This is a genomic window from Peptoniphilus sp. Marseille-Q6390 (genome assembly GCF_965119475.1).
Window position 1 is genome coordinate 575,148 of the sequence record NZ_CBCPLS010000001.1, and the last position, 115,343, is coordinate 690,490.

Here is a 115,343-nt window from a genome sequence, read left to right on the forward strand (position 1 = left end):
CCTACAGCTGAAGCGAAAACTAAAGAAGACATGTGGAGACGTTGGGTAAATGTAGACCTATCTAACTTCAAAGAAGATTCACAAGTTATTGTAGTTAAGTACAAGAACAATGCAGGAACTCAAATCTTACGTCTACAAAATAAAGCAGAACTTCAAGCTACTATTGAAATGCTTAACAGAAATGGCTTTAGTAACGCTGACATTTCACTAGAAGATAGATTTGGAAACGCAACAGCCCTTGATCCTCAATACATTCCAAGCAAGATTATCGACATCATGGTTCGTAGAGAACGTATTGGTAAAGACTTCGTTCAAGTAAAAGCCTATGAAGAAGGCGTAACTGTTACAGTAAGAATTTACAATCCAGAAGATTTTGAAGCTGTAAGAACAAAAGCTGATGGCTATCTATCAAAGGCTAAGGTTACGACTCAAGCAACTGTTGGTAAGAAATATCAAAAGATTATGCTAACAGACCCTCAAGGTAATCCTTACAAACTACAAGCGGGTGAAATTATTGAAATTATTGGTGTTAATGAATCAGGTGCATACACCAACCCATATGCAAAAGTATTAGGCCAATAAAATCCAATGATAGGATAAAATTTACTATATAATAGAAGAAAGTTGCACAGGGGGAGAAAATTCTCCCCCCAATAAAAAAGGAGGAATAATGAATAGTACAAAGCAAAGATTAATGACCTTGCTTTTAGCTTTCCTTATGATAATCACCTCTCTACCCTTGAACGTCTTAGCGGCTTCAGGAGTAAGTAGAGATAAAAAGGAAATCACTGACATTAAAACTGTCGGAGACAAGCAAGTTATTAATCTAGGTAATGTAAGAGGAGAAAAACAAGAACTAAAATTTTTCTCAAGAAGCGCTAGACTATTTGGAGCTACAAACCAACAAGCTCGCTCTTCCAGCGAAACCGTAGCTCAAAATGTTGAAATTAGTCTAGATACTCTAGGCCTAAACCTTGGAAATGATCAATTTGATCCTTCAGCACTAACTGAAGTAGGTTCATTTGATGTAAAGATTACCTTCCAAGAAGTAGGTGGTAGAACAGAAACAAGAACGATGACCTTCCAAGCGGGAGAAACTAAGAAGACTGAAACTTTTTATCTTCCAAAGGACTTTGGCCAAGGTGTTGTTAAAGCAGAAATCCCTAAACTTAAGGACACTATAAGCCTAAGAGTTTATGTAGGAGCTAACAGAACAACAAACTTCAACTTGGGTCAAGACATGACTTATAAATTTGAGCTAACTCAAATCATACACCCGGTAATTGACTTAAAAGTTGTAGACCCTTATGGTAAAGAACTTCAAGAAAACATTAATCAAGACTTAGGATTAAAACTAGCTTTAGAAGACGAGCATGAATTTAATCTACTAGCGAATACAAAGACATTTAATATTAGAACCCTTGCTGACTTTGCAGGTGATGATATTGCAGACTTAAATGAAGTTGGATCTAATCCTACCTTAAGTCTTACAACAGAACTTGACGCAAACAAAAAACTAAAAGTCGGGGACAAGACTTATAAGTTAAACAAAATAACTTATAACGCCATAGGCCAAGAAGTTGAAATCAATGGTCAAAAGAAAAAAGTTGGTGGCTACATTGAATTTGCTACACAACCAAAGATTATCGTTCCAACACCAGACGATGAAGGCAACCTACCAAAGACACCAGACGGCTACAAACGCTTAAGCTTCCACGCAGAAACTAAAGCAAATGCCAATGATGGTAAATTTGAGAATGGTGAAAAACTTAAAGTAATCGACGTTCTAGAAGGTACAAAATTTAATGACAAAGAACTACTAGCAAGTATTGCAAAAGTTAAAAATCCTACGCCATTATTAAATGGTAGTCCTGATGATAACAAGAAATTCCTAAAATGGAATCCAGCAATTCCTACTGCTGAAACAGAAGGACAAGTTGCCGACACAGACTTTTGGCCTGTTTACCTTAAAGACGGTGGAGAAATTACACCGGGCGAAAAACTTCCCGATGGAGTATTCGAAGTTAAGGTAATCAAGGACGACACCATTGCAGCAGATCCACTATATGGCAAGTCTTACGGTGTATTCCAAGGATCAAAACTTGCAAGAGACAAGTTCCCAGATCTAGAAGCTGCAAAAGGTCACCAAAATCCAAAGTGGACTACAGAAGCTGATGCACCAGCAACAGGAATGGTTGACATTGTAAAACCTTGGACAAAGGTAATCACAAAAGCAACAACATTTAAAGCAACAGCTGGAGCAGACGCTGCAACACAAATCGGTAAAGATGGACTTAAAGCAGTAGACACAACAGCTCTACAAGGCCAAGACCTACCAGAGAAGTTCTGGAATGATGGTGTTGCACTTGCAGATAATACACCTGCAGATAAGAAAGCTGCATTCGAAGCACTTCTTAAAGATGCAACAGTTACAGATAAATCATCTAGAAATACTGATACAGCTGGTACATTTGAAGGTACCCTACTAGTAACATTCAAAGACGGTTCAACATTAGAAGTTCCAAAACAAAAACTTATTGTAAAACCAAACACAGTAGAAGTAAGCTTTGACAACGAGGTTGGTGACGATGCTAATGCACCAAGACACAAGGAAACTATAGTCAAAGGTAATGTAACATCTACTTCAGGCTATCCTGTAAAAGGCGCAAAAGTAGAAATCAAGGACGAAGCTGGTAATGTAATTGGTATTACCCTAGCAGATGAGAATGGTAAATTCACAGCAGGTACAAGAGAACTAAAAGCTGGAGAAAAACTTACAGCATCAGTAACTCTACCAGATTCAAAACTTGCAGCTGAATCTGCACCAAAAACTGTTAAGCTAAACCCTGACAGATTAAATGAACTTCTACCAATTGCTAAGGCACAAAAAGAAAACTTTAGTAAAAAGCAAAATGCTTTTATTAAGCAAAAATTAACTGACTTAGAAACTGCAATTACAGCAGCTGAAAAACTTGTTGATACTAATGGTAAGGCAGTTGAAGCAGATACAGATGCTAATCAAAAAGCAATTGATACAGCAGTTACAAACCTAGAAGATGCTCTAAAAGCACTAACAGCTAACATCCCACCTACTATTTCAGGTCCAAAGACTCACGAAATATTTGTAGGTCAAGACCTAGATCTTAAAAAGCTAGTTGACGTAACAGACGCAGACGGATCAGACGACTTAGTTGTTGAAAACGGATCAAAGGTTAAGGTAGAAGTTAAAAAAGTAGAAGGACAAACTGAAACACCAGTTACAGATCTTTCTACTATTAATAAGACTGTAGGAACTTACAAAGTAACTTACACTGCAAAAGACAAAGCAGGAGCAGAAGTTACTCACGAAATGACTCTTACAGTTAAGGAAAGAACTACTTCAGCAATTGAAATTACAACTGACCCAACTAAAATGTCCTACCTAATCACTGAAAAAGATGGCACAGCTAAACTTAACCTTGAAGGTATGACATTAAACCTAGTTGATAATCTTGGTAAAAAGACAGAAGTTAAATTAAATGATCCAAAACTAAAATTAAAAGTTAATGGTCGTGAAGTAGCAAATAATGCAGAACTTACACTTGCAGATGATGTTAAGTTTATCGAAGTTGAGTACACACCAGAAGGAAGCCAAACTCCACTTACAGCCCAAACAAAAGGCGTTCTTCGTGTAGGTCCAGATTATGATGGAGATAAGGTAGACGATAGAACACAAAACTTTGATCCTGATAAGATTGAAAAACTTGAAGTAATCAAACAACCACAACTTGACTATATTGCTAAAGACAAGTCAGAAGACAGTAAGTTCAATCTAAACCTTGAAGGCATGATCGTAAGAATGACTGACAAGGCTGGCAAGGAAAAACTTGCAATAGTTAAGGAAGGTAAGTTCTACGATTACGACGAACAAACAAAAGAAATCACACAATTAACTGCAACACCAGCCCATGGTGCAACATTAACACCAGAAACATCTGCAACTGAAAGAGGTGACAATGGTAAAACTGTTGAAATCAAAAGCTCAAATGGTAAAACTGCTAATACAGAACCATTAAAAGTATTCTACGATGCTAACAAGGATGGCAAGCCTGACCACGGTCAAGACCAAAAAACTCCAGCACCATCAGCAATGGCTAGAAACGTTGGAGAAAATCCTACAGGCACAAAAGTAGAAGGTATGGCAACGCCAGGCGCAGTTATTAAAATTACTGATGCTCAAGGAAAAGTTTTAATAACTGATCCAACAGAAGTTAAGGCAGACGATAGCGGTCATTACACTGCAACTATTAAACCAATCCTTGCTGACGGTACAGACATCAAAGTAACAGCAAAACTTGGCGAAATGGGCGAATCAGACCCAACACCAACAAAGGTATTTGACGACAAAAACGACAACAAACAACCAGATAAGGACGAAGGATTCAATATTGAAAAAGCAACAGATATTAAATTTGTTGACCAACCAGACCTAACTTACCTTGTTCCAACAAAAGATACAGAAGTAACATTTGATGGTAAGGATGGAAAAGACAAAGCAATTTACCTTGAATTATCTTACAAGAATGGTGACAAGACAGAATCCAAGATCATGACTCTAGAAGAATTGATCAAGGATACTACTCACATCTCTGTAACACCGGCAAATGGTACAAAAGATAAGATCGGCAACGACCCAGCAAACCTTGTTGGCAAAGCAATTGATGTAAAACTTGTAAAAGCTGATAAAACAGCAACATCAACAAGCAAATTTGCTATAAAAGTTGACGCAAACAATAACGGCATAGCTGATGAAGAAGAAACAACAGCAACACCAACAGTAACTGCTAGAAACATTGGAGAAAATCCAACAAAGACAACAGTAGAGGGAAAGGCACCAAAGGGATCAACAGTTACAATTAAGTACACTCCAGAAGGTGGACAAGAAACAACTAAGACTGTTACAGCTACAGATGGAACTTACAAATTAGAAATTGAACCTAAGCTTCCAGTTAATACAGAAGTAAAAGTTACAGCAAAAGATGGAGAAAAGAAAGTTTCTCCAGAAGTCAAAACTCAAGTCTTTGAAGACAAAGATAACGATGGAAAAGACGATAAGTCACAAAACTTCGATATCACAAAAGCAGATAAGATTGAGATGGTTTACGACCCAGCTAAGATGAACTACCTTGTAACATCACAAGATGGAACAGTTAAACTTGAAACAAAAGGTATGGTAGTAAAAGTTACAGACAAGGCTGGCGTAGAAAAGAAATTCACTGCAGAAGAAATAGCTGCTGACACAACACACTTCACAGTAGAACCAAAAGAAGGAACTGACCTTACAATTGCAGCCAATAATGGCAAACCAATTAAGGTAACTCTAAATGTTGAAGGTGCAACTACTAAAGAAGCAAAGACATCTAACCTATCAGTTAAACTTGATGCTAATAACAATGGTATTGCTGACGAAAAAGAAAAGTTTGACATAGCTAAAACAACTAAGGTAACTATCATCCAAGATCCATCAAAGATGAACTACCTAGTTAACGAAGCTAATGGAACAACTCCATTCGAAACAGCAGGTGTAGTTATCAAGCTAGAAGATGCTAGTGGAAAAACTGTAACTTACAACGCTGAAGAACTTAAGAATCTTACAGATAAGATTACACTTTCACCAGCAGAAGGAGAACAACTTGGTCTAGACAACGGTAAGACTAAGACAACTCCATTCACAGTTACTATAACTGGAGCAGAATCTACTGACAAACCAACAGCAACTGGTGGAAATGTAAAAGTTCAACTTGACGCTGATAAAAACAGAATTGCTGATGAAGACGAAAAGTCTGAACAAGCAAAAGATGTTAAAGCACTTAACCAAAATAAGGTTGATCCAGAAACTAAAAAAGTTACAGACCAACCAAAAGACACTACAACTGTAACTGGTAAGGCTAAACCAGGATCAACTGTTATCATTAAAAATGAGTCAGGAGACCAAATTGGTAAAGTAGAAAAAGTTGGCGAAGACGGAACATTTACTGCTGAAGTTACAAAACAAGAAGAAGGTAAAAAAGTCAAAGTTGTTGTAACTGAACCAGGTAAACAAGATTCAGACCCAACAGAAGCTACGGTAGTAAGAGACTCTGACAACGATGGTGAAGACGATACTCAAGCAGGTCAAACAGAAAGGCCAGCTGCTATCGCATCTAATATTGGCAAGAAACCAGAATTCACAACAATTGCTGGTGAAGCTGAAAAAGGTGCAACTGTTACAGCTAAGGTAGGTAAAGAAGTAGTTGGAACTGCAACAGCAGACTTAACAAGTGGTAAGTACACAATACAAGCTAAACAAAACAACGCTCCTATAAAACAAGGAGTTAAGATTGACGTAACAGCAATATTAGCACCAAAGACTGAATCATTAAAACAAACTGTAGTAGTATTTAATGATACTGATGGAACTGGACAACCAGACTCAGCTAAGAACTTCGATCCTAAGAAGGCAACAGGAATGCAAGTAGTAGCATCTCCAGACAAGATGGTTTACTCTGACGGAGATAAATTAAATCTTGATGGACTAAAAGTTCTTCTTACAGATGTAAATGGAAATCAAAAGATTTTCACATACAATTCTAAAGATAATAAAGAATTTACAGATGCAGGTCTATCAGTTGACTACAAACAAAATCAAAAATTAACAAATGATGATAACGGTAAGAAGCTTACAGTAACTTTAGATACTAAAGGTAATACACAAGTAACTGAAGCAGTAACAGGCGAAACACCAACAGCACTTACTGTAAACAAAAACCAATCAGCTCAACCTACAGATGTAGTTGCAGCTAACCAAGCTGACGAAAAAGTTACTAAGGTAAAAGGTAAAGCTGTTAAGGATGCTGTAATCAAGATTACAGATGCTAATGGCAATAGCCTACTTCCAGATAACACAACTCTTAAAGCTAATGATCAAGGTGAATTTGAAACTGATCTAAACAAATTATTAGATCCAGAAACAAAAGTATTTGTTACAGCAACTGAATCAGGAAAATCTGAATCTCCAAAGGCAGAAACACCTGTTATAAGAGATAAGGATGGAAACTGGAAACCAGATACAGGAGCAAAACTTTCAACGCCAGTAATCGATCCAATAAGAGAAAAAGATGAAAAAGTTGTAGTAGCAGCTCCAAAGGCTAATGACAAGATTCAAACAATCGAAGTTTCAGACCAAAATGGAAAAACTGTAACACTTACAAAAGACTCTACTGGAAACACTTGGACTGTTGTAGGTTCAGATCCAGTAGTTAAAGTTACTGAAAAAGATGGCAAGCTAGAAATTCCTGTAAAGGATAAGCTTCCACTAAACGACAGAGACCAAATCAAAGTAACATTTAAAGATGGCGAAAACCCAGCTAATGAAGCTTTCGATAAGGCACCTGTTCAAAAAGCAAGTCAAACACCAAAAGTTGACCCTGTTTACACAGGCGATAAGAGTGTTAAGATTGCCGACCCAACAGTAGCAGACCCAACAGCTAAGACTATTAAAGTTAAAGTTGGAGAAAATGATACAATGGTAATTGAGAAACAAGCTGATAATAGTTGGAAAGTTAAAAACAATCCAAATGCTAAAGTTGAAGTAAAAGATGGTAAAGTTGTAGTACCGCTTGAAGATAAAGCTAAGAAAGGTGATGTTATCAAGGTATCTACAATCAACGATTCAAAAGTTGAATCACCAAAAGCAGAAGTTACAGTTATAGATAAAGAAAAATCTACAACACCAACAGTTAACCCTGTAGCTACAAATGATACAAAGATTACAGGTACAGCAGGACCTAATGCTGATGTTGTTATAACTATTACACCTAAAGACGGTGGAACTCCAAAAGAAATTGTTACAAAGGCTGACAAAGATGGAAACTTCTCAGTACCATCAGAAGGACTTAAAGATGGAGACACAATAGTGGCAAAGGCAACAGAAAAGGATAAAGCGCCTGCAGAATCTGCTCCAGTAACAGTTGGTGTTGACAAAACCAAATTGATAAATGCAATTGATGATGGTAACAATGCCTTAGACCCAGATAAGGGTGGAAGAAATGACGGTACACCAGCAGATAAAGCTTTAGAAAAAGCAATCGAAGAAGGCAAAAAAGTTAAGGACAATCCTGATGCAACTCAAAAAGATGTAAATGAAAAAACTAAAGCAATTGAAGATGCTATCAAGGAAAAAGAAGAAACTGATAAAGCCTTAGACGAACTTAAGAAAGCTAAAGAAGAACTTGATAAGACTATTGAAGATGCTGAAGCTGATGAAAAGCCTAACGAAGCAATAGACAATGGTCGAGATGCAAGTGATGATGCTGATACTGTTATTAATAATAAAGGCGAAGGAAAAACTGCAGCTGAAATCAAAGAATTGGTTGAAAAGACTAAGGAAGAGAATAGAATTCTTAGACTTCCAGCAATTCAAGTAACAATAAACACTGCTGTAAACAACGGTAATGATATAGTATTTACTACTAATCCTGGACGATGCAAGGTTACTATAACTATAACACGTAAGGATAGAAGTAAAGAAACATTTAATACTGAGACAGGTCCAGGAGGTACTGGATCAATCAGCTTGGATAAACCATTGCAAAGTGGGGAAACTGTAAAGATTAATGCTACAAGAATTACGGATAGTAGACCAGATCCAGATTTTCTTGATAATTATACAAGTACTAGAGTGTAATTTAGTGCTATAAAATTTTATGGAGGTAAGTATGAAGAGAATTACAAGTTTTCTTCTTGCCATTCTTATGCTTGTCAGCCTAATACCGGCTGACATAGCATATGCAATGGAAGATGAAAAATTGGATGTTGTCTTATTAAATGATGGGCAATATTTGATTAGACTACCAGGAGTAGATTATACTAAAGCTAGATTAAATGAAGATTTGCCAGACATCAATCCTGAAGACAATCCTAAAGAATTCAACAAAAGAACTATTAAGGTTGATATAGCAGAATTGGTTGTGGAAGCAACTAATGTTCAAAGTGTGACTGTAACAGTTACTTGTGATGAAGCAAATTATTCTAGGGAATACGTTATGCAAAAAAAAGATTTTGGCGAAGATAAAGGGATTAAAGTCCCTGTCCCTAAAGACAAGTACACACCTATTATTTTAGTTAAATTTGATGATGGTAGAGATACTAGATATTTAGTTGAAGCTAAAAATAATGTAACAAACGTTGTAAAAATCAATATAGATTTTCTAGGACATACTGGAGTTGCAACTAGATGGTTTGGAAAATCAAATAAGCCTGATGTTGAAGCAAATTATCTTGGACTAAATAAATCTGCACACAAGTTTAGTTTGCCGAAAGTTGATCAAAACATGGTTTTGAGAAGTCCATCTAATACTTTTGAATGGAGAGGACACGATAATTTAGTTCTAAATCCTATTGTTCCAGAGGCAGATATAAGAGCAAATGGAATTGAGACAGCTAGAAAGTTTCATCTTGAAATACAAGATGCATTACAAGGACAATTAGCGGATTCAAAATACTATTTCCAAATCACTGGGGAATCTTATACACACAAAGGTTTCACTGCTACTATGCGTGAAAAACACACAGTAGATTTTGATGCAGGTGATGGAACTTGGAAGACTGCAAAACCAGCTCAACAATTTGCAGCTAATGGACTTAAACTTAATGAAACATTCATGGAAGCACCTGATACAATTGGACCAGTAACAATTCCAAGTAAGGATACTTTAACACCACCAGAAGCAGAAGCAGGCAAACCAGCGAAAAAATTCGCAGGTTGGTCAACTACTAAAAATGGCCCTGCTGTTGATATGTCAACATATAAAGTAACAGGCGATGTAACTTTCTATGCATTATACGAAGAAGAAGAACAAGGTAAAGTTAAAGTAGAATACAAAGATAGCAAGACAAATGCTGCTATTGATTCAAAATACCAATTAAAAGGTCAAGAGTACCCTGCTGAAAAAACTGGTGACATGGACAAGGCTATTAAGGATGAAGTTTTTGATACAGAAAAGGCTCCTAAATTTTTAGGATACAAGATCAAGAGTATTACAACTGATCCAGTACCAAATCCACCAGCAACAGCAAACTACACTAAAAATGGAGATTACACTGTAATCTACACTTACGATAAGCTTGATGACATTATTCCAGAAAAGAAGAATGGTCAAGACAATCCAGATGTAACTCCAGGTGTTAAAGAACATTATGCTAAGGTAACTTACCAAGTTGCTGCAGCAGATGCTGAAAAAGCTAAGTTACAACTTGACAATGCTGATGCAACTTCTCCTCTCGTTTACTATGTAAACCCATTAGAAGGAAAGAAAATTTCAGAAGTTGCAAATGTAAAAGCTGTTTCAAAGGATACAAATCTTTACAAAGTTGATGCTAATGATATGTGGACATTTGATCCAGATTCAATTACAAGTACAAATCAAGAGATTTTACAAGTAAGAGACACTCAAGATAATGTTGTTAAAACGGAAATTACTTTAACAGCTAAGGTAGCAGACACTGACGCTAAAAAGTACGGCGATAAACTTGAAGCTCAAGACATTGTTAAATGGGTTGGAGATCAAGTTGACTGGACAAAGGGAGTAAAACCAATTGAAGGTGTAACTTTCAAGAATGTTGAAGACTTATCTTCAAGAAACACATCCACAGCAGGTGTATTCCCTGGTAAACTTAAAGTTACTTTCAATGATAAATCTACAAAAGAACTTGGCAATCAAAAACTTATTGTAAGAGCTAAGAAAGCTGACAAGGTAACTCCTAACGAAAATGACCCAGGAACTTATCCAACAGATAAAGTAGAAGTTAAATTTGTTGCTGGTGATGGAATCAAATCACTCACTCCTGCGAATAAGGTAATGGTTCTTCAATAAAGAAGAAAAATTAGCAGATAATGATTATCCTATAGTTACTGTAAAAGATAATTACAAGACTAAGACTAAAAATATAGATTACTATGATGTACAACCAAACACAACTTTAACAGCTCCATTAACTACAGTTACAGCTACTGCTGTTGAAAAAGGTACAGGAAGTGCAAAAGTTGAATATCATGCAGGAGCAAATGATATTACAGCTAAGATAGCAAATCTTAAGGTTGATGGTCAAACTTATCCAGCAGATAACAAACTTACAGGTACAGAAGAAACTGCAATAGATGTTGCAAAGATTACTCAACCAGACCTTATAGGTTATAAGAAAGTTAATATTACAACTGAACCGGCTACAGATGCTAAGTACACTGAAGCAGGAACAGCAAAAGTAATCTTCAATTACGAAAAGATTGACGATATAATCGGACCTGTTAATCCTGGTGATAAAATACCTACTGGTTATGTAACTGTTGCATTTAAAGCAGCTACAGGTGCCGAACTGGATCCAGGTGAAACTTCTTACTTTGTAAATCCAAAGGCTGAAATAAAAGCTAAGATTTCTAAAGTAGGAGATAATTACCAAATCTCTGGTAAAAAAGCAGACGGTACTGATCTTACTGGAAATGTACCAGCTGTGACTAGTACGGATGAAAACAAATATGAAATCCAATATGCGGATGGAGAAGCTAAGAAGTGGGCATATAATAACTTTGATAAAGTTGGTAAAGATATAACAACTGATACAACTTTCACAGCTCAAGTTATAGAATTTGGCAAACCAACTGTAACTTTCCCTGATGTAGAAATCGAAAAAGGTGGATCTAAGGTAGTTACTCCTGAAGTTAAGGATAAATACAATAAGAAGATAGAAAACCCTGGAAAGCCAGAAGTCAATGAAAAACCAAATGGTGTAACTGTTACTCCAAATGACGATGGTACTGTTAAGATTGAAGTTCCAAAAGACTATACAGGAAGTGGAACTTTTACAATCAAAGTAACATACAAGATTGATGGAAAAGATGTTCCAGGCGTAATCACAGTTAAAATTAAAGAAGATAAGAAACCAGAACCAAAGCCTGAACCAGTTCCAGAAGTAGAAATACCTGGAATTAAATATAAGGATCACTACACTCCAACATACCCAGTTTATGTAAGTGTACCTGATAAAGTTATTCCTGAATTCTTCACTCACGAACAATATATCTTTGGTTATCCAGATGATACAATTAGACCAGATGGAGATATGACAAGAGCAGAAGCAATAGCAGTAGTTGCTAGACTTCAAAAGCTAGACCTAAGCGACAAGACTTCTAATATCTATAAAGACACTAAGGCAGGCATGTGGTATAACGCCGCAATCAACGCTGCATTTAGAGAAGGATATTTATTAGAAAAAGAAGGCGAAAACATTAGACCAAATGACAAGATCACAAGAGCTGAACTTGCATTACTAATTAGCCACATCGACAAGAAGAACGACAAAGTTGCTCCATTTGAAGATGTGAAAGGTCACAAGTTTGAAGCAGCAATTAACCAAGCATATGGTAACGAAAGAATTAAGGGTTATCCAGATGGAACATTTAAACCAGACAATTCTATAACAAGAGCTGAAGTAGCTACTATGTTAAACAAATTGTATGACAGATACCCTGACAAAAACTTTATAGATGCAAACCAAAATCTAGTTCACAATTACAAAGACATGTCATATAAAGGACACTGGGGTTATTATGAACTTGTAGAAGCATACCATACTCATAAATTTGCAAGACTTGCAAACAATATGGAAGAATGGAAAGCTATAATCAAATAATTTTGATTTGCTAGAGAAAAAGGACTCAATTATGAGTCCTTTTTTAGTGAAAATTTTGAAAGTTATTTGTAATATTAGTTGGTAAATTATTTTATGGAGGAATATTTTTAATGAAAGAAAAAGAGTGTCATATGTTTAGAATATTTGAAGAAACCAGGAAAGGGTTAGATTTATTAAAAAAAAATATTGAGGAGATTTTTACTAAAGAAAGAGATAAAAAAATTTATAACACAATAAGCTTATTGTTAAGTGCAATTGTGTTAATATTGGGTATTCTAGTATACAAAAGCATTGTGGAGCTTAACATAATAATGGAAAGTAAAAAACAAGGGTTCCCTGCTGAAAAAATAATAATAACAATAATACTGGCCTATTTATTGATATTACTCATAAGTATTATATTCGTTATCATATTTAGAGAATATAATAATTGCTACAAATTATTGTTACTAACAGCTTACCCAATGATTTTCATAGGTATTTTTGTTAATATGTATTATATCCCTAGAAATAATAATACTTTATTCATATTCGGAGTGTTTATGATTTTCATTAACTTAATAACCATGACTTTTTTGTGGGGTTTATTTTTAAGAATTTTTCCAATTGATAAACAGCTAACGTTGAATTGGATTATAATTTTATTTCTTGTTCCTAAATTTATTATTGATTATATTAACTATTGGATAATTAAAAGAAATAGAATTCAAAAGATTATTAAAGAAGGATATTTGGATATAAAAGAAGATATTAATACTTTAGATTATAGTTTAAGGTATCTAAAACATTTGATTTATAGAACTCAGCTACTATTACTAATAATTATATATTATTTGGTTATTGTAAATCCTGAGGCATATAATAGTATTGGTACAAACTTTATTAACGCTGTCTCAGTTGTTACTATAGGGATGTTATATCTTGATAAGAGAAAACAATGGTACTTATAAGAATATGATTTTTTATAGTCATTTAATAGGATACAATAAATCTTTGATTAATAGAGCAAAAATTTTCATTTTACTGTTTATAGTATAAAAACATCGGATTTTCATCTTTAATCAATTGTTATGATATTTTAGAAATAAACGAAATGTAATGATAACCTAAGACACCGGATTATGATGTCTTTGAGTTTTACTTATAAAACAGCATTAATTTATAGGGATAATATTGTTTCGTTATAGGTATTTAAAATTAAACATTAACAACTTTAATATGGATTCGAAAAATCTAATGGATACTAGAAGATTTATAAATTATAACATTAAATTAAGGACGCAAAATCAAAAGCAAGATACAAATTACGTTTTATTTGAGACGCAAAAGCAAACGTAAATCTTTACGTTTGTTTTGCTTTTTTTTAGTTAATAGGTTTTAAAATTAATTGCTACACAAATAAAAATTTTAAAAGATTATTTATTAGAGAATTTTATAAAAAGACTACTGAGAAAAGTACTGAAGCATATTTTTGGTTAGAAAGTGAGATGGAGAAAAGAATAAGAGAATTAAAGAAATAAAGCAAGAAGAAAAACAAGAAGAAAAACAAAAAGCATTGACAAAGTGTTGACAAAACATGTTATTTTGATAGAATTAAAAAAAGGAGTTTAATTATGTCAAAGTCAGCGAATTTAAATATAAGAATGAAACCAGAAGTAAAAGATGGTGCAGAATATATATTAAAAAAACTTGGTATTCCACCATCTAATGCCATAGATATGTTTTACAGACAAATAATCATGAATAAAGGATTACCATTCGAGGTAAAACTTCCCAATGAAAGTTTAATAGATATTTCAGAAATTTCTACTGAAGAGCTTAATAATCTATTGGATGAGGGTTTTGAAAGCATTGAGAAAGGACAGTATCAGACCGTCGATGATGCCTTTAAAAGTATTTATGATGAAATAGAAAACTCATAGGTCTATATTATGAAGAAGTATGAAGTAATAGTTTCAGATTTAGCTAAAAAGGATATTAGAGATATATATACTTATATCTCTAATAATCTTTTCTCTCCAAAAGACGCTCTTAAGATTATAAAATTAATAGAAAAAAATATAAAAAATTTAGATGTAATGCCTGATTTAAAAAAATATGAGAAATATAAAGATAAAAATATTAGAATTTGTAGGGTAAAGAAATATCTTATTTTTTATGATGTAAATGATGACAAAGATCGTGTAGAAGTCACTAGAGTTCTTTATTCAGCGAGAAATTATGATGAAATTTTTAAGTAAATTTTTGAAAAGATTATAGATTTATGTAGACCTGTAGTTTTATTATAGGTCTATTTTTTATGATTTATAATCATAGTGTAATTATAATTTAAACTTTCTTTCAAAGTCAAAAACAAAGGCAGGATACAACTTACGTTTGATTTTACTGGTTTGTTGTGCGCCCATATACTTGGACCAAATACCAGAGATAATTTTTATTTTCTCTGGTATTTTTTGTGTTTTATAATATTTGACGAAGACATGCTAATGAATATGTATCAAAGATCAATTTTCAATGGGGTTATACATAGATAGCTCTAACTTGCAAAATAGTAATATTATAAGTATAGATAATAGTTTTTAATTTTTTATATAATTCTTTTAAAACACAATAATAAGGAGTTATTAAATGAGCTTAGAAGCATTAATTACTATTTATTTAGAAAACTGTAAAATTAACTTATCTAAAAAAACATTGAAAGCGTATAAGATTGATTTATTACAATTTAATAAAATAATTTGTGGAAAATCATATTTAGAAAAAGAAAATATTGAATATTATATAGGCTATCTTAAAAACAAATCGTATAAAACAAAAACCATTAATAGAAAGATAGCTTCAATTAAAGCATTTTTTAATTTTCTTCTATATGAAGATTTTATAGAAATAAATCCTTTTCATAAAATTAAAATTAGGTTAAAAGATTCTTTTACACTTCCTAAAATTATACCTCTAAAGGATCTAAATAAATTATTTGCAACAATTGATGATAGAATTAATGAGGTTGACAAGTCAAAATATGTGTATAAAGAACTGATCAGAGATAGAGCTATATTAGAATTACTACTTGCTACTGGAATGAGAATTAGTGAGCTATGCTCACTAAAAAAAATCAATGTTATATATTCAAATAATATTCTTAAAATATTTGGGAAAGGAGCAAAAGAAAGAGTTTTGCCTATTTTTCATTCAAAACTAATTAATGATTTAATCACATATGAAAATTTATTTAATGATGATTTAAAAAATTTTGAATATTTATTTATAAACAAAAGAAAAAATAAAATTTCAAGTCAATCGGTTGCGCATATGATAAAAAAATATTGTAGAATGGCAGATATAAATTTGAATATTACTCCTCATATGTTTAGACATACTTTTGCTACTATGCTTTTAGACCAAGATGTTGATTCTAGACAAATTCAAATAATTTTAGGGCATTCGAGCATAACTACTACTCAAATTTACACTAATATAACTTCAAAGAAGAGAAATGATATTATGAAAAACAAGAATCCTCTATCTATAATTTGTTAATTAGGGATAATTAATTATTATCAAAGATAAAGTGGAGGTGTAATATGCCAGATAAATTTTACAATGAATATAAAATGGAGATAGGATCTATTGTTGAAAAATTAAGGAATAATCAGATAGCTTTTTTCTGTGGAGCTGGTGCTGTGAGTGATTTCACAAAAATTACATGGAAGGATCTTTTTGATGGTAGTCTTGATTTAGACAATACTGATATTTTTGATTATTATAAATTAGCCTCTTATTATGAGCTTGTTAAAGACAGAGCTACTCTTTTACAGACTGTGACTGATAAATTTAATAAAAAACCCAATAATCAAAATTTTTCAAAGCATATAAAAAATCTTTTAAAATTACCTATAACAGAGTTTTGGACAACTAACTATGATGATATTATAGAAACAATGATTGAAAATAAAATAGGTATAAAACCATCTGTTATATACAATAGCAAAAACTTGAGTAGGTATAAAGAAAATAAAAAATATAAAGTCTATAAGCTTAATGGATCAATAGAGGATCTTGATTCGTTGGTTGTTACAGAGGAAGATTATAATAACTATTACTATAAGCAAAAGTTATTGTTTGAACATTTGAAAAAAGAGTTAGTTCTTAAATCTTTTGTTTTTTTAGGTTATAGTTTTGCTGATAAATTAGTATTAGATTGTTTAACTGAAATTAATCAAGTTTTTGACAAATCAAGTAACGTTCATTATAGAATTGCGGTAAAAGATAACAATAAGAAAAATTTCCAGAAATTAGAAAATGATTATTTTTTTAAATATTATAATATTAAAACTATTTATGTTAATAGTTTTGATGAGATTGATGATTTGCTAGAGCACATTTACGCTTTATACAAAATGAAAAATATATTTATTTCCGGTTCATTTAGAAACCTCACACCAGAACAAGAAGATAGAGCAAACAATTTATGCAAAGAATTGGTTAGTAACCTTATTAAAAATGGATATAATATTTACACTGGAGATGGAAGAAGATTGGGCTCATATATAATTTCAAATGCAACAAAAGAGCTTGCAGAAAAAAGTGTTATGTATATGCAGGAAAGGTTGAAAATAATGCCATATATTGACCATACCTTTACGAATAAAAGTGCTGATCATCCTGATAGAATAGATCACATTAAACGTATGATAGAAGACTGTTCCGCAAGCATTTTTTTATATGGTCAGTCTAAAGATGATAAGCCTAGTCAGGGAGTCATTGAAGAATATAATCAATCTAAAAAAAATAAATTGAAAATAATACCAGTTGCCTCTACTGGCTTTGCTGCTGAAAAAATATTAGATGATATGGAATTTCACTTAGAGGTGCCTCATTATTTAGAAGTTTATAAAGAAAAATTAAAAGATGAGAAACTTTGTGTTGAAAAAATAGCACAACTAATAATAGAGATTCTAAATAATAATAACCCTGCCTAATCAATATTGAGCAGGTTTATTATCATATATTCTAGTATTTGGAGTTCTCTCAAATCAGTGGATATATTAAGTTTATTAAACGAATAAAGCTTTTCAAAGCCAAAATAAAAATAATTTGGGATATTAGAAAAATCTAATTTGCCCTTTAAATATTTATATATTAAGTATAATATAGTCATTTTAGCGTTGTAATTATTTCTATCAACGCTATCATATGTTGATAAACATTCTTTTATATAATTATCATCAGTAGTTTCTGCTATTTTCTTTAGATTGTTATATTTTAGTTTTATAGTTTTATCATATAAAATCTTTGAAACTACGTGATAGACAGTATATATAGATTCATCTTTATAAGTTATGAATTTGCTAACATTTGTCAATAAAAATTTATAACATTCAGGAACACACTCTTCAATTATATCGTAAAAAATTGGGAAAATATGAATTTCATCTTTTTCTGCTCTTCTTCGTAGTATTTCAAGCTCTTTATTACAATAATCTCCAGATGAAAACTCTGGGCTTATAATTACAATTGCATATTTAATATCTTTATTATTAGCTCCATTTTCTATGTTCGTTTCATATCTAGCATCCCCTAGAAATATATCTTTTCTATCATACCAAATATCAAAAAAAAATTAATTATATGATTTAAAATATTCTCGGCAATTTGTGTCCTATTTTTTAAATTAAAACATAAAAAAATCATTGTGGCACGCTCCTCTTATAATAGATAATAATTAATTATCCCTAATTAACATTCTCACTTCATAATACTTTATTTTAATTCAAAATTCAATAATTGAAAATAAACAATGAAGTTATATAAAAGCTAAAATTCAGTATATTTCAAACAATTTTTTAAGAGAATTAACAAATTAATATCGCAAAAGCAAACGCAAATTTTTACGTTTGCTTTTGCGTTTGTTTTTATATATAATTAATATAGCAATTAAATTAGGAGGGATTATGAGAGAGAAGGCTAATTTAGAATTTAAGGAAAAAATTTCTGATTCATTTTTAAAAACTGTTGTTGCTTTTGCCAATTATAATGGCGGTGAAGTTTTATTTGGTATTGATGATAAGGGTGAAGTCCTTGGCTTAAAAAATTTGAAAGAAGATGCTATTGCTATTGAAAACAAGATCAACGATTCAATTAAACCTCAAATTAATTATGAAATAGATATGAATTGCAAGGAAAAAATTATTAGGCTTAAAGTTTTTCCTGGTGATGAGAAGCCTTATTTTTATAAGTCTAAGACTTACAAGAGAAATGATTCCTCAACTGTTGAGGTTGATAGTTTGGAACTTAAGAAGTTAATAGTAGAAGGTCAAAATAAGTCTTATGATTCTCTATCAACTAATATTGATACTTATAGCTTTGATTACTTAGAAAAAAAACTTAGAGAAATTGTTGGGATTGAAAAAATAAATATGGATATTTTAAAGACTTTGGAACTAGTTGATAGGAATAAAAAGTTAACTAATGCGGGTAATTTATTTGCTGATAAGAATAATTGCCATTTAATTGATATGGTAAGATTTGGAGACAATCAGAATACTATTTTAAGTCGAAATCAGTTTAAAGATATATCCATTCTTGCAGCTTTTGATAAGTGTGTTGAAAAGTATAAGGAGTATTACCAACTTGAGAACATCAAAGGACTTTATCGCGAGAAGGTTGAGCTGGTTCCAGAAGAAGCTTTTAGGGAAGCTATTGCCAATGCTTTGGTCCATAGGGATTGGATGCACAACTCCTTTATTCAAATTTCTATGGAGAAGGATTCTATAAGTATTACATCTCCTGGGGCCTTGCCAAGGTTTTTAAGTAAGGAAGAATATCTTAATGGACAGATTTCTATTATGAGGAATCCTATTATTGGCAACATATTTTTCAGGTTGAGTATTATTGAAAGTTTTGGTACTGGGATCAGAAGGATAAAAAATGCTTACAGGGATTCAAGGAAAAATCCTTCTTTTAAAATTTTTGATAATTCTATTGAAGTAAAGTTGCCTGTAATTTCAAGTGCAGATGATTTAAGTGATGATGAGATGATAGTTTTTAAGACTTTAGAAAACAGATCCCTTTCCAGCTCTTTTATTGCAGATGAAACTGGCTTTGGGAAAAACAAGGTTTTAAATTTGTTAAAGGATCTAATTGAGAGGAATTATGTGATTAAAATTGGAAGAGGAAGGGGTACAAAGTATTCCTTGAAGTAAGAATGAATAATAGAATCGAGCATTCTTATTGATTAATAAAAGATATATTATTAAATGACGCAAAGGCAAACGCAAATTTTTACGTTTGTTTTTGCGTTATTTTTGTTTTAATCTTCAGTGGTGGAGAAGTCTTATCTGCCTATGAGATATATCAGGTGTTAAAGAATATTATCTTATAAGAGCTTCGAGTTTATTAAATCTTATTAAGTTATAGAAAGTGAGGACTTTATAATTACTTACGAACTTGTAGAATCTAATGAGCTATTATAAATTTGATAATTTATAAAAATTTGTTAAGTTATGACAAGTTCGTATTTTACAATTATTTACTAATTTGTAAAATACGAACTTGTGAGTCAATAAAAGTTTATGACTCTGTAAAAATTGGCTGAGTCAATAGGATTCTATATGTTTATAAAAAATTACGAGGTCGTAAGAGGTTAGGACTTTATGAAAATCTATAAAGTTGTAATAATTTATAATTCAAATTAAAATAGTTCTAATCAATACATTAAGTCAAATTTTATTCCCATCTTACAACAAAATATTAGTGTGATTATAGCAACTGTGTTATACTAAAATAAGCAATACAAAGGAGGATTTTTATGGAGCAAAATATCTATTTAGATAAGGAGCGCCTGGAAAATTCCAAGCTTACTACTAAGTCTCTTGGCGAATCTCTTGAGATTGATTCTCTTAAGGAAAAAGTTGTTGAGCTAAACAAAAAACAAATGGAACCAGGTTTTTGGGACGACAATGATAGCGCTCAAAAAGTTATACGTGAAACTAATTCATACCAAAGAAAGATAGATCAATACGACAAGTTAATTGACTTGATTACTGATGCAGAGGATCTTATTGCCCTAATGGAAATCGAGGAAGATTACTCTTCTTATTCTGATTTCCTAGAGCTTGTTGATGAGATTGAAAAGGACACTGCGGAATTTAAATTAAATACTTTATTAAATGGAGAGTATGATTCCCACGATGCAATTCTTTCCATCCACGCTGGTGCTGGTGGAACTGAGGCCCAAGACTGGGCTAGCATGCTCCTAAGGATGTACACTAGATACGCTGAAAACAAGGGCTTCAAGGTTGAAACTCTTGACCTCTTAAAGGAAGATGAGGCTGGTATTAAGTCTGTTACTCTAAAAATTTCTGGCGACAATGCCTATGGTTATCTCAAGGGAGAAAAGGGAGTTCACAGACTTGTTAGGATTTCGCCTTTTGACTCCAACAAGAGAAGGCACACTTCCTTCTCATCTGTGGATGTCTTCCCAGAAATTGATGACGACACAGAAGTTGAAATCAAGGATGAAGAATTAAAGATTGACACTTACAGGTCATCTGGTGCTGGTGGACAACACGTTAATACTACTGACTCAGCTGTTAGAATCACTCACATTCCTACAGGCATTGTAGTTCAATGTCAAAATGAACGTAGCCAGATCCAAAACAGGGAAAAGGCAATGAACATGTTAAAGGCAAAACTTGTTGCCCTTGCTGAAGAAGAAAAGAAGGAAAAAATCGAGGACCTTCAAGGCAACTATTCACAAATTGCTTGGGGTTCACAAATTAGGTCTTATGTCTTCCAACCTTACACTATGGTCAAGGACCACAGGACTAATGTAGATGTTGGTGACGTGGAAAAGGTAATGGACGGAGATTTAGATATCTTTATTAACGCCTACTTGCAAGATAAGGCGACTGGAGAAAGCTGAGGTTAATATGGCAAAGGATGTAATTATTGCACTAGATTTCCCAAGTGGAGAAAGGGCTCTTGATTTTTTAAAGGACTTTAAGGATGAAGAGGTCTATGTAAAGGTTGGGATGGAACTTTTCTACAAGGAAGGTCCAAGTATTATTAGGGAAATAAAGAAGCTTGGTCACAAGATTTTCTTGGATTTAAAAATCCATGACATTCCAAACACTTGTAAGGGAGCGACAAATTCCCTTATTGCTCTTGATGTTGACATGATTAATTACCACATTGCTGGTGGCAAGAAGATGTTAAGCGATGCCAGCGAAATTGTTAAAAATGAAAAGAGTGACCTTATTACTCTTGGTGTTACTATGCTTACTTCTACTGATGAAGATGTCATGCACAGGGAACTACAAATTGACAAGGACAAGTCCCTTGATGAGGTTGTTCTTGCCTATGCAAATATTGCCAAGGAAGCTAACCTAAGTGGCATTGTTTGTTCTGCCCTTGAAGTGCCAAAGATTAAGGAAAACTTGGGCAAGGACTTTATAACAGTTACTCCAGGTATTAGGAAGGTAAAAGGCACTGACGACCAAAAGAGGGTTGTAACTCCTAGCGAGGCAAGAGAGCTTGGGTCTGACTACATTGTTGTGGGAAGACCAATCACTAAGGCAGAGGACCCGCTTAAGGAATATAGAGAAATCAAAAAAGACTTTTTAGGAGGAAAATAATGCGAGAAATTGCAAAAATTTTATTAAAATTAAAGGCTGTTACTCTTTCGCCAGAAGATCCTTACACTTGGGCATCTGGCATAAAATCTCCAATCTACTGTGACAACAGGCTAACTCTTTCTTTTCCAGAAGATAGAAGCACAGTAGAAAAGGGTCTAGTTGATTTAATTAAGGATCAGTATCCAGAAGTTCAATATATTATGGGAACTGCAACAGCAGGCATTCCTCACGCAGCTATTATTGCCGACAAGATGGGTCTACCTATGGGCTTTGTAAGATCTTCTAACAAGGACCACGGCAAGCAAAATAAAATTGAAGGTGCAAGGATTGAAGGGGCAAAAGTTGTTGTTATAGAGGACTTATTCTCAACTGGTGGCTCTTCAATTGAAGCTGCAAAGGCCCTTGAAGAAGTGGGTTATGAAATCCTTGGAATTGTTAGTATCTTCACTTATAATATGAAAAATGCTGAAGAAAACTTTAAGGAAGCTGGCTTTAAACACCATTCACTTACAAACTTTGATGAGTTGATAGAAGTTGCTCATGAAATGGACTATATAAAAGAAAGTGAAATTGAAAAGTTAAAATTATTTAGGGACAATCCAAAGGATTCTTCCTGGATGAATGCATAATTCTCTTTTTGGGTAAAGAAATTGTGTAAGGGAAATGCAAATTTTAACTTAGGGGGAGAAATTGAATTATTATAGAACTTTGAGAAAGTTGATGCCCTATGCCCGTTAGGTTTTTAAAAACAAGGACAGGCTTAACAGGGTGGTCCAAGAGTCCATGACTACAACAAATAAAAAGGATTTGTTTAAAAAGATTTCACGTGAGCTTATGCTTGCCCTAGGTCTTATCATGGATTATTCCAAAGGTAATTACAGGGAAGTAAAAAAGAGGGACATTCTTTTAATTGTGGCAGGATTTTTATATCTTTTAAACCCTGCAGATATAATTCCAGATTTTATTTTGTTCTTTGGATTCTTTGACGACTTAAGTGTGCTAACTTATATAGTTAAAAAATTAGACAAGGAATTGGAAAAGTATGATGTCTGGAAAAATTCTAGAGAGTGATTTCTTTAAGAGAGACACAGTTGAAGTTGCAAAATCGTTAATAGGCAAGAAAATTATCAGAAATATTTCTGGTAATTTTTTCTGTGCAAAAATAGTTGAGACTGAAGCCTATCTTGGGCTTAGCGACAGGGCATGTCACTCTTATGGGGGAAAGATAACTGATAGGAATAAGACTCTTTATCTTCCTGGTGGCCACATCTACGTTTACTTGATATACGGAATGTACGACCTCTTAAATATTGTGACAAGGGACCAGGACCATCCAGAGGCTGTATTAATTCGTGGAGTGGAGCCTCTTGATAACTTTGATGGAATTGCAAAAAATCGCTTTGGCAAGTCCTATGAAGATCTCTCAAACTATCAAAGAAAAAATTTGACTAATGGACCAGGCAAGTTATCCAAAGGGCTTGCTATTGATAGGTCCCTTAATGGAAAGATTTTGTCAGAGGACTATCTCTACATAGGAGAGGGAGAAGATGTTCCTGAAAGGGACCTTGTAATCACAAAGAGAATTGGAATTGATTATGCAGGAGAAGATGCAAAGCTTCCCTTGAGATTTTGCCTTAGAGACAACCCCTATGTATCTCAATAAATGATATAGATTTTTGTTAAGTTATCCTTTATAATAGGTTAACATAAAGGTGATAATATGATTAGTATAAAAAATTTGTCTTTTAAGTACGACTACGAAGATGAAAATGCAATTCAGATTTTAAAAGATATAAATTTAGAAATAAAAGAGGGCGAATTTGTTGCCTTGTTAGGTCACAATGGATCTGGCAAGTCTACCCTTGCCAAGTTAATAAATGGTCTCCTCTTGCCAGGTCAGGGTGATGTCCTTGTTGATGGAATGAATACCAAGAAGGAGGAAGAAATCTGGGACATAAGAAGGACTGCAGGCATGGTTTTTCAAAATCCCGACAACCAATTAGTTGCGACAATTGTCGAAGATGAAGTTGCCTTTGGACCAGAAAACATGGGCGTAGAACCAAGTGAAATAAGAAGAAGAGTTGATAGAGCCTTAGAAGATGTTGGGATGGCAGACTACAAAAAAAATGCTCCCCACCTTCTTTCAGGTGGACAAAAACAAAGGGTAGCCATAGCTGGCATCCTTGCCATGTCACCTAAGTATATAATTCTTGATGAGCCAACTGCCATGCTTGACCCAAGCGGCAGGAGGGAAGTAATGGATACCCTTATTAAGCTCAATAAGGAGGAAGGCAAGACAATTATTTTAATAACCCACTACATGGAAGAGGCTGCCATAAGTGACAGGGTTGTTGTAATGGAAGATGGCAAGATGGTCCTAAGTGGGACTCCAAGAGAAGTCTTTTCTCAAGTTGATAAGATTAAGGGACTGGGTCTAGATGTTCCTCAAGTAACAGAGCTTGCCTATGAACTTAAGAAAGATGGACTAGAAATTTCTACGGAAGTTTTAAATATAGAAGAAATGGTGAAGGAAATATGTCACTAATAGAAATTAACAACTTAATGCATATCTATAGTCCTGGCCTTCCCTTTGAGAAAAAGGCTGTGGATGACATAAGCCTAAAGATAGAAGAAAATGAATTTATTGGCCTCATTGGTCACACTGGATCAGGCAAATCAACCTTCATACAACACCTTAATGGACTTCTTAAGCCATCATCAGGTGAAATAATTATTGATGGAACTAGGGTGGATAAGTCGGGTTCAAACTTAACTGACTTGAGAAAAAAAGTCGGCCTAGTCTTTCAATATCCAGAGTACCAACTCTTTGAAGAAACTATTGAAAGAGACATTGCCTTTGGACCAAGAAACTTAGACATAAGTGAAGAAGAAGTCCAAGAAAGAGTCAAGGCTTCTATGGAGTCCGTTGGTCTCGATTACGAAACTTATAAGGACAAGTCACCCTTTGAACTTTCTGGAGGACTCAAGAGAAGGGTAGCCATAGCAGGTGTCCTTGCCATGGAACCCAAGGTTTTAATATTAGATGAGCCAACAGCAGGTCTTGACCCAAGAGGTCGTGACGAAATCCTAAGTGAAATAAAAAGTATTCACGAAAATAGGAAGATCACAGTAATTTTAGTTTCCCACTCCATGGAGGACGTGGCAAAAATTGCTGAGAGAATTATTGTCTTCGACAAGGGCAAGGTCTTTTTAGATGGAGAGCCAAGGGAAATCTTTAGAACCGAAGACAAGCTTCTTGGAGTTGGACTTGGCATCCCACAAATCACATCTCTAATGAGGACTTTAAAGAAGAGGGGTCTGGACATCAACGAGGATGCTATCACTGTGGAAGAGGCCAAGGAGTCTCTAAAAAAATATTTGAGAGGTGCTTCTAATGTTTAAAGATATAACAATTGGCCAATATTTTCCTGGCGAAAGTGCCGTCCACAAGTATGATCCAAAATTAAAAATGATAACAATGATTTTATTTATATGTTCACTATTTTTTATAAAATCAGTTTTCATGTATGTGCCAGTAGTCTTATATTTGCTTCTTATAATATTAAATGCCAAGCTACCCCTTGGCATGGTCCTAAGGGGTCTAAAGCCACTTAAGTGGATTATACTTGTTACTTTTATAATTAATTTGTTTTTCACACCAGGAGATCCAATTTACACTTTTAAATTTTTAAAAATTTCTCAAGAGGGACTGGACCTTGCAGTCTTCATGGGTATTAGACTTGTCCTCTTAGTTCTTGGAACAAGTTTACTAACTTATACAACTTCTCCAATTGAATTAACTGATGGGATTGAATCACTTTTGAGACCTTTTAGAAAGATTGGAGTGCCAAGTCACGAGATCGCCATGATGATGACAATTGCCCTTAGGTTTATCCCAACTCTTATAGAAGAGACTGACAAGATTATGAAGGCTCAAATGGCAAGAGGGGCAGATTTTGAATCGGGAAATATTATAAAACGTGCAAAGAATTTAGTCCCACTCCTTGTGCCACTTTTTATTAACTCCTTTAGGAGGGCAGAAGAGCTTGCCACTGCCATGGAAGCAAGATGCTACAGGGGCGGAGATGGCAGGACCAAGATGAATGCCTCAAAAATAGTGGGAAAGGATGTCCTAATTTTTCTCGGCAACCTAATCTTTTTTGGAATAATAGTTGTGGTTTCTAAGCTATGAAAAATATTTTAATAAAAATAAATTACGACGGGACCAACTTTCACGGCTTTCAACTGCAACCAGATGAGAGGACTGTGGAGGGAGAACTAAATCTTGGAATAGAAAAAACTGTCAAACACCCAGTAAAAATTTTTTATGCAGGGAGAACTGACAGGGGAGTTCACGCTGAGGGACAATATGCAAATTTTTATTCCGACACCACAATTGACATTGGAAATCTTCCCAAGGTTTTAAATTTTAACCTGCCAGAAGATGTCTCAGTTGTTGATGCCAAATATGTTCCAGATGATTTCCACGCAAGATTCGATGCAAAGTTAAAAAAGTATCGCTATGTGGTTCACAGGTCAAGGTACAGGCATGCCCTCTTGCGCAACCGTACCTACGAATATCCCTATGATGTTGATCCAGCTAGGATGAGGGAGGCCCTTGCCTCTTTAATAGGAGAGCACGACTTCAATTCCTTTATGGGAAGAGGAGCCATAGTCAAGGACTCCATAAGAAGTATTGAGCGAATTGATGTAATTGAAGATGGAGACTTTTTGTATTTTGATTTTGTGGCAAAGAGTTTTTTAAAAAACATGATAAGAATTGTAGTTGGAACTGTTCTTGAGATAGGACGGGGCCAAAAAGAAATTGAATATATGAAGGAAGCCTTGGAGAAAAAATCTCGAAAGGCTGCTGGGCCAACAGCACCTGCCTGCGGACTATACTTGTTAGACGTCAAGTATTAAGTCCTCGGGCTTTTTTTATTTTTGTGATCTTTTAGAAACTAATTACTTTATAAAAACTTATAAGTCTATTAAGTTTTACGACTTGATATTTTATTACAACTTCATAAGCTTTTACGACTTTATACATTTTTACAAAGTCATAAAGATTTATGGCTTAATCCTTTCTCAAAGAGCTAGGATTTTCTATTAAGTCACAATAAATTAATTTTTTATTCACAGACAATTATACTTTTAAATATCTTATTAAAAAAGTCATGCAAAGTGCAATAAATTGATAATATGAGAAGTATTTGGTATAATTATTTTAGTTAATTTGGAGGTGTAATAGTGGATAATAAATATCTTGTTAATGGTAATGAGGCAGAAGGTAAAGTTAAGATTTCTGAAGATGTTATCGCTACAGTTGCATCAGTTGCAGCTGAAAGTGTTGACGGCGTTGTTAAGGTTGGATCTAACTTCAAGTCTCAAGTTACTGACATTTTAAATACAAAAAATTTCAATAGGGGCGTCAGAGTTAATATTGGCGAGAGAGAAACTATTGTAGATGTATATATTACTATTGAATATGGAATAAAAATTGTTGAAGTATCTGAAAAGGTGCAAGAAGAAGTTAAAGAAGCTATTGAAAATATGACAGACTTTGATGTTGTAGAAGTGAATGTTCACATCTCCGGCATTGCTGTAAAAAATTCTGAAAAGACTGTTGTCAAATGAGTAGGAAGAGAGCAAGAATAGGGGCCATGCAGGCCCTCTTCTCCATGGATGTAAATGATGATTTTTCCACTGACAAGCTAGATCTTTTTATGGAAAATCATGAATTCCAAGGGGACGAAGTTGACTATATCAAGAGGACTGTGCCAGACATTTTGGACAAGCTTGATCTAGTTGATGAGACAATAGAGAAGAATTTAAAGGGATGGACTATGGCAAGACTTGCCAAGGTTGACAGGCAAATCCTCAGGATTGCTGTCTATGAATTTCTTTACAAGGATGATATTCCTGAAGAGGTTTCTATTAATGAAGCTGTTGAGATTGCAAGACTTTATAGTTCTGACGAAGCACCTAAATTTATAAACGGAATTTTGGGAACAATTTACAGGAGTTTTTAATTTGGCAAGGTCTGCTTTTAATGTAAGTGAACTGAATAATTACATCAAAAAGCTAATTTCTATGGACTATATCTTAAGGGATATTAACATCACTGGAGAGATTACAAATTTAAATTTTCACAAGAATGGAAATATTTATTTTTCTCTTAAGGATAAGTTTGCCCGCATTGATGCCATGGCTAGCCAAGAGGATATAAAAATTAATTTATTCGATGGCGCCAAGGTTATGGCAAAGGGAACTGTCACTTACTATGAAAGGAGTGGCAGAGTTTTTTTATATATTAGCCAAATGGACCTTGATGGCAAGGGTAACCTCTATCAGGAGTACCTGGACTTAAAGGAAAAGCTCACTAAAGAAGGACTTTTTGACCCAAGACACAAGAAGATTCTGAAGAAGTATCCATCAAGGATTGGACTTATTACATCAACTAGTGGTGCAGCCATAAAGGATGTTATAAATATTTTTAGGAAGAGGAATAGGACTTGTGACATTTTAGTTTATCCAAGTCTTGTTCAGGGAGCCTATGCTGCAGAGTCTTTGATTGCTGGTGTGAAGTATTTTAACGAGGAAGAGCCAGTTGACACCATAATAATTGCTAGAGGTGGGGGAAGCTTTGAGGACCTCTTCGTCTTTAATGACGAGAGTCTCACAAGGGAAGTTTTTGCCTCAAAAATCCCAGTGATTTCTGCTGTGGGACATGAGGTGGACTATACAATTTGCGACTTTGTAGCAGATATGAGGGCGGCAACACCAACCAATGCGGCAGAGCTTTTGACCCTTAGTGAAGATGAAATTCTCTCTGAACTTGAAAAGAAGAAGTCTCAGCTTAATAATCTCATGGAGAGAAGACTTGATTACAATCGCCTAAGACTCCTAAACTTATACAAAAATATATCTATAAAAAATCAAATCTATAAGATTAATGAAAGAACTAGGGACCTACTCAGGGCTCATGCCCTTTTAAATTCTTCCATGAAAAAAATTATTGAGGGTCATGAGTATGATCTTCAAGAGAAAAGATTTTATTTGGGGAATTTTAAGCTCAAGGAGTCCAAGGAAATCGAAAATTATTCTTATAGGCTAAAAAATATTTCTGTAAATATAAATTCTAGGCTTAATAAGGACATTGAGAGCCTAAATTTTGATAGAAAACTATTAAATTATTATTTTAAATCCTATGTTAATGACAATCATAGAAAATTTAAGCCTTTTGAAAAGTTTTTTGCCACTTACGACCTAAGTCTTAGGTTAAATAATGAGAGAAACAGATTAAATCTCTTGAAGTTGGGACTTGATTCAGCCTTTGAAAAGATAAATAAGGTTGAAATCTTAGGAGCAGATGGTAAGAGTCTTAAGTCCGCAAGAGATGCAAGTCTTGGAGATATTATTTCTCTTAAGTTTAAGGATGGCAAGCTAGAATCCAAGGTTCAAAAGGTGGAAGTGAGGGATTAAATGGAAAGAGATTATGAAAGTTCCTTTAGGGAGCTTGAAAATATAATAAGGGAACTTGAGTCTAAGGACATTAGTCTTGAAGATTCCATAAAAAAATACGAAAAGGGAATTGAACTTTACAAGTACTTGAACAATACCCTAAAGGCCTATGAGGGCAAGATTAAAACTATTGCAGAAGAAAATTCTGAATTTATTGAGGACAAAAAAGATGAGAGATTTAGATAATTTACTAGAAAAATTTAATAATTATTTGAGCTCCCTACTTGAGTATGACAACAGTCCACAACACAAGGTTATTGACTCTATGAAGTACTCCCTATTTTCTGGTGGCAAGAGGATAAGACCTCTTCTTTCTCTTATAACTTTTTGTGAATTTTCTGAAGATTCTTTAGACAAGATTCTTCCCTTTGCAGCTGCAATTGAAATGATACACACTTATTCGCTTATTCACGACGACCTTCCAGCCATGGATGACGATGACTTTAGAAGAGAAAAGCCGACAAACCACAAGGTTTACTCTGAGGGGATTGCAATCTTAGCAGGAGATGGACTCTTAAACATGTCTATGGAAATCCTTTTAAGACACATCGAAAACCTTGAAGATCCTGAGGACCTAAAGCGTGCCATGAGGGCAATGAAATACATCTACAATGCCACAGGTGTAAATGGAATGATTGGTGGTCAAACAATTGATATAAGAAGGGACGTTTCTGATTACACAGAAGATGATTGTGAAAACATGTACAAGCTAAAGACTGGTGCCCTTATTAAGGCTTCTGTTGTAGTTGGTGGTATCATAGCAGGTCTTGACCCAGATAATATCACTAAGCTTGCAAGGTTTGGCGAGTCCATAGGTATTGCCTACCAATTTGAAGATGACCTCTTAGATGAAGAAAAGGATCCTGATAGCGGCGAGATTAATATGCTTCTCTTTAAGGACAAGGAAGACCTTCAAAATGAAATTATAGACTTAACCAATGGGGCCTATGAAGCTCTTGCTGGTCTTGAACTTAAGGAAGATGCACTGAAGAATTTTGCAGCAAAACTTGTAAATAGGAGTAGGTAATGGCAAAAAAACGAGCAGATGTCTTATTAGTTGAAAAGGGCCTAATTGATTCAAGGGAAAAGGCCAAGAGGCTAATAATGGAAGGCAAAGTTTTTATAGGAACAGACAGGGTAGACAAGCCTGGGACCCAACTAAAGGAAGATGAAAAAATCTACATCAAGGGCCTAGAAGACTCCTTTGTATCTCGTGGTGGTCACAAGCTTGAGAAGATGATTGATGACTATGAAATTGATCTCACTGATTCAGTTTGCGTTGACATTGGAGCTTCAACGGGAGGCTTTACCCACTGCATGTTAAAGCATGGGGCAAAAAAAGTTTATGCCATAGATGTTGGTTACAACCAACTTGACTACAAGCTAAGGATGGACGATAGAGTTGTCTCTCTTGAGAGGACCAACATAAGATATTTTGACAAGGACATAATAGAAGAAGATGTCTCCTTTATCTCTATTGATGTTTCCTTTATTTCACTTGAACTTGTTCTTCCAGTTGCTAAGGACATCTTGGGACCTCAAGGAGAAATTGTCGCTCTTGTAAAGCCACAATTTGAAGCTGGCAAGGGAAAAGTTGGCAAGGGTGGAATTGTAAGAGACAAAAAAGTACATATTGAAGTTATAGAAAAAATAATTGACCTTGCAGGAGAGCTAGGATTTAATATCAAGGCTTTAACAAATTCTCCAATTAAGGGGACAAGTGGAAACATAGAATTTTTAATTTACTTGTCAAATTATGGAGAAGCTTCTGAAACTTTTGATGCCAAGGAAATTGTAAACAAGGCTTATGAAAATTTAAATGATTAGGTGAAATATGCTTTTAGAGTTAAATATCGAAAATTTTGCAATAATTGAAAATATGAAAATTGAATTTGAACCTGGTCTTAATGTCTTAACTGGAGAGACAGGTTCTGGTAAGTCAATAATCATAGATTCTCTTGGACTTGTTCTTGGTCAAAGGGCCAACAAGGACATTATAAAAAAGGGGAAGGACAGGGCCTTTATTGAGGCTGTTTTTTCATCTTATGATGAGGAAACCAAGGACCTTCTTCTTGAATATGGCATTGAGTCAGGGGACCTAGTAGTTGTTTCAAAGGAAATTCGTGAAAAGGGACCAACTATTACTAGGGTCAATAACAGGACAGTGACATCACAAATCCTGTCAAAGATTTCAAGTCATCTCATCGATATTTTTGCTCAGCATGAATCCATCTCCCTTATGGATAACAAAAACCAGTTAAAGTTAATTGATGACTTTTCCGGTAAGGACCAAGAAGAACTTCTTGGTAACTTAAAGGATCTTGTTCATGAGATTAATTCTCTTAAAAATGAATATCATGAAAAGTCTACTATGGAACAAAATAAGGACAGGGAGATAGATCTGCTTGAATATCAAATAAAAGAAATTGAAGACGCAGGTCTAAGTGACTACGACGACGAAGAGCTTTATGATGACTTTAACGTCCTTAACAATATGACAGACAGCTTAATAAAATTATCAGAAGCCAAGTCCCTAATCAATGAAGGCTACGAGACGTCTTCTCTTGAAGACATCTTAGACAAGGTAATTGCCAATGTAGTTGAGGTAACAAGATACAACAAGGACTTAAAGGAAGTCGAAGAAAACCTAGAAGACATAAGATTTAGGATTTCCGACATTGCCAAGGACCTCGACAGGTATGTAAGCTCTAGTGAAGTTGACGAAGAAAGACTTCAATTTTTAAGAGAAAGAATAGACCTTGTAAACAATTTAAAATTAAAGTATGGAAATAATGTAAAGGCCATAAATTCTTTTTACGAAGAGATTAGCGAGAGACTTAGGTTTTTACAAAATTTTGAAGATAATTTAAATAAACTCTTAAGGAAAATTGAAGAGAAACAAGCTGAAGCCACAGTTCTTGCAGAGAAGATTAGTCAAAAGAGAAAGAAGACTTCAGAAATTCTTGAGAAAAAAGTTGAAGAAGAGATCAACAAGTTAAATATAAAGGACGCAAAATTTAAAATTGAAATAAAAGAAAAAGAACTTTCTTTTGATGGGATTGACAAGATTGAATTCTTAATTGCACCAAACCTTGGTCAAGACCTTATGCCAATGGCAAAGGTTGCATCTGGTGGTGAAATGTCAAGAATTATGCTTGGCTTCAAGTCCATAATTGCAGAAAAGGACAACATTCCAACTCTTGTCTTTGATGAAATAGATACGGGTATAAGTGGAAAGACAGCTCAGATAGTTGGGAATAAGATAAAGGAAGTTTCAAAGGATAGACAAGTTATAGTAATTTCTCACTTGCCACAAATTGTTGCCCTTGCGGACACGCACTTTGCAATAAAAAAAGATGTGGTAAACAATAGCACAATTTCTACAATTGACAAATTAAGCTACGACGAGAGAGTTAATGAAGTTGCTAGATTAATTGGCGGAATGAATGTAAGTGAAATTGCAATTGAAACTGCAAAGGAAATGATTGGTGATTAAATGACAAATTCAAATTATGAAGAAAGAACTATGAAATCTACAAAGATTTTTGACGGTAAAGTCCTGCAACTTAGGGTGGATACTGTTGAGATGGAAGGCCAAAAGTACACTAAGAGAGAGATAGTGGAAAGACATCCTTCTGTAGGCATAGTTGCCATAACTGAAGATGATGAAATTATTCTTATTAAACAATATAGGAAGGCCATTGACAAAGAGATTTATGAAATCCCAGCAGGAATGGTTGACTTTGGAGAGGAACCTCAAAAGGCTGCCTTGAGAGAACTAAAGGAAGAAACTGGTTACGAGGCCAAGAAGTCTGACTATCTTGCAGAAATTTATTCTTCACCAGGCTTTACTAATGAAAAATTATTTATTTTTTATGCAGAGGACTTAAGTCTTGGCGACCAAGACCTTGATGAGTTTGAGCACCTTACTGTTGAAAAGATAAAATTTGATGAAGCTCTTAAACTTGTTAACTTGGGCGAGATAAACGACTCAAAGAGTGTGGCAGGTATTCTTTACTACAATAATTTTAGGAGGAATAATGAATAAATCCATTGACTATATAAAAGAAAAAATTAAAAACCAACCTGAGATTGGTATTGTACTTGGATCAGGCCTAGGTGACTTTGCCGATGCCATTGAAGATAAAGTTGAAATTCCCTACACAGAAATTCCTGGTTTTCCAGTTTCTACAGTTAAGGGACACGATGGAAAACTAATTTTTGGTCAAATAAATTCTAAGGAAGTTTGCGTAATGAAGGGAAGAATCCACTATTACGAAGGCTACGACATCAAGGAAGTTGTCTATCCAATAGAAGTTCTTGCAGGCCTTGGAATTAAAACTATAATTCTAACAAATGCAGCAGGTGGAGTTAACACTGACTTTGAGCCAGCAGACCTTATGATTATCACAGACCACATCAACCTAATGGGCAAAAATCCACTTATTGGACCTAACGATGAGGACCTTGGACCAAGATTCCCCGATATGACAGACCTTTATAATAAAGAACTTGTTGAGATTGCAGAAAATTCTGCAAAAAAACTTGGCATCGACATTAAAGAGGGAGTTTATATGTACTTCACTGGACCTTCTTATGAAACTGCAGCTGAAGTAAGGATGGCAAGAATTCTTGGAGCAGATGCTGTTGGTATGAGTACAGTTCCAGAAGCAATTATTGCAAGACATAGGGGCTTAAAGATTTTAGGTATTTCAACAATAACTAACATGTCTACAGGTATTCTTGACACTCCACTTGATCACACAGAAGTTGTGGAAGTTGGAAAAGAAGTTGCAGGCAAGTTTAAAGAACTATTAAAAGAAATAATTGAGGAAATTTAATGAACTTTTTAGATATTATTCAAAAGAAAAAAGAAAATAAAGTTTTAAATCAAAGTGAAATAGAATTTTTTATAGAAAATTATGTAAAGGGAGAAATTCCTGACTACCAAGTTTCTGCCTTTTTAATGGCAATATATTTTAACAAGTTAAACCTAGATGAAACTTATTATCTTACAAAGGCCATGATTGACTCAGGAGAAACTGTAGACTTATCAGAAGTCCCTGGCTCAAAAGTTGACAAGCACTCAACAGGTGGAGTTGGAGACACAGTTACCCTTGTCCTTGGACCCCTACTTGCATCAGTGGGACTTGTCTTTGCCAAGATGAGTGGAAGGGGACTTGGCCACACAGGTGGAACTCTTGACAAGTTAGAAGCAATCCCTGGATTTGACATAAATATTGGCGGAAGAGATTTTATTGAAATCTTAAAAAAATCCAATATTGCAGTAATTGGTCAAACAGAAAATATTGTTCCAGCAGATAAACTTTTATATGCGCTAAGAGATGCAACGGCGACTGTAGATAATGTTAGCTTAATAGCATCTTCTATCCTTTCAAAGAAAATTGCACTGGGAACAGATGCCCTAGTTCTTGATGTTAAGGTTGGAAATGGTGCCTTTATGAAGGACCTTCCGTCAGCAGTAGAACTATCAAAGCTAATGGTTGAACTTGGCAAGAAATTTGGAAGAAATACTAAGGCAATTATCACTAGCATGGAAGAGCCTCTTGGCGATGCCATAGGTAATAGCCTAGAAGTTATTGAGGCAATAAACATCCTAAAGGGAAAGAAGGAAGGTCACTTAAAGGACATTGCTCTAAGAATTGGTGCCAAGCTAATGCTAATGGAAGGCATTTCATCTTCTGAAGAAGAGGCAATAAAAGTTCTTGAAGGAAAGATAAGTGATGGATCTGCTGCCCTAAAATTCAAAGAAATGGTTGAGCTTCAAGGTGGAGACAAGACTTATATTGACGACACAGATAAATTTAAAAAATCTTCAATAATAAAAGAAATTTATGCTGAAGACTCTGGCTACGTAAAATCCATTGAGGCAATTGAAATTGGAATTGCATCAAGAGACTTGGGAGCTGGAAGACATAAGAAGGGAGATGTCCTTGACTTATCTGCAGGAATTTATCTTCACAAAAAAATTGGCGACCTTGTAGAAAAGGGCGACAAGCTTGCTACAATTTACACAGAAAAAGAAAATGAAGTTGAGGGAGCAATCCAAAGAATCAAGGCTGCCTATGCTTTTTCTGATAAGAAGGAAGATTATAAATTAGTTTTAGAAGAGATTGATTGAGATGAATAACTTAGATATTGTATCAATATTAATAAACATTATTGCCCTAATGGTGGCAATAATTCCTCACGAGATAGCTCACGGTTATGTGGCCTATCTCTGTGGAGATACAACTGCAAAGGATGACGGAAGACTTAGCTTAAACCCACTGCATCACATTGACCCTGTGGGGTTAATTTCTATGGTTATTTTTAGGTTTGGTTGGGCAAAGGCTGTGCCTATTAATCCCTATAGGTTTAAGGGTAATAGAAAAGTCGCATCACTTTTAGTTTCTCTTGCAGGAGTCTTTACTAATTTTGTCCTAGGACTTATATCTGGGATAATTTTAGTTTACTTAAATTACAAGTCTTCTGCCTTGGTTCCACTTTTCACATCAATCTTTTGGTACAATATTATGCTTGGTGTATTTAATCTTGTGCCCCTTCCACCACTTGATGGGTCAAAGGTACTGGCGACATTTTTGCCAGAAAATTTGGAATACAAGTTTTATAGGTACGAAAAATATTTTTATTTTGTATTAGTAATAATGATTTTTTCTGGACTTGTTGACAAATTTATTGGGCCAATTGTCTATGGAATAATCAACGGAATTATTTCTTTGGGAATTAATTTATGGAATACAATATTGTTTTAAAAACTTATGAAGGTCCAATGGATCTTCTTTTAGATTTAATAAAAGAAAATGAAATAGATATTTACGACATACCAATTTTTAAAATTACTGAAGAATTTTTAAAATACATTGAGAACATGAAGAAGTTAAACCTAACTCTCACTTCAGATTTTATTTTAATGGCTTCAACTCTTTTAGAGATAAAGTCCAAGATGCTTCTGCCTAAGAAGGAAGACCTAGATGAAGAGTTTGAAGAGGAAGAAGACCCAAGGCAGGACTTGGTGGAAAGTCTCTTGGAGTATAAGAGGTACAAGGAAGCTTCAGAAATTTTAAAAGTTCAAGAAGAGTATGAGTCTAAGTCTTTTTACAAGCTTAGGACAGAAATTTTTTCCATGAATGAGATGGACTTCTTAAAGGATTCTAACGTGGATAAGCTTTCCCTTGCCTTTTTTAACATCTTAAAAAGATACAAGGACAAGGAAGTTGTTGGGATTGAAAGGGAGTACTTCAAGGTTGAGGATGCTGCCAGAAAGATTAAACTTGCTCTTCACAAGAATAAGGAAATAAAATTTAGCGACCTTTTAGTAGATATAGTTTACAAGGTGGATGTCATAACTTATTTTTTGGGCATGTTGGAACTAATTAAGAACGAGTACATCTTTGCAGAACAAAGCGATAATTTTGCAGATATTTTAATTAAAGAGAGAGAATACAATGGACAGGAACAGGCTGAAATCAATAATTGAATCAATTCTTTTCATCTGGGGAGATCCCATAAGCTTAGAGGACCTTGCATCAAGCTTAGAACTTAGGAAGGACTATGCAAGAGAAATCCTCTTAGAGATGAAGGAAAATTATAAAAATGAAACATCAGGACTAAGACTTAGGGAAGTTGATGGTAAGTTTCAACTGGGAACTAAGCAAGAAAATGAACCCTATTTAAAAAATCTAATCCAAGAAAAAAATGAAAAAAATCTTTCAAAACCTGCCCTTGAAACTCTTTCTATTATTGCCTACAAGCAGCCAGTGACAAAGTTGGAGGTAGAAGAACTAAGGGGAGTTAATTGTGACTCAACTATTAAGGGACTTTTGGATTTTGATTTAATAGAAGTTTCTGGCAAGTTAGACAGGATTGGTCATCCTAATCTTTATTCCACAACAGAAAAATTTTTACAAAAATTTGGCATGGAAAACTTGGAAGAGCTGCCTGACTTAAAGGAATTAGAGGAGGAATCTAATTGAGATTACAAAAATACATGGCTCACTGTGGAGCTGCATCCAGAAGAAAGTGCGAAGAGTTTATAAAGAAAGGACTTGTTAAGGTCAACGACAAGGTTGTAACAGAACTTGGGACAAAAATTGATCCCAACGTCGACAGGGTCTACCTTGATGGAAAAAGACTTACACTTGAAGGCAAAAAAGTTTATATGATTTTAAACAAGCCCATTGGAGTTGTAACATCTGCATCTGATGAAAAGGACAGACCAACTGTTACAGACCTTGTGCCAGACGACTACAGGGTCTATCCAGTGGGAAGGCTTGACATAGACACAACAGGTCTAGTCTTTCTTACAAATGATGGTCAACTTGCTAATATTATGATGCACCCAAGATATAAAATCGGCAAAAAATATATAGTAACTGTTGATGGAACTCCCAATGCTCGTGAACTTTCTCTCTTAAGAGAGGGACTTGACATTAGGGACCTAAAAACTTCTCCAGCAAATGTAAAGATTTTAAAATCCTTTAAGCAAGATTCTATTCTTGAAATTGAAATTTTTGAGGGACAAAATCATCAAGTTAAGAGGATGTTTGATTACATTGGTCACAAGGTTAAGAAGTTAAAGAGGATTTCCATAGGAGAAATTCAACTCTTAGATCTTGAAACAGGGAACTACAGATATCTTAGTGAAAAAGAAGTTAAGTATCTAAAGGGATTAAAATGATAGTAAAGGAAAAGTATTTTGAGATAGTGGATGAAGCCCTATCTCATAATTTTTTAGGAAAAATTGCAGTTGATGCAACTGTGGGCAAGGGCAATGATACATTAAAGCTATTAAAAGCTGTTGGAAAAGATGGATTTGTCTATGGCTTTGATGTCCAAGAAGAGGCCTTAAGTAAGGCAAGGGTCTTGTTAGAAGACTATGACAATTATGAATTATTTTTAGATTCTCATGCAAATATTGATAGGCTTGAAAGTTTTGATCTCGTGATTTATAATCTTGGATTTTTGCCAGGTTCTGACAAAAAAATTACAACTTTAAGAGAGTCTACTCTGGAGTCTTTAAGGAAGGCCACAGAAAAAATAAATGAAGCTGGACTTATAATTCTGGTTTCATACCTGGGTCACGAAAACTCTCTTGAAGAGAGAGAGGGAGTGGATGAATTTTTAAAGTCTCTTGATCAAAAAATCTTCAAAGTCGAGAAGAGAGAATTTTATAATCAGAAGCACAATCCTCCCATTGTTTACTTAATTGAGAAGAAGGTGATGAGATGAGAATAGGAATTATAGGAGGAGGACCTGCTGGCATGATGTGTGCCATCAAGGCAGGAGAAAATCATGAAGTTGTCCTCTTTGAAAAAAACGAAAAGCTTGGAAAAAAATTATTTATAACAGGCAAGGGAAGGTGCAACTTAACAAATTACGTAGACGAGAAAGAATTTATGAAAAACCTTGTGAGAAATCCTTCCTTTATGTTCTCATCAATTTATTCTTTTTCTCCTTTCGCAACTTACTATTACTTTGAAGACCTGGGCCTACCCCTAAAGGTTGAGAGAGGGGACAGGGTCTTCCCAGCAAGTGACAAGTCATCAGATGTTATAAGGACCTACGAAAAAAAATTAAGACAAGTGGGCGTTGAAGTGAGACTTAATACAGAAGTGAGGTCTATAAAAAAAGATGGAGAAGTCTTCATCTTAAATGACAAGGAAAAATTTGACAAACTTGTTATCGCAACGGGAGGGGTTTCTTATAAACTCACAGGTTCCACTGGGGACGGCTATAGGTTTGGAAAAGAATTTGGTCACAAGCTTGTGGAACCAAAGCCAGGGCTAATTGGCATAAATCTTTCTAATAATTTTGACTTAGCTGGTCTTAGCCTAAAAAATGTTGAGTTAAGAGTTGAAAAAGATAAGAAACTTATCTCAAGAGAGTTTGGAGAGATGCTCTTCACTCATAGGGGAATATCTGGTCCCATTGTCCTCACAACTTCAAGTAAAATTAATAGGACGGAGGACTTTGATCTTTACTTGGACTTAAAGCCTGCGCTTACAAGTGACAAGTTAGATAAGAGAATCTTGAGAGACTTTGACGAGAACCAAAATAAAAATTTAGAAAATGTTATGAAAAATCTCCTTCCAAGAGATTTGATCCCTTATGTTCTTGATGAAGCAAAAATTCACGGGGACAAGAAGGTAAATCAAGTTACGAAAGAAGAGAGAGAAGGGCTTGTTAAAACAATTAAAAATTTTAAATTAAGATTTGATAGCTTAGACGACATCAACAGGGCAATAGTAACTAGTGGTGGAATTGACGTCAAGGACCTTGACCCAAAGACTATGGAGTCAAAGCTTGTCAAGGGTCTATACTTCATTGGCGAAGTCATAGATGTTGATGGACTAACTGGTGGATATAATATTCAAGTTGCAAACTCAACAGGATACTCCTGCGGCATCAATCTCTAAGCCTTTACTTATTTTCAAAAATAAAATATAATAATTAATGATAAGAGTCACTACAGAAAGTAGTGATTTTTTTTGGAGGTAAAAATGAAAATTGCAATAGATGGACCAGCAGGTTCTGGCAAAAGTTCTCTTGCAAAGGAAATTGCAAAGAGACTTGGCGTCCTATACGTGGATACAGGAGCAATGTATAGGGCAATCACACTTAAACTTTTAAAGGAAGATGAGTCTTCTTACGAAGAAATTCTTAAAAATACAAAAATATCTTTTGATGGAGATAAAATATTTCTTGATGGAAGAGATGTCTCAAAGGAGATAAGAGAAAATGAAATTTCCAACAAGACTTCAGAGATGTCCAAGAAGAAGATCATTAGGGACTATCTTGTGAAGATGCAAAGAGAAATTGCATCTGACAAGGACGTTGTTATGGAGGGAAGAGACATTGGTTCAGTTGTCCTAAAGGATGCTGAGTACAAATTTTTCTTAACTGCTGATGTAGAAACTCGTGCCATGAGAAGGTACAAGCAAATTGATGACGACAAGGTTAGCTTTGAGGAAATATTAGAGGACTTAAAGGTTAGAGACTACAATGACTCTCACAGGGCCAACTCTCCACTAATTCAAACAGAAGATGCAATATTAATTGACAGTACAGACTTAAATGCTGAAGAGACAATTGAAAAAATAATTTCTTATATAAAAAGGTGATTTATGTTTTATTTTGCTGTTAGAAATTTTGTGGGATTTTTCATAAGACACATTTATAGAATTGAGGTCTTAGGAAGTGAAAACATTCCACAAGATAGTGAAAGATTAATAGTTTGTGGCAACCACAAGTGCAACCTAGACCCTGTAGCCATATCGGCAGTTTTTGATAGACAAATTTTTTGGATGGCAAAGAAGGAACTCTTTAAAAATAAATTAATAGGTGGTTTCCTATCTAAGCTTGGAGCCTTTCCCATTGATAGGGAGGGTAATGACCTGGCAGCCATAAAGAAGGCACTAAAAATTTTGAAAAATGAAAAGGTCCTAGGAATTTTTCCTGAAGGAACTAGGATGAAGGAAGTTGACTACACGAGAATAAAATCAGGCATTGCCCTAATTGCACAAAAGACAAACTCAAGAGTCCTTCCAGTTTATATTGAGGGAGACTACAAACCCTTTAGGAAGACTAGGATTCACTTTAGGAAGCCTGTAATGATTAATAAGGAAATAAAATATTCTCCAGAAGAACTTGAAAATATTTCCCAAGACATAATGAGAATAGTGTATGGTGATGAAGTCAAATGGAAATTATTGTAGCTGACAAGCATGGATTTTGTGGCGGAGTAAAAAGAGCTGTTAAGATGGCCTTTGATAATGCAGATGAGGGAGTCTACTCCTATGGTGATCTTGTTCACAACGAAAGAGTTGTAAAGGAACTTGCTGACTTGGGAGTTGTGACAATTGACAAGACAAATGTAGAAGACTCAAAGGTTATAATAAGAAGTCACGGAGTCCATAAAAAGATTTTAGACCAGTTAGAAGAAAAAAATAATGAAATAATAAATTGTGTCTGCCCTAAGGTAGAAAAAGTTTATAATATAGTAGATAATTTCTACAAAAAAGGTTATAATGTAGTAATTATTGGGAATGAAGAACACCCCGAGGTGGTGGGAATTAATTCTCGATGCAATGACTCTGCAACAATTATTTCCAATTTGGAAGACATTAAAATTCCAGAGGGAAAGATAGTTATAGTCTCACAAACTACAAACAAGGTAGATTTTTTCGAAAAAGCAACAAATCTTATAAAAGATATTTCAAAAGATGAAGTTTTAGTTTATAATACTATATGTAATGCAACTTTCGAGAGACAAGAGAGTGTTAGAGATTTATCGAAAAAAGTTGACGCCCTAATTGTTTTAGGCGGCAAAAAATCTTCAAACACAAAAAAACTTGCAGAAATTGCAAAATTAAATTGTAAAAATGTATTTTTAATTCAGTCCATTAGAGATATTGATTTAAATATATTTAAAAAATTTAATAAAATAGGTATTACCGCCGGAGCATCCACACCGGAATCGGTAATCAAGGAGGCTGTTAGTAGGATGGAAAATTTTGACAAAGGTGAGATGATGGAAGCCATCGAAAATTCTTTTAAAAGAATTAGACGTGGTGAAGTAGTAACTGGAGAAGTTTTATATATAACTGATTCAGAAGTAATGGTAAATCTTGGATACAGATCAGATGGTATCATTTCAAGAGATGAACTTGCAGGAGGACCTGATGTAAATCCTCAAGATCTTTATGAACAAGGTCAAGAAATTGACGTTTACGTTCTAAAGATGGACGACGGAGACGGCAATGTTGTTCTTTCAACAAAAAGAGTTGCTGACATGAAGGTTTGGGATGAAGTTGAAGAACTTTATAACAACAAAGAAAACATAACAGTAACTGTTAAGAACCAAGTTAAAGGTGGACTAACTGCAGATTTCAGAGGACTTAATGCATTTATACCTGCATCTCATGTTTCTGTTAGATTCCAAAAAGATTTAAGCAAATTCATTGGAGAAGAATTCGAAACTGAAATTATCGACTTTGATAAGAGAAAGAGAAGAATTGTTCTTTCAAGAAAGAATGTACTTCAAGAAGAACTAGACAAGGTTCGTGACGAAGTATATGACAAGCTTAAAGAAGGAGACATTATCGAAGGAACTGTACAAAGATTAACTAACTTTGGTGCATTCGTAGATGTTGGAGGAGTAGATGGACTTATCCATATCTCTGAACTTTCTTGGAACAGAGTTAAACACCCTTCAGATGTAGTAGCACCTGGAGATGTAGTTAAGGTACAAGTTCTTAATGTAGATAAAGAAAAGAATAGAATCGCACTTGGACTAAAACAAACTATGGAAAAACCATGGGATGTATTTACTAATGAAGTTAAAGTTGGCGACGTTGTTAAGGGTAAGGTTGTAAACCTTCTTGACTTCGGTGCTTTCGTAAGACTTGAACAAGGCGTTGATGGTCTACTTCACGTTTCTCAAATCTCAAGAGAACACGTTGAAAAACCACAAGATAAACTTTCTATTGGTGAAGAAGTTACAGTTAAGGTAACTGACATTGATGAAGAAAATCAAAAGATTTCTCTTTCAATCAAGGCTCTAATTGAACCTGAAGAAAAAGAAGAAGGCGAAGAAGCTAAACCAAAGGAAAGAAAACCTAGAAGAGAAAGAAAAGCTCCAAAGAGAGAAAAGAAAATTGAAGAACCTAAACAAGATGACTTCAACATGACTATTGGAGAAATGCTAGGACTTAACTTCTCAGATGCAAATCTTGATGCTGATCTAGTTGATGAAGATGTAGCTGAAGAAGAAAATACAGATCAAGAATAATAATTCTTATTTGAATTTTAAATATAAGGAGACTCGCAAGCCGGGTCTCTTTTTTCTTGCAAAAAACTGAAAAGGCAATTAAATAGTTTTATAAATATTTATAATTGCTATCTCACTTTAAAACCTTTGCTTCTATGATATAATCAAATAAAGTATATAAGGAGGTAATTATGAATAAGAAAAGATTAACTTTGATTGTGCTTTTACTTATTGGTCTTCTAATGCCATCAAGTTTATTGGCAAAAAGTTTTTCTGATTTAATTTACCATATGGCTTAGGAGACTGAGCCATATTTTTTTATGCCTCGTAAGTGAAAAAATTTTTTCATCTTTAATTTAAAATTTTCAGAAGCTATCTCCTTGAAGAATTAAAAAATTTTATGGCCTTCCATTATAAAAATTTATAAAATAACACGTTATACAAATAAATTGTTAAATTAAATGTTATAATGATCTTATGAGATACATAATTTTTTTACTTATTTTTTTGACAGGCTGCAGGAGTAAGGAAGCTAAAATTTTAGACAACTCAATTCATGATAATCTTTCAGCAGAAATTATTTCTCTTGATGGGGAATATGGAAGCGAATTAAAAATTAAAAATAGGGACAGAGAATTTTCTATTGATGTAAGTGACATAAGGCCTTGGAAGCTTGATTTTTGTAATGTCGATGGAGGTGAGATGGAGCTTGCGATTGGTGTTTATAAAAAGACGCCCTTTGATCAAAAATTTGACAGGAGGTGCTTCTTATATAACATTGACCTTAAAAACAAAAAGCTAAGACCAAAACTTAGAATTTCAAGATTATATAACCCCATTACAGATTTTAACTTGTGCGACCTTGATGGAGATGGTTATGATGAGATTATTTCAATAGAAAAAAACCTTGATGGCAATTATTTATTTGGTGTATATGACTGGACTAATTTTGCTGTCGAAAGAAATCATGGGAGTGAAGTCTTAAAGGACCAGCCAAAGTTTTTAGACAAGGAGAAAAAAGTTGAGATAGATGGAAGCGAGAGAGAATTATATTTAGAAGGAGATGAAATAAAATGGAAGTAAAGAAGAAAATAATTTTAACGTCACTTGTAGCACTTTTGCTTTTGACTGGCTGTAAAAATGATAAGGGAGTATTGCCAGAAAAGGAAGCTGCAAAGATTGAACTTCAAGATACAAAATTTTTAGATGAAATGGAAAATAAAACCACTTATATTGATTACAAGCTTTCCGAATTCACACCAAGCCTTAAAGATTATAAGATTGCTGATGACTTTTCTAATGTTGTTAATTTTTCTGAATTTGGAGATTTTACTCAAAAACAAAAAGAAATGCTATTAAAAAATGGATTCGTAATTACTAAACCAAAAAACTTGGAAAACAATGAATACAGTGAAGATCCATGGAATTATGAATTCGACCAAATTCACCAAATTTATGAAGACAACGAGTATAAAATCTTAGCAAGTTTTGTCACAACTGATTCAGTAACTCACATCTTCCACATTTTTTACGATGGATTTTTGAGAAATTTGGAAAAGGATGAGTTCTATCCAAAGTCTCTTGAACTAAATAAAAACTTGCTTGCAGAAAATATAAATCTTCTAAGTGAAATAAAAAATGAAAAATTAAAGGATATTCAATTTAAAAATATTGCCTTTATAGCTACAGGACTTAAGCTTTTGGGAAGCGAACCTGAAAATTTACCTGAAGAAGCCAAGAAGATTTACGAAGAAGAGATAAAAAATGCAAGCTCAGAAGAAATTGCTTCCTCAGCTATAAGTGGAAGAGATGTAGATTTTTCACAACTTAAACCTAGGGGACACTACACTAGAAGTGAAGAATTAAAAAAATATTTCTCAGGCACAATGTACTTTGGGCAAGTAGGCATATTTATTGAAAATGATGGAGATCTTAATGAAGATGGCATCTTGCAAGGACTACTTCTTACTCATTCAATTTATAAAAATCCTGAAATTTTAAAAACTTGGGAAGATTTAGTTGAGCCAATTGACTTTTTAGTGGAGTCTGCTGATGACCTTTCCATAAGAGAATATGCAAGAACTCTTTACGGGGTTTATGGAAAAGATTTTGACATCAATAAATTAGATGATAATAAAAATTTAAGCAAGGTTTACACAGTCTTGAAGTCCTATCCAGATCCACAAGTTGCAGGTTTTATGGGCAAGTCCTTTAGGTATATGCCACAAAGAGCTGTAATGGATAGCGTATTGATGCAAAATGTTGTTGATATTGCAGGCCCAAATCACCCATCTGATAGACCAATTTATTCTGGCCTAGACCTTATGGCTGCCTTTGGAAATGAAAAGGCGAGAGAAATTTTAGATAAGGATCCTTACAATTCTCACTGGGATAAGTACAAGGAAAAAACTGATGAAAATATTTCTACTGTAGAGAAGATGGAAGATTTAGACTGGCAAAAAAATATGTATCGTGGTTGGCTTTGGATGCTAAAGTCCTATGATCAAAAATTTGGAGAGGGATACCCAATGTTTATGAGAAATGATGCTTGGGAAAGGAAGGACCTAGTATCTGCCCTTGGATCTTTTGCAGAATTAAAACACGACACAGTTTTATATGGAAAGGCAGTCATGGCTGAAATGGGTGGCGGAGGAGATTTTGAAATTCCAAAATCCTACGTTGAACCAAATGTTGAGCTTTATGAAAAATTAAATTGGCTACTTGAATTTACAAAGGTCAATTTAAAAGATCGCCAAATGTTAAGTCAAAAGTATGAAGAAAAATTAAATAACTTCCAAGCCATGGTTGTTAAGTTTAGAGATATTTCTATTAAGGAACTTCAAAATGAGCCTCTTACTGAAGAAGAAATTATTGATTTACTAAACATTGGTGGAGAAATGGAAAGAATAATGGTTGACTTCGTTGAATCCTCTGATGAAAATAATATTTCTTATTGGTATGAAATCCAAAATGCAACTGATAGGAGGATGCCAGTTGTAGTTGACCTAATGAGAGTTGTGGAAAACAGCGTGGGTCTTCCTAAAGACGAAATCTCTCACATAGGAACAGGTAAGCCGATGGAAATTTTTGTAATCTATCCTCACCAAGATAAACTTTATATGGGTAGGGGAGGAACTTTCTCTTATTACGAATTTTTAAATAAGGAAAGACTTACTGACGAAGATTGGCAAAAGATGGTTTATGATGATGCAAGAGATTTTCCAAAATGGTATAAAGACCTTGTGACAGAAGAAAAGAAAGCAATAGAATTTCATAGTTATGGACCAGATTATGAAGAAAGCATGTATAAAGAGTAGTTAAAGAGGGCTAGCCCCTCTTTTTTTCTTGCAAATTTTTAAATTTGAAATTACTATGTGTTATAATACTTTGAGGTGATGATATGCTTTTAGATTTAGTTGAAAAGAGAAGAAGTATAAGAAAATTTACTGATGAAAAAGTTTCTGAAGAAGACTTGAGAGAAATCTTAACAATTGCACTGCATGCCCCAACGGCAAAAAACAGAAACCCAGTTAGATATATAATTATTAGAGATAAAAAAAGATTGGAAGAGCTTTCTAATTATAAGGTAAACAGCGCCAAGTTCTTGGCGGGAGCTGATGTAGCTATTGCCATAGTAACAGATAGTGAGATTGCACCGAACACCAACCACCAAGATGCATCTATTGCTGCAACATATATTTTACTTGCTGCTGCTGACTTGGACCTTGGAGCAACTTGGGCAAATGTTGTTGATGCCAAGTACGAAAGTGGAATTTCTGCTCAAGACTTCTTGCACAAGTTCTTTGACCTTGAAGACAAATTTGATGTTGAGTGCATAATTGGCATAGGTCATCCAGCAGAAGAAAAATCAGAGAAAGTTCCCTTTGAATATTCTGAAAATGTATTTGAGGATTTACATGATAAGCTTAAATAATTTAAATGAAACAGAAAAATTTGGAATCTTTCTAGGAGAAAATTTAAATCCAGGAGATGTTGTCTGCCTCAATGGTGACTTGGGAGCAGGTAAGACAACCCTAACTAAATCTATTGCCAAGGGACTTGGGATCGATGACTATGTAACAAGTCCAACCTTTACCATAGTTAATGAATATTATGGTAAGACTGACCTCTACCACATTGACACCTATAGACTAGACGACAAAATTGATGTGGACTATCTTGGCTTTGATGAATATTTTTATTCTGATGGAGTTACCATAGTTGAGTGGGCAGAAAAAATTAGGGATGCCCTGCCAGAGGAATACATGGAGATAAATATTAAGTCCCATGATGATAAGAGGGACCTAGAGATAAATTATCTTGGAAATAGATTTGATAAATTGAAGGAGAAATTAGATGAAAGTTTTGGGAATTGATACTTCCACAAGGACAACTGCTATTGGACTAATTGAAGATGATGAGGTCTTAGCTGAATATAACTTAAGAGGTCGCGTTTCTCATTCAGAATCAGTGACAGATATGATTGAAGAGATTTTCAAAAAATTTGAATTTTCTTTAGATGACATTGACTTAATTGCCGTTGGCATAGGACCAGGATCCTTTACAGGACTTAGAATTGGAATTACTATTGCCAAGGTCTTGGCATTTTCACTTAATAAGGACTTAGTTGGAGTTTCATCTCTTATTGCAAATGGGATGTCAGACTACGGCAAGGTAGCAACTATTGTTGATGCAAGACGTGGAAATGTCTACGGATCTATAATTGATAATAAAGAAGAGCCAGAAGTTCTATTCGAAGACTCTCTCTTGCCCTTTGAAAAATTTAAGGAAGAATTAAACAAGTATGATGAGGTCACTCTTGTGGGACTTGATGCAGAAAAGTTTTTGGGAGAAATCCCCCAAGGGAAATTATCAAAGAACAAGGGAATGAGAGGGACAAATATTGCAAGGCTAGGTCTAATAGAATATAAAAAGAAGGGACCTGTAGATGTTTTTAATCTTGTACCAAATTATTTAAAATTATCACAGGCAGAGGCCCAGTATGAAAAGAATCACGAGACTGGCAAATAAGTCTGACATAGATAGGATTCACGAGCTTGAGGTTGAAAACTTCGAGAACCCCTGGTCAAAAAAATCCATTGAGAACGCCATAGTTTTTGATGAATTATCAGATATTTTAGTTGTAGAAGCTGATGGCGACCTAGGGGGTTTCATTTCCTTTATGACGATTTATGACGAGATTCACATTGGAAATGTTGCAGTTGCAAAAAAATATCGTGGGCAAAAATTTGCAAATGACCTCTTTGAAGGTCTAATAGATCTTGCAGACAAGGGATCCTACAAGATAACCCTAGAAGTTGAAAACTCTAATAGGGTTGCCTTTAATTTGTATAAAAAGTTTGGATTTATTATCCAAGGAATGAGAAAAAATTATTATGGCATCGACAGGGATGCCTATATAATGTGGAGGGAGTGATGAGATGAAAGTTTTAGCAGTGGAATCCTCTTGCGACGAAACTTCAGTTGCTGTAGTTGAAGACGGACGAAAAGTTTATTCCAATGTAATTGCATCACAAATTGATACACACAAAAAATTTGGTGGAGTAGTGCCTGAGATTGCATCGAGACAACACGTTGAGGCAATTAACACAGTATTAAAAGAAGGACTTGATGAGGCAGGAGTGGACCTTAAGGATATAGATATTATTGCAGCGACAAAGGGACCGGGACTTATTGGGGCTCTTCTAGTTGGTTTAAGTGCAGGAAAGACTCTTGCCCTTGCAACTAATAAACCCTTTGTTGGAGTTAACCACATAGTGGGACATGTTTGTGCAAACTATATTTCCTTTAAAGAATTGGAGCCACCCTTTATAGGTTTAATAATTTCTGGTGGTCACACTTATTTAATCGAAGTCAAAGACTATGTTGACTTTACACTTCATGGAAGAACTGTTGACGATGCAGTGGGAGAAGCCTTTGACAAGGTGGCAAGGGCCATGGGCATTGGTTATCCCGGTGGACCTATAGTGGATAAGCTTGCAAAAGAAGGCAAGGAGACCATAGACTTCCCAAGAGTTATGATCAAGGAAGACAATTACAACTTTTCTTTTTCAGGTCTTAAGACTGCAGTCCTAAATTATTTAAATTCAACTAAGCTTCGTGGAGAAGAAATTGTTAAAGAAGATGTTTGTAAGTCTTTTCAAGAAGCAGTTGTTGATGTCCTACTTGAAAAGTCCTTTAGACTTGCAAAAGAAAAGGGCATGGATAAGATTGTCCTTTGTGGTGGAGTTTCAGCAAACTCTAGGATAAGAGAAGCCTTTGAAGAAATGGGCAAGGAAGAAGAGATTAAAATCTTCTATCCTGAACTCAAGCTTTGCACAGATAACGCAGCTATGATTGCTTCAGCAGCCTACTATGAATACATGGCTGGCAAGCTTGATGAAGAAAATTTTGCAAACCCAAATTTAGGTTTGGAATAAGTTAGATATTAAAAAATCTAAGTCTATGAATTAATAATACTTCATGACTTAGATTTTTTTATTTTGTAGTAAAAGTTTACAAGCTTATACTTTTGTAAAAAGAAGTAAATTTCTGTGAAATTATAGACTTTTATAAAGTTATAAGATTTTATGAAGTTATTACTTCTTATAAAGTTAAAAGATTTTATGAGGTCAGACTTTTTTACAAGTTAGTGAAAACTTGTGGAGTCAAAAACAACAATAAAAAAAGTGCATTTCTGCACTTAATTTTATAAAGAATTAATAAATTTTAAAATTTCTATCTTAGAAAGACTATTTTCAAAAACTTCTAGGTGGTCAATGCCCATGAGTTCGTGGGCACTTTTCAAGCCCTTCTTTACCAACTTTTCAACAGAATAAAGTTCGCCAAAGTCAGAAGCCTTTGATGAAAGGAAAATTAAATTTGAAATTTGATTTAGGTTTTTATTGTAAACTTCTCCAGGAAGCTTTTTATAATTTTCCATCATAGAGATAGAAACAGATTTTAAATTAAACCTAAGCTCGCCAAAGTCATCTTCAAGTCCAAAGAGCTTAATAAGTTCGAAGAAAAAGTCTTCACCATTGAGGGCCTTAAAGACATCGCCAATAAAAATTGAATTTTTGTTGGGATTTAAGACCTTTAGGATAATTTTATTGCCAAGGATTTTTGCAGAAATCCCAGACTTAGTCTTGAAAATAAAGAAGTCACTGTCCCTTAAATTATTTTTAATTTTATCTGTAAAGATTGGGTCAGAGAATTCAAAGTTCACATATAAGATGCCTGAGTCAGAAGTCTTGCCTTGGATCTCCTTGTAAATGTTATTGCTAGAAATTTTTTTGCCAAAATAATAGGTGTTTAAAATATTTTCTGGCACGCTTTCTGTGTTGCCAAGATAAAGATTGTCCAAGTAAGTTGGGGATTCAATGGAAATAATATCCTTTAAATCTGTATAGACTTCTTCGACATGTTCATCTTTTTCAAAGACGAGCTTATCCACGTGAGTTTCGGTAGAAGAAAATTCAAGGAACTTGTAACCATCTAAAAACTTAACGCCCAGGTCTTCCAAGTAGCCTCGTAACCTTTCATAAATCATATTGGAGTCCAAGCTGAAGTAAGAGCCTGAGCCAATATAATCAAGAAGGGCTTCCTTTAATTCACTAACTGGAGAAGTGGCTTTCAAGTTGTAGATACTTGCTAAGTAGTAGTAAAAATTTGAATTCAAAAAGTCTGAAAACAAAAAGTACTTCTCAATACTTGATTCACTTTCAAAATCAAGGGGAGAAAGCATCAGCTTGTAGATTTTCTTCTTGCTAACTTCATCAAGCTCATCAACATCATAGGATGAATTCATAGACAAGTCCATTATTCTTGGACTTTCTTTTTTTGTCATCTTTTCATTTATTTCAAGAATTTCTTCTTCAGTCATTATATTTTTTAAAATTTCAAAAGTGTTTTTAAAGTTGTATTCAGAAAACCTGTTGTCAAAGTTTATATAAGTATTTTCTCCGTGAGAGATATTTGCAAACTCATTAAAGCCCTTTGTATAAATATTTATATTTTTTGGGTCTAAGTTTGCGTGATTAATAAGTCCATAGGCAAGAGCAAGGTTCCCAAAACCATCGCCTAATAAATAGGCAAGAGAACCTTCGTCACGATTGGGCATTAGGACCTTTACTTCATCATCAGAAACTTTTTTTGCAGCAAGGATGGCTGCAGAAATTGTTGCAGCTGCAAGAGCTAATTTTTTGATGTCATCTTTTCTTGACATAATTTCACCTCAAGTAGACTTTACCCAATATATAGCCACTTAATTCTAGTTTGTTAAATTGTTTTTGAACAAGTATAATGGAGCTTGGAGGGATTAACTTGAATAAATATAAATTAATCGAAGAGAAATATATAGACGAGGTTGCATCTAAGTGCAAGGTCTATACTCATATAAAGACAGGAGCAAGAGTCTTAACTCTTGAAAACAATGACGACAACAAGGCCTTTGGTATTGGATTTAGGACGCCACCTGTAAGGGGCAATGGTGTTTGTCACATAGTTGAGCACTGCGTACTTTCTGGTTCAAGAAAGTTCAGGACTAAGGAGCCTTTCATGGACTTGATAAAGTCATCGCTACAAACTTTTTTAAATGCCATGACTTTTCCAGATAAGACAATTTATCCAGTTTCATCAAGAAATGAAAAGGACTTCTACAACTTGATGGACGTCTACCTTGATGCAGTTTTCCATCCAGCAATTTATGAAGAAGAAAAAATCTTTCTTCAAGAGGGCTGGCACTATGAATTAAAGGACAAGGATGACGACTTAAAATACAACGGAGTTGTCTACAACGAAATGAAGGGTGTTTATTCTTCATCAGAAAATATTGTGTCAGATGCCATGGTCTTTGCCCTTCATGAGGACTCATCCTATGGAGTTGACTCTGGTGGAGATCCTAAACTTATTCCTAGCCTAAGCTACCAAGAGTTTAAAGACTATCACAAAAAGTACTACCACCCATCAAACTCCTACATCTATCTTTATGGAAATCAAAATATGGAAGAAGCCTTAGACTTCATTGACAAAAATTATTTGCAAGACTTTGACAAGGCTGAAATCAATTCAGAAATTATTTTAAATGATGAAATAAAAGAAACTAAGGATGTGGAAATTACATTTTCTGCATCAAAGGAAGAAATGAAGGACAAGATCGACTACCTATCTAAGGGTTGGACAATTGGTTATGCCGACTCCAAGATGGATGTCTTTATGCGTGACTTCTTGGCAGAACTTTTAATTGAAGCTCAAGGAGGACCACTAAGAAAGGCAATACTAGATGCAGGTCTTGCTGAAGATGTATATTCAGAAACTTCATCTTCACTTCCTCTAGACCTATCTATAGTTTTAAAAAATACTGACGCAGATAAGAAAGATGAATTTTTAAAAGTTTTAAAGGACACTTTAGAAAAACTTGTTGAAGAGGGAATTGACAAGGATCTACTTGAAGCAACTTTAAATAAGTTTGAATTTATCTTTAGAGAGGGTGGAGGAACTCAAAAGGCAATAATCTATTATATTAGGGCTCTAAACTCATGGCTTTACGACCAATCACCACTTGATGCCCTCTACTACAACGATGTTTTGGAAGTAGTTAAGGAAAAACTTGATGATGGCTTTGTAGAAAATTACATCAAGGAAAAACTTATAGACAACGAGTATTCTGTAAATCTTCTTGCAAGACCAGAGCTAAATAAAAATGACAAGGAAGAAGAGGCCTTAAGAAAAGAACTAGAAGACTTAAAGTCAAAAATGTCAGAGGAAGAAATTGATGAAATTGTAAAAAAATCAAGAGACCTTGAAGATTATCAAAATGCTGAAGACTCAAAGGAAAACAAGGACACAATTCCTTCCCTAGACTTATCTGACATAGACGAAAAAGTAACTCGTTACTCAGTGGAAGAAGACAAAATTGGAGATGTGATTTATCTAAAATCAAATCAAGAGACAAATGGAATTGTCTACACAAGTCTATCTCATGACATTTCTTTTATAGAAAAAGAAGAGATGGAGACAATGTCCCTTCTACTTTCATTAATTGGACTAATTGATACAGAAAATTACACTTATGAAGAATTAAATAACGAAATTTACAAGGCGACTGGTGGAATTTCCTTTAACCCAGCTGTATATGTTGATGCAAAGGACAAGGAAAAATATGTCCTAAGGATGAACATAAAGATGAAGTCAACTGCAGATAAGTTTGGGCGAGGTCTTGAAATTATAGATGAAATAATGAAGAGGTCAATCCTCGATTCTAAAAAGAGGATTAGGGAACTTCTAAATATTTTAAAATCAAGAATTGAATCTACGATGCTACAAAATGGCCACCAATTTATAATTTCAATTTTAAAATCCTACTACTCAAGAGTTGCAGACATTCAATCCCACATTGGAGGACTAGATTATTACAAGTTCATGAGGGATTTTGTTGAAAACTTTGAAGATAAGTGGGAAGACTTTGAAAAAGAAGCAGAAAAAATTTATGGAAAACTCTTTGTTAGAGACAACTTAATTATTTCAACTACAGGAAACCTAGCTGATTTAGATAGACTTAAGCCTGAGTTAGAAAAATATATTAAGTCTTTAGAAGTGAAAAACATAAAGCCAGCAGATTATGAATTTAAAAGAGAAAATAAAAATGAAGGACTTTATACAACTTCAAATGTTGTCTACGTATCAAAGGGTTATGACCTGGAAGACTTGGGATTAAAATACAGGGGAGACCTAACAGTCCTCGCAAACATTTTAAACTCATCCTTCCTTCACAACGAAATTAGGGCCAAGGGTGGAGCCTATGGCGGTGGAATTTCTATTGGAAGGTCTGGCGACATGGCGACTTACTCTTATAGGGATCCAAATTTAAAAAACACAGTTAAGGTTTACGACTCTATTGGAAACTTTGTAGAAAATTTAAAGATGGAAGATGAGGACTTAAAGAACTTTATCATTGGATCAATGAACTCCTTTGACCCACTACTTTCTCCAGAACAAATTGGAGACATTAACCTATCAAGATTTATAACAGGACTTACAATAGAAGACCTAGAAAAATCTAAGAAGGAAGCCCTTGAAACAAACTTGGAAAGATTAAATACCTATGGAAAATTCTTTGATGAAGCTATGAAGAAAAATTATCTTTCTGCCTTTGGTAGCGAAAGCATAATTAGGGATGGGGCTGACCTCTTTAAGGAAATAAAATCCATTAAGTGATTGGTGAACTATGATTAATTACGAAGACATATTAAGTGAAATTGAAAGGCTAATGAAGGAAGCTTCAAAAATTTTCTTTGACTTAGACCCACAAAATAATTTCGAGATGAAGGGGAGAAATGACTTTGTAACAGAAGTGGACTTCAAAGTTCAAGAAGTTTTAGAGGGCGAACTTTTAAAACTAATAGAAGGGTCTAACCTCTTGGCAGAAGAAAAGGGCAAGTCAAGTGCAGAGATAAAAGACTACACTTGGGTTCTTGATCCTGTTGATGGAACAAGCAACTTAGTCCATGGATTTCAACACTCAGTTATTAGCTTAGCACTAATTGAAAAATCAGAAATTGTCATTGGGGCAGTTTATGATCCCTATAGAGATGAATTTTTTTCAGCAATAAAAGGTCAGGGCTCAAGACTAAATGGTAAAGTCATTAGAGTTTCTCATAATGAAGAACTTGCCAACTCTCTTATTGGTGTTGGAACTGGTGGAGGAAGATTGGGAAGGGTTGACGAGACCTTTGAGATGATGAGATTTATTTACGAGAATACAAATGGCATAAGGCGAATTGGGACTGCAGCCCTTGAGATGTGCTACTCAGCTTGCGGAAGGTACGACGCCTTTATAGAAGACGACCTAAACCTTTGGGACTACGCAGCAGGGACCTTAATAGTTAGAGAAGCTGGCGGACAAGTCATCAATATGCATGGAGAAGAAGTCAAGACAGAAAGAAGAGGCGGAATAATATCTGGCTCTAAAAAAATTGTTGATGAATTAAAAAGATTTACCTATTAAGTTAAAAAATAAAATTTATAAGATCAAAAAACTTTTAAGGCAGGATGAAATTTCATCCTGTCTTTTGTGTAAAAAAATAGGAAAGATGAAATAATTTTGAAGGAATAATCTTAATAAAAATTATAAAAATAAAAAAATTTTTTATAAAAATACAGCTTTACTTTTTTAAATAGGGCTATTTTACTTTAAATTCTAATACTTTATCAATTATTCCCTGGTTCAGAAAAACTATTGACAATTAAAAATTAAATTGTTACTATCTAAGAGTACGAGAGCTCTTATCATGAGTGAAAGTGTGCCTAGGGATCCGGGCTTTGCCAAGGACCGAGCGGTACGGGTACTTTTATTAAAGTATCACACCTTAGGGAAAAAAGCCCAGAGGGGTAGGTTTTACGAAATCTGCCTCTTTGGGCTTTATTTAATTTACTGGAGGAAATTATGAAAACTATTTACCAAGGAAAAACTAAGAATGTATTAGAAGACAACGGAAGATGTTACCTACAATTCAAGGATGACATGACAGGAACTGACGGAGTTTTTGATACTGGTGGAAACCAAGTAGCTGGTAGTATTGAAGGTGCAGGTAAAGAATGTCTAAAGGTTACTAAATACTTCTTTGAAAAAATCAACGAAGCAGGAATTAACACTCACTACATTTCTTCTGACCTTGACAATAATTTAATGGAAGTAAAAAGAGCAAGTGTATTTGGTAAAGGTCTTGAAGTTATTACAAGATTTAAGGCTGTTGGATCTTTCTACAGAAGATATGGTCTTTATATAGAAGAAGGTGCTGACCTTCCAGAATATACTGAAATCACTTTAAAAGATGATGGAAGAGACGATCCACTTATTACTAAAGAAGGACTTGTTACCCTAGGTATCTTAAAAGCTGAAGAATATGATACAATCGTAGAAATGAATAGAAAAATTGCAAATATTGTAAAAGACCTTTTAAAAGAAAAGGGACTAGACCTTTACGATATTAAGTTTGAATATGGTAGACTTGAAGGATCAGACGAAATCGTCTTAATTGACGAAGTTAGTGGTGGAAACATGAGAGCCTACAAAGATGGAGTATATGTAAAACCTCTTGATGTTTCAAAATATTTAGGAATTTAAGGAGTAAAAATGAGAGTATCAATTATAATGGGTTCAATTTCCGACAGAGAAATTGCAGACAAGATAGTTGCAAAATTAATGGAATTTGGAATTGAATATGAAGCCAAAGTAATTTCTGCTCACAGAGCCTTAAAAGAGTTACAAGAATATGTAAAAAATGCTGAAGATGAAAGCCAAGTTTTCATTTCAATAGCAGGCAAGGCTGCCCACCTTGGTGGAGTTATAGCAGCTCTTACTACAAGACCTGTTATTGGAGTTCCTGTTAAGAGTTCAACTCTTGACGGACTTGATGCACTTCTTTCCACTGTTCAAATGCCAAGTGGAGTACCTGTTGCTACAGTTGCTATTAATGGTGGAGAAAATGCTGCAATCCTAGCTGCAGAAATTTTGGCTATTTCTGATGACAATTTAAAGGAAAAGCTAAGACAATTTAGGTCTGATATGTCAGAAAAAATTGCAAACACCGAATATATTTACGAAGGATAAAAGGAGCGGAGATGGCAATTAATTATAAGAATGCAGGCGTAGATGTTGATGCCGGTCAAAGAGAAGTTGAATTAATTAAGGGTATTGTTAAAAAAACTCAATCAAGGGATGTCTTATCATCCCTTGGGGGTTTTTCTGGTTTATTTAATTTAGACCTAGATGGAATTAAAAATCCTGTGCTTTGTAGCGGTACAGATGGTGTTGGAACTAAGGTTATCTTGGCTCACATGCTTGATAAGCACGACACTATTGGTATTGACTGTGTGGCCATGTGTGTAAATGATATTTTATGCCAAGGTGCTAAGCCACTTTTCTTCTTAGACTACATTGCAACTGGAAAATTAATTCCAGAGAAGATGGAAGAAATTGTTAAGGGAGTTGCTGAAGGTTGTATCCAATCTTCTGCATCACTTATTGGTGGCGAAACAGCAGAAATGCCTGGAGTTTACCAAGAAGACCAATACGATCTAGCAGGCTTTGCTGTTGGAGTAGTTGATAAGGAAAAGATTATCGATGGTTCTAGCATCAAGGAAGGCGACATAGTATTTGGACTTTCTTCCAATGGTATCCACTCTAATGGTTATTCACTTGTTAGAAAAATTGTCTTTGACCACTGCAAGCTTTATTTAAATGAAGAAATTGATGAATTAAATTGTACTCTAGGGGAAGAACTTTTAAAGCCAACAAGGATTTATGTTAAGGAAATTCTTGAACTTTTAAAAACTGTAGACATAAAGGGAATGAGTCACATAACAGGTGGCGGCTTCTACGAAAATATTCCTAGGATGATTCCAGATGGACTTTGTGCAAAGCTTGATGCATCTGTAATCGAAACTCCTGAAATATTTAAGCTTTTAAAGAAGTGGGCTGATCTTAAGGATGAAGACATGTATGCTACCTTTAATATGGGAGTAGGCTTTACCCTTGTTGTAGATCAAGAGGATAAGGAAAAAGTTGTTGACTTCTTTAAGGATACTGACTTAAAGCTTTATGAACTTGGAAAAGTTGTAGCTGGAGAAGATAAAATTGATCTTAGCCTCTAAAAATATCGCAGTTTTAATTTCAGGTGGTGGCACAAATCTACAAGCCATCATTGACAATACAGAAAACAATTATATCAATGGAAAAATAAAAATTGTCATTTCCAATAAAGAAGATGCTTATGGTTTAGTGAGAGCAGAGAAGGCAGGCATACCTGGTTTCTTTATAAAAGATGATGAAGAACTAATAAGCAAGCTAAGAGAATATAATATTGACTTAATCATTCTGGCAGGATATTTAAAAATCTTGCCAGAAAAAATTACCAAGATTTATGAGAATAAAATAATAAACATACATCCATCATTAATTCCTTCCTTTTGTGGCAGGGGTTATTATGGATTAAAAGTTCATGAGGCCGTCATAAAAAGAGGTGTCAAGTACACTGGTGCCACAACTCATTTTGTAAATGAGGGAGCAGATGAGGGTCCTATTATCATGCAAAGAATTGTTGAAGTTGAAGGGGAGAGTCCTGAAGAGCTTCAACAAAAGGTTTTAAAGATTGAGCACGAAATTTTGCCTCTTTCTGTAAAATATTTTTGCGAGGATAAGTTAAAAGTTGTTAATGGAAAAGTTGTAATTGGAGGTTAGGATGAGGGCACTTATTTCAGTTTATGACAAAGAAGGAATTGTTGAATTTGCCAAGGAACTTGTTAATAGAGGTTGGGAAATCATTTCTACTGGTGGAACTTATAATAAGTTAAAGGATGCAGGAATAGATGTAATATCTGTAGACAAGGTTACTGGCTTTCCAGAAATTTTAGATGGAAGGGTAAAGACTCTTAACCCAAAAATTCATGCTGGCATCCTTGCTAGACGTGACTTAAAAGATCACATGGAAACTTTAAAGGAAGAAGAAATTGAAACAATTGATATGGTTGTAAACAATCTCTATCCCTTTGAAGAAAAGTTGCTTGAAAATGCAGACCACGAAACTATGATTGAAAATATAGATATTGGTGGACCTTCCATGATTAGGGCTGCTGCCAAAAACTATAAGGACGTCTACATTGTAACTGATCCAGCAGACTACAAGCTTGTACTCGAGTACATAGACAAAAAAGATCCAAAATTTAATGAGTATTTAGCCTGCAAGGCCTTTAGCTACACTGCTCATTATGATGCAGTAATTTCAAATTATTTTGCAAAAAGACAAGGCGAAAGATTCCCAAGATACATTAACAAGTCCTACAAGCGTGTTGAAGAATTGCGATATGGTGAAAATCCACACCAAATGGCAGCCTTTTATGAAGATTCCTACACACCAGACAAGATCGAATACAAGGTTCTTCATGGAAAACAAGTTTCTTACAACAACTTAAATGATATGTACTCTGCCCTAAATGCAGTTATAAATTTTGAAAAACCAGCTGCTGTTGCTATTAAGCACACTAACCCTTGTGGAATTGGCACTGGAGACAGTCTTGAAGAAGCCTTTGTAAAGGCTTATGAATGTGATGACGAATCAATTTTTGGTGGAATCATTGCCCTAAATAGGGAAGTTGATGTAAAAACTGCAGAGCATTTATCAAAAATTTTCTTAGAAATTGTAGCTGCACCAAGTTTTTCTAAGGAAGCCTATGACCTTTTAGCTCAAAAGAAAAATATTAGGCTTATAGAAATCCCTGACTTTGAAAAACTTTACGACCCAGTTTTTAGATTTAAACAAGTCCTTAATGGAATTATTATCCAAAACTCTGATGATGTGATTTGGGACCAAGACAAACTTGACTTCGTTTCAAATAGGAAGCCAAGTGAAACAGAACTCGAAGAATTAAAATTTGCCTTCACTTGCTGCAAGACAACTTTTTCAAACTCAGTTGTTATTGCAAAGGATGGTGGTACACTTGCCCTTGGTCAAGGAGAAACTAAGAGGTCTTGGGCAGTAGAAGAAGCAATTGAAAGGGCTGGAGAAAAGATAAAAGGTGCAGTCCTTGCATCAGATGGATTCTTCTTCAGGGACACAATTGAACTTTTATACCAAGGAGGAATTGATGTAATAGTTCAACCAGGTGGATCTGTTAAAGATCAAGAAGTTATAGATTTTGCAAATGAAAATAATATTTGTCTTGTCTTTACTAATATGAGACATTTTAGACACTAGGAGGCCAAATGAAAGTACTTGTAATTGGAAATGGTGGAAGAGAGCACGCACTTGCATGGAAGCTTAAGGAAAGTAAATCCGTTGATAAAATTTATATGGCGAGGGGAAATGGAGGAACAGAAGACTTCTGTGAAAACCTAGATATTGACCCAACAGACATAGAAAAACTTCTTGCCTTTGCAGTGGAAAACAAGATTGATTTAACAGTAGTGGGACCAGAAGATCCCCTTTGCGCAGGAATAGTTGATGCCTTTAACGAAAAGGGACTTAGGGTTTTTGGACCAAACAAGGCTTGTGCGAGATTTGAAAAGTCTAAGGAATTTACAAAAATATTCCTAGAAAAATATTCTATCCCAACTGCAAAATATAAGAGCTTTGAATCCTATGACCATGCAGAAAAATGTCTTGAAGATTTTTCTTACCCTCTAGTTGTAAAGGCAGATGGACTTTGCTTTGGCAAGGGAGTTATAATTTGCCAAGACAGAGATGAAGCAGTAGACGCCCTTGAAAAAATCTTTAAGGATAAGATTTTTGGCGACCAAGGAAACACAGTTGTTATTGAAGAATTCTTGACAGGAGAAGAGGCATCTGTCCTTTGCCTTGTTTCAAATAACAAATTATTCCCACTTGAAAGGGCCAAGGACCACAAGCAAATCTTTGACGGAGACAAGGGGCCAAACACTGGTGGAGTTGGAACTTATTCCCCAGTATCAGCGAGCCTTAAGTTAGAAGAAAATCTTGAAAAAATTTACAAACAAATTGAAGATGGACTTAATAAAGAAGGTCTTCACTATTCAGGAATTCTCTTTGTTGGGTTTATGATTGAAAATGATATGCCAAAAGTTCTTGAATTTAATGTAAGATTTGGCGACCCAGAGACAGAAGTCCTAATGCCAAGACTTGACGTAGACTTGTATGAACTTTTAAATAAGACAATTGATGGAAAACTTAAAAAAGATGACATCAGATGGAAGGATGAAACTTGCCTCACACTTATAATGTGTTCAGGTGGCTATCCAGGATCCTATGAAAAGGGAAAACTTATTGAAGGACTTGATAAGGTGGACAAGGACATAATTGTCTTCCACAATGGAACTAAGAAAACTGATGACCTTTACACTAACGGTGGAAGAGTCCTATCCATTACAGCTTTAGGCAAAAATTTAGATGAAGCTCGTAAGAAGGCTTACGACAATGTAGAAAGAATTTCCTTCGAAGGAGCATACTATAGAAAAGATATAGGAAGTAAATAAAAAATTTCTTTTCATAAAAATCAAAAATGAAAAAATTGCAGGTGGTTTATGACAATCACCTGCTTTTTTTATTGCAGAAATTTATTTTTGTATTAGACTATATGTTGGTGGTTAATATGAAATTAAAATCTTATGAAAACTTGCACGAAACTTTTTTAGTATTAATATTTATAACTTTGGCAGGAGGCTTTCAAGATGCATATTCCTATCTAATGAGAGGTAAGGTCTTCGCCAACGCACAGACAGGGAATATAGTTCTCCTCTTTAAAAACATAGTGGACTTAAATTTTAAAGAATCCATAGCTTACTTAATCCCAGTTTTATCCTTTGTGCTTGGTGTTTACGTTGCAGTTCGTTTTGAAGATGCAATAGAAAAAAGAGTCCTCCACTGGCGACAATATATAATTGGTTTTGAAATTATAATTATGATTGTGGTTGCTATGATCCCAGAGAACTTAAATAATTTAGCTAACGCATTACTATCTTTTTCTTGTGCCATGCAAGTCTATTCCTTTAAAAAAATTTACGGACTTAGCTTTGCAACAACAATGTGCATTGGAAACTTAAGATCAGCGACAGAAAATCTTTCCAAGTATCACATCACAAGACAAGATGTATATTTGGAAAATGCAAAGAAGTATTATGCAGTTATATTTGTATTTGGAATGGGAGCAGCTCTTGGCTACTTAACATCAAATAGATTGGGCTTTAAGTCTATCTTAATAGCAGCAGGCCTTTTAACAATTTCTTTCTTTATTTTATTCTTAGAAGACCGAGGGGATATTTAAATATATTAATAGTTCAAAGCAATTAACGCTCAAAGTAGATTTTTAGAACTTGTGTTATTTCACAGTTCATGTATACTAGTAAATATTATAATTATAGACTATTGAATTACTTTATGATCAGTTATTCATAAAATTTTTATTAAATAAATAGATTTTAATTAAATGGGAGTGTTGAGATTGATAAAAGTTAAGAGCTATAAAATGGCAGCTTATGATGAAATTAAGGAAAAAATAATTAGTGGTGAATATGAGCCAGGAAAATCTTTAAATGAAAGGCTACTATCAGAAGAGTTTGGGATAAGCAGGACTCCTATAAGAGAAGCATTAATGAAATTATCCTATGAAGGTTGGATTATTAATGAGCCTTATAAGCCAAATGTTGTTAGAAATTTTGATTTAAAAACAATACTGGAAGCACAAAAAGTTAGAGCATCCCTTGAATTACTAGCCCTGGAATATGCATTTGACGAATTAGATAAAGATGATATAGAGCAGTTAAAAATTATAACTCAAGAAACAGAAGAATCTAAATCATATAATGAATTTATATATTTGGATCGTAGTTTTCATGAATACTTCTATAATAAGAGCGGCAATCATATTTTAGAGTCAACAATGAGAAATTTAAATGATATAATTAGATTTTTTGGATTAGTAGCTATTGATAATCCGGGCAGAACTAGAGAAACTGTTGAAGAACATAGTAGAATAATTGAAGCATTGAAAAAAAACAAAAAAGAAGAAGCTCTTATGGCAATGAAGTATCATATGGAACAGACAGAGAATTCTATAATAAAAAGGTATAAGAGAAAAAAGAATATAGAAAAAATTTAGAGAAAACTCTTTATCATTAATATGATAAAGAGTTTTTCTTTAATTGTACGCTTTAGCATGAATAAACCACCAGCTATGCTGGTGGTAGAAAAATAAAGCTTTAGCTTAAAGCAAAAAACCTCCCGTGATAAACTATTAATGTTACTGGCAGTAGCATAAATAGAAAAGGGAGGTATCCTAAAATGGATAAAAATAGTTTATCACATACATCCTGGAATTGTAAGTATCACGTAGTATTTGCTCCAAAATATAGAAGACAAGTAATTTATGGAAGGTTAAAACAAGATATAGGAAAAATATTAAGGGATTTATGTGACAGAAAAGGAATAAATATAATAGAAGCAGAATGCTGTCCAGACCATATTCATATGTTGTTGGAAATTCCACCGAAATACAGCATATCTCAAACAATGGGATATTTAAAAGGGAAAAGTAGTCTAATAATATTTGATAGGCATGCAAATTTAAAATACAAATATGGGAATAGACACTTTTGGTGTAGAGGATATTACGTAGATACAGCAGGAAAGAATGCGAAAAAGATACAAGAATATATAAAAAATCAATTAAAAGAAGATTACATGGCAGATCAAATAAGTATAAAGGAATTTGTAGACCCGTTTACGGGTGAGCAAGTGAACAAAAGCAAAAAATAAGGTGCTTTAGCACCAGCTGTGAAAATTGGTGCACGAGAAAGAAAGTTCAAAGCATGGAATGCTGCCGGTAACAGCCCCTTATAGGGGCAAAACAAACCACCGGCTTAGCCGGTGGTTATGATTTAGTAAAATCTATTGACAAAGGTTTTCTTAATTGTTAATCTATGTATATGGTATACCAAATACATATTATGGGAGGTATTTATGAAAGTTAGCCTTATTCAATGTGAATTGAAAATGGGAGATGTTCAAAAAAACTTCGAGACTATTGAGGAAAAAATTCGAAATGCTATGTTAGATAATCCCGATGTAATAGTTTTACCAGAAATGTGGAATACATCGTTTTTTCCATCTAATGTAATGGATATATGTGATAAAGATGGAGAAAAATCAAGGAAATTATTATCAAAATTAGCCGAAGAATTAAATGTTAATATTATCGGAGGTTCAGTTTCTAATTTATTAAATGATAAACTTTATAACACAGCTTATGTATACAATCGAGATGGTAAAGAAATCGCAAATTACAATAAAGTTCATCTATTCTCGCCGTCAGATGAAGATAATATTTTTGAAAAAGGTGATAAATTAGTAACTTTTGAAATTGATGGAATAAAATGTGGAATTGTTATTTGCTATGATATTAGATTTTTAGAATGGATAAGAAAATATGCATTAGAGGATATTAAAATATTATTTAATTCTGCAGCCTGGCCAGCAAAGAGAGCGGTTCATTGGGATGTATTGAATAGAGCTAGAGCTATTGAAAACCAAATGTTTGTGGTATGTGTTAATGGTGTTGGTGACTTTGGTGGTCATAGTGCAATAATTGATCCATGGGGAGAGTATATAGTAGAGCCATATGAATCAGATGAAATAAAAACTGGAGAATTAGATTTAACAATAATAAGTGATATTAGAAACAGTATAAATGTATTTAAGGATAGACGTCCTGAATTATATTAATATGAGGTGTGATTTATGAAAAAACTAAGTTTCTTTTTTAATGAAAAAGAGATTGATTTTGAATTTAATAAAGTATATGTAATTGGATATGCTGGTAGAGATATGGAGAAAACTCAGGAGCATATTGACGAATTAGAAAGGGAGTTGGGAGTGGCTCCTCCAAAGAAAATTCCTACTATTTTTGAAGTTTCAAAAGAAATAGTTACACAAGACTCGGATTTGAAATTTGTTGGTGGAAAAACTTCAGGAGAAGCAGAGTATATCATACTAATAAAAAACAACAAGGTATATATAACAATTGGATCTGACCATACTGATAGAGCTTTAGAAAGCGTTAGCATTTTTAAATCTAAACAAGTTTGTTTAAAGCCAATTGCTAAAACAATTTGGGATTATGATGATATTAAAGAGCACTGGGATTCAATAAGGTTGACATCTTCACAAGTAGTTAATGGAAAAGAAATTAAATACCAAGACGACACTTTAGCATCAATTTTACCAGTTGAAAAAATTATAGACGAGTTAAAGGAAAGAGTTGGAGATATAAACAACAGTATAATATACTCAGGTACAGTTTCATTGATAGGTGGATTTGAATATGGCAGTAAATTTATTTCAAAAATGATAGATGAAAAATCTGGGAAGACAATTAATCTAGATTACGAAGTGAATGTAATCCCAGAGGAAGAAAGGTAAACTTATATTTTAAATTTTAAGGAGGAAAACATGAAAATATCAAAAAAAATATTTACAAGCTTTATTTTAATTTTTTTAATTGCTTTAACCCTAGTGGGATGTGGATCTAAAGGTAAGGCTGAGTCAACAGAAGGTTCGACAGCAGGTAAAATACAAATTAAACTAGGTTGTGTTGGAAATGAACAACATCAATCAACTATTGCTTCAGAATTATTTAAGAAGTACCTAGAAGAATCTTCCGATGATTTCGAAGTTAGCGTATATCCAAATGCTCAATTGGGTGGAGAAAGAGAAATGGCTGAAGGAACAAAACTTGGTACAATTCAGATGACAGTTGTTACATCAGATGGAACACTTCCTGCATGGGTTCCCGAAATACAAATATTATCTATTCCATACTTGTTTGAAAACCAAGAGAAAGCTTATAAAGCTTTAGATGGTATTATATCAGAAAAACTAAATCCTAAGTTTGAAGAGGCAGGGTTCAAACACTTAGCTTTTGGAGAATTAGGATTTAGACATTTTTCAAACTCAAAGAAAGAGATAAAAACAGTAGAGGATATGAAAGGCCTTTCATTTAGAGTTCAAGAAGCTCCAGTATGGTTTGCTTTAATGGATAGTTTAAATGCATCTGCAGTTCCTGTTTCCTTTAACGAACTATACACTGCTCTTCAACAAGGTATGGTAGACGGACAAGAAAATCCTATTGCGACTGTTGCAACACAAAAGTTTTATGAAGTTCAAAAATATCTATCTTTGGATGGACATACGTATGCAGCAGTAAGTATGGTTATGAATAAAGATTTTTTTGATAAATTAAATCCAGAACAACAAAAACTAGTTCAAGAGGCAGCAGATAAGGCAGCAAAAGAGCAAAGAAAAATTGTATCAGAACATGAAGAAGAATATTTACAAGATTTGAAGAATAATGGTATGATAATTTCTGAAGTAGATAAAAACTCTTTCGTAGAAGCTACTAAAGATATATACACTAATCCAGAAGTAGCACAATTAGTTAGCCCAGATTTTGTTGAAGAAGTTAGGGACTTTATTAAATAGCATTAGGAGGTTTTATGAAATATCTTGAAAAAACATTGAAATTTGCAATGGTTCTTAGCTCAGCAATTTTAGCTATTGTTACTTTTTTACAAGTTATAATGAGGTTTTTCTTTAAAATGCCTGTTGCATGGGGTCAAGATATAATAAGATTAAGCTTTGTTTATTTAGTTTTTTTAGGTGCAGCTTATTGTTTAAAGACTAATGATCATTTAAATATAGACATTATTTTTTCAATGGTATCTAATAAAACAGGTAAGATTTTACAAATTTTGATTAACTTTGTTTTACTTGGATTCTTTATTTTACTATTAATATATGGAATACAATTTTCAAAGACAGGCATAACACAAAAAGCTCCATATACAGCTATTCCAATGATTTATTATTATGCTTCAATACCTATAAGCGTAATATTTTTAATACTTTATGATATTGAAATAATAATTAGTCAATTTAAAGGAATTAAGGATGGTGAAACAAAATGATAATATTAGTACTATTTGCTGCTTTTTTATTGGGGGTTCCAATAGCTTTCGCCCTTGGTATTGTATCTTTAGGACAAATTGTCACAGATGGTTATCCTTTATTAGTTGTTGCACAAAGACTATTTACAGGTGTTGATAGCATTGCATTGACAGCAATACCTTTGTTTATATTATCAGGTGGATTAATGCTTAAGGGTGGAATGAGTGATAGATTAGTTAACTTTGCAGACCTACTTATAGGACATCATCCTAGTGGACTAGCAATGGTAAGTATCCTAGCATGCATGTTCTTCGCAGCTATAACTGGCTCAGCAATTGCAGCTACAGCAGCAATTGGTGGTATAATGGCACCGATTATGATTGAAAAAGGATACGATAAAGAGTTTTGCGCTCCTCTGTTAGCGACAGGTGGATCGATAGGTCCAATAATACCTCCATCAATACCTTTATTGATTTATGGAGTTATGGCAAATGTGAGCGTTGCAAAACTTTTTATTGGTGGTTTTATACCAGGTATTTTAATGGGAATAGCTTTAATGATATATTCTTATTTTGTAGGCAAAAAAAGAAATTATATAGGTAGAGAGGAAAAAGCTTCATTAAAAGAAGTGTTAGTGGCTGGAAAAGATGCTATGCTAGCATTAATAATGCCTATAATAATTATAGGTGGTATAATGAGCGGGTTCTTTTCACCAACAGAATCAGCAACAGTAGCAACTTTTTATGCATTAATAATTGGATTATTTGTGTATAAAGAATTAAAACTTTCTGATTTACCAGGTATTTTATTGGATGCAGCAAAATCTACTGGACAAGTTTTACTTGTTGTAGGAGCAGCTTCTCTATTTACTTGGGTGATAACTGTTAATAATATACCACAAACAGTAGGAGCCTTTTTAGCAAGTAATGTAGGTTCAAAGTTTAGTCTATTATTAATAATTAATATAATATTATTAATAGCAGGTACATTTATAGATACAACTAGTGCTGTTGTTATTTTCACACCTTTGTTTTTACCGATAGTACAAACATTCGGAATAGATCTAATTCACTTTGGATTAGTAATGGCTGTAAATCTTACTATAGGAATGTGTACCCCACCGTTGGGTGTATGTCTATTTGTAGCAGGATCAATAACAAAAGTGTCTTTAAAGGAACAGATTAAAGACTTGATTCCTATGTTAATTGTATTAATTGCAATTTTATTGTTAATAACATATGTACCTTCGACTGTAACAATTTTGCCTGATATATTTGTTAAATAATTTTATAATTTTGAATTAATCAATTGATTATAAAAAACATATTAATTGGAGCGATTTTAAATCGGCATATTTTACCGCCAATTCAAGAAAAAGTACAAATCAATTCATAATATTTTTAAAGTATGTTATATTGATATTTAAGTCTGGGCCCATTAGCTCAGACTTTTTTAATTCAAAACACTTTAGACTGATAGAAGTTAAAATGGCAAAAGTTTTATACTTTTACAAGCTTATAAAAACTAGATTTTTACAAATAAAAGCTAAAAACAAAAAACTATAAATTCATAGAATATGTTAATTTCAAACTTAGCTGAAGTATATTTAAATTACTAAATTAACAATTCCATATTTAGACATGTAAAATTATTGTATTTATTTTTTAGAAAATATGAAAATTAAATCATATTTCCATTGTATTTTGCCATTTAATGTGATAAAATCTCTATAATTTATAAACCAATATTAAATAAATTAGAAGAGGTGTAAAAAATGAAAAAATTTAAAGGGTTTATGGGAATCATGCTTTTAATGATTATGGCAATGGTATTCACTGGATGTCAAAAAGTTGACAACGGAGCTGCAAAGGAAGGCAAAGAAGCTTCCACAACTGCAGAAGCAGGACAAAAAGCAAAGTTTGAAACTCTAAAAGACGGCGAAGAATATCACATCGGAATTGTTACTGGTACAGTATCTCAAGCTGAAGATGAGTTCCGTGCTGCTGAAAAAGCTATTGAACTTTACGGCGCTGCTGATAAGGGTGGAATTATTAAACACGATACTTATCCAGACAGATTCGAAGCTGAACAAGAAACTACAATTTCTAAAATCGTTGCTATGGCAGACGATCCTCTAATGAAGGCTGTTATTGTTAACCAATCAGTTCCAGGAACTGTTGCAGCATTTAACCAAATTAGAGAAAAAAGACCTGATATCCTTCTTGTAAACTTAGTTGCTCAAGAAGATACAGTGATGGTAGAAAATGCTTCTGACCTTGTAATGGATGCTGACAACGTATCAAGAGGATACAGAATTATAGCTGCTGCTAAGGAAATGGGAGCTACTAAATTTGCTCACATCACTTTCCCAAGACACATGTCTATTGAACTTCTTGCTCTTAGACGTGCAATCATGGAAGAAGCTTGTAAGGACCTAGGACTTGAATTTATTTCATTAAACGCACCAGATCCTACAACTGATATTGGTGTTCCAGGAGCACAACAATATATTGCAGAAAACATCCAACCTTGGATTGACAAGTATGGTAAAGACACTGCTTTCTTCTGTACAAATGACGCCCACACTGAACCACTTCTTAGAGGTGTTGCAGCTGGTGGAGCAATCTTTGTAGAACAAGACTTACCATCTCCAATTATGGGTTACCCTAAGGCATTCTCTGTAGACATCCAAAACATGGCTGGAGACTGGAAGGCAATTAACGAAGCTGTTGAAAAAGCAGTTATCGAAAAAGGCGGAGACAAGAGAATGGGAACTTGGGCATACTCTCTAGGTTATTCATTAACTCTTGGTGCTGTTGACCACGTAATGGAAGTTCTTAAGGGTGAAGGCGAACTTCTTAACCAAGAACAAATCCTTGCTTCTATTCAAAAATACACTGAAGGTGCAAAATGGATGGCTGAAAACTATGTAGACAGAGCTACTGGAGAAACTAAGGACAACCACTTCTTACTAGCTCAAGACACTTATGTATATGGTAGAGGATACCTTGGCATGGATAAGATCAAAGTTCCTGAAAAATATCTAAACCTAAACGTAGACTTAGATGCTATTAAGGAAGCTCAAGAAAATGCAGAAGGAAAAGCTGAATAATTAAATTATTCTAAAACAATAACAAATAAGTAAATATCTTATTAAATAAATTAAAGTCAACGGGCTACCGTTGATTTTAATTTTATGATTATGAAGATGGAGGGGTTTTGTTGACAAATAGTTTACTTGAAGTCAAGAATGTCAGCAAGAGTTTTGGCGAAAATGCCGTCTTAAAGGATGTTAATTTCTCTCTCAATAAGGGAGAGATCTTAGGGCTTGTTGGAGAAAATGGTGCCGGTAAGTCAACTCTAATGAATATAATTTTTGGAATGGAAGTAATTAGAGACACAGGCGGTTACAACGGTGAAATTTATTTTGACGGAAAATTAATTGACTTTAAAAATCCAATTGACGCCTTAAATGCAGGCATAGGAATGGTGCATCAAGAATTTAGTTTAATCCCTGGATTTACTGTTGCAGAAAATATTACTCTAGATATGGAAGAAACTAATCCTTCTGTAATATCTAAAATTTTTGGAAAAAAATTAGAAAGTATTGATGCAAAGGAAAATATAAAAATTGCAGGCAAATCACTAGATACTCTTGAAGTAAACATTGACACTAATGCACTTGTTTCAGAAATGCCTGTAGGTCACAAGCAATTTATTGAAATTGCAAGGGAAATGACAAGGAAAGATGTAAAATTAATTATTATGGATGAGCCAACAGCAGTTCTTACAGAAAGTGAGGCAAATAACCTCACAGAATCTTTGAGGACTCTTGCAAATCTAGGAATTTCCATAATTTTCATCACTCATAGACTTCGTGAAATCACAAGTGTTTGTGATCAAGTTGTTGTTCTAAGAGATGGTGAAATAATTGAAGATAGAAAAAATGAAGACCTATCTATTGAACAAATAGCTCAATGGATGGTTGGAAGAGATGGAGAAAAGAAGGTTGCCAAGGAAAGACTTGAAAAAAACCTTGAATCCAACGACCATATAATGGAAATTGAACATCTCTGGGTTGATATGCCAGGTGAAGCTGTATATGATGTTAATCTTTCAGTTATTAGGGGTGAAATTCTAGGTATTGCTGGACTTGCTGGTCAGGGAAAACTTGGTATCCCTAATGGAATCCTTGGAACTTATCCTGTAGGTGGTAAAATCACTTACAATGGAAAAGAATTAAAACTTGGTGATACTCTTGATATCTTAAAAAATAAAATAGCCTTTGTATCTGAAGATAGGAGGGGAGTTGGACTTTTACTAGAAGAACCAATCTTTTGGAATATTGCCTTTAACGCGATGCAGGTCCAAGAAAAGTTTATTAAAAAGAGATTTGGCTTCAAATTTAGAGATGAAGTTAAAATGAGAGAATTATCTGACGAATATATTAAGTCTCTTGCTATCAGGACTACAGGTTCTGATCAAAAGGCAGGAAACTTATCTGGTGGTAACCAACAAAAAGTTTGTCTTGCCAAGGCCTTTGCCATGGATCCAGACCTACTATTTGTATCAGAACCAACAAGAGGTATTGACATAGGTGCTAAGGAACTTGTTCTTGATGCCCTAAAGGAATCTAATGAAAAAGACAACACAACTATTGTAATGGTTTCGTCAGAACTTGAAGAATTAAGAAGTATTTGTGATAGAATTGCTGTTATCTGTGAAGGTAAAATTGCAGGAATACTTCCAGCTAGTGCTGATCCAACAAAGTTTGGACTTCTAATGAGTGGGGAAGGAGAGCTTGGAAATGACTAAAAAGAAAAGTTTAATACAACAAATAGGAATACCAAGACTTATCATTGGAATTTTCCTCTTAATGCTTTTTATAGCTGCTCCAATGGCTGGTGTTTCTCTTACTGATTCAGTCCAAAACGTACTTTCAAGATTTGGAATGTTCTCCGTTTTAGTTCTATCTCTTGTGCCTATGGTACAATCTGGTTGCGGACTAAACTTTGGTATTCCAATTGGAGTTGTAGCAGGAATACTTGGTGGAGTTACATCTATTGAGTTTGGCTTCAAAGGTTTCACAGGTATATTTATTGCAATGATATTTGCTGCTCTTATAGCAGTAGTTTTTGGATTTTTCTACGGAATTTTATTAAATAGGATTAAGGGCGATGAAATGCTTATAGCTACTTATGTAGGTTATTCATTCACAGCCTTCATGTGTATTGCATACTTAATTCTTCCATACAAGAATCCAGTTTCCGTATTAAGTTATAGTGGTAAGGGACTTTCACAACAAGTTCCAGTTGCAGACTATTGGATGAAGTCCAAGGTCCTAGAAAATGGAACTAGAATTACAGATGGTCTTTTAAACAACTTCTTATCTATTAATATACTTGGAGTTAGGATTCCAGTTGGAATGTTCTTAATCTTTGCTCTTATGGCATTTATTGTTTGGGCATTCTTCAAGACAAAAACTGGTACAGCTATGACAGCTGTTGGATCTAACCCAGAGTATGCGAGAGCATCTGGAATTAATATTAACAGGGTAAGGCTAGTTTCTGTAATATTCTCTACAGTACTTGCAGCAGTTGGAATTATTATTTACCAACAATCCTATGGTTTTATCCAACTTTACCAAGCTCCACTTGCCTTTACCTTCCAAACAGTAGCAGCCCTACTAATTGGTGGTGCAAGTATTAACAAAGCATCTATTCCAAATGTTATAATTGGTACATTTTTATTCCAAGGTGTAATTACACTTACTCCTACAGTTATAAATGGTGCACTAAATATAGATATTTCAGAAATACTAAGAATGATAATCACAAATGGAATGATAATTTACGCACTTACAAGGAGGAGTAAAGATGAATAAAAAATTTAATTTTAAAGAATTTTTATACAGATTTATGGTTCCAATTTTGTTTATAATTATAGTTGTGGCGGGACTTCTTATTGCCAAACCACCACTATCTTATATTACAAATGAACTTTCAAAGAGAATGGTAAGAAATACCTTCTTAGTACTTTCTCTTATAATTCCAATCATAGCAGGTATGGGAATCAACTTTGGTATTCCTCTTGGAGCTATGGCAGGACAAATTGGAATAATCTTTGCTCAAGACTGGGGATTCACAGGAGCGACAGGACTTCTTATTGCTGCTCTAATTGGTACTCCAATTGCAATTTTACTTGGACAATTTTCAGGTAGAGTTCTTAATAGGGCAAGGGGTAGAGAAATGATCACATCAATGATGCTTGCCTTCTTTATCCTAGGTTGGTATATGTTATTCCTACTTTACTTCTGTGGAACTTTAATTCCTATGAGAACTAAGGCTATGGTCCTTTCAGCAGGTTACGGTATTAAAAACTCTATTACCCTAGCATCTGCTCAAGGCTTTGATAACATTCTAAAGTTTAGAATTAACATTCCTATTACTGCTAAGCATCAAATTCTTTTTGATGTTCCAGTAGTTACTCTTGCAATAATTGCACTACTTTGCCTATTCATTGTATGGTTTAGAAACACAAAACTAGGTCACGACATGAAGGCAGTAGGTCAAGATCAATTTGTTGCACAAAACGCAGGGATGAACTCAGATAAAATAAGAATTGCATCCATTGTTATGTCAACAGTTCTTGCTTGCTACGGACAAATCATTTATCTACAAAACATTGGTACTCTTGCAACTTATGCAGGACAAGACCAAGCAGCTCTTTATGCAGCAGCATCAATCCTTGTTGGTGGTGCATCTGTATCAAAGGCTTCAATACCAAATGTTATCTTAGGTACAGCCCTTTTCCACTTAATGTTTATAGTTCTTCCACAAGCGGGAAGAGTTTTAACAGGCGATGCTATGATGGGTGAATACTTCAGAACATTTATCTCCTACGGAGTTGTAACTCTTGCACTTATCCTTCACGCTTTCGAAAGAAAGAGAGAGCTTGATGCAAATAGGTTGAAGTTAAGAGAAGATAAGATAAAAGATGGAAACAAAGTAGTAGAATAAAAATAAATTTTAGCAAAATAAAATTGCTCCATGTAAAAGTGGGGCAATTTTTTTTGCATTTTTGTACGCTTTAGCATGAATAAACCACCAGCTATGCTGGTGGTAGAAAAATAAAGCTTTAGCTTAAAGCAAAAAACCTCCCGTGATAAACTATTAATGTTACTGGCAGTAGCATAAATAGAAAAGGGAGGTATCCTAAAATGGATAAAAATAGTTTATCACATACATCCTGGAATTGTAAGTATCACGTAGTATTTGCTCCAAAATATAGAAGACAAGTAATTTATGGAAGGTTAAAACAAGATATAGGAAAAATATTAAGGGATTTATGTGACAGAAAAGGAATAAATATAATAGAAGCAGAATGCTGTCCAGACCATATTCATATGTTGTTGGAAATTCCACCGAAATACAGCATATCTCAAACAATGGGATATTTAAAAGGGAAAAGTAGTCTAATAATATTTGATAGGCATGCAAATTTAAAATACAAATATGGGAATAGACACTTTTGGTGTAGAGGATATTACGTAGATACAGCAGGAAAGAATGCGAAAAAGATACAAGAATATATAAAAAATCAATTAAAAGAAGATTACATGGCAGATCAAATAAGTATAAAAGAATTTGTAGACCCGTTTACGGGTGAGCAAGTGAACAAAAGCAAAAAATAAGGTGCTTTAGCACCAACTGTGAAAATTGGTGCACGAGAAAGAAAGTTCAAAGCATGGAATGCTGCCGGTAACAGCCCCTTATAGGGGCAAAACAAACCACCGGCTTAGCCGGTGGTTATGATTAATTTTAAAGTTTGCCTTATAAATTATGGGAATTGAATTTTTGAAATTCTCAAACTCAAATATTTTAAATTAATTAAAGGTCAACATATTTATCATTGTCCATTATGAAGGGTGGAGCCACTTCTGGATCTACATAGTCCTTGTACTTATTTTTTAAATATTTGTAAGCATCTTCCTTCTTGGAAAACTCTATAGCTTGATAAGGATCTTCAAAGGAAATTTTTTCTAAGAACAAATATCCATCTTCAAGGGGAAGAAGGACTCCAACGTGACCAATAAATAAGTAATCTCCATCTAAATTGTCATTGAGAACTACTGAAAGCATACGGACATCCTTTGGGAAGTTGACTTTTGACAAAAATTCTTCCATAACCTTAGCATGAACCTTTGGGTCCTTAGATGAACTAGTCTTAACTCTTGAAAATAATTTATAAAATTTTTCTAAGTCTTCTTCATTAAATAAATTAAAAGACCTTAGGGCTTCCTTGTCCATAAAAAGAATTTCATCATCAATGGGAAGGTCTTCTTTTATTGATAAGTTATCCTTTAAGAGCAAGAAGGAATTTATCCTGCAATTGGTATCAGGGTACTCATGTTTAATAGATGACCTCATATCCAAAATTTTATCAAGCTTATCCTCTTTAGAGGGCTCTGTAAAGTCACCACTTAATAAATCTTTTGGGATTGATTTATTGTAATCACTTACAAGACTCGCAAAGACTTCTCCATTCTTCTTATTTAAATTCTTTTCTATAATTTTCTTTATTTTATTAAGTGTCTCATCATCATTCATATTTGAAACAAGATAATCTCCATTTTTATTTTCATGGACTTCAGCTTTTTCAATCTTATTACTATTATTTTCTATTTTATTGTTTTTATTTTTATTACCACAAGCAGAAGTCAAAAGACTAAGGCAAGTGATAAAAATTATAGATTTTTTCTTCATTTTTCCTCCGGGAATAATTATATTAAAAATTTATTATACATTGTCAAAAAATTAATCTCAACAAAATAAAAATAGCTTGAACTTTGTTCAGAAAAGTAGTATCATATTCTTTGCTAAAAATGAACGATGTTCACGAGAAAATTTAAATATTAGGAGGAGGTAAAAATGAAAATTCAAAATAGAAGAAAAGATAAAGAAAATAAAATATCAGAAGCCGCAATGTCTTCCTTTAGAGAGAAGGGAATTGAGCCCACATCTATTAGAGATATTATGAATAGGACTGGCTTAGGACTGGGAACTTTTTACAACTACTTTAAAGACAAAAAGGACTTGGAACAAAAAATAGTTTTAGATATATTGACAGAACTTTTTTATGAGGCTGAGTCAACTTGCCAGGGAGACGACCCTAAGAAGAGATATATTTCTTTCATTAATTATATAATCGATTACTTGGTCAAGGATCCCCTTGAGTTGCAACTCATTTCAAGCAATTTAAACTGGGCCCTTTATGCCAAGGTAGAAAATGACGACAGGTACAAGGAAGCAGAAAACAGTCTTCAATTTATTTTAAATAAGTATTCAAGTTTGTTTAATGATGAGCTTTCTGATTCCGAGAGGTTATTTGTCTTGTCACTTACAATTCACATAGTTCTTTCAACTTGTGAATCAGCCCTAAGGCCAGATTCAGTTCTTGGTATAGAAGAAATGAAGCCAGCCTTATACAAAATAGTAGACAGAATATTTAGATAGAGGAGTAGAATGAAAAAATTTACAAAATTTATTTCACACAGACCAAAATTTGTCCTCTTAGTCATGACATTGCTTTTGTTTCCCTCATTCTTAGGCTACAAGCTGACGGGAGTAAACTATGACATCTTGTCTTACTTGCCCCAAGATTTAAAGTCAACTCAAGGTCAAAAAATTCTTGATGAAGATTTCAAGAATGCTGCAACAGGGATGCTGATATTAGAGGGAAGTGACCACGATGCAGAAGTCTTGAGGGAGAAAATACTTGAGATAGATGGGGTAGAAGATGTTATTTCAAAATCTTCTACTGTAGGAGATATGATTCCCAGCGAATTTTTACCAGATGAGATAAAAGATATTTTTTATGCTGATGGATCAACTCTTATGATAGTAAAGTTTAGTGAGTCATCATCTTCTCTTAAGACAATGTCTGCAATAGATGAGATTAGAAAAATTGAATCTAATCAAAAATATTTAAGTGGGATTTCTTCACTTGTCAAGGACACAAAGGACTTAATTGACAAGGAAACACCAATTTATGTTGGACTTGCAGTTGCCCTGGGACTAATAATTTTGTCCTTAACAAATGAATCAACTATAGTTCCCTTTGTATTCATGCTCACAATAGGTTATGCAGTCTTGTATAACTTTGGGACAAATATATTCCTGGGAGAGATTTCTTATATAACCAAGGCCATAGCAGCTGTATTGCAGCTTGCTGTTACCATGGACTATTCAATCTTTCTCTACCACAGGTATGTTGAAGAAAAAAAATATTACGATACAAAATATGATGCCATGGATGTTGCAATTCAAGAAACAATTTCATCTCTTTTTGCATCATCACTTACTACTTTTGCAGGATTTATTGTCCTAATAGCAATGAGACTGGGCTTAGGTAAGGATATTGGTTTAGTAATGAGTAAAGGGGTCCTAATAGGTCTAATAGCAACTGTAACAGTACTTCCAGCAATGCTTCTTATTGTTGAAAACCTAGTAAATAAATACAACCACAAGGTTATGTTGCCAAGTTTTGATAAATTGTCGGAATTTAATATTAGGCATAAGAAGGCACTATTCTTAGTAGGCATCCTCTTATTTATCCCAGCAATTTATGGATCAGTAAACACAAAGCTTTACTACAACTTAGATAGGTCACTGCCACAGGACCTTGATTCCATCGTTGCTCTTAACAAGATGAAAAAGGACTACGACATGGCAAGTACTCACTTTATAGTTGTTAAAGACGACCTTTCTAATTCTAACCTAGAGGGATTAATTAGTGACTTAAAGGGAATTGACGGCATAAATTCTGTTTTAAGTGTGAGTTCTGTAACAGGAGTTACTATTCCAAGTGAATTTTTGCCAGATAAAATTCAAGACAATTTTAGCAAAAATGGTTACCAAATGATTATGGCGAACTCCAAGTATCAAACAGCATCGCCAGAGGTAAAAAACCAAGTTGCCGAAATGAAGAAGGTAATATATAACCATGACGAGGAAGGCTACCTAACTGGAGAAGCAGTATTAACTGATGACTTAACAGTTATTTCTGACAGGGACTTTAAAATAGTAAATATTATTTCTATTTCAGTAGTGTTTTTAATTATTGCCCTTGTCTTTAAGTCTATTGGGATCCCAGTTGTATTAATCGGAGCAATAGAGCTTGCTATTCAAATAAATATGGGAATTCCCTTCTATTTTAACCACACAATTCCCTTTATTACATCAATAATAATAGGAGTTATCCAGTTGGGATCAACTATAGACTATTCAATACTTTTGACAGATAGATTTTTAGCAGAATATAAAAAGTCCAAGGACTTAGATGGGTCTTTGAAAATTGCTGTTAAAGAAACTTCAAAATCTATTGTAACTTCAGCCTTATCTTTTATGGCTGCAACAATTGGTGTAGGTATTTATTCCAAGATGGAAATTGTATCTACAATTTGTACCTTCTTAGCAAGGGGAGCAATTATAAGTATGTTTGTAATCATACTTTTCCTACCTGCTATTATCTCAGTTAGTTTTCCATTTATTAAGAAGACTACAAAAAACTTAAATTAATTTATTAAATAAGGAGAGAAAAATGAATAAGAATTTTCAAAAGGGAGTAGTTTCCCTAGTTTTATCTTCTATGATATTAACTAATACTGCTTTTGCAGCATCAGAAATTATAAATAAAAGTGAAACAGTTTATGTCCTAAAAAAAGACGACAAAATAACAGACAAGACTGTTTCTGTTTGGCTAAACTCTGAAGATAATATCAAGGGTAAGGACAAGTCAAACCTAAAAAACGTAAAGAACTTAAAGACAGATGAAATGATAAAAAATGATTCAGGATATATTTATTGGGACGAAGATGTTAAGGACATCTACTACCAAGGCAAGAGTGAAAAAGACCTTCCAGTAGATGTAAAAATCGACTATTATCTTGACGGAGAAAAAATCGAAAACTCTGATCTTAAAGGCAAGTCTGGTCATTTAAAAGTAGTTATTTCAGCAGAAAATAAAAACTATGCTATAAAGAGAATTGGCGGTAAAAAGCAAAGAGTATATGCACCTTACACCCTAATGGCAGCAATGTCTTTCCCACAAGAAGTTGCATCAAACATTGAAACTAAGGATGCAAAAGTGGCAAAAGATGGTAAAAATGAAATGGTTACAACAATTTTAACGCCAGGCCTTAGGGAGAACTTTGAAAATATTCTAGAAGAAAGACAAATGGAAGAATTCAAGAGTCAAGCCACAATAGAAATGGACATCAAGGACTATGAACCTGTAGAAGCCTACATTGTCATTTCCAATGAACTTTTCCAAAATGAAGCTGATTTAAAGTCTATTGACAAGTTAAGAGATGGAATTAAAGAATTAGAAGACAATTCAGAAAAACTAGTAGATGCTTCTTCAAAGTTATCTGATGCCCAAGGCGAATTAAATGACGGTATCTCAGAAATGGGAGATGGAACTGTAAAATTAAAAGACGGTTCTAAGGAACTATACGACAAGTCTGGAGAATTTGAAGACAAAATTGATGAAGTTATTGATAAGGTTGAACCAATTCCAGGAGCAGCACAAGAAATGTATGAAGGTGGAAGCAAATTAACTTCAGGTATCACTGATTACACTTCTGCAGTTGGCAAGATGAATGAAAAAACTGGAGAAATGAAAGATGGAGCAAGAAAGCTTCACGACGGTTCAGTAGAACTTGACAATGGAATTGGAAAATTAAAAGACGCAACAATTAAGCTTAGAGAGGGTTCAAGCAAGCTCAGCAAGGTTGATGAGATGAAGGAAGAGGACCTAAAGAAACTATCTGAATTGAAGGCTGGGATAGGAAAACTTTCAGTTGGTGCAGACAAGGTTGATGCTGGTGCAAGTAAGGCACTTGAAAGTGCAAATCAGCTTGCAGGAGGTCAAAATGAATTTAATAAAAACTTCCAAATGTTAAATTCAAAAGTACAAGCTATGGAAGTGCCAAATCTTTCTGGACTTGGAAATATTGATGTAGGGGCAGATTTAGAAAATATTGGAACTAATGCCAAATCTATTGGAACATCAGCAAGGAATATTGGAGAAGCCATACAAAAGTTAAAAGAGGCTAATGTAGACAATAACCCACAAATAAATCAGGCTATTGCAATACTTGGGGACTGCGCTGGAGACCTAGGAAGAGATGCACAGGCTATTGGTGGATCAGCCCAAAATGTGGGAACACAACTTCATGCTTTAAAGGGTTTAAGTGGAATGGCAGGGCAACTACAAGGCCTAGAACAATTAAAAGGAGGAATGAATCAACTAGCTGCAGCTTCAGAAAAATTAAATGCAGGTACAAGTCAACTTCCTGGAGGACTTGAACAGCTTCAAGCTGGAACATCAGAACTTGCTAATGGAGCAAGACAAATTGATGGAGAACTTGCAAAGGCGATGACTGAAGCAGCTTCAAAACTTGACACATCTCAACTTATGAAGCTTTCTGACTCCCTTATTAAACTTGATGATGCAACAACAAAATTAAAGGATGGTTCATCAAAACTAAGAGAAGGAACAGAACAAAGTGAAGATGCTGTAAATAAATTTACAGATGCAATCACAGAACTTGATTCTAACTCTAGCAAGTTAAAGAATGGTGCTAGCGACTTAACAAGTGGACTTTTAGAATTTAGAGATAAATCTCAAGACTTCAAGGAATTCCCAAGACTTAAGACAGAGGGAATCGTGCCTATGAGAGATGGAATTAAAAAACTTGACGATGGTATAATAGACTTGAATTCAGGTGCCTTTAAGTTAAAAGACGGCAGCAACCTAATTGATGACAATATGAGAATCTTCGCAGAAAAACTTCAAGAATTTAAACAAAAAGGAATTGACGAGTTAGATAGAAAGACAGAAGAGCTTCCAGAATTTAAAGAAACTGTAGACGCTATGTTAGAACTTTCAAAAGGCGACAACTCCTTCACAGGAACTAATGAAGGCTTTGATACAAAATACAGAATCATTGAAAAAATAAAATAAGAGTGAACTTTTATTTTAAATGGGTAAGTAACTTATAAGGACATTTAAAATAGGAGGTCATTATGGAAGTTAAAAAAGGAAGAAACTGTTATTATATAGGCGAAGACGAAAATAATTACAAGGGAATTTTACAATATGTTGAAGAGGGCGATGTAATAGATGCCCAACACACAATTGTTAAGCCAGAATTTGGTGGACAAGGTCTTGCAGGTCAGCTTGTAAAACAACTTGTTGCAGACGCAAGAAAAGAAAACAAAAAAATAAAAGGAACTTGTTCTTACGTAGAAAAGAAACTTGAGTCAAGTGACTTTGATGATGTAAGAGCATAAAAAGGTGGGGCAACTCATCTTTTTTAGTTTAAAGTACTAAAATATAGTTTACGAAAAATTTTATAAGCTGTATAATTAGTAAAAGGGGGGAAGATATGTTATTAAAAGAAAACTCTAGAGAATATTTTAAAATAGAAATGGCTAATGCAATTAGTCACGGTCTAGGAGTTTTCCTTGGAATTATTTTTCTTTTAATGCTAATTATTCCAAGTGTAAAGAGTGGTAATGTATTAAAAGTTGTTGCCTTTTCTATTTATGGTGGGTGTTTCATCTTTTTATTTTTGATGAGTACAATTTACCATGCAGTACAAAGGGAAAAGATCAAGAAAATTCTTAGAATTTTTGATCATGTATCCATTTATTATTTTATAGCTGGAAGTTTTACCCCAGTTATACTTTTACTAACAAGAGGAAGATTTAGATTATTTTTTATAATATTAATTTGGGCAATAGCTCTCTTTGGAACAGTTTTTAAGATCACTACATACAAAAACTATGACAAATTAAAAACTATTTCAGTGATTATTTATATTGCCATGGGTTGGCTTTCTGTATTTTTAATTAAGCCAATTGTAACAAACACAACTTGGAAATTTATGTTTCTTTTAGTTTTAGGTGGACTTGTCTACACTGGAGGGACATATTTTTACAAATCAAAAAGGTTCAAATATAGTCACGTAATTTGGCACTTCTTTGTCCTAGGGGCATCAATAATTCACTTTATTGCCTTTTACCTTTATATTTAATAAAAAACCTAGATCGTAAAAATGACAATTTAATAGTAAAAAAAGAAGATGGGGCAACCCATCTTTTTTTGTGCAATAAATTCTTATTTTCTTTTAAAAATTTTAAAATTTAACAAAGCAAAATCTAAAAATTATTTATATAAAAAAAATTAAGTAATTGACAAAATGAATTAGTTACTATAAAATTTATTACATAAAAAAACTCAACTAATGGAGGATAAAAATGAATTTAGAAAATTTAAAAAATATTATTGCGAATAACTTTGGTGTAAAGAAAGAGGAAATCAAAATGGAGTCAAACTTACAAGATGATCTTGGTCTTGACTCTCTTGATGCAGTGGAACTTTCCATGGCAATTGAAGAAGAGACTGGCAAAGAGATACCTGATGAAGAATTTCAGAAATTCATAACAGTTGAAGATTTGATAAATTTTTTAAACAAATAAAATGGAAAAATATTTAGATCTTACAAACAAGCTTATTAGTTCCTTAGAAAATTCTTCTTTAGAGATATTGGAATTTAAAGTAGAAAATTTTTCTTTGATGCTTAAAAAGAGTAAGTCTTTAGAGAAGGAAGATATATCTGAAAGGGAAGTTACTAGAGATGGTGATAAAGCTTCGGAAAAAGTTTCTGACCTCGATAAGAAAGAAGAAGTTGAAGCTAACAAAAATTTAAAAACTTTAAGGACTCCAATTTTAGGAGTCTTTTACTCTTCAAAAAGTCCTGATGCAGAATCCTTTGTAAAAGTGGGAGACCAGGTTAAGAAGGGGGATACCCTTTGTATAATCGAGGCAATGAAGATGATGAATGAGTTAAAGGCACCCTATGATTGCAAAGTTATTGCTTGTCTTGTGAATAACGAAGACTTTGTTGAGTATGATCAAGAAATCTTTAAGTTGGAGCAAATATGATTAAAAAAGTTTTAATTGCCAATCGTGGCGAATGTGCTCTTTCGATTTTGAGGAGTGCAAAGGAACTTGGCATTGAGACCCTGGTTATTTATTCAAAAGCAGATGCCTACCAATCCTATATTTATATAGCTGATGAAGCAGTTTGCATAGGTGATAAGTTTTCAAAGGATACTTACTTGAACATGGATGCCATAATTACTTGTGCTATAGAAAAGGGCTGCGATGCAATTCATCCTGGTTATGGTTTCTTGTCCGAGTCCTACGAATTTGCAAAAAAAGTTTGCGATGCAGGAATCATTTTTATTGGTCCAAGCCCCAATCTTATAAAACTTATGGGAGATAAGATTGGGGCAAAAAATCTTATGGAGGATATAAAAGTTCCTGTGGCGAAGGCACACTCTCTTAATGGCGAATCAGAGGAAGAAATTTTAGAAATTTGTGACAAAATAGGTTACCCAATAATTTTAAAAGCCAGGTCTGGTGGTGGAGGCAAGGGAATGAGAAGGGTTGATTCCCCCGAAGATCTCTTTCACAAAATTGACTTGTCCAAGGCTGAAGCCAAGGCATCCTTTGGGGATGAAAGAATATTTATAGAAAAATTTATTGAAAATCCAAGGCACATTGAAGTCCAAGTTTTGTCTGATGGAAATAAGTCCCTTCACTTATATGAAAGGGAGTGCAGTTTGCAAAGAAATAATCAAAAAATTCTTGAAGAAGCTCCTTGCAATTTCATTTCAGAAGGATTAAAGGAAAAACTTTTTAAGGCTAGCCTTGATTGTGTCAGAGCTACTGGCTACCTTGGCGCAGGTACTGTTGAGTTCTTAGTTGATAAGGATGAAAATTTTTATTTTTGTGAAATGAACACTAGACTTCAAGTGGAGCATGCTGTGACAGAAATGATAACAGGACTTGACATAATTAAGGAACAATTTAGGATTGCTTCTGGTCTTGGTCTATCAATTAGCCAAGATGATGTAAAAGCTTCAGGTCACGCAATAGAAGTTAGGATAAATGCACTTGATCCATTGAAAGACTTTACCCCATCAAGTGGCAGGATAAATTTTTTATTTACACCTGGGGGAGTGGACACAAGATTTGAGTCTGCAATCTACAAGGGATTGGAAATTCCCATTTATTATGATTCAATGATTGGAAAAATTATTGTTAAGGACCAGAGGAGACTCTCTGCAATTAAAAAACTAAGAAGAGCTATAGAAGAAACTATGATTGATGGAATTGAGACTAATCTAGGTTTTATGTATTCAATTTTATTTGACTTAGATTTTATAAGGGGCAATATAAGTACTAATTTTATAAGAGAAAAAGAAACTGATCTTCTAAAAAGAATGAAAGAGGTGAGGGATAATGTCACTTAAAGATTTTAAGAAAAGGAAGAGCTTGTTAAATACAATAAAAAATTTAAGCAAGCTCACAAAAAATTCATCCTTTAAAAGAAATAGTCAGGAGAGAATTTTATGCAAGGCTTGTGGGAAATTTACTTATTTAGATAACTTAAAAAATAATTTATTTATTTGTACTCACTGCTCTTCTTACTTACCCCTAACAGGAGAGAATAGGTTTGACCTACTTTTAGATAAGGGTTATAGGCTTATTGATTTTGGAACAAAAAAATTAAATCCTATAAACTTTCCCGATTATAGAAAGAAGGATGAAGACAAAAAGTCTGAAGCAGTAAAGCTTGCAAGGGGAAAAATCTTAGGAAACCCTGTCATGGTTGCTTCTCTAATTGACCAATATATGATGGGAAGTCTTGGGACCTATGTTGGAGAAGAGATAACAAGGATGATTGAAGAGGCTGAAAAATATAAGCTGCCAATTATTATAATTTCCCTTAGTGGTGGGGCAAGGATGCAAGAAGGAATGTTTTCTCTTATGCAAATGGCAAAGATAAGTTCTGCCTTGGCCTCTTTTAAAGAAAAGGGCGGACTCTACATAAGTCTTTTAACAAACCCAACAATGGGTGGTGTAAGTGCAAGCTTTGCGGCTCAAGGAGATTATAATATTGGCGAGCCGGGTGCCTTAATAGGTTTTGCTGGACCGAGAGTAATAAAGGAAACCCTTCATGAAAGCTTGCCTGAAAATTTTCAAAGGGCAGAAAATTTGGAAGACTTTGGTTTTCTTGACATGATTCTAGAAAGAAAGTATCAAAGAGAAGCCCTTGGCAAAATTTTAAGGATGCATAGGAGGAAGTATGGACGCTTATGAAAAAGTTGTAAATGCCAGGTCAAAGGAAAGAAGCATTTCGAAAGAAATAATTGAAAACTTATTTGAGGATTATTTTTATGTAAAGGGTGATAGGGCCTTTGGCGATTCACAGGCAATAATAGGTGGCCTAGGTGAACTTGAAAAATATACTTTGACCTTTATCGGCATTCAAAAGGGTCACGAGATGGATGAAGCCATAAAAACAAATTTTGGAATGCCAGAGCCCCATGGATATAGGAAGGCCATTAGACTTATGAAGGCTGCAGAAAAATTTAAAAGACCTCTTGTAACTTTTATTGACACACCTGGAGCCTACCCTGGAGTTGAAGCAGAAGAAAGAGGTCAGCACCAACTAATAGCTGATTGTTTGATGACAATGGCAGGCTTAAGGGTTCCAAGCCTCGCCTTTATTATAGGAGAAGGAGGGTCTGGCGGTGCCCTGGCACTTGCCCTTGCCAATAAAATTTATATGGGAGAGGGAGCTGTGTTTTCAATTCTTTCTCCAGAAGGTTTTTCTTCAATTTTATACAAAAACAAGTCTAGGGCAAGAGAGGCTGCTGATTTAATGAGATTGACTGCTAAGGATTTATACGAAGATAAAATTATTGATGGAATAGTAGGAGAAGTTGACAATAAAATTAAAATTTCTGATCTTAAAAAGATAATTCTTGAAGACTTGAAATACTATTCAAAACTTTCTGCAGATAAGATCCTTAAAGATAGACATGAAAAATTTAGAAGGATAGGTGTTTAATGGGTTTAAAGTTTATAGAAGCTCACAAATTTTATATTGATGACTTCCTAGATAATTCTTACTTTGAAAAATATCTTGATACAAGTTCAGAGTGGATTGAAAAGAGGACGGGCATATTTACGAGACAATTTTCTAAAGCTGGAAATGATCTTATGGCATTGGACTTAGCCAAAAAATTTAAAAATTCAATGCAAGACTTAGATTTAATTATCTGTGCTTCCTTCACATCAAAAAAAAGAATGCCATCCATATCAAGTTTAGTAAGAGATGAACTTGGAGGAAACAAACATTGCCTATGTCTTGACATAAATCTAGCCTGCACTGGTTTTGCTGCTGGCTTAATTATTGCAGAGTCCTATCTTGATAAGGGGAGAAGGGCTTATATTTTTGCAAGCGAAAAAATTTCTGACTACATGGATATGACAGACAGGAGGACAGCCATACTTTTTGGAGATGGAGCTGGAGGAGTCTTGGTAGAGAAGAACGATAAACTTTGGGAAACTGATATTGCCTCATTTCCCCATGAAGACAGCTTGAACTTGGATGAAAATTCTTTTATTACCATGGATGGCAAAAAGGTTTATAGGTTTGCAGTGGAAGAGGTTTCAAATTCTATAAGAAGACTTTTAAATAAAAATAATTTAAGGGGAGAAGATGTAGATAAATTAATTTTGCATCAAGCCAATGAAAGAATTATTAATCAGCTTATAGGAAGACTGGAAATAAATAAAAATAATTCTCTACAGAATTTAGAAAAATATGGAAATACTTCTGCTGCATCAATTCCCCTTGTGATTGCAGAAAATATTGATTTATTTAAGGATAAGGAGAAAGTCATTTTATCTGGATTTGGTGCAGGGCTTTCACTTGCAAGTATCTTAATGGAGTGGTGAGATGGATTTAAAAGATTTACTTAATATAGACTATCCAATTATACAGGGCGGAATGGCACATATAGCTAAGGGTGAATTTGCTGCAGCTGTATCAAAAGCTGGAGCCCTAGGCATAATAGGTTCTGGTGGTATGGACAAGGATGAACTAAGAGAAAATATTAAAGTCCTAAGAAGAGAAACAGATAAGCCCTTTGGTGTTAACTTGATGATGCTTAGGCCAGACATTGATGACTTGGTCAAGGTAATTTTAGAAGAGGATGTAAGAGTAATAACTGTAGGAGCAGGAACTTATAGAAGGTTTGCAGATGATTTTAAAAGAAAAAATATAAAAGTTATTCCTCTTATATCTTCTCCGCTACAAATAAAAAGGTACGAAGCCTTAGAGCCCGATGCCTATATAGCTGAAGGTATGGAAGCAGGTGGTCATATTGGTCAAATGACAACTATGACCTTATTGCCACAAGCTGTAAAAGAAACAAATAAAAAAATTATAGGAGCAGGTGGGATTGCTTCAGGTAAAGAAGTTTTCGCTGCTGAAGTCTTAGGTGCAAGTGGAGTACAAATTGGGACTGGTTTTTTATTTACAAAAGAATGTCCCCTTCATGAAAATTATAAGAATCTTTTATTGAAGTCTAATTCTTCCAAGGTAACTGTGATTGGAAACCTAAAGGGGATACCAATGCGACTAATTAAAAATAAGATGACTAGAGAATACCAAAAGCTTGAGAGAGAAAATTCCTTGATGGAACTTGAAGGCTTTACCCTTGGGAGACTTAAAAGGGCAGTAGTCAATGGGGATGTAGAAAATGGTTCTGTCATGACTGGCCTATCAATTGGATCTTTTGACAGAATACTTACTGTAAAAGATTTTATAGAAAAGTTAATGAGAGAATACCAAGAGGTTAAAGATGTCTATAAGAATAAAAAATAAATTCATTGACATCCCTCTTATCCAAGGGGCAATGGCAATTGGTATGTCAAGCCCAGACCTTGTTGGAGGAGTGGCAAAACGTGGCGGCATAGGTACCCTCTCTATGGTCAACCCTGGTTATAGGGAAAAAGATTTTTTGAAAAACACCTTCGAAGCAAACAAGAGAGCCTATCTAAAAGATTTGAAATTTGCAAAAGAAAAATCTCAAGGTAGAGGAATTATACTTACTAACCTAATGCAGGTTGTTGAAAGATTTGAAGATTATTTAGATTTTTTAAATACAACAGATGTGGATGGCATAGTTGTAGGTGCTGGCCTTCCCCTAGATCTGCCAAAGCACATATCCAAGGAAAAGATAATTGGACCCATCGTATCTTCAGAGAGAGCCTTGAGGCTAATTATGAAAAGGTGGGACAAGTACAATAGAAGACCTGATTTAGTAATCTTAGAAGGTCCAAAAGCAGGAGGTCACCTTGGATTTAAAAGAGAAGATTTAGAAATAAATATTTTAGATGAACTAGAAAAAATTTTAAAAATTAGTAATGGGATACCAGTTTTTGTTGGTGGAGGATTTGGCAGACCTGAAAAAGTAAAAGAAGCCTTAAATCGAGGTGCAAGTGGAGTACAAATTGGGACGGGATTTTTATTTACAAAAGAATCTGGACTTCCAATGGCTACTAAAGAAGAAATCTTAAAGAGAGTCAAGTCATCAAGGATGAAAAATCTTATCTTAGAAAGTCCAGTTGGTCTCTTAGCGAGAGGAATGGAAACCAAGCTTGTAAAGAAGATGAAAAGAGAAAACATCCCTCCCAATCACTGTCTTTCTTGTATAAGGACTTGTAAAAGAAAAGACACTAAGTACTGCATAAGTGAAGCACTTATTAATGCCGTAAGAGGAGATCTTGAGTCAGGACTTTTCTTTGCAGGCACAGATGTTGAAAAGATTGAAAAAATTAGGTCTCTTGATGAATACATAGACTGGTTATTGGAGGAAGAATGAAAAAGATAGGAATAGTTTTTGGTGGGCAAGGATCTCAATACCAAGGAATGGGAAGGGAGTTTTTAAAACACCCAAAGACCAAACATATTTATGAAGAAATTGCTGAGTATAAAGATATTATTTTAGATGGAAGTTTAAGTGATCTTTCTATGACAAAAAACCTTCAACCAATAATGTTAGCCTTTCAAATTTCTGCCCTTGAGTTTTTAAAAGATAGGGAAGATATTGTTGCTACTTGTGGGCTTAGTCTTGGAGAGTATGGAAGCTTAGTTCTAGCAGGTGTACTAACTTATAAAGAAGCCCTTTCACTTGTTAAAACAAGGGGAAGGCTAATGGATGAAGACAGTCGAAAGTTAGAAAGCAAAATGCTGGCAATTTTAAATAAAAATGAAGATGAAGTTAAAGGCCTGATTTTAAATTCATCACTAGATAAGGAAATTTTTATTTCCAATATAAATAGCCCAAGTCAAGTTATTGTGGCAGGAGAATCTAGCAAGATAAAAATTTTTAAGGATTTTTTAAAGAATGAAAAAGTAAGAAGTATTGAGATGAAAGTTAGCGGAGCCTTTCACACAAAGTTTATGAAAACTGCTGGAGAAAAATTTTATCAAGACTTAAAGAAGGTCGAGTTCTCCCAAGCAAATCTAGACTATTATTTGAATTTAAGTGGAAAAAAATATGAAGGAGAAGACTTGAGCCTAGTCTTGTCTCAACACATTTATAGTCCTGTTAGACTTTTTGATGATATAAAGGGCATGGTAGACCAGGGAGTAAATGAGTTTATAGAAATTGGACCAGGAGATGTTATTTCAAAAATAATTAAGAAAAACTTTAAAGACCTGGAAGTTAGGTCTCTGAAGAATGAAGAGGAAATTATACGAGGTGAGAAATGAGCAATAAAAAATATGCACTGGTAACAGGTGCTAGTGGTGGAATTGGAAGGGAAATAGCAAGAAGGCTTGCAGGAGATTACAATCTAATACTCCACACAAGAAGTCGAGAAGATAAAATAAATGAATTAAAAGATGAGTTGGAAACAGAGGTTATTTGTGTGAAGGGTGACCTATCAAAGCAAGAAGATTGTGAAAGGATTTTTAACCTATGTCGTGAAAAAAATATAGAAGTCGAAGTCCTTGTTAATAACGCAGGAATGACAAGAGACAATTTAATTTTCAGGATGAAGGAAGAAGACTTTAAGAAAGTTATAGAAACTAATCTCTATTCTGTTTTTTATCTCTCCAAATTATTTGCAAGGCAGATGATGAAGAACAAGGGTGGAAGAATAATTAATATTTCATCTATTAGTGGAATAAGAGGAAATGTAGGTCAAACAAATTACAGTGCATCAAAGGCAGGCATCATTGGTTTTACAAAAGCACTTGCCAAGGAAGTGGCTTCAAAAAATGTTTTAGTGAATGCAGTTGCCCCGGGATTTATAGAAACAGAAATGACTGATGCCTTATCAGATGAAGTTAAAAAACAAATTCTTAGTGATATCCCAATGAAGAGGTATGGACTTGCTAAGGATATAGCTAATGTTGTTAGTTTTCTTGCAGGAGAGGACTCTTCTTACATAACAGGACAGGTAATCTCTGTTGATGGAGGCATGAATATATGAGAGTTGTTGTAACAGGTTTTGGGGCCTTGACACCTCTTGGTTCTACAAGGGAAGAATTAATCAAGGCAATGCGTGAAGAAAAATGTGCCATTGATGAGATAAGCAGGTACCCAATAGATAAGAGGGAAGTTACTCTTGCAGCTGAACTCAAAGACTATGATGAAGAAAAAGAGTTTTCAAGAAAAGAATTAAATAGGCTAGACAGGGTAAATCAATATGCACTAGTAGCAGCAAGAAGGGCAATGGTAGATGCGAAGATTTCAAGAGAAGAAATGGAAAATAGAAGAGTTGGTGTTTATATAACATCAGGTATAGGTGGCCTTGGGACTATTGAAGAAGACTATCAAAGAGGTATGAAGAGAAGTTTTGATAAGCTGAGTCCTTACTTTATTCCAAAGGCAATAATAAATTCTGTTGGAGCTAATGTTGCTATAGATATAGGAGCTCATGGAGCTTGCCTTTCAATGGTTACAGCCTGTGCATCATCAACCAATGCATTAGGAGAAGCCTATAGGGCAATAAAAAATGGTTATGAGGAAATAATTTTTGCTGGCGGAAGCGAAGCATCAATAACCTACCTTGGTATTGGTGGATTTACTTCCATGAAAGCCTTGAGTAGCTCCAAGGACAAAAATAGGGCTTCAATACCCTTTGACAAAGATAGGAATGGTTTTGTAATGGGAGAAGGAGCAGGCATTTTAGTTTTAGAAAGTTTGGAGTCTGCCCTAAAGAGAGGTGCAAATATAATAGGAGAAATTGTTGGCTACGGAGTTAATTGCGACGCATATCACATAACATCTCCATCCCCAAGTGCAAAGTTTGCAAGAGAAGCCATGGACTATGCAATTAATGATGCAGGTATAAGTCCAAGTGAAATTGATTATGTGAATGCACATGGGACATCGACAAACTTAAATGATAAGCTTGAAAGCCTAGCAATAAAAAGTGTTTTTGGAAGCAAGAGGGTCAAGGTTTCCTCATCAAAATCGCAAATGGGCCACCTCTTAGGTGGATCAGGAGTTGTTGAGTCAATACTATCTATACTTGCAATGAATGAAAACTTTTTGCCGCCCTTAATAAATTATAAAAACAAAGATGAAGAATGTGATCTTAACTTTGCACTTAAGGCTGAAGACTATAAAATAAATTATTTTTTAAAAAATTCTTTAGGTTTTGGTGGTCACAACGCCTGCCTAATTTTTAAGAGGTACTGATTATGGAAATAAGTTTTGATGAATTAAGAAAAATTTTACCCCATTCCTACCCCTTTATACTTGTTGACAAGATTGTAGAAATAGATAATAATAAATACGCAAAGGGAATAAAAGCGGTATCCGGTGGTGAATATTATTTTCAAGGACATTTTCCAAAGGAAGCTATTATGCCAGGAGTTCTTCAAATAGAAGCTGTTGCACAAGTTGGTGCTGTTGCCTTATTAAAAGAAAATCCAGGCAGGCTTGCCATACTTGGAGGTGTAAAACGAGCACGCTTTTATAAACCAGTGAGACCGGGTGACTATTTAGAAATAAGTTGTAAAATGATAAAATTAATAAAAAATCTCGGCATTGCAGAGGGTTATATTACAAGAGGGGGAGAAAAAATTATGACTTGTGAAGTATCCTTTGCACTACAATAGGAGGCTAGTATGGACAATAATTTGGAAGAAAAATTTAACGAAGTTTACGATAAATTTAAGTTGAACTTGTATAAAAATATGTTTGCTAAGCTAGAAGATAGGGAGGCAACATTAACTGCAACAGAAACTTTCACAATGGAAGTAATACACGCATTAAATAGACCTAGAGTAAGTGACGTAACAGACTTTCTTGAATGGTCACATCCAAATATTGCCTACAAGTTAACAGCATTAATAAAGAAGGGCTATCTCAGAAAAGTTCAATCCCAAGAAGATCGAAGGGAGTACTTTCTTGAATGCACAGACAAGTTTTACGAATACTATAGTATGAAGACATCCTATGTAAAAGTAGTCTTAGATAGACTAAGAGAAAGAGTGGATAGGAAAGACATAGAAACTCTTGAAAATATTCTGAATATAATGAGCAGTGAACTTATGCCAGAAGTTACCAACTTTATTAATGAAAGACAAAATGAAAAGCCTTGATATAATTAATTTAAAATTATTAGAAGATTAAAAAAGACGAGCATGTAATTTGTGCTCGTCTTAATTTATTTAAAGTAAAGTTTCATATCTCCATCTTGAATTAGTCCCTTCCTGTAGAAAACTTCATAAATCGCAAAGGTCACAAGACCAGGCAGGATTATGTGCATAAGCAAGATTATTCCAAGAAGTTTCGTAAAAGGGACATCAGGCATGGCAGCAAAAGTTGAAATTTGACCAACGAGTCCACTAGTTCCCATACCAGAACCTAGAGGAGTGTTCTCGAGCTTAAATACCATTGTTGAGACTGGCCCCAGGATTGCTGATGAAAGTATTGGCGGAATAATTATAAGAGGTTTTCTCACAATGTTTGGCATCTGTAGCATGGAAGTGCCAAGACCTTGAGCAACAAGACCTTCAATCTTATTGTCACGATAGGACATAACTGCAAAGCCAACCATTTGACAACAGCAGCCAATTGTTGCAGCTCCACCAGCAAGGGATGAAAGGGAAAGCATCATTGATAGGGCAGCTGATGAAATTGGAAGTGTCAAAACTATTCCAACAACCACTGAGACAATTATTCCCATAAAGAAGGGAGCCTTTTCTGTTGCGTTAATAATAATTGCACCGAGAAGGTTCATAAAGTTGCCAATAATAGGACCAACAAAGTTTGCAACAAAAACACCACTTAATACTGTAATGGCAGGAGTAACTATTATGTCGATTTTTGTCTTCCTGCTAACAAGCTTTCCAAACTCAACTGCCACTATAGTGGCAATATAAACTCCCATAGGGCCGCCAAGTTCATTGCCAGCTATACCAACAACAGTTGCCGCATAGACAACAAGACTTGGGGCAGCCATAGCTGTGGCAATTGCAACTGCAATGGCAGGTCCCGTTGCTTTTTGTGCTAGGGGCCAAAGGACATCTGTCAAAAATACAATATTAAAGGACTTGCCAAGAGTATTTAAGATTGTTCCAACTAATAGAGTTGCAAAAAGTCCAAAGGCCATGGCGCCCAGGGCGTCAATAAAATATAATTTTGATTTTTTCTTTATAAGGCTAGAAAAAGTTTTTTCGGTTCCGCTCATCATATCCTCCTTACAATATCATCAAGCTTGTACTTAGGCACAATATAATTTCCATCATCATCTAGGAAATAAGATTGGTCTTCGCTTAAATTAATTTCTTTTATTTTTGATTTTATCTTTGGATAGCCAAAGGCAATGACGAGGCTACAAGTGTATCTTTCATCATAAGATAAAATTTCGCGCATCTTGTCGTCAGTGACACTTCCGATGATGCAAGATCCAATTCCTCTTTCTGCTGCAGCGAGAGTTAAATTAGAAATCACAAGTCCTTGGTCAACTCCATCAAACTTTAATTTCTTTTCCTTGTCACTTAAGATGGCAATAAAATAAACTGGTCTTTCGCCTTCTTTAGGTCTACCTGCACCATTAGGGAGAGAGGCAGCCCATCTTGTTTTGTCAAAAATTTCTAAAACTTTTTCCTTGCTCTCAACAGAAATGAATCTGAGAAACTGTCTGTTGTTTGCACAGGAAGCAAACTTAATAGAATTTAAAATTCCATCAATGTCATCCTTAGAAAGCTCTCTTTCTTCATCAAACTTTCTGTAAGATCTTCTCCACTCTAATAACTTTTCTAATTCCATAATTCCTCCATTTTCAATAAATATCTTCTTGTTAGTTTTATATTTTACAACAAAAAAAGAATTAATCAATTAATAGACTAATAGATTGTAATTTTTTTAAATTGGGGTATAAATAAAACCGAAAAAAGAAAAGATTTCACCATAAAAATATTTTTAAAAATTTATTAAAAATATTGTGAAAATGTTTTGACACTTTATCAAAGATGATGTATACTTTAATTATTGTATACCGTATTGGTGTATCTTTTGTTTTTAACTTTTAAAGTATCAAATACTTTAATTATCTTTAATCTTAAAAGGAGGAAAATATGTCAAATATGTACAAGACAACTGCTGAACATGAAGCCCTTCGTAAGGCTATCAGAGAATTCGCAGAAGCAGAAATCAAGCCACTATCTTTTGGTCTTGATCAAAACAATGAATTTCCAGAAGAAATTGTTAAGAAGATTGGCGAAAACGGTTGGATGGGTCTTCCATATCCAGAAGAAGAAGGCGGAGCAGGTAAGGATGTTATCTCTTACGCTATCGCTGTAGAAGAACTTTCAAGAGTAGACGCAGGTGTTGGTGTTGTATTATCAGCTCACACTTCATTAGGATCTTATCCAATTCAAGCTTTCGGTACAAAAGAACAAAAGGAAAAATATTTAAAACCTCTTGCTCAAGGTAAAAAACTTGGTGCCTTTGGATTAACTGAACCAAATGCTGGTTCTGATGCAGGTGGTACAGAAACAACTGCAGTTCTTGATGGAGACTACTACATTTTAAATGGTAACAAGATCTTCATCACAAACGCCCCAGCTGCTGACACTTATGTAGTATATGCAGTAACTACACCAGGAATCGGTACTCACGGAATTTCTGCTTTCATAGTAGAAAAGGGATGGGAAGGATTCACATTTGGAGATCACTATGACAAATTAGGTATTAGATCTTCAACTACTGCTGAACTTCAATTTAACAATGTTAAGGTTCCAAAGGAAAACTTACTTGGTAAAGAAGGTCAAGGATTTAGAATTGCAATGCAAACACTTGACGGTGGTAGAATTGGTATCGCATCTCAAGCACTAGGTATTGCACAAGGTGCTTTTGAAGCTGCACTTGCTTATGCAAAAGAAAGAGTTCAATTTGGTAGACCAATTGCTCAACAACAAGCAGTTGCTTTTAAGATTGCAGATATGGCTACAAAGATTAGAGCTGCAAGACTTATGGTTTATTCAGCTGCTGAAATGAAACAAAATCACGAAAACTATTCAATGGAAGCTGCAATGGCTAAGACAGTTGCATCTGAAGTTGCTATGTGGGTTGTTAACGAAGCTCTTCAAATCCACGGTGGTAATGGATACCTAAAGGGCATGGACGTAGAAAGATTCTTCAGAGATGCTAAGATTACAACAATCTATGAAGGTACTTCTGAAATCCAAAGAGTTGTAGTTGCAAGTCACCTTATTGGTAAAGCTCCAAAGAAAAAAGGTAGAGCTGCTGTATTAGATAAAAAAGCTGGCCCTATCACTGGAGAAAGAAAAAGAGAAATTATAAAAGCAGACACAGCAAAAGAAGCTGTTGATATACTAGTTAAAAACCTTAAGAAAGATGGATACGACTTCTCAGTAGGTATTGACATTAATACTCCTGTTTACGAAGCTGAAAGAGTTGTTTCAGTAGGTAAGGCAATCGGTGGAGAAGAAAACATGGATATGGCTAGAGAACTTGCTCACGCAGCAGGTGCAGCACTTGGTTCTTCAAGACCAGTTGCAGAAACTCTAAAACTTCTTCCACTTGAAAGATACGTTGGTATGTCAGGACAAAAATTCAATGGTAACCTATATATCGCATGTGGTATTTCAGGAGCCAGCCAACACTTAAAGGGTATTAAAAATGCATCAACAATTGTTGCTATCAACAAGAACGCAGGTGCTCCAATCTTTAAGAACTGTGACTATGGTATAGTTGGAGACATATTTGAAATCATGCCACTTCTTGCTGAAGCATTAGGAACTGGTGAAAAAGAACCAGCACCTCCAATGGTTAAAGTTAGAAGATCTAAACCTAGAAAGTTAGCTCCAAATTATAAAGTTATGGTATGTCCAGGTTGTGGATATGAATATGATCCAAACTACGGAGATCCAGAAGGAGAAATCGATCCAGGTACAGATTTCGAAAAATTACCAGAGGATTGGACTTGTCCAGAATGCCAAGAAGAAAAGCAAAACTTCATTGAAGAAGATTTTACTGTTGATAGAAAGTAAGGAGGCTCTTTAAATGTTAAATAATAGAAAAATAACAGATGATTTATATTTTGTAGGGGGAAATGATAAAAGACTTGAACTTTTTGAAAATATGTTCCCTATTCCAGATGGAGTTTCTTACAATTCATACCTTTTGATGGACGAAAAGACAGTTCTTGTAGATTCAGTCGATTGGTCAATTGCAAGAGATTATATACAAAGCATTGAAAATATATTAGATGGACGTAGCCTTGATTATATGCTAATCCACCACATGGAACCTGATCACTGTGGAGCTATTGAAGAAATTTGTATAAGATGGCCTGATATTAGAATTATATCAAGTGAACAAGGTTTCCAATTTATGAGACAAATGGGATATCATATTCCAGAAAATCAACTAATAATAGTTGAAGAAGGAGATACAATTTCCTTTGGTAAGCATACATTTGCTTTCATTGAAGCTCCAATGGTTCACTGGCCAGAAGTTATTATGTCTCTTGACGTAACAGATGGAGTATTGTTCTCAGCAGACGGATTTGGTTCCTTTAAGTCTATGGACGGTAAATTATTTGCAGATGAAGTTGATTGGGAAAGAGATTGGCTTGATGAAGCTAGAAGATATCTTACTAACATCGTAGGCAAATATGGACCATTTATCCAAGACGTTCTTAAAAAAGCTGCACCTCTTCTTCCACAAGTTAAATATATCTGTCCACTTCACGGACTTGTTTGGAGAGATAACTTTGGATTTATCCTAGACAAGTATGACAAATGGTCAAGATATGAACCAGAAGAAGAAGGCGTGCTAATAGTTTATGCATCAATGTATGGAAATACAGAAAGAGCTGCACAAGGTTTTGCAAACAGCCTAGTTGAAAGAGGAGTTAAAAAAGTAGAAGTATACGATGTTTCTAAGACAGATATATCCTACCTAATAGCAAAAACATTCCAATACTCTCACCTTGTTATAGCATCTGTAACTTACAATCTAGGAATCTATCCTAAGATGAAAAACTTCCTACACGATCTAGAAGCACTAAACGTTCAAAACAGAACAGTTGGTATCATTGAAAATGGTACTTGGGCTTGTACAGTTGGAGATAAGATTGAAAACTATATAGATGAAAATCTAAAACTATTTGATGTTCTTCCAGAAAGAGTTACAATCAATACATCTCTAAACGAAGCTAACGAAAACGACATGGAAGCTCTTGCAGGTTCTATTATCGAATCTATGGAAAAGATTAGAGAAATTAAAGAAAAATCAGCTAAATAATAAGCTTGAAAATATATTTATTTAAAAATATACAAAGAGGCTATATCACTTGATATAGCTTCTTTTTTTGTGGAATTTTTGAAGTGAAGTTTTTGAAAGATAAAGATAGAAAGAAATAGGAATAAAAAATTAAAAAATCAGCCTAGGCTGAATACTCACTTCCTCTTATAAAAGATAGCTTTAAAGCAAAGAGGAGAAACTTGACCCAAGTATTCAAACTGGCTGACAAAATTATTATCTGAACTTGTAACTTTTTTAAAAATAAAATAATGGTCCTTATCATCTGCAGAATTTATAGCATTGAGAAGGAAGTAAGAGTGACCTGTAGCAAACATGTGGAGAAGAAGGTCCTCAGTCAAAAAAATCAAGGGGACATTGACATTTGAAAACTCATAAAAGGTCTCCTCAAAATTTTTGTAGTTAATCGAAAAATAATCAAATTGAATAGAATTCTTTTCCAAGTCCTTCATAGGTCCTCCGCCAAAACAATTTTAATAATATCCTCAAAAACAATGTTGAGGGGATCTTCTCCACTTAAATAAATACTTCCATCAAAAATTTCCTTGATCCTACCAAGATAGGGCTCTTGCCTGTAACTTGTAAAAACCAAAACCTCGAGACTATTTACATAAACCTGACTAATCAAAAGGACAATTTCTTCATTAGACATTTGAGAAGAAAAATCTATGAAATCGCCCATGTGGGAGAGGGCAGTAGTGTGTTCAGAGATAAAAAATCCCATCCACTTTGCCATCCCCCTGTCCATGTATTCCCTAGCAGACTTAAAGGGCAAATAAGACCTATCAACCATAAGACCACCTCCTAAATCACTCTAAACCATCCATGCCACCGCAGTGGCCACCAATTAACTTGCTTCTTTCAATAACCCTGGACCCTTCCATGAGAGAAGTTGCCCTCTGTAGAGAAGTGAAGCCAAACCTGTCCCTAATTTCATCAATGGCATGGTCAAGATTCTCCTCTCTCTCAATAGACTTCACATCATCAAAAAAATCAAAAACAGTAGAAGACTGATCTACTAAATTGTCATAAGTAACACCGAGATTTCTCACAGCACCACCCTCATATTTTTCTCTAAAAAGCCTTAGAACTTCTTCCTGCAAGACCCTAGTAGATTGACTAGGCCTAATAGTTCGTCTAGCATTAATAGACTTCTTGTTCTCTGTGTGAGAAAAGTCAACGTAAATAGCGACAACAGAAGCCTTCTTCCTAATACGCCTAATCCTAACAGCAACCTGCTCGGCAATCTCAGATAAGACAATTTCAATCTCATCCTGAGACTTGTAGTCATGAGGGAGGACTTGAGAGTTGCCAAGGCCCTTGGATTTTGCCTTGTAAGGCCTAGATACCTTAGACTCATCAACACCATTGGCGTGAAACCAAAGTTGAAGACCCATGACACCAAAGACCTTTTTCAAGACATCGGGATCATAATTTGCAAGATCACGAACAGTATAAATTGACATAGCATTGAGCCTACTCTTGAGTCTAGACCCAATCCCCCAAAAGTCTTTTAAGTCATCAATAGCCCAGACCTTGGACTCCACATCCTCATAAGACCAATTGGCACGCATAGTCCTAGTCTTCTTGGCCTCATTATCAAGAGCAAGCTTAGCAAGAAGAGGGTTGGCATTGCTCATGCCCACAGTAGAATAAAGACCAGCAGTCTCCCAAATCTCCCTCTGAATCATAGAAGAAACAAGGTCCAACTTGTCACGCCTTGAAACATTTTTGTCAGGAACAAAATAAGACAAAGAATTAGTTAGATCAATAAAACCCTCATCAATAGAGTAGGGGAGGATGTCTTCCTTGGGAGCATAATTTTGGAAAACTTTTTGAACCTTTAAGTTCTCCTCAATGTAGAGAGCCATCCTTGGAGGGACAATAAAAGTTTTCTCCGCCCACTTCTCGATAAAATCAATATAAGGCTTCGTAATCTCAATATTTTGTCTCCTTGCCTTCTCAAAACTAAACTTCCTAGTGTCAATATCAAAGGGAAGCTCGCCAGCCCTGCCAACATTACTCTTACCATAGACACGTTTAAAGGTAGGAGAGCTCGCAAGGATGAGACCATTAGAATTACTAGACCTACTCATAACACAAAGACAAGTGGAGAGAGGGTCCAAGTTCCTCTTGACGCACTCAACACTGGCATAAAAAGACTTGATGTCCACAAAAGCAATATCAGATTTAGGTTCCAAAGAATAATCAATAAAAGTCATAAGCCACCTCGAGGGCAAACTAGCAAAATATATTAAACAACAACGAATACATATTTAAACAAAAGTTTTAGTTAATTATATTTTAGAATATTTGACCAAAAAACACAAGTTCAGAAAATTTCAAAGTCGTATAAATTTATGAGACTATGAAAAATTATGAAATAATAAAAATTTATAAAGTTATAAAAATTAATGAACTTATAAAGATTGATGAAGTTATAGAAATTCATAAATTTATAAGAATTTATGAATTTCCGAAACTAAATAATGAAGAAGAAAATTTCAAATATGATATTGGTTATAAGATAATAAATCAAGACTTAGAAATCATGAGTATATGCTTTATAAAAATGTTAAAATTTGATTCCTCAAAAGATTAGAAATTATAATTTTATTGACATTAATGTGTTAAACTAGAATTATTAACAAATATTAAAAAAACTGGAGGAGCTAATGAAGGGTGATGGTATCCAATTATATTCCTATATGGAAGGAAGTAACAACAGGTATGTTATTCCTGTTTACCAAAGAAGATATGATTGGAAGATTGAAAACTGCAAACAACTTTATAATGATTTATTAAGACTAACTGATGATAAAGAAGGTAATCACTTTTTTGGAAGTATTGTTTCTGATGTTGTGGGAGCTGGGTCTACTACTGAATACCACATTATTGATGGTCAACAAAGACTTACAACTGTGACTCTTCTTCTCTTAGCTATCGCCAAGTTAGTAGAGAAGGGCGAAGTTGAATCTAAGGAAGTAGCTTTAAACGATCAAATAATGGAAAGATTCATTATTGCCAAGTGGGCCAAGGAAGATGATAGGATAAAATTAATTCCTGTTAAAAGAGATAGGCAAGCACTTCATTCTTTAATTTTTGGTGAAGAGGACGAGTATGTAGAAAATTCTAACTTGACTATTAATTTTAAATATTTTTATGAGAGGTTAAGGAAGGATTCTAATCTTATTGATGAAATTTATTCCGCAATTCAAAGACTTCAAGTTATTTCTATTACTTTAGAAAAGGGCGACGATGCCCAGCTTATCTTTGAAAGTTTAAACTCCACTGGTCTTGCTCTTAGTGAAGGCGACAAGATAAGGAATTTTATTTTGATGAACTTGCCTTTGGATGAGCAAAATAAGTATTTTGAGAAGTATTGGATAAAGATTGAAGACTTAACTAATAAGAGAATAGATAACTTTGTTCGTAATTACTTAAGTATTAAGACTTTTTCAACACCGACTATGGCTAAGGTTTATTTTGAATTTAAGGAATATGTTAATAAGCATAATGATTCTTTGGAAAAACTGCTGGAAGATATGCTTAGGTACTCTAAGTTTTATAAAAAACTACTTGATGGTGAAAGTGGTTTCAATAATAGAGACTTAGATTCTGCTATGTTTAATTTCATGAAAATGGATAGAACTGTAACAGAGCCGTTTTTTATGGAAATTTTTAGCTTACAAGACGAGGGCAAACTAAATCTTGATGACCTTATAGGTATTTACGAAATAATTGAATCTTATTTGTTTAGGAGAAATATTTGTGGAGTTGGCACCAATGCTTTAAATAAAATTTTCTTAAATTTAAATAAGGACATTATAAGATATGATGGATCAACAGATAAATATGTCGAGAAATTAAAGTACAATCTTATTAATAAGAGAGACTCTGGAAGATTCCCTAAGGATGAAGAGTTTTATGAGAACTTAAATAATAAAGAAATCTACTTAATGCGTGGAGGTTTTAAAAACTATCTATTTAATAAGATTGAAAACTATAAGACTGTTGAAACCAAGGATATTTATAATCACTTAGATGATGGGACTTATAGCATTGAACATATTATGCCGCAAAAATTAAATGATGATTGGTTTGAAGAATTGGGAGATAATGCTGAAGAAATTCATGAAAAGTGGATCCACAAGCTAGGTAACCTAACTATTACAGGTTACAACTCTGACATGGGCAACTCTTCTTTTACTAAAAAGAGAGATGGAAAGCATGGCTTTAAGAAGAGTGGCATTAGGATGAACCAAGACTTGGCATTACTAGACTCTTGGGGTGAAGAAGAAATAGAAAAGAGGCAGAAGGACCTACTTAATCTTTCTGTGTATGAGATTTGGAAGTATCCTACTACGAATTTTGAATTACAAAGAGAAGAGGTTGAATATATTTCCTTAGCTGATGATTATGATTTAAAAGGAAAGAAGATTTTAAAGATTAATTTTAGGGGAGAAGAGTCATCTTTTAGAAATTGGTCAGAAGCCTTTACTTTTGTAATAAAGCAATTACACTATGAAGATAAATCACAATTAATTAATTTAGTTACTCAAAAAAGGGACGATATACTAGGAAATAGTTTATCAATAGATTTTAAGGACTTAATTAATTATGAAAAAATAGATGAGAGTATTTTTGTTTCGACAAATAATAACACAAATACAAAAATAAGAATATTAAGAAAATTATTTGAACTATATGACGAAGACCCCAATAATTTAATTTTTTATTTTGAGGACTCTGAAAACCTTGATAGAGAACCAGAAAATATAAGGGAAGAATATTGGAATTATGCTATTTCTGTAATTAAAGAAGCAAATATTGATAATGAATCTTTTAGAAATGTTACTAGATCAAAGAGTTCATGGGTTAGTGGAGCCATTGGTATAAATGGATTTTATATAATTTGTTATTTTTATATGAAATTTGTCAAAGTTTCTATGATATTAAATAAGCCTGACAAGGAAGAAAACAAGGCTGGCTTTGATTACCTATATAGATATAAGGATAATATTGAAAATAATTTAGGTTTGAAGCTATCTTGGAATAGATTAGGTGATAAAAAAGCCTCTACTATTGATGCGGCAATAGAAAATATAAATTCAAAAGACAAGTCTAACTGGAAAAAAATTGCAAAATTCCACGCTGAAATGAGTGATGCTTTTTATAAAGAATTTGTTCCTAGGCTTAGAGATTTTAAAAATGAATATAATTAATAGAAATAAGCTCGGGCTAGGCTCGAGTTTATTTTTTATGTTAAAACATAAAAAATACCAGAGAAAATATTAATTCTCTCTGGTATTTGGTCCAACTTTAAGAGGTCATCACATAAACTGGTGGTTATAATTATTTATTAAAGATTAGTCGAAGGATAAGTCGCCGCTTGTGTCGTTGTCATTCATGAAGTAAACTAGGAGCTCGTTGGCTTTATCAAAATCATCTTCTGATACATAGATTCCCTTTTCGTAAAGAGAGAAGCCAGAGATAAGACGCATGTAGTCGCCCTCGTCTTTGACAAAGTAGGGGATGGAGTTGTCTTCTAAGAAGGCACAGATTTCGTCAAAGATAAGTTTATTAGTTGAAGTAACAAGTTTTACATACTCAATGTCTTTTTTCATATTATCACCTAATGAGATTATACCACGAATAAGCTATATAATGAATTTAAGAAAAATAAATAAAATAAAAAAATTTGTCGCTTTAAAGGGGAATATATACTAAATCTATTTAAAAAAAATCACTTTTGTGTTAGTATTTCTAGTATATAAAAAAGGAGAGAGCGTATGTCAAAACAAAATGAAGGATTTTCATCAATCCTAGGATTTATTATGGTTGCCATTGGCCTTGCCCTTGGGATAGGAACTCTTTGGAGATTCCCTTATGTAGTTGGCGAAAACGGTGGAGCAATTTTTATATTTTTATATATTTTAATTATCTTAGTCATAGGAATTCCACTAATGACTTGTGAAGTTACTATAGGTTATGCAACAGGTAATGCCGCAATAGATGCCTATAAGACTTTAAAGCCAAACACAAAGTGGTATCTAGCAGGTTACTTACACACACTTGCAGCCCTTATAATTGTTGGGTACACTTCAGTTATTTATGCTTGGATAATAAAATATATTGCAGGTGCTTTTATGGGTGACTTTGTTGGTCTTGATAGCCAAAGTATTCAAACTTACTTTGATGCCTTTAATGCTAACAAGACAACAGTTTTTATATTTTTCTTAATAAACTTTGCCCTTAACAATGCAGTTATTATACTTGGGGTTCAAAAGGGAATCGAAAGAGTTTCAAAGATTTTAATTCCAGTTTTATTTGTAATTATGATAATTATAATTTTCTTTGGACTTAGACTTCCTGGTGCAAAAGAAGGTATCACCTTCCTATTTAAACCAGACTTTTCTAAATTTTCCTTTAACTCAGTTATAACTTGTTTGGGACAAGCCTTCTTTGCCTTGGGACTTGCTATGTTGGGTTCTATGGTATTTGGATCTTACATCAAAGAAAAGGATGAAAACATCTTTAAGGACTCAACAGTTATTTGTCTTGCCCTAGTTTTTGCAGGAATCTTATCTGGATTTATGATTCTTCCAATAGTTTTTGCAACAGGACTTACACCAGGTGAAGGCGTTGGACTTACATTCTTAACTCTTCCACTTGCCTTTAACGTTGTGCCTTTTGGTAGAGTTCTTTCAATCCTATTTTATTTTGGTTTCTACATTGCAGCCTTTACTTCATCAGTTGGAGTTCTAGAAGCAATTGTAGGACAATTTATGGAAAGATTTAAATTAGAAAGAATAAAGGCTCTAATGCTTGCAAGTGCAATAATAGTTGCCATTGCTGCTGTATCAATTTTTTATGATCCAGCCTTTGCCTTCCTAGACAATATAGAAAGTAATTACATCTTAGTAATTGGCTGTCTAATCATTGCACTTTTCTCAGCGAGAGCTTGGAAGATGGAAAATTTACTTGAAGCAGCAAATATTAAAAGTCCTTTTGTTAGGGCTTGGATGAATATTAGTATAAAGTATGTTTCACCAATTGTTATTGTGATAATATTCTTAAGTCAATTTATAAAATAAAAAGTCGCATGCTAGTCATGCGATTTTTTTGTAGGATAATTTAAATTTTATTCTGCTTGCTTAAGTATGGAATTAAAAAATTTTTTTAATAAGTAGAAGGTAATGACATCAATAAAAATTAAAAAAGTGGGGGACTAAGCCTCCACTTTTTACATAATAAAAAAGACCCTGGCAGGGTCTTTTCCATTTTCATTACATGTTCTTTGAATAGAATTCAACGATTAATTGGTCTTCAATTTCTATTGGAATATCTTCTCTATTTGGTAGAGAAACTAAAGTTGCTTTAAAGTCTTCGTCCTTAGAAATGTAAGGGTAGTTTACAACGATGTTAGTGTTGTAGTTTTCTTTAAATAGGTCAACTTTTCTTCCTTTAGCAGATAATGCAATAACATCGCCAGCTTGACATCTGTAAGAAGGAATATTTACTTTCTTTCCATTTACAGTTAGGTGACAGTGGCTAACCATTTGTCTTGCTTGTCTGATTGAAGATGCGAAGCCCATTCTGTAACATAAAGAATCTAATCTAGTTTCAAGGAATGTTACAAGGTTAGGACCAGTTTGGCCTTGAGTTCTTTGAGCTTCTTTGAATAGATTAACAAATTGTTTTTCAAGTACACCGTAGTATGCTCTTAATCTTTGTTTTTCTAAAAGTTGCTTACCGTATTCAGTAAGTTTTTTATCGCTTCTTGCAGTACCTCTTGTAGCTCTTTTCATTGCCTTTGGGTGACCGCATACATTTAGTCCAAGTCTTCTTGATTGCTTGAACTTTGGATCCATCATTTTTGCCATTTTTATCAAACTCCTTATAAATCTTCGCCGCGATAATTTATAAGCCGATAGCATTATACTAAATGAGAAAGGCTTTGTAAAGAGAATAACAAAATATAATAAAAATTTTATGGAATAACAAAAATTATTTGTTAGAAAAGGAGTTATAGTATGAAAAAATTTGAAAAATTTGTGTTATACTTATCTTAATAAGATGATCTGAACGTATGAGATACCTAGGAGGATTTATGAAAAAGATAGAATTTGTTGATACTATTCTTCGTGACGCCCACCAATCACTTATGGCAACACGAATGACTTACAAGGACATGGAACCAGCTCTTGATAGACTTGATAAGGTTGGCTATAAGGCAATCGAATGTTGGGGAGGAGCTACTTTTGACTCCTGCATTAGATTTTTAGATGAAGATCCATGGGAAAGACTTAGAAAGATTAAGTCTCACTTTAAAAATACAAAAACTCAAATGCTTCTAAGAGGTCAAAACCTTTTAGGTTATAAAAATTATCCCGATGATATTGTAGAAAAATTCGTTGAGCTTTCTGTTAAAAATGGAATTGACATCATAAGAATTTTTGACGCCCTAAATGATTTAAGAAATATCGAAACTTCACTTAAGGCTACAAAGAAGGCTGGAGCTGAAGCTCAAGTTGCAATTTGTTATACAACTTCAGAAGTTCACACTATTGAATACTTTACTGAACTTGCAGTCAAAATCCAAGAAATGGGAGCAGACTCTATTGCCATCAAAGACATGGCTGGAATTTTAACTCCACCTGTTTCAAGAGACCTAGTAAGGTCAATGAGAATGGTAATTGATATTCCAATAGAACTTCACACACACGAAACTAATGGTTGTGGATCTATGACTTATCTTAAGGGAATTGAAGAAGGAGCAGATATTATTGACACAGCTATTTCTCCTTTCTCTGGTGGAACAAGTCAACCACCAACAGAAACTCTTGCTATTGTTTTAAAAGAAGCAGGATACGATGTTGACCTTAACCTAGACATCCTAAATGAACTTGCTCCTTACTTCCAAGAAGTTAAAAATAAATATCTTAACAATGGAACAATGAGAGTAAAGATGCTTACAGTTGATCCTAAGGGACTAATTTATCAAGTACCTGGTGGAATGCTTTCAAATCTAAGCTCACAACTTTCTGCAGCTAAGCAAGACCACTTATTTGACAAGGTTCTTGCAGAAGTTCCAAATGTTAGAAGGGACATGGGCTTCCCACCACTTGTTACTCCAATGAGTCAAATGGTTGGTACTCAAGCTTCCTTTAACGTTATGACAGGCAAGAGATACAAGATGGTTCCAAATGAAATCAAGGATTACCTAAAGGGACTTTACGGTAAGACTCCAGTGGAAGTTGACGAAGCCTTTAGAAAATCTATAATTGGTGATGCAGAAGTTATTACTGACAGACCTGCTAACCACTTAGAGCCAGCTTTTGCTAAATACAAGGCAGAAATTGGTGACCTTGCAAGATGTGACGAAGACGTATTGACTTACGCACTTTTCCCACAAGTTGCTAAGGACTTCTTAACAAAAAAATATTCTAAATAAGTTTATTATGAAGATGCTACTCACTTGGGTAGTATCTTTTTTTGCATCTTATTTTAATTTGTTGTATATTAATTTTGAATAAAAATAAATTTTATATCGAAGGGATGATTAAATGGACTATAAAAATTTTAAAGTCGAAGATTATATAGAAAAATATGTTGAACTAATTTTAAAAGTTGGTTTAAAAATTAAAAATGGAGACAAACTTGTTGTTAGGTGTCCCATTGAAGCAAGAGACTTTGCAGTAGAGTGCACAAGGAAGGCCTATGAACTTGGCGCTGGCGAAGTTGTAGTTGACTACAGAGACCAACTTATCTCAAGACTTAAGTATGAAAATGAAAGTCTTGATGTTTTGACAGACATACCAAAGCACAAGGTTGACAAGGAAAACTACTACATGGAAAAGAAGGCAAAGTATCTTTCAGTTACAGGTTCAGACCCAGATGCTTTTAAGGGAGTAGATGCTGAAAAGTTATTTAAGTCTAATCTCGCAAACTCCAAAGCCTTGAGAGACTTTTCTGCAAAGATGATGGCAAACTATGTTTCTTGGATAGTTGTGGGAGCTAGCATTCCATCTTGGGCTACAAAAGTTTTTCCAGACCTAGAAGAAGGGGAAGCTGTTAGAAGACTTTGGTTTGAAATCTTTAACTCAGTGAGACTTTTTGAAGAAGATCCAATAAAAGCTTTAGAAAATCACGTGGACAACTTAAACAGATACAGCAAGTTCTTAAATGATGCTAAGTTTGAAAAATTAATTTATAAGTCTCAAAAGGGAACTGACCTTGAAGTTGGACTTCCAAAGGGCTACATCTTTGCAGGTGCAGGAGATGTGAATTCAGATGGAGAAGAATTTATAGCCAACATGCCAAGTGAAGAAGTTTTCTCTGCACCAAGACTTGATGGAGTGAATGGAAAAGTTTATTCAACATTGCCACTTAACTACAACGGCAATCTAATAGAAGACTTCTATTTAGTTTTCAAAGATGGGGAAGTAGTTGATTATGATGCAAAAGCTGGCAAAGAATATTTGAAAAATATTTTAGACACAGATGAAGGAGCAAAGAGACTTGGAGAAGTTGCCCTAGTTTCTTACAATACACCAATTTCCATGAGGAAGGTTCTTTTCTACAACACACTTTATGATGAAAATGCATCTTGTCACTTTGCCCTAGGCAAGTCCTACCCAACTTGTCTTGAGGGAGGAGAAAAACTTTCAATAGAAGAATTGAAGGAAAGGGGAATGAACGACTCCCTAACTCACGTTGACTTCATGGTGGGCGATGAAACAACAGAAATTATTGGGGTCAAAGAAAATGGTGAAGAAGTACAAATCTTTAAAGAAGGAAATTTTGTAATTTAATAAATTATTTTAAGTCAGGCAAAAGTGCCTGGCTTTTTTTTAATTATTTTAGAATTTGTAAAGGTTTTCTGCTAAAATATAATTAAGAAAGAATTTTAATTTACATAGATAAGGAGGGCTTATGTATTCTTGCACAAAAACTTGCACCTTAACTGGACTTAATGGCTATCCAGTTGACGTTGAAGTAGACTTATCAAATGGAATGCCAAAAATTATTTTAGTTGGACTTGCTGACACAGCTGTCAAGGAATCAACAGAGAGGGTTAAGTCGGCAATAAAAAATTCTGGCTTCGACTTCCCTAAGAAGAGAATTACAATAAATTTAGCTCCCGCCAACTTAAGAAAGGATGGAACGCAATTAGACCTTGCTATTGCAGTTAGTCTCTTAAGCTGTGATGAGAGTCTTGAGATGGACTATTCACCCTATGTTTACATGGGAGAGCTTGCTCTTGATGGCAAGATAAATAAAATTCAAGGTGCCCTTCCCATGGTCATATCCATGAGGGAGAAGGGTTATAGAAAATTCATCGTTCCCTATGAGAACCGTAAGGAATGTGCCATAGTATCAGACGTTGAAATTTATCCTGTAAAGACATTAGAAGAAGTTGTTTCTTTTATAAGGGGTGAAATTCAAATTGAAAGATGTATTGGTAGCCTAAAGAGGGAAAAGGTTTCTTATGATATGGATTTTTCTGATATTAAGGGTCAAGAAAATTTAAAGAGGGCCCTAGAAATTTCTGCATCAGCAAAGTCCAATATTTTAATTTTAGGCTCACCAGGTTCAGGTAAGACTATGGCAGCAAAAAGATTTCCAACAATCTTGCCAGAGCTTGACTTTGAAGAAGCCATTGAAGTTACAAAAATTTATTCTATATCAGGGCTCTTAGACGACAATTCACTAATAACTAAGCCACCCTTTAGGTCACCTCACCACACAGCATCAGCAGTTTCCCTAATAGGTGGCGGAAGAATACCAAAGCCTGGAGAAATTTCTCTTGCCCATAAGGGCGTCTTGTTCCTAGATGAGTTGCCAGAATTTTCAAAGTCAGTCTTAGAAGTTTTGCGTCAGCCAATGGAATCAAAGGATATAATAATATCTCGTGCTAACGCAAATGTTAAGTACCCTGCGGACTTCCAACTCGTTGTGGCTTTAAATCCATGTCCTTGCGGCTATCATAACTCAAAGACTCACGAGTGTACTTGTTCGCCTTATGAAATTCAAAGATATCTTTCAAAAATTTCTCATCCACTCTTGGACAGGATTGACATTCATCTCGAAGTGCCAGAAGTAAATTATAAGGACATTTCTTCAGAGAGGTCTGGTGAATCTTCTGAAGCTATAAGAAATAGGGCCAAGTATGTTAGAGAAATTCAAAAGAATAGGTTTAGAGATGAATCCTTTAAGTATAATTCAGAAATTCCTGAAAATAAATTAAAGCGCTATTGTCCTCTTGATAAAAATTCTGAAAATATACTAGAGCTCGCCTTTAAGAAGTATGGAATGAGTGCTAGAACTTACAACAAAATTTTAAAAATCGCAAGGACAATTGCAGACATGGATGGCTGCGAAAATATAAAAGAAGATCACGTATTAGAAAGTATCCAGTACAGAACTATGGATAAAAAATTCTGGGGCAATTAGGAGTAAAAAAATGAAGGAAAGAGACTTACTTATTTTTTTAAATGCAATAAATTTTTCCAGCGAAAATTCTCTAAAAGTCCTAGATTATTTAATGGATAAAAACCTTCCTCTTGAAGATTTTTATAAGCTAGACTTCTTAGAAGAGCATGTTCTTTCAGAGAGAAGTGCCAATCGCTTAGATGAAAGAGCTGGGGACTTCGATCTTATAATAGAAAAGATTAGTGAAAAAATAAAATCAATTGGAGTTCACATAGTCACTATTCTCGATGAAGACTATCCAGATGAACTTAGGTACATTGAAGACCCACCTTCTGTCTTGTATGTTAGGGGAAATTTAAAACTTTACAATCCTATTGCCTTTGTAGGGGCCAGGTCACACTCATCTTATGGCAACATGGCTGTAAATAAGATAATCGACGATCTTAGATTTTATGACTTTACAATTGTAAGTGGAATGGCATATGGGATTGACACCTTGTCTCACAGGAGGGCTTTATTAAATAATCTAAACACAATTGCCGTCTTGGGAACGGGGATAGATGTTATTTATCCAAAGTCCAACAAGGCTCTTTATGAAGAAATTTCTGAGAAGGGAGCTGTCATTAGTGAGTTTCCTCTTGGGACTCAAGCCAACAAATTTACTTTTCCCATGAGAAACAGAATAATATCTGGACTTTCAAAAACTGTTGTAGTCGTTGAGGCCAAGGACAAGTCAGGAAGTCTTATAACTGCAAGGCTTGCAGCAGAACAAGGAAGGGAAGTATTTGCAGTTCCAGGAAATATTACTTCTATTTATTCAGTGGGAACTAACAAGTTGATACGTGATGGAGCCATACCCCTTGTTGAGATAAAAGATATTCTAGATTTCTATCCAGGCATCCTATCTAAAAAGGATAAGGAAGAAAAGATTGACTTAGACCTTGAAGAGATGGCAGTCTATAATCTCATTGAAAAGGGGATAAATAACACAAATGATATTTGCATTAATTTAAATAATGAGGTATTTTATATAAATAAGATATTGACTAAGTTGGAACTTAAGGGAATTATTGAAAAAATTTCTATGAATGAATTTCAAATTTTAAAATAGACAAGAGGAAGAAGGAGATGATATTTTGGCAAAAAATCTTGTGATAGTGGAGTCGCCCACTAAGGCAAAGACAATAAAAAAGATGCTTGGCACAAATTACAATGTAATTGCATCTGTAGGTCACGTTAGAGACCTACCTAAGTCAAAGCTTGGCATTGATATAGAAAATGATTTTGAACCACAATACATGAACATATATGGCAAGGGACCCCTTATTAAAGAAATCAAGGCTGAAGCAAAAAAGGCTGATAAGATATTTCTCGCAACCGACCCCGATAGGGAGGGTGAGGCTATCTCTTGGCACCTTTCTTATATATTAGATATGAAGGAAGATGACAAGAACAGGGTTACCTTCAATGAAATAACTAAGGACACTGTAAAAAGAGAAATCAAAAATCCAAGAGCAATAGACATGAACTTGGTTGATGCTCAGCAAGCAAGACGTGAACTTGATAGGCTTGCAGGCTATAAGATTTCTCCACTACTATGGAAGAAAGTTAAGTCTGGGCTTTCAGCAGGCCGTGTTCAATCAGCAGTTTTAAAATTAATTTGCGATAGGGAAGAAGAAATTAACAACTTTATCCCAGAAGAATATTGGACAATTGAAGCTGATTTAAGGGCTGGAAGACGAAAACTTCTTGCTGAATATTATGGAGTTAAAGAAAAAAATAAGGCTAAGAAGGTTGACCTTAAGACTGAAAAGGACGCCGACAAGGTAATAGGTAATATTGATGGAGACAAGTTTACAGTGGACTCTGTAAAGAAGGGAAAAAGAGTTAGAAAATCACCAAATCCTTTCACAACCTCTACAATGCAACAAGAAAGTTCTAGGAGAATTAATTTTTCTACTAAGAAGACTATGATGGTTGCACAAAGTCTTTATGAAGGTGTAAAACTTCCTAAGGAAGGTTCAGTTGGACTTATAACTTATATGAGAACTGACTCTGTTAGAATTTCCCAAGAAGCACAAAATGCTTGCCTTAACTTCATAGAAAAGTCTTATGGCAAGAACTATCTTGGTAAGTCCAAAGCACCTGCCAAAAAAACGGAAAACATTCAAGATGCCCACGAATGTATTAGGCCAACAGATGTTACAAAGACTCCTTACTCAATCAAAGATTCACTTTCAAAGGATCAATTTAAATTATATTCTTTGATTTGGAATAGGTTTGTTGCATCACTTATGGCGAATGCAATTTTTGATACAATTTCAGCTGATATAATTTCTAATCTTGAAATCTTTAGGGTCAGCGGATCAACTTTGAACTTTGATGGATACTTAAGAGTCTATGATTACAATCCTGAAAAGGCAAAGGAACTTCCACCTCTTGAAGAAGGACAAGTTTTAAAATTAAAGGACATTCAAAAGGAACAACACTTTACAAACCCACCTCCAAGATACAATGAAGCTTCACTTATTAAAGAGTTAGAGTCCTTGGGAGTTGGAAGACCTTCTACCTATGCCCCAACAATTTCTACATTACAAAGTAGATACTATGTGGTTCTCGAAGAAAAGAAATTTGTTCCAACAGAGCTTGGCAACACAGTAAATGAAATTTTAGTAGAGAACTTTGACAACCTTGTTGACAAGAAATTCACTGCACAAATGGAATTCGAACTTGATGAAATTGCTGAAGGCAAAAAGCCTTGGAAGGAACTTGTAAGGTCCTTCTATGAAGATTTAAAGGAAGATCTCGACAAGGCATATGAAAACATAGAAAAAGTTGAAATTGAAGACCCAGTAACAGATGTAATCTGTGACAAGTGTGGCAGAAACATGGTTATAAAAATGGGTCGATATGGAAAGTTTTTAGCTTGCCCAGGTTTCCCAGAGTGCAGGAACACTAAACCTCTTGTTGAAAAAATTGGAGTTAAGTGTCCAGACTGCGGCGACGGAGAAATAGTAGTTAAGAGGTCCAAAAAAGGAAGAATTTTTTACGGATGTGACCAATATCCAAAGTGCGAATTTGTATCTTGGAACAAGCCAATTAATGAGAAGTGTCCAAAGTGTGGCAGCATCTTGACAGAAATGAGCTCTAGAAATAAAAAAACAATAAAATGTAGTAACTCTACTTGCGACTACAGGAGAGAGGAAAATGAATAAATTTTCTTTTGATATTAAAAAGATTTTGACAGAAAATTATTGTCGAAAGAATTTTATAGCTCCCAACAGAGAAGAAGGCGACCTAGTGGTCTTCTACTCTTTACATATTAACGATGAGATTCTAAAATACAATCTCAGCGAAAAGCTAGGAAGACAAATTTCCTTTGAAGAGGCCCCCTTAGAAAAAATTAATGAAATCTTAGATGAAATCTACAAGAGCAACAAAAAAGATTATCTCTTAGAAGACATAGATAATAAATATGAGGACTTAATTGTCTTAGAAGATGAGGACAAGGAAGACTCGCCGGCAGTTAGGGTCCTTGATTATATACTTAGAGAAAGCATTGAGAAAAATTCCAGCGACATTCACATTGAGCCAAGATTCGACAACATAATAGTAAGAATTAGGATTGATGGAGCTCTAAATAAGCTGATAGATTTACCGAAAAAGATTTATCCCTATCTTGTTACGAGGATAAAAATCTTGTCTCAGTTAGATATTTCTGAGAAGAGACTTCCTCAAGATGGACGATTTTCCTTTGACTTCAAGGGAGAAAAAATTGACATTAGGGTTGCAACCACACCAACTGGCAATGGCGAAAAAATAGTTTTGAGAATTTTGGATATCCAAAGAATTTCTTACACTCCAGAAGGCATTGGGCTTGTGGGAGAAAATTATGACAAGGTAATGAAATTAATTTCTCAACCATCAGGCTTGATTCTAATTTGTGGACCAACATCTTCTGGCAAGACTTCATCACTCTATACACTTTTGAGAAAGATTCAAGATGATGATATTAACATCATGACTATTGAAGATCCAATTGAATATAAAATCGATGGGATAAATCAAATCGAGGTAAATCACAACACAGGCCTAAGCTTTGAAAAGGGACTTAAGGCAATTTTGAGAATGGACCCAGACAAGATAATGATTGGCGAAATAAGAAATGAAGACACAGCTCACATTGCTATATCATCTTCCATCACAGGTCACCTAGTTTTGTCTACTCTTCACACAGAATCTTCGCCTGCATCAATAGGAAGACTTCTTGATATGGGGATTGAAGCCTACCTAATCTCTGCAGGTCTTATTGGGGTTATATCTCAAAGGTTAATAAGAAGACTTTGCCCTCATTGTAAAGAAAAAATCAAAAACACTAATCCACTTGTTAATAGTGAATTTGTTTATAGGGCTAGAGGATGCCATAAGTGTAACCAAGGCTACTTAGGTAGGATGGCAGTTTTTGAAATAATGATTGTAGACTCTGAAATTAGAGAAATGATAAGCAGGAGAGAATCTGTAAAAAATATAAAAGTCTTGGCAATAGAAAAGGGAATGAAGACCCTATCAAGTGAAATTTTAAACTTAATAGAAGATGGCGAAACAACTTTTGACGAGTATTACAAGAACATACATACCGTTGGTGACTTATGATTTACAATTACAAGGCCTTTAGGGGCAGTGAAAAAGTTAAGGGAAATATTAAGGCTGACAACTTAAAGGAAGCCAAGGAAAAATTAAAGAGAGAGGGACTTAGACCCATAAAGATAGAAGAGAATATTGAGTCATCAAATTCCTTTGAGTACAAGAAGAAGTTTAAAAATGAAGATCTCTATATTTTATTTAGACAGCTCTCTCTTTTTATAAATTCAGGTATAAATATAGAAAATGCCTTTGAGATATTGTCTTCACAATTCCCAAAGGACAAGGGAAAAATTTTATCTGATATAAGAGACAGCCTAAGGTCTGGAAGTGATCTATCTGATTCTATGAAGATGACGGGAGCCTTTCCAAGTCGTGTGATAAA

The 115,343-nt window shown here is 34.3% G+C and carries 106 protein-coding genes (2 of these 106 cut by a window edge); 96 read left to right on the top strand and 10 right to left on the bottom strand.

Annotation, left to right across the window (positions count from 1 at the left end; all coding sequences use genetic code 11):
* The 9 genes from ACWPVO_RS02850 to ACWPVO_RS02890 form a co-directional block, all read left to right on the top strand.
* Positions 1–582, top strand: the 3' end of a protein-coding gene (locus ACWPVO_RS02850) for a hypothetical protein (RefSeq protein ID WP_454206385.1). Its footprint begins 4,332 nt before the window's first position; 582 of the gene's 4,914 nt are visible here — the last part of the coding sequence; its start codon lies off the left edge, out of view; it ends in the stop codon at positions 580–582.
* 88 nt (positions 583–670) lie between these two features.
* Positions 671–8,704 (top strand): Ig-like domain-containing protein, encoded by an 8,034-nt coding sequence (locus ACWPVO_RS02855; RefSeq protein WP_454206387.1) that lies wholly within the window; start codon positions 671–673, stop codon positions 8,702–8,704.
* A 31-nt stretch (positions 8,705–8,735) separates the two neighbouring features.
* Complete coding sequence (locus tag ACWPVO_RS02860; RefSeq protein WP_454206389.1) at positions 8,736–10,892, top strand: hypothetical protein; 2,157 nt, start codon at positions 8,736–8,738, stop codon at positions 10,890–10,892.
* Positions 10,893–11,526: 634 nt separating this feature from the next.
* Complete coding sequence (locus ACWPVO_RS02865; protein ID WP_454206391.1) at positions 11,527–12,705, top strand: S-layer homology domain-containing protein; 1,179 nt, start codon at positions 11,527–11,529, stop codon at positions 12,703–12,705.
* A gap of 110 nt (positions 12,706–12,815) precedes the next feature.
* Positions 12,816–13,655, top strand: a complete 840-nt coding sequence (locus ACWPVO_RS02870; RefSeq protein WP_454206393.1) for a hypothetical protein — start codon at positions 12,816–12,818, stop codon at positions 13,653–13,655.
* 663 nt (positions 13,656–14,318) lie between these two features.
* On the top strand, positions 14,319–14,627 hold the full coding sequence (locus ACWPVO_RS02875) for a type II toxin-antitoxin system RelB/DinJ family antitoxin (RefSeq protein WP_454206395.1): 309 nt from the start codon (positions 14,319–14,321) through the stop codon (positions 14,625–14,627).
* Positions 14,628–14,636: 9 nt separating this feature from the next.
* Positions 14,637–14,945: a type II toxin-antitoxin system RelE/ParE family toxin gene (locus ACWPVO_RS02880; protein ID WP_454206397.1), complete on the top strand. Its 309-nt coding sequence runs from the start codon at positions 14,637–14,639 to the stop codon at positions 14,943–14,945.
* Between the two features lie 388 nt (positions 14,946–15,333).
* Positions 15,334–16,242: a tyrosine-type recombinase/integrase gene (locus tag ACWPVO_RS02885; protein ID WP_454206399.1), complete on the top strand. Its 909-nt coding sequence runs from the start codon at positions 15,334–15,336 to the stop codon at positions 16,240–16,242.
* Positions 16,243–16,286: 44 nt separating this feature from the next.
* On the top strand, positions 16,287–17,684 hold the full coding sequence (locus ACWPVO_RS02890) for an SIR2 family protein (protein ID WP_454206401.1): 1,398 nt from the start codon (positions 16,287–16,289) through the stop codon (positions 17,682–17,684).
* Here ACWPVO_RS02890 and ACWPVO_RS02895 read toward each other — a convergent pair.
* Complete coding sequence (locus ACWPVO_RS02895; RefSeq protein WP_454207179.1) at positions 17,681–18,313, bottom strand: TIR domain-containing protein; 633 nt, start codon at positions 18,311–18,313, stop codon at positions 17,681–17,683. The genes ACWPVO_RS02890 and ACWPVO_RS02895 overlap by 4 nt on opposite strands.
* A gap of 343 nt (positions 18,314–18,656) precedes the next feature.
* Here ACWPVO_RS02895 and ACWPVO_RS02900 point away from each other — a divergent pair, with 343 nt between their 5' ends.
* From ACWPVO_RS02900 to tsaD, 36 genes are all read left to right on the top strand, one after another.
* Positions 18,657–19,907, top strand: coding sequence for an RNA-binding domain-containing protein (locus ACWPVO_RS02900; RefSeq protein ID WP_454206403.1), 1,251 nt, complete (start codon positions 18,657–18,659; stop codon positions 19,905–19,907).
* A 605-nt stretch (positions 19,908–20,512) separates the two neighbouring features.
* The gene (prfB, locus tag ACWPVO_RS02905; protein ID WP_454206405.1) at positions 20,513–21,628 is read left to right on the top strand and encodes a peptide chain release factor 2; all 1,116 of its coding nucleotides are present in this window, start codon (positions 20,513–20,515) and stop codon (positions 21,626–21,628) included.
* 7 nt (positions 21,629–21,635) lie between these two features.
* Complete coding sequence (gene pyrF, locus ACWPVO_RS02910; RefSeq protein WP_005955932.1) at positions 21,636–22,340, top strand: orotidine-5'-phosphate decarboxylase; 705 nt, start codon at positions 21,636–21,638, stop codon at positions 22,338–22,340.
* Entirely contained in the window at positions 22,340–22,969 is a 630-nt protein-coding gene (pyrE, locus tag ACWPVO_RS02915) for an orotate phosphoribosyltransferase (protein WP_454206407.1), read from the top strand. Before pyrF ends, pyrE begins: the two co-directional genes overlap by 1 nt.
* 154 nt (positions 22,970–23,123) lie before the next feature.
* Positions 23,124–23,411: a YkvA family protein gene (locus tag ACWPVO_RS02920; protein WP_412446406.1), complete on the top strand. Its 288-nt coding sequence runs from the start codon at positions 23,124–23,126 to the stop codon at positions 23,409–23,411.
* Positions 23,386–24,003, top strand: coding sequence for a DNA-3-methyladenine glycosylase (locus tag ACWPVO_RS02925; RefSeq protein WP_412622056.1), 618 nt, complete (start codon positions 23,386–23,388; stop codon positions 24,001–24,003). The genes ACWPVO_RS02920 and ACWPVO_RS02925 overlap by 26 nt, the downstream gene beginning before the upstream one ends.
* 57 nt (positions 24,004–24,060) lie before the next feature.
* Positions 24,061–24,885, top strand: coding sequence for an energy-coupling factor transporter ATPase (locus ACWPVO_RS02930; protein WP_412621584.1), 825 nt, complete (start codon positions 24,061–24,063; stop codon positions 24,883–24,885).
* On the top strand, positions 24,876–25,742 hold the full coding sequence (locus tag ACWPVO_RS02935; protein ID WP_454206409.1) for an energy-coupling factor transporter ATPase: 867 nt from the start codon (positions 24,876–24,878) through the stop codon (positions 25,740–25,742). The genes ACWPVO_RS02930 and ACWPVO_RS02935 overlap by 10 nt, the downstream gene beginning before the upstream one ends.
* Entirely contained in the window at positions 25,735–26,532 is a 798-nt protein-coding gene (locus ACWPVO_RS02940; RefSeq protein ID WP_270674768.1) for an energy-coupling factor transporter transmembrane component T family protein, read from the top strand. The genes ACWPVO_RS02935 and ACWPVO_RS02940 overlap by 8 nt, the downstream gene beginning before the upstream one ends.
* A complete protein-coding gene (gene truA, locus ACWPVO_RS02945; protein WP_454206411.1) occupies positions 26,529–27,263 on the top strand; it encodes a tRNA pseudouridine(38-40) synthase TruA in 735 nt (244 codons plus the stop codon). The genes ACWPVO_RS02940 and truA overlap by 4 nt, the downstream gene beginning before the upstream one ends.
* Positions 27,264–27,590: 327 nt before the next feature.
* A complete protein-coding gene (locus tag ACWPVO_RS02950) occupies positions 27,591–27,977 on the top strand; it encodes an Asp23/Gls24 family envelope stress response protein (protein ID WP_005955958.1) in 387 nt (128 codons plus the stop codon).
* Positions 27,974–28,372: a transcription antitermination factor NusB gene (gene nusB, locus ACWPVO_RS02955; protein ID WP_060799975.1), complete on the top strand. Its 399-nt coding sequence runs from the start codon at positions 27,974–27,976 to the stop codon at positions 28,370–28,372. The genes ACWPVO_RS02950 and nusB overlap by 4 nt, the downstream gene beginning before the upstream one ends.
* A 1-nt stretch (position 28,373) precedes the next feature.
* The gene (xseA, locus tag ACWPVO_RS02960; RefSeq protein WP_454206414.1) at positions 28,374–29,825 is read left to right on the top strand and encodes an exodeoxyribonuclease VII large subunit; all 1,452 of its coding nucleotides are present in this window, start codon (positions 28,374–28,376) and stop codon (positions 29,823–29,825) included.
* Positions 29,826–30,050: an exodeoxyribonuclease VII small subunit gene (xseB, locus tag ACWPVO_RS02965; protein ID WP_060799977.1), complete on the top strand. Its 225-nt coding sequence runs from the start codon at positions 29,826–29,828 to the stop codon at positions 30,048–30,050.
* The gene (locus ACWPVO_RS02970) at positions 30,034–30,891 is read left to right on the top strand and encodes a polyprenyl synthetase family protein (RefSeq protein ID WP_454206416.1); all 858 of its coding nucleotides are present in this window, start codon (positions 30,034–30,036) and stop codon (positions 30,889–30,891) included. Before xseB ends, ACWPVO_RS02970 begins: the two co-directional genes overlap by 17 nt.
* Entirely contained in the window at positions 30,891–31,691 is an 801-nt protein-coding gene (locus tag ACWPVO_RS02975; protein WP_454206418.1) for a TlyA family RNA methyltransferase, read from the top strand. Before ACWPVO_RS02970 ends, ACWPVO_RS02975 begins: the two co-directional genes overlap by 1 nt.
* A gap of 7 nt (positions 31,692–31,698) precedes the next feature.
* Positions 31,699–33,360, top strand: a complete 1,662-nt coding sequence (recN, locus tag ACWPVO_RS02980) for a DNA repair protein RecN (RefSeq protein WP_454206420.1) — start codon at positions 31,699–31,701, stop codon at positions 33,358–33,360.
* Entirely contained in the window at positions 33,361–33,912 is a 552-nt protein-coding gene (locus ACWPVO_RS02985) for an NUDIX hydrolase (protein ID WP_195443205.1), read from the top strand.
* Positions 33,905–34,705, top strand: coding sequence for a purine-nucleoside phosphorylase (locus ACWPVO_RS02990; RefSeq protein ID WP_454206422.1), 801 nt, complete (start codon positions 33,905–33,907; stop codon positions 34,703–34,705). Before ACWPVO_RS02985 ends, ACWPVO_RS02990 begins: the two co-directional genes overlap by 8 nt.
* Entirely contained in the window at positions 34,705–36,006 is a 1,302-nt protein-coding gene (locus tag ACWPVO_RS02995; RefSeq protein ID WP_454206424.1) for a thymidine phosphorylase, read from the top strand. Before ACWPVO_RS02990 ends, ACWPVO_RS02995 begins: the two co-directional genes overlap by 1 nt.
* Before the next feature lies 1 nt (position 36,007).
* Entirely contained in the window at positions 36,008–36,640 is a 633-nt protein-coding gene (locus ACWPVO_RS03000; protein ID WP_250341854.1) for a site-2 protease family protein, read from the top strand.
* Positions 36,619–37,365: a segregation and condensation protein A gene (locus ACWPVO_RS03005; RefSeq protein ID WP_005955888.1), complete on the top strand. Its 747-nt coding sequence runs from the start codon at positions 36,619–36,621 to the stop codon at positions 37,363–37,365. The genes ACWPVO_RS03000 and ACWPVO_RS03005 overlap by 22 nt, the downstream gene beginning before the upstream one ends.
* On the top strand, positions 37,334–37,861 hold the full coding sequence (gene scpB / locus ACWPVO_RS03010) for an SMC-Scp complex subunit ScpB (protein WP_005955854.1): 528 nt from the start codon (positions 37,334–37,336) through the stop codon (positions 37,859–37,861). The genes ACWPVO_RS03005 and scpB overlap by 32 nt, the downstream gene beginning before the upstream one ends.
* Positions 37,858–38,565 (top strand): pseudouridine synthase, encoded by a 708-nt coding sequence (locus ACWPVO_RS03015; RefSeq protein ID WP_454206427.1) that lies wholly within the window; start codon positions 37,858–37,860, stop codon positions 38,563–38,565. The genes scpB and ACWPVO_RS03015 overlap by 4 nt, the downstream gene beginning before the upstream one ends.
* Positions 38,562–39,116, top strand: coding sequence for a tRNA (mnm(5)s(2)U34)-methyltransferase (locus ACWPVO_RS03020; RefSeq protein WP_454206429.1), 555 nt, complete (start codon positions 38,562–38,564; stop codon positions 39,114–39,116). The genes ACWPVO_RS03015 and ACWPVO_RS03020 overlap by 4 nt, the downstream gene beginning before the upstream one ends.
* Positions 39,113–40,303: an NAD(P)/FAD-dependent oxidoreductase gene (locus tag ACWPVO_RS03025; RefSeq protein ID WP_454206431.1), complete on the top strand. Its 1,191-nt coding sequence runs from the start codon at positions 39,113–39,115 to the stop codon at positions 40,301–40,303. The genes ACWPVO_RS03020 and ACWPVO_RS03025 overlap by 4 nt, the downstream gene beginning before the upstream one ends.
* Positions 40,304–40,387: 84 nt before the next feature.
* The gene (cmk, locus tag ACWPVO_RS03030; RefSeq protein ID WP_250341859.1) at positions 40,388–41,008 is read left to right on the top strand and encodes a (d)CMP kinase; all 621 of its coding nucleotides are present in this window, start codon (positions 40,388–40,390) and stop codon (positions 41,006–41,008) included.
* 3 nt (positions 41,009–41,011) lie between these two features.
* Positions 41,012–41,602 (top strand): lysophospholipid acyltransferase family protein, encoded by a 591-nt coding sequence (locus ACWPVO_RS03035; RefSeq protein ID WP_454206434.1) that lies wholly within the window; start codon positions 41,012–41,014, stop codon positions 41,600–41,602.
* Entirely contained in the window at positions 41,587–43,677 is a 2,091-nt protein-coding gene (locus tag ACWPVO_RS03040; RefSeq protein WP_454206436.1) for a bifunctional 4-hydroxy-3-methylbut-2-enyl diphosphate reductase/30S ribosomal protein S1, read from the top strand. The genes ACWPVO_RS03035 and ACWPVO_RS03040 overlap by 16 nt, the downstream gene beginning before the upstream one ends.
* 456 nt (positions 43,678–44,133) lie before the next feature.
* A complete protein-coding gene (locus ACWPVO_RS03045) occupies positions 44,134–44,739 on the top strand; it encodes a hypothetical protein (RefSeq protein WP_454206438.1) in 606 nt (201 codons plus the stop codon).
* Positions 44,730–46,973: a DUF3160 domain-containing protein gene (locus ACWPVO_RS03050; protein WP_454206440.1), complete on the top strand. Its 2,244-nt coding sequence runs from the start codon at positions 44,730–44,732 to the stop codon at positions 46,971–46,973. Before ACWPVO_RS03045 ends, ACWPVO_RS03050 begins: the two co-directional genes overlap by 10 nt.
* 83 nt (positions 46,974–47,056) lie before the next feature.
* Positions 47,057–47,590 carry a nitroreductase family protein gene (locus tag ACWPVO_RS03055; RefSeq protein WP_454206442.1) on the top strand — a complete coding sequence of 178 codons (534 nt, stop codon included), beginning with the start codon at positions 47,057–47,059 and terminating at the stop codon, positions 47,588–47,590.
* Positions 47,574–48,032 (top strand): tRNA (adenosine(37)-N6)-threonylcarbamoyltransferase complex ATPase subunit type 1 TsaE, encoded by a 459-nt coding sequence (gene tsaE, locus ACWPVO_RS03060; RefSeq protein ID WP_060799996.1) that lies wholly within the window; start codon positions 47,574–47,576, stop codon positions 48,030–48,032. The genes ACWPVO_RS03055 and tsaE overlap by 17 nt, the downstream gene beginning before the upstream one ends.
* Positions 48,013–48,687, top strand: coding sequence for a tRNA (adenosine(37)-N6)-threonylcarbamoyltransferase complex dimerization subunit type 1 TsaB (gene tsaB / locus ACWPVO_RS03065; RefSeq protein ID WP_454206444.1), 675 nt, complete (start codon positions 48,013–48,015; stop codon positions 48,685–48,687). The genes tsaE and tsaB overlap by 20 nt, the downstream gene beginning before the upstream one ends.
* Entirely contained in the window at positions 48,659–49,093 is a 435-nt protein-coding gene (rimI, locus tag ACWPVO_RS03070) for a ribosomal protein S18-alanine N-acetyltransferase (RefSeq protein WP_195443182.1), read from the top strand. Before tsaB ends, rimI begins: the two co-directional genes overlap by 29 nt.
* Positions 49,094–49,097: 4 nt before the next feature.
* Positions 49,098–50,096 (top strand): tRNA (adenosine(37)-N6)-threonylcarbamoyltransferase complex transferase subunit TsaD, encoded by a 999-nt coding sequence (tsaD, locus tag ACWPVO_RS03075; protein ID WP_454206446.1) that lies wholly within the window; start codon positions 49,098–49,100, stop codon positions 50,094–50,096.
* 269 nt (positions 50,097–50,365) lie between these two features.
* Here tsaD and ACWPVO_RS03080 read toward each other — a convergent pair whose 3' ends face one another.
* Positions 50,366–51,883: an oleate hydratase gene (locus ACWPVO_RS03080; protein WP_454206448.1), complete on the bottom strand. Its 1,518-nt coding sequence runs from the start codon at positions 51,881–51,883 to the stop codon at positions 50,366–50,368.
* Between the two features lie 98 nt (positions 51,884–51,981).
* Between ACWPVO_RS03080 and ACWPVO_RS03085 the strand changes: the two genes are divergently transcribed.
* The 21 genes from ACWPVO_RS03085 (at position 51,982) to tnpA (ACWPVO_RS03185) (ending at position 74,820) form a co-directional block, all read left to right on the top strand.
* A complete protein-coding gene (locus ACWPVO_RS03085; protein ID WP_454206450.1) occupies positions 51,982–54,873 on the top strand; it encodes an insulinase family protein in 2,892 nt (963 codons plus the stop codon).
* 10 nt (positions 54,874–54,883) lie between these two features.
* Positions 54,884–55,663, top strand: a complete 780-nt coding sequence (locus ACWPVO_RS03090) for an inositol monophosphatase family protein (protein WP_285072615.1) — start codon at positions 54,884–54,886, stop codon at positions 55,661–55,663.
* 438 nt (positions 55,664–56,101) lie between these two features.
* On the top strand, positions 56,102–56,782 hold the full coding sequence (locus ACWPVO_RS03095; RefSeq protein ID WP_454206452.1) for a phosphoribosylaminoimidazolesuccinocarboxamide synthase: 681 nt from the start codon (positions 56,102–56,104) through the stop codon (positions 56,780–56,782).
* 9 nt (positions 56,783–56,791) lie between these two features.
* Entirely contained in the window at positions 56,792–57,268 is a 477-nt protein-coding gene (purE, locus tag ACWPVO_RS03100; RefSeq protein WP_005955862.1) for a 5-(carboxyamino)imidazole ribonucleotide mutase, read from the top strand.
* An 11-nt stretch (positions 57,269–57,279) separates the two neighbouring features.
* Complete coding sequence (gene purM / locus ACWPVO_RS03105; RefSeq protein ID WP_454206455.1) at positions 57,280–58,311, top strand: phosphoribosylformylglycinamidine cyclo-ligase; 1,032 nt, start codon at positions 57,280–57,282, stop codon at positions 58,309–58,311.
* On the top strand, positions 58,295–58,897 hold the full coding sequence (gene purN, locus ACWPVO_RS03110) for a phosphoribosylglycinamide formyltransferase (RefSeq protein ID WP_454206457.1): 603 nt from the start codon (positions 58,295–58,297) through the stop codon (positions 58,895–58,897). The genes purM and purN overlap by 17 nt, the downstream gene beginning before the upstream one ends.
* A gap of 1 nt (position 58,898) precedes the next feature.
* Positions 58,899–60,410: a bifunctional phosphoribosylaminoimidazolecarboxamide formyltransferase/IMP cyclohydrolase gene (gene purH, locus ACWPVO_RS03115; RefSeq protein WP_454206459.1), complete on the top strand. Its 1,512-nt coding sequence runs from the start codon at positions 58,899–58,901 to the stop codon at positions 60,408–60,410.
* An 8-nt stretch (positions 60,411–60,418) separates the two neighbouring features.
* On the top strand, positions 60,419–61,663 hold the full coding sequence (gene purD, locus ACWPVO_RS03120; RefSeq protein ID WP_454206461.1) for a phosphoribosylamine--glycine ligase: 1,245 nt from the start codon (positions 60,419–60,421) through the stop codon (positions 61,661–61,663).
* Positions 61,664–61,779: 116 nt separating this feature from the next.
* Positions 61,780–62,451, top strand: coding sequence for a YoaK family protein (locus tag ACWPVO_RS03125; protein WP_060800389.1), 672 nt, complete (start codon positions 61,780–61,782; stop codon positions 62,449–62,451).
* Positions 62,452–62,628: 177 nt separating this feature from the next.
* Positions 62,629–63,285 carry a GntR family transcriptional regulator gene (locus tag ACWPVO_RS03130; RefSeq protein WP_454206463.1) on the top strand — a complete coding sequence of 219 codons (657 nt, stop codon included), beginning with the start codon at positions 62,629–62,631 and terminating at the stop codon, positions 63,283–63,285.
* 182 nt (positions 63,286–63,467) lie between these two features.
* Entirely contained in the window at positions 63,468–63,941 is a 474-nt protein-coding gene (tnpA, locus tag ACWPVO_RS03135; RefSeq protein ID WP_005955379.1) for an IS200/IS605 family transposase, read from the top strand.
* A 204-nt stretch (positions 63,942–64,145) separates the two neighbouring features.
* A complete protein-coding gene (locus tag ACWPVO_RS03140; RefSeq protein ID WP_270675683.1) occupies positions 64,146–64,907 on the top strand; it encodes a carbon-nitrogen family hydrolase in 762 nt (253 codons plus the stop codon).
* 15 nt (positions 64,908–64,922) lie between these two features.
* Entirely contained in the window at positions 64,923–65,603 is a 681-nt protein-coding gene (locus ACWPVO_RS03145) for a DUF2848 family protein (protein WP_454206465.1), read from the top strand.
* 30 nt (positions 65,604–65,633) lie between these two features.
* The gene (locus tag ACWPVO_RS03150; protein ID WP_270675680.1) at positions 65,634–66,662 is read left to right on the top strand and encodes a TRAP transporter substrate-binding protein; all 1,029 of its coding nucleotides are present in this window, start codon (positions 65,634–65,636) and stop codon (positions 66,660–66,662) included.
* 14 nt (positions 66,663–66,676) lie between these two features.
* Positions 66,677–67,147, top strand: coding sequence for a TRAP transporter small permease (locus ACWPVO_RS03155; protein ID WP_454206467.1), 471 nt, complete (start codon positions 66,677–66,679; stop codon positions 67,145–67,147).
* Positions 67,144–68,412 carry a TRAP transporter large permease gene (locus tag ACWPVO_RS03160; protein ID WP_270675827.1) on the top strand — a complete coding sequence of 423 codons (1,269 nt, stop codon included), beginning with the start codon at positions 67,144–67,146 and terminating at the stop codon, positions 68,410–68,412. The genes ACWPVO_RS03155 and ACWPVO_RS03160 overlap by 4 nt, the downstream gene beginning before the upstream one ends.
* Before the next feature lie 489 nt (positions 68,413–68,901).
* Positions 68,902–70,239 carry a DUF3798 domain-containing protein gene (locus tag ACWPVO_RS03165; RefSeq protein ID WP_454206470.1) on the top strand — a complete coding sequence of 446 codons (1,338 nt, stop codon included), beginning with the start codon at positions 68,902–68,904 and terminating at the stop codon, positions 70,237–70,239.
* A 110-nt stretch (positions 70,240–70,349) separates the two neighbouring features.
* Positions 70,350–71,942 (top strand): sugar ABC transporter ATP-binding protein, encoded by a 1,593-nt coding sequence (locus tag ACWPVO_RS03170; protein ID WP_060800387.1) that lies wholly within the window; start codon positions 70,350–70,352, stop codon positions 71,940–71,942.
* Complete coding sequence (locus tag ACWPVO_RS03175; RefSeq protein WP_250342196.1) at positions 71,935–73,011, top strand: ABC transporter permease subunit; 1,077 nt, start codon at positions 71,935–71,937, stop codon at positions 73,009–73,011. Before ACWPVO_RS03170 ends, ACWPVO_RS03175 begins: the two co-directional genes overlap by 8 nt.
* Positions 73,004–74,146: an ABC transporter permease subunit gene (locus ACWPVO_RS03180; RefSeq protein WP_005958137.1), complete on the top strand. Its 1,143-nt coding sequence runs from the start codon at positions 73,004–73,006 to the stop codon at positions 74,144–74,146. The genes ACWPVO_RS03175 and ACWPVO_RS03180 overlap by 8 nt, the downstream gene beginning before the upstream one ends.
* Positions 74,147–74,346: 200 nt before the next feature.
* Positions 74,347–74,820, top strand: a complete 474-nt coding sequence (tnpA, locus tag ACWPVO_RS03185) for an IS200/IS605 family transposase (RefSeq protein WP_005955379.1) — start codon at positions 74,347–74,349, stop codon at positions 74,818–74,820.
* Between the two features lie 196 nt (positions 74,821–75,016).
* Here tnpA (ACWPVO_RS03185) and ACWPVO_RS03190 read toward each other — a convergent pair whose 3' ends face one another.
* Positions 75,017–75,892 (bottom strand): DUF4300 family protein, encoded by an 876-nt coding sequence (locus ACWPVO_RS03190; RefSeq protein ID WP_454206473.1) that lies wholly within the window; start codon positions 75,890–75,892, stop codon positions 75,017–75,019.
* Positions 75,893–76,057: 165 nt separating this feature from the next.
* On the opposite strand from ACWPVO_RS03190, the gene ACWPVO_RS03195 reads away from it, so the two are divergent.
* The 18 genes from ACWPVO_RS03195 (at position 76,058) to ACWPVO_RS03280 (ending at position 92,685) form a co-directional block, all read left to right on the top strand.
* The gene (locus ACWPVO_RS03195; protein WP_454206475.1) at positions 76,058–76,642 is read left to right on the top strand and encodes a TetR/AcrR family transcriptional regulator; all 585 of its coding nucleotides are present in this window, start codon (positions 76,058–76,060) and stop codon (positions 76,640–76,642) included.
* Positions 76,643–76,651: 9 nt separating this feature from the next.
* Positions 76,652–78,706: an efflux RND transporter permease subunit gene (locus ACWPVO_RS03200; protein WP_454206477.1), complete on the top strand. Its 2,055-nt coding sequence runs from the start codon at positions 76,652–76,654 to the stop codon at positions 78,704–78,706.
* 22 nt (positions 78,707–78,728) lie between these two features.
* A complete protein-coding gene (locus tag ACWPVO_RS03205) occupies positions 78,729–81,155 on the top strand; it encodes a hypothetical protein (RefSeq protein WP_454206479.1) in 2,427 nt (808 codons plus the stop codon).
* Positions 81,156–81,217: 62 nt separating this feature from the next.
* Positions 81,218–81,484 (top strand): GNAT family N-acetyltransferase, encoded by a 267-nt coding sequence (locus tag ACWPVO_RS03210; protein ID WP_454206481.1) that lies wholly within the window; start codon positions 81,218–81,220, stop codon positions 81,482–81,484.
* Positions 81,485–81,579: 95 nt separating this feature from the next.
* Entirely contained in the window at positions 81,580–82,230 is a 651-nt protein-coding gene (gene trhA, locus ACWPVO_RS03215; protein WP_454206483.1) for a PAQR family membrane homeostasis protein TrhA, read from the top strand.
* Positions 82,231–82,453: 223 nt separating this feature from the next.
* On the top strand, positions 82,454–82,675 hold the full coding sequence (gene acpP / locus ACWPVO_RS03220) for an acyl carrier protein (RefSeq protein ID WP_005958178.1): 222 nt from the start codon (positions 82,454–82,456) through the stop codon (positions 82,673–82,675).
* A gap of 1 nt (position 82,676) precedes the next feature.
* Entirely contained in the window at positions 82,677–83,141 is a 465-nt protein-coding gene (gene accB / locus ACWPVO_RS03225) for an acetyl-CoA carboxylase biotin carboxyl carrier protein (protein WP_454206485.1), read from the top strand.
* On the top strand, positions 83,138–84,517 hold the full coding sequence (locus ACWPVO_RS03230; protein ID WP_454206487.1) for an acetyl-CoA carboxylase biotin carboxylase subunit: 1,380 nt from the start codon (positions 83,138–83,140) through the stop codon (positions 84,515–84,517). The genes accB and ACWPVO_RS03230 overlap by 4 nt, the downstream gene beginning before the upstream one ends.
* Positions 84,507–85,367, top strand: coding sequence for an acetyl-CoA carboxylase carboxyltransferase subunit beta (locus tag ACWPVO_RS03235; protein WP_454206489.1), 861 nt, complete (start codon positions 84,507–84,509; stop codon positions 85,365–85,367). Before ACWPVO_RS03230 ends, ACWPVO_RS03235 begins: the two co-directional genes overlap by 11 nt.
* Positions 85,354–86,121: a carboxyltransferase subunit alpha gene (gene accA / locus ACWPVO_RS03240; RefSeq protein ID WP_454206491.1), complete on the top strand. Its 768-nt coding sequence runs from the start codon at positions 85,354–85,356 to the stop codon at positions 86,119–86,121. Before ACWPVO_RS03235 ends, accA begins: the two co-directional genes overlap by 14 nt.
* On the top strand, positions 86,121–87,014 hold the full coding sequence (locus ACWPVO_RS03245; protein ID WP_454206493.1) for a 3-oxoacyl-ACP synthase III family protein: 894 nt from the start codon (positions 86,121–86,123) through the stop codon (positions 87,012–87,014). Before accA ends, ACWPVO_RS03245 begins: the two co-directional genes overlap by 1 nt.
* A 1-nt stretch (position 87,015) precedes the next feature.
* Positions 87,016–87,945: an NAD(P)H-dependent flavin oxidoreductase gene (locus ACWPVO_RS03250; protein ID WP_454206495.1), complete on the top strand. Its 930-nt coding sequence runs from the start codon at positions 87,016–87,018 to the stop codon at positions 87,943–87,945.
* A complete protein-coding gene (locus ACWPVO_RS03255; protein WP_454206497.1) occupies positions 87,923–88,945 on the top strand; it encodes an NAD(P)H-dependent flavin oxidoreductase in 1,023 nt (340 codons plus the stop codon). The genes ACWPVO_RS03250 and ACWPVO_RS03255 overlap by 23 nt, the downstream gene beginning before the upstream one ends.
* Positions 88,942–89,838, top strand: coding sequence for an ACP S-malonyltransferase (locus tag ACWPVO_RS03260; RefSeq protein WP_454206499.1), 897 nt, complete (start codon positions 88,942–88,944; stop codon positions 89,836–89,838). The genes ACWPVO_RS03255 and ACWPVO_RS03260 overlap by 4 nt, the downstream gene beginning before the upstream one ends.
* Positions 89,835–90,563 (top strand): 3-oxoacyl-[acyl-carrier-protein] reductase, encoded by a 729-nt coding sequence (gene fabG / locus ACWPVO_RS03265; protein WP_454206501.1) that lies wholly within the window; start codon positions 89,835–89,837, stop codon positions 90,561–90,563. Before ACWPVO_RS03260 ends, fabG begins: the two co-directional genes overlap by 4 nt.
* Positions 90,560–91,777 carry a beta-ketoacyl-ACP synthase II gene (gene fabF / locus ACWPVO_RS03270; RefSeq protein WP_454206503.1) on the top strand — a complete coding sequence of 406 codons (1,218 nt, stop codon included), beginning with the start codon at positions 90,560–90,562 and terminating at the stop codon, positions 91,775–91,777. Before fabG ends, fabF begins: the two co-directional genes overlap by 4 nt.
* A 2-nt stretch (positions 91,778–91,779) precedes the next feature.
* Positions 91,780–92,199 (top strand): 3-hydroxyacyl-ACP dehydratase FabZ, encoded by a 420-nt coding sequence (fabZ, locus tag ACWPVO_RS03275; protein ID WP_413014142.1) that lies wholly within the window; start codon positions 91,780–91,782, stop codon positions 92,197–92,199.
* Between the two features lie 9 nt (positions 92,200–92,208).
* Positions 92,209–92,685, top strand: coding sequence for a MarR family winged helix-turn-helix transcriptional regulator (locus ACWPVO_RS03280; RefSeq protein WP_195444050.1), 477 nt, complete (start codon positions 92,209–92,211; stop codon positions 92,683–92,685).
* Positions 92,686–92,750: 65 nt separating this feature from the next.
* Here ACWPVO_RS03280 and ACWPVO_RS03285 read toward each other — a convergent pair whose 3' ends face one another.
* Both ACWPVO_RS03285 and ACWPVO_RS03290 read right to left on the bottom strand, forming a co-directional pair.
* A complete protein-coding gene (locus tag ACWPVO_RS03285; protein WP_454206506.1) occupies positions 92,751–93,776 on the bottom strand; it encodes a PTS transporter subunit IIC in 1,026 nt (341 codons plus the stop codon).
* A complete protein-coding gene (locus ACWPVO_RS03290) occupies positions 93,776–94,357 on the bottom strand; it encodes a nitroreductase family protein (RefSeq protein WP_454206508.1) in 582 nt (193 codons plus the stop codon). The genes ACWPVO_RS03285 and ACWPVO_RS03290 overlap by 1 nt, the downstream gene beginning before the upstream one ends.
* A 308-nt stretch (positions 94,358–94,665) precedes the next feature.
* Here ACWPVO_RS03290 and ACWPVO_RS03295 point away from each other — a divergent pair, with 308 nt between their 5' ends.
* Together ACWPVO_RS03295 and ACWPVO_RS03300 are read left to right on the top strand one after the other, a co-directional pair.
* Complete coding sequence (locus ACWPVO_RS03295) at positions 94,666–96,603, top strand: acyl-CoA dehydrogenase family protein (RefSeq protein WP_285072230.1); 1,938 nt, start codon at positions 94,666–94,668, stop codon at positions 96,601–96,603.
* 13 nt (positions 96,604–96,616) lie between these two features.
* Positions 96,617–97,861 carry an FprA family A-type flavoprotein gene (locus ACWPVO_RS03300; protein WP_195444055.1) on the top strand — a complete coding sequence of 415 codons (1,245 nt, stop codon included), beginning with the start codon at positions 96,617–96,619 and terminating at the stop codon, positions 97,859–97,861.
* Positions 97,862–98,016: 155 nt separating this feature from the next.
* Here ACWPVO_RS03300 and ACWPVO_RS03305 read toward each other — a convergent pair whose 3' ends face one another.
* From ACWPVO_RS03305 to ACWPVO_RS03315, 3 genes are read right to left on the bottom strand one after another with little or no spacing between them, the layout of a single operon-like run.
* Positions 98,017–98,331 (bottom strand): DUF5960 family protein, encoded by a 315-nt coding sequence (locus ACWPVO_RS03305; protein WP_454206510.1) that lies wholly within the window; start codon positions 98,329–98,331, stop codon positions 98,017–98,019.
* Complete coding sequence (locus ACWPVO_RS03310; RefSeq protein WP_454206512.1) at positions 98,328–98,672, bottom strand: hypothetical protein; 345 nt, start codon at positions 98,670–98,672, stop codon at positions 98,328–98,330. The genes ACWPVO_RS03305 and ACWPVO_RS03310 overlap by 4 nt, the downstream gene beginning before the upstream one ends.
* 16 nt (positions 98,673–98,688) lie before the next feature.
* Complete coding sequence (locus tag ACWPVO_RS03315; RefSeq protein WP_454206514.1) at positions 98,689–100,101, bottom strand: Y-family DNA polymerase; 1,413 nt, start codon at positions 100,099–100,101, stop codon at positions 98,689–98,691.
* 146 nt (positions 100,102–100,247) lie between these two features.
* Here ACWPVO_RS03315 and ACWPVO_RS03320 point away from each other — a divergent pair, with 146 nt between their 5' ends.
* Both ACWPVO_RS03320 and ACWPVO_RS03325 read left to right on the top strand, forming a co-directional pair.
* Entirely contained in the window at positions 100,248–100,481 is a 234-nt protein-coding gene (locus ACWPVO_RS03320) for a hypothetical protein (protein ID WP_454206516.1), read from the top strand.
* A gap of 73 nt (positions 100,482–100,554) precedes the next feature.
* Entirely contained in the window at positions 100,555–103,104 is a 2,550-nt protein-coding gene (locus ACWPVO_RS03325) for a DUF4268 domain-containing protein (RefSeq protein ID WP_454206518.1), read from the top strand.
* Positions 103,105–103,248: 144 nt separating this feature from the next.
* Here the strand turns inward: ACWPVO_RS03325 and ACWPVO_RS03330 are convergent, their stop codons facing one another.
* Positions 103,249–103,506, bottom strand: a complete 258-nt coding sequence (locus ACWPVO_RS03330; protein WP_005955936.1) for a putative signal transducing protein — start codon at positions 103,504–103,506, stop codon at positions 103,249–103,251.
* 165 nt (positions 103,507–103,671) lie between these two features.
* Between ACWPVO_RS03330 and ACWPVO_RS03335 the strand changes: the two genes are divergently transcribed.
* A complete protein-coding gene (locus tag ACWPVO_RS03335) occupies positions 103,672–104,976 on the top strand; it encodes a sodium-dependent transporter (protein WP_454206520.1) in 1,305 nt (434 codons plus the stop codon).
* Positions 104,977–105,168: 192 nt separating this feature from the next.
* Here the strand turns inward: ACWPVO_RS03335 and rpsD are convergent, their stop codons facing one another.
* A complete protein-coding gene (gene rpsD, locus ACWPVO_RS03340) occupies positions 105,169–105,765 on the bottom strand; it encodes a 30S ribosomal protein S4 (RefSeq protein ID WP_005955856.1) in 597 nt (198 codons plus the stop codon).
* Between the two features lie 227 nt (positions 105,766–105,992).
* On the opposite strand from rpsD, the gene ACWPVO_RS03345 reads away from it, so the two are divergent.
* From ACWPVO_RS03345 to ACWPVO_RS03375, 7 genes are all read left to right on the top strand, one after another.
* Entirely contained in the window at positions 105,993–107,336 is a 1,344-nt protein-coding gene (locus ACWPVO_RS03345) for an oxaloacetate decarboxylase subunit alpha (protein ID WP_454206523.1), read from the top strand.
* Between the two features lie 112 nt (positions 107,337–107,448).
* A complete protein-coding gene (locus ACWPVO_RS03350; RefSeq protein WP_285072622.1) occupies positions 107,449–108,696 on the top strand; it encodes an aminopeptidase in 1,248 nt (415 codons plus the stop codon).
* A 121-nt stretch (positions 108,697–108,817) separates the two neighbouring features.
* Positions 108,818–110,338 carry a YifB family Mg chelatase-like AAA ATPase gene (locus tag ACWPVO_RS03355; RefSeq protein ID WP_454206525.1) on the top strand — a complete coding sequence of 507 codons (1,521 nt, stop codon included), beginning with the start codon at positions 108,818–108,820 and terminating at the stop codon, positions 110,336–110,338.
* A 10-nt stretch (positions 110,339–110,348) separates the two neighbouring features.
* A complete protein-coding gene (gene dprA, locus ACWPVO_RS03360; protein ID WP_454206527.1) occupies positions 110,349–111,428 on the top strand; it encodes a DNA-processing protein DprA in 1,080 nt (359 codons plus the stop codon).
* A 25-nt stretch (positions 111,429–111,453) separates the two neighbouring features.
* Positions 111,454–113,532 (top strand): type I DNA topoisomerase, encoded by a 2,079-nt coding sequence (gene topA, locus ACWPVO_RS03365; RefSeq protein ID WP_454206529.1) that lies wholly within the window; start codon positions 111,454–111,456, stop codon positions 113,530–113,532.
* Positions 113,525–114,970: a GspE/PulE family protein gene (locus tag ACWPVO_RS03370; protein ID WP_454206531.1), complete on the top strand. Its 1,446-nt coding sequence runs from the start codon at positions 113,525–113,527 to the stop codon at positions 114,968–114,970. The genes topA and ACWPVO_RS03370 overlap by 8 nt, the downstream gene beginning before the upstream one ends.
* On the top strand, positions 114,967–115,343 hold the 5' end (the start) of the coding sequence (locus ACWPVO_RS03375; RefSeq protein WP_454206533.1) for a type II secretion system F family protein. Its footprint extends 793 nt past the window's final position; 377 of the gene's 1,170 nt are visible here — the first part of the coding sequence; the start codon lies at positions 114,967–114,969; the stop codon falls past the right edge of the window. Before ACWPVO_RS03370 ends, ACWPVO_RS03375 begins: the two co-directional genes overlap by 4 nt.

What these genes read in the sequence shown, in the direction of transcription:
- ACWPVO_RS02855 (WP_454206387.1), top strand. Translation starts at nt 671, where the DNA reads ATGAATAGTACAAAGCAAAGATTAATGACCTTGCTTTTAGCTTTCCTT.
- ACWPVO_RS02860 (WP_454206389.1), top strand. Translation starts at nt 8,736, where the DNA reads ATGAAGAGAATTACAAGTTTTCTTCTTGCCATTCTTATGCTTGTCAGC.
- ACWPVO_RS02870 (WP_454206393.1), top strand. Translation starts at nt 12,816, where the DNA reads ATGAAAGAAAAAGAGTGTCATATGTTTAGAATATTTGAAGAAACCAGG.
- ACWPVO_RS02875 (WP_454206395.1), top strand. Translation starts at nt 14,319, where the DNA reads ATGTCAAAGTCAGCGAATTTAAATATAAGAATGAAACCAGAAGTAAAA.
- ACWPVO_RS02880 (WP_454206397.1), top strand. Translation starts at nt 14,637, where the DNA reads ATGAAGAAGTATGAAGTAATAGTTTCAGATTTAGCTAAAAAGGATATT.
- ACWPVO_RS02885 (WP_454206399.1), top strand. Translation starts at nt 15,334, where the DNA reads ATGAGCTTAGAAGCATTAATTACTATTTATTTAGAAAACTGTAAAATT.
- ACWPVO_RS02890 (WP_454206401.1), top strand. Translation starts at nt 16,287, where the DNA reads ATGCCAGATAAATTTTACAATGAATATAAAATGGAGATAGGATCTATT.
- ACWPVO_RS02900 (WP_454206403.1), top strand. Translation starts at nt 18,657, where the DNA reads ATGAGAGAGAAGGCTAATTTAGAATTTAAGGAAAAAATTTCTGATTCA.
- prfB (WP_454206405.1), top strand. Translation starts at nt 20,513, where the DNA reads ATGGAGCAAAATATCTATTTAGATAAGGAGCGCCTGGAAAATTCCAAG.
- pyrF (WP_005955932.1), top strand. Translation starts at nt 21,636, where the DNA reads ATGGCAAAGGATGTAATTATTGCACTAGATTTCCCAAGTGGAGAAAGG.
- pyrE (WP_454206407.1), top strand. Translation starts at nt 22,340, where the DNA reads ATGCGAGAAATTGCAAAAATTTTATTAAAATTAAAGGCTGTTACTCTT.
- ACWPVO_RS02920 (WP_412446406.1), top strand. Translation starts at nt 23,124, where the DNA reads ATGACTACAACAAATAAAAAGGATTTGTTTAAAAAGATTTCACGTGAG.
- ACWPVO_RS02925 (WP_412622056.1), top strand. Translation starts at nt 23,386, where the DNA reads ATGTCTGGAAAAATTCTAGAGAGTGATTTCTTTAAGAGAGACACAGTT.
- ACWPVO_RS02930 (WP_412621584.1), top strand. Translation starts at nt 24,061, where the DNA reads ATGATTAGTATAAAAAATTTGTCTTTTAAGTACGACTACGAAGATGAA.
- ACWPVO_RS02935 (WP_454206409.1), top strand. Translation starts at nt 24,876, where the DNA reads ATGTCACTAATAGAAATTAACAACTTAATGCATATCTATAGTCCTGGC.
- ACWPVO_RS02940 (WP_270674768.1), top strand. Translation starts at nt 25,735, where the DNA reads ATGTTTAAAGATATAACAATTGGCCAATATTTTCCTGGCGAAAGTGCC.
- truA (WP_454206411.1), top strand. Translation starts at nt 26,529, where the DNA reads ATGAAAAATATTTTAATAAAAATAAATTACGACGGGACCAACTTTCAC.
- nusB (WP_060799975.1), top strand. Translation starts at nt 27,974, where the DNA reads ATGAGTAGGAAGAGAGCAAGAATAGGGGCCATGCAGGCCCTCTTCTCC.
- xseB (WP_060799977.1), top strand. Translation starts at nt 29,826, where the DNA reads ATGGAAAGAGATTATGAAAGTTCCTTTAGGGAGCTTGAAAATATAATA.
- ACWPVO_RS02970 (WP_454206416.1), top strand. Translation starts at nt 30,034, where the DNA reads ATGAGAGATTTAGATAATTTACTAGAAAAATTTAATAATTATTTGAGC.
- ACWPVO_RS02975 (WP_454206418.1), top strand. Translation starts at nt 30,891, where the DNA reads ATGGCAAAAAAACGAGCAGATGTCTTATTAGTTGAAAAGGGCCTAATT.
- recN (WP_454206420.1), top strand. Translation starts at nt 31,699, where the DNA reads ATGCTTTTAGAGTTAAATATCGAAAATTTTGCAATAATTGAAAATATG.
- ACWPVO_RS02985 (WP_195443205.1), top strand. Translation starts at nt 33,361, where the DNA reads ATGACAAATTCAAATTATGAAGAAAGAACTATGAAATCTACAAAGATT.
- ACWPVO_RS02990 (WP_454206422.1), top strand. Translation starts at nt 33,905, where the DNA reads ATGAATAAATCCATTGACTATATAAAAGAAAAAATTAAAAACCAACCT.
- ACWPVO_RS02995 (WP_454206424.1), top strand. Translation starts at nt 34,705, where the DNA reads ATGAACTTTTTAGATATTATTCAAAAGAAAAAAGAAAATAAAGTTTTA.
- ACWPVO_RS03000 (WP_250341854.1), top strand. Translation starts at nt 36,008, where the DNA reads ATGAATAACTTAGATATTGTATCAATATTAATAAACATTATTGCCCTA.
- ACWPVO_RS03005 (WP_005955888.1), top strand. Translation starts at nt 36,619, where the DNA reads ATGGAATACAATATTGTTTTAAAAACTTATGAAGGTCCAATGGATCTT.
- scpB (WP_005955854.1), top strand. Translation starts at nt 37,334, where the DNA reads ATGGACAGGAACAGGCTGAAATCAATAATTGAATCAATTCTTTTCATC.
- ACWPVO_RS03020 (WP_454206429.1), top strand. Translation starts at nt 38,562, where the DNA reads ATGATAGTAAAGGAAAAGTATTTTGAGATAGTGGATGAAGCCCTATCT.
- ACWPVO_RS03025 (WP_454206431.1), top strand. Translation starts at nt 39,113, where the DNA reads ATGAGAATAGGAATTATAGGAGGAGGACCTGCTGGCATGATGTGTGCC.
- cmk (WP_250341859.1), top strand. Translation starts at nt 40,388, where the DNA reads ATGAAAATTGCAATAGATGGACCAGCAGGTTCTGGCAAAAGTTCTCTT.
- ACWPVO_RS03035 (WP_454206434.1), top strand. Translation starts at nt 41,012, where the DNA reads ATGTTTTATTTTGCTGTTAGAAATTTTGTGGGATTTTTCATAAGACAC.
- ACWPVO_RS03040 (WP_454206436.1), top strand. Translation starts at nt 41,587, where the DNA reads ATGGAAATTATTGTAGCTGACAAGCATGGATTTTGTGGCGGAGTAAAA.
- ACWPVO_RS03045 (WP_454206438.1), top strand. Translation starts at nt 44,134, where the DNA reads ATGAGATACATAATTTTTTTACTTATTTTTTTGACAGGCTGCAGGAGT.
- ACWPVO_RS03050 (WP_454206440.1), top strand. Translation starts at nt 44,730, where the DNA reads ATGGAAGTAAAGAAGAAAATAATTTTAACGTCACTTGTAGCACTTTTG.
- ACWPVO_RS03055 (WP_454206442.1), top strand. Translation starts at nt 47,057, where the DNA reads ATGCTTTTAGATTTAGTTGAAAAGAGAAGAAGTATAAGAAAATTTACT.
- tsaE (WP_060799996.1), top strand. Translation starts at nt 47,574, where the DNA reads ATGATAAGCTTAAATAATTTAAATGAAACAGAAAAATTTGGAATCTTT.
- tsaB (WP_454206444.1), top strand. Translation starts at nt 48,013, where the DNA reads ATGAAAGTTTTGGGAATTGATACTTCCACAAGGACAACTGCTATTGGA.
- rimI (WP_195443182.1), top strand. Translation starts at nt 48,659, where the DNA reads ATGAAAAGAATCACGAGACTGGCAAATAAGTCTGACATAGATAGGATT.
- tsaD (WP_454206446.1), top strand. Translation starts at nt 49,098, where the DNA reads ATGAAAGTTTTAGCAGTGGAATCCTCTTGCGACGAAACTTCAGTTGCT.
- ACWPVO_RS03080 (WP_454206448.1), bottom strand. Translation starts at nt 51,883, where the DNA reads ATGTCAAGAAAAGATGACATCAAAAAATTAGCTCTTGCAGCTGCAACA.
- ACWPVO_RS03090 (WP_285072615.1), top strand. Translation starts at nt 54,884, where the DNA reads ATGATTAATTACGAAGACATATTAAGTGAAATTGAAAGGCTAATGAAG.
- ACWPVO_RS03095 (WP_454206452.1), top strand. Translation starts at nt 56,102, where the DNA reads ATGAAAACTATTTACCAAGGAAAAACTAAGAATGTATTAGAAGACAAC.
- purE (WP_005955862.1), top strand. Translation starts at nt 56,792, where the DNA reads ATGAGAGTATCAATTATAATGGGTTCAATTTCCGACAGAGAAATTGCA.
- purM (WP_454206455.1), top strand. Translation starts at nt 57,280, where the DNA reads ATGGCAATTAATTATAAGAATGCAGGCGTAGATGTTGATGCCGGTCAA.
- purH (WP_454206459.1), top strand. Translation starts at nt 58,899, where the DNA reads ATGAGGGCACTTATTTCAGTTTATGACAAAGAAGGAATTGTTGAATTT.
- purD (WP_454206461.1), top strand. Translation starts at nt 60,419, where the DNA reads ATGAAAGTACTTGTAATTGGAAATGGTGGAAGAGAGCACGCACTTGCA.
- ACWPVO_RS03125 (WP_060800389.1), top strand. Translation starts at nt 61,780, where the DNA reads ATGAAATTAAAATCTTATGAAAACTTGCACGAAACTTTTTTAGTATTA.
- tnpA (WP_005955379.1), top strand. Translation starts at nt 63,468, where the DNA reads ATGGATAAAAATAGTTTATCACATACATCCTGGAATTGTAAGTATCAC.
- ACWPVO_RS03140 (WP_270675683.1), top strand. Translation starts at nt 64,146, where the DNA reads ATGAAAGTTAGCCTTATTCAATGTGAATTGAAAATGGGAGATGTTCAA.
- ACWPVO_RS03145 (WP_454206465.1), top strand. Translation starts at nt 64,923, where the DNA reads ATGAAAAAACTAAGTTTCTTTTTTAATGAAAAAGAGATTGATTTTGAA.
- ACWPVO_RS03150 (WP_270675680.1), top strand. Translation starts at nt 65,634, where the DNA reads ATGAAAATATCAAAAAAAATATTTACAAGCTTTATTTTAATTTTTTTA.
- ACWPVO_RS03155 (WP_454206467.1), top strand. Translation starts at nt 66,677, where the DNA reads ATGAAATATCTTGAAAAAACATTGAAATTTGCAATGGTTCTTAGCTCA.
- ACWPVO_RS03160 (WP_270675827.1), top strand. Translation starts at nt 67,144, where the DNA reads ATGATAATATTAGTACTATTTGCTGCTTTTTTATTGGGGGTTCCAATA.
- ACWPVO_RS03165 (WP_454206470.1), top strand. Translation starts at nt 68,902, where the DNA reads ATGAAAAAATTTAAAGGGTTTATGGGAATCATGCTTTTAATGATTATG.
- ACWPVO_RS03175 (WP_250342196.1), top strand. Translation starts at nt 71,935, where the DNA reads ATGACTAAAAAGAAAAGTTTAATACAACAAATAGGAATACCAAGACTT.
- ACWPVO_RS03180 (WP_005958137.1), top strand. Translation starts at nt 73,004, where the DNA reads ATGAATAAAAAATTTAATTTTAAAGAATTTTTATACAGATTTATGGTT.
- tnpA (WP_005955379.1), top strand. Translation starts at nt 74,347, where the DNA reads ATGGATAAAAATAGTTTATCACATACATCCTGGAATTGTAAGTATCAC.
- ACWPVO_RS03190 (WP_454206473.1), bottom strand. Translation starts at nt 75,892, where the DNA reads ATGAAGAAAAAATCTATAATTTTTATCACTTGCCTTAGTCTTTTGACT.
- ACWPVO_RS03195 (WP_454206475.1), top strand. Translation starts at nt 76,058, where the DNA reads ATGAAAATTCAAAATAGAAGAAAAGATAAAGAAAATAAAATATCAGAA.
- ACWPVO_RS03200 (WP_454206477.1), top strand. Translation starts at nt 76,652, where the DNA reads ATGAAAAAATTTACAAAATTTATTTCACACAGACCAAAATTTGTCCTC.
- ACWPVO_RS03205 (WP_454206479.1), top strand. Translation starts at nt 78,729, where the DNA reads ATGAATAAGAATTTTCAAAAGGGAGTAGTTTCCCTAGTTTTATCTTCT.
- ACWPVO_RS03210 (WP_454206481.1), top strand. Translation starts at nt 81,218, where the DNA reads ATGGAAGTTAAAAAAGGAAGAAACTGTTATTATATAGGCGAAGACGAA.
- trhA (WP_454206483.1), top strand. Translation starts at nt 81,580, where the DNA reads ATGTTATTAAAAGAAAACTCTAGAGAATATTTTAAAATAGAAATGGCT.
- acpP (WP_005958178.1), top strand. Translation starts at nt 82,454, where the DNA reads ATGAATTTAGAAAATTTAAAAAATATTATTGCGAATAACTTTGGTGTA.
- accB (WP_454206485.1), top strand. Translation starts at nt 82,677, where the DNA reads ATGGAAAAATATTTAGATCTTACAAACAAGCTTATTAGTTCCTTAGAA.
- ACWPVO_RS03230 (WP_454206487.1), top strand. Translation starts at nt 83,138, where the DNA reads ATGATTAAAAAAGTTTTAATTGCCAATCGTGGCGAATGTGCTCTTTCG.
- ACWPVO_RS03235 (WP_454206489.1), top strand. Translation starts at nt 84,507, where the DNA reads ATGTCACTTAAAGATTTTAAGAAAAGGAAGAGCTTGTTAAATACAATA.
- accA (WP_454206491.1), top strand. Translation starts at nt 85,354, where the DNA reads ATGGACGCTTATGAAAAAGTTGTAAATGCCAGGTCAAAGGAAAGAAGC.
- ACWPVO_RS03245 (WP_454206493.1), top strand. Translation starts at nt 86,121, where the DNA reads ATGGGTTTAAAGTTTATAGAAGCTCACAAATTTTATATTGATGACTTC.
- ACWPVO_RS03250 (WP_454206495.1), top strand. Translation starts at nt 87,016, where the DNA reads ATGGATTTAAAAGATTTACTTAATATAGACTATCCAATTATACAGGGC.
- ACWPVO_RS03255 (WP_454206497.1), top strand. Translation starts at nt 87,923, where the DNA reads ATGTCTATAAGAATAAAAAATAAATTCATTGACATCCCTCTTATCCAA.
- ACWPVO_RS03260 (WP_454206499.1), top strand. Translation starts at nt 88,942, where the DNA reads ATGAAAAAGATAGGAATAGTTTTTGGTGGGCAAGGATCTCAATACCAA.
- fabG (WP_454206501.1), top strand. Translation starts at nt 89,835, where the DNA reads ATGAGCAATAAAAAATATGCACTGGTAACAGGTGCTAGTGGTGGAATT.
- fabF (WP_454206503.1), top strand. Translation starts at nt 90,560, where the DNA reads ATGAGAGTTGTTGTAACAGGTTTTGGGGCCTTGACACCTCTTGGTTCT.
- fabZ (WP_413014142.1), top strand. Translation starts at nt 91,780, where the DNA reads ATGGAAATAAGTTTTGATGAATTAAGAAAAATTTTACCCCATTCCTAC.
- ACWPVO_RS03280 (WP_195444050.1), top strand. Translation starts at nt 92,209, where the DNA reads ATGGACAATAATTTGGAAGAAAAATTTAACGAAGTTTACGATAAATTT.
- ACWPVO_RS03285 (WP_454206506.1), bottom strand. Translation starts at nt 93,776, where the DNA reads ATGAGCGGAACCGAAAAAACTTTTTCTAGCCTTATAAAGAAAAAATCA.
- ACWPVO_RS03290 (WP_454206508.1), bottom strand. Translation starts at nt 94,357, where the DNA reads ATGGAATTAGAAAAGTTATTAGAGTGGAGAAGATCTTACAGAAAGTTT.
- ACWPVO_RS03295 (WP_285072230.1), top strand. Translation starts at nt 94,666, where the DNA reads ATGTCAAATATGTACAAGACAACTGCTGAACATGAAGCCCTTCGTAAG.
- ACWPVO_RS03300 (WP_195444055.1), top strand. Translation starts at nt 96,617, where the DNA reads ATGTTAAATAATAGAAAAATAACAGATGATTTATATTTTGTAGGGGGA.
- ACWPVO_RS03305 (WP_454206510.1), bottom strand. Translation starts at nt 98,331, where the DNA reads ATGAAGGACTTGGAAAAGAATTCTATTCAATTTGATTATTTTTCGATT.
- ACWPVO_RS03310 (WP_454206512.1), bottom strand. Translation starts at nt 98,672, where the DNA reads ATGGTTGATAGGTCTTATTTGCCCTTTAAGTCTGCTAGGGAATACATG.
- ACWPVO_RS03315 (WP_454206514.1), bottom strand. Translation starts at nt 100,101, where the DNA reads ATGACTTTTATTGATTATTCTTTGGAACCTAAATCTGATATTGCTTTT.
- ACWPVO_RS03320 (WP_454206516.1), top strand. Translation starts at nt 100,248, where the DNA reads ATGAAAAATTATGAAATAATAAAAATTTATAAAGTTATAAAAATTAAT.
- ACWPVO_RS03325 (WP_454206518.1), top strand. Translation starts at nt 100,555, where the DNA reads ATGAAGGGTGATGGTATCCAATTATATTCCTATATGGAAGGAAGTAAC.
- ACWPVO_RS03330 (WP_005955936.1), bottom strand. Translation starts at nt 103,506, where the DNA reads ATGAAAAAAGACATTGAGTATGTAAAACTTGTTACTTCAACTAATAAA.
- ACWPVO_RS03335 (WP_454206520.1), top strand. Translation starts at nt 103,672, where the DNA reads ATGTCAAAACAAAATGAAGGATTTTCATCAATCCTAGGATTTATTATG.
- rpsD (WP_005955856.1), bottom strand. Translation starts at nt 105,765, where the DNA reads ATGGCAAAAATGATGGATCCAAAGTTCAAGCAATCAAGAAGACTTGGA.
- ACWPVO_RS03345 (WP_454206523.1), top strand. Translation starts at nt 105,993, where the DNA reads ATGAAAAAGATAGAATTTGTTGATACTATTCTTCGTGACGCCCACCAA.
- ACWPVO_RS03350 (WP_285072622.1), top strand. Translation starts at nt 107,449, where the DNA reads ATGGACTATAAAAATTTTAAAGTCGAAGATTATATAGAAAAATATGTT.
- ACWPVO_RS03355 (WP_454206525.1), top strand. Translation starts at nt 108,818, where the DNA reads ATGTATTCTTGCACAAAAACTTGCACCTTAACTGGACTTAATGGCTAT.
- dprA (WP_454206527.1), top strand. Translation starts at nt 110,349, where the DNA reads ATGAAGGAAAGAGACTTACTTATTTTTTTAAATGCAATAAATTTTTCC.
- ACWPVO_RS03370 (WP_454206531.1), top strand. Translation starts at nt 113,525, where the DNA reads ATGAATAAATTTTCTTTTGATATTAAAAAGATTTTGACAGAAAATTAT.